Below are 112,008 nucleotides of genomic sequence, written 5' to 3'. Positions count from 1 at the left end.
GTCTTCCGGCAACGCCTGCAGGCGGGCCAGCATCATGGCGTCTTCCTTGGTGTAGATGTCGTTGGTGACCACGGCGATGGAAAAATCATCGCGCAGCGCCTTGCAGAGCTTTTCGGTGAGCGTCGTCTTGCCGGATCCGACAGGACCGCCGATGCCGATGCGAAGAGGGCCGTTGGCCTGGGTCATGCCGAAAACTCCGTGATGGCGAGGATTGCGAAGCTGAGCCCGATCAGCAGGCACAGTGGCGAATAGAAGCTGACATCGAGCCGCGCAAAAGGCTGCTCCGGCGCCAGCCGGCGCCACCAGGGCGTGAAGCCGGCAATACCGCGGCCGAGGAACACCAGCCCGATCAGCATCGCTGTGGCGGCAAGGCCTTCCCTTGGAAAGGGCGAGGCAAAGACGCCTGCGAGCGCCAGGGGCCACAGCGTCGCCAGGCACAGGCACGCGGCGACGGCAAAACAGGCAAACGGCGTCGGCATCTCGTCGACGTCGCGAAAGCCGACAACAGCGTGGGCGCAGGAAACACCGTCTTTGCCCGGCCAGATGCCGCCAAGGCCCCAATAGGCATGTAGCGCGGTGATCAGCAACAGGACGGCCGAAAGGGCGAAAGCGAGCGTGGTCATGAGCGGAACAGCCTGGAATACTGCGTCTCGTGTTTCATCGCCATGACGTCGGAGATGAAGGCGCAGCCGCCGAGATCGTCCAACGTCGAGCCGGCGGCGCGCGCGGCCGTCGACAGCGCCAGCGGCTCGAATCCGGCGAGCAGGGCAGTCGCGCCGCTTTGGCCGATGACGCCTAGTCGTATGGCGGCCTGGACAAGGTTGGAGAAGAAGGCCTGCAGGAAGGCGGACAGCGCGTCCTGAAGCGCGATGCCGTTGCCGCCGGCAACGGCGCCGACGGCGACACAGTAAGCGCATTCGGCCGGCAAGCGGCCCAGCACGGGATTGGGCCAGGCCGATGCCGCCTTCAGAAAGGCGGCGCCTTGCAGCATGGTTTCGGTGTGGCGCTCGTGCGATCCGGCCAGCGCTTCGGCGAGATCGGCAATCTCGGCGAGGTCGCCGCCGTCGCGGGCGCGGCGCCAGGCCTCCGTGAACAGCACGGCGTCGTTCCAGCCCGAGCCCATGTCGACCAGCGTTTCGAGCCAGCCGGCAAGGCTTTCGCTGTCGGCCGCCAACCCGTCATGCACGGCGCGCTCGAGGCCGTGGCTGTAGGAGAAGCCGCCGACCGGAAAGGCCGGCGACAGCCACGCCATCAGCCGCAGCAAAGCAATGCCAGAAGGCTGGTCAGTCATGATCGTGATGGTGCCCGTCATGGGAATGGCTGTGAGAATGGGACTCGCTGTGGGCGTGAGAATGCCCATCATGGGAATGCGCTTCGGCGTGGCTGTGCGCATGCGCATGACCATGATCGTGGCCGCCGGAATAGGCGCCGCGCACCGGCTTGAACGGCTCGGAAACGTCGCGCACGGTGGCGCCGAGACCTTCCAGCATCGCCTTGATGACGTGGTCGCGCAAAATCAGGATGCGGCTGGGCTCGATCGCCGCCGCCAGATGCCGGTTGCCGATGTGCCAGGCAAGCTCGGTCAGATGCACGCCGTCGCGGGCGCGGATGTCGTAGACCTCTTCAGGTGCCGCGGTGATCTCGATATGGCGGCCATCCTCCAGCGCCAGCCGGTCGCCATCGTTCAGGGTCACAGGCTCGGGCAGGTCGACCAGCACTTTGCTGCCGTCAGCCAACTCGATGGCGCGGCGGCGCAGATGCCGCTCGTCATGGGGCAGAACGGCGCGGCCGGATGGTGCGGCGGCCCCCGCTTTGCCGGCAGGCAGCACCGAGACGGCGCGTGGAAATTTGGTGAAGTCGGTGTTGAGGTTGAGTTTCATTTCATCGCTCCGCCATTGGCTTGCGCCCGCGCCCGGGCCGGCCGCGACAGCAGGCGGTCGAAATAGGCGTTGACCCGCTCCGATTCGATCGGGAATTTTCCGGCGCGGGCCCAGTTGCCCATGTCGCCCAACAGCACGTCGACGGCGGAAAACCGGTCGCCGAGCGCAAACGGCTTGTCGCCCAGCCGGCGATCCAGCGCCTTGGTCTCCGAGGCGAAATCGTAGACGGCGGCGGGGCCAACATCGACCCGAACTTCCTTCGGCAGCAGGAAGCGATGGCGCAGCTTGTTCCACAGCGGCGCCTCGAACTCCGACTGCGCGAAATGCATCCAGGAATCCATTTCGGCACGCCCGGCGACACCCGGATTGGCGCCCATCCCTTTGTCGGCATGCTTGTCGGCGAGATAGACGCAGATCGCCGCCGAATCCGTCACCGTCAGTTCGCCGTCGATCAGCACCGGCACCTTGCCCGACGGGTTGAGCGCATAGGCTTCCGGCGAACGCAATTTGACCTCGACGAATTCATAGGGCTGCCCGAGTTCCTCAAGCATCCACAGAACACGGCTGACCCGGGATCCACGTGATCCAATGGCCTTGTACATAGTTGAACCCTCTTTCCCTTAGACCGTAGACCATCGCGCTCGCTCAGACGATGGTGTCGAAGAGCCGCAGGATGAACGATACTTGATAGATCAGCGTGCCGACGACGAAGGCGATGTGGAAGCGGCGGTCGCGCACCAGTATGGCGGCAATGCACAGCGCCACGAAGACCGGCGTTCGGAACAGATACTCATTGCCGTAGCGGGCAAAATGCTCCGGGCCCTTCAGCAGCGTGTCGACGACATCGAGCAGATAGGTCGTCGCCAGCAGGCCGAAGAACCAGCCGCGGCGCGAATAGAAGAAATCTTCGTAGCTGGTGTAGTCGAGCATCGAATCCGGAAACAGCAGCGCGCACAACAGGAACAGCGTGATGGCGTAGAAGATGAGGAACAGGTACTTGCCGAAAGTCCAGGTCTCGATGGTGTAGAGCCCAAACTCCCACCACCAGAAATGCACCAGCAGCAACAGCATGGAGGCGACCCAGGCGAGGTGCACGGGGTAGAGCTTGTACTGGCCGGGATGCTGGACGATACGGGCGATCCCCGACAAAAGGCGCGTGACGCCGAGCCCGATCACCATGCCCATGACGATGCGGATATGCGGGAAGATGTCGTGGGCGGAGGCGATTTCGGTGGCCATGGGCCTCAACAAACAAAGCGGAGGTAGAGGGCGCGCGCGGGAATCATGGATTGCTAATCCCGCAGGAAATCATCCATCGAAAGTGGGTCGCCCGGCCAAAATCGTCCATCAAGCGCCTGCTTGCCTGTGAAAGGCGGTTCGCTTGGAAATTGCGATTTCCTCAGGCCTGTCTCCTGAATCGCGAGAGGCAAGGCATCCTTGTAGGCTTCATCAAAAATCTGAGAAGGATAGCGACGAAGGCTGGGACTGTCCTTGACGATACCTTCAATCCAGACACGCTGTTCCGAGATTGAAGATTGCCAGCTGTGGCACCTGTGGCCTGGCTGAAATTCCCATTTCAGGAGGTGTGCGATCAGTACCCGCATCCGGCTGCGGATTTCCCTTCGGTCGCTTCTCCCCAAGCTTTCTATTTCCTCGGCAAGATTCTCTCGGTCGAGATCGGAGAGACGACCGTCACGCAGCAGCGCACTCTGCTCGGCGCACCACTGGGCGTAGTCTGTTTCATAGGGCGTCAGCGCCCTGAGGCGATCAATCCTGTTCATATGCGTATAATGCCCTAAAGCACGACGGGTTTAAACGGCTTCCTGAGATTGGCGAGCGGCAAGGCCGCTCAAAACAGAAAATACCGCTGAGCCATCGGCAGCACGGTTGCCGGCTCGCAGGTGAGCAACTCGCCATCGGCGCGAACCTCGTAGGTTTCGGGATCGACCTCGACATGCGGCGTGGCGTCGTTGAGCACCATAGAATGCTTGCCGATGCCGCCGCGGGTGTTTTCGACGGCGACGAACTGCTTGTCGACGCCGAGCCTGCCGTGCAGGCCAGACTCCAGCGCCGCCTTGGAAACGAAGGTCACCGACGAGTTGGTCCTGGCCTTGCCATAGGCGCCGAACATCGGGCGGTAGTGCATCGGCTGCGGCGTCGGGATCGAGGCGTTGGGGTCGCCCATCGGGGCGGCGGCAATCATGCCGCCGATCAGCACCATGTCCGGTTTCACACCGAAGAACGCCGGGTTCCAAAGCACGAGATCAGCACGTTTGCCGACCGCGATCGAGCCGATATCCTTCGACAGGCCATGCGCGATGGCCGGGTTGATGGTGTATTTGGCGATGTAGCGGCGGACGCGGAAATTGTCGTTGTCGCCGGTCTCCTGCGGCAGCGAACCGCGCTGGCGCTTCATCTTGTCGGCGGTCTGCCAGGTGCGGATCGCCACCTCGCCGACGCGGCCCATGGCCTGGCTGTCGGACGAGATGATCGAGAAGGCGCCGATGTCGTGCAGGATGTCTTCGGCCGCGATGGTCTCCTTGCGGATGCGGCTTTCAGCAAAAGCGATGTCCTCGGGGATCGACGGCGACAGATGGTGGCAGACCATCAGCATGTCCAGATGCTCGGCCAGCGTGTTGACGGTGTAAGGCCGTGTCGGATTGGTCGATGACGGAATGACGTTGGGCAGGCCGCAGACCTTGATGATATCGGGCGCATGGCCGCCGCCGGCGCCTTCGGTGTGGAAGGCATGGATGGTACGGCCCTTGATCGCCGCGACGGTGTTTTCGACAAAGCCGGACTCGTTCAGCGTGTCGGTGTGGATCATCACCTGCACGTCGTAATCGTCGGCGACCGACAAACAGCAGTCGATGGCCGCCGGCGTCGTGCCCCAGTCCTCATGCAGCTTCAGCGAACAGGCGCCGCCCAGCACCATTTCCTCCAGCGCTGCCGGCAGCGAGGCATTGCCCTTGCCCGACAGGCCGATGTTCATCGGGAAAGCGTCGAAGGACTGGATCATGCGCGCCATGTGCCAAGGGCCTGGCGTGCAGGTCGTCGCCAGCGTGCCGTGCGCCGGGCCAGTGCCGCCGCCGAGCATGGTGGTGATGCCCGACATCAGCGCTTCGTCGATCTGCTGCGGGCAGATGAAGTGGATATGCGCGTCGAAGCCGCCGGCAGTCAGGATCTTGCCTTCGCCGGCGATGATCTCGGTGCCGGGGCCGATGATGATGGTGACGCCATCCTGCATATCCGGATTTCCGGCCTTGCCGATGGCCGCGATGCGGCCGTCGCGGAGGCCGATATCGGCCTTGAAAATGCCGGCCGTGGCATCGATCACCAGCGCATTGGTGATGACGGTGTCGACCGCACCCTGGGCGCGCGACACCTGGCTCTGGCCCATGCCGTCGCGGATGACCTTGCCGCCGCCGAATTTCACTTCCTCACCATGGATGGTGAGGTCCTGTTCGACCTCGATGAACAGTTCGGTGTCGGCAAGCCGCACCTTGTCGCCGACAGTCGGACCGTACATCTGCGCATAGGCGGCGCGGGTAATTCTAGCCATCAGTCAATGCTCCCCAAAGCGGTCTGGCCGCAGCCGAACTCCACATCGTCGCCATCCAATGGTCATGCAATGACCCACTCGGCGACACCTTCTGATCCCATTTGGCCGTTGAGGTGGGCGTGCCACCCCAAACCGCCCGTTTGCCAAATCCTTGGCCAATTCGATGGAAGGAAAATCCATGCTCAAAATCATCGTTCTTGCAGCCGTTGCCACACTTGCCTCCGCGACCATTGCCGGCGCCCAGCAGCAGCCGACGCCGCAACCGAAGCCAGCGGCGCCCAGCGCTCAACCGGCGGCGCCGGCGATCCAGAAGGTCAATATCGTCGATATTAGCGAATTGCCCCAGGCCACCCAGACGCAGGTCAATCAGGTGATCGCCCAGCGTGGCGATGCCGGCCTGCAGAAACTGCGCTCTTCGATCGACGCGACGCCGCAGATCAAGTCGGCGCTCGAAGCCAAGGGGCTCACCTCGGCACAGGTGGTGGCCGCCAGCATGACGACCGATGGCGCGCTGACGCTGGTCACCAAGAAGGCGAGCTGACGACCGGGCCTGGCGGGCCGGTATCCGGTCCGCCGGCCCTATTGCGGAGGGAACCTTCGCCGGGCAGCAGTCGTTTGGTTCCTTTGGCGCCGAGCGGCGTTGCGCAGGAAAGTCTGCCAGGAGCGAGCGATGCCTACCATTCCCTTTGCCGACACCAGATGGCTGCACGCCATGGCCGCTTGCGCATTCCTCGCCGCCTTCGATGCGCATGCCGCGCAAACCGTTGAAAGCCAGGAGACCGTGGACCGGATCGTCGGCTCCAATGTCCGGCAGGAAGAGGCGCGGACGGAGACGCAGACCAAGAAGATCATCTCCGCGATCGAGCGGACGCGTGAGAACATCGGCACAGTGCGCAAGACATCCAAGCTCGACAGCGTCGATATCGTCTTCCTCACCGATGCGGCGCGCAGTGAGGGCGGTCCGCCGCCGGCTGTCGAGAACAAGGTCAAGGAGCACCAGGACGACATCACGGAATTGCGCGAGGAGATCGAGGCCAACGCCTTGCTGTTCAACGCGATCGATTCCAGGCGCGTGTTGGCGCAAGACGTTCTGGCCGTCGAATTCGACGATCCCGGAAAGCTCGTCATCTATGCGGCGGCCAAGCCGCCGGGCTGAGCCAGAGGCGCTCGACGCCGTCGATCTCACAGTCTGCCCATGATTTTCTGCTGAAAACCGTAGACCTCGCGTTTTCCTCCGAGCGGCACCAGCGTGACGTCACGCTGCTGTCCCGGCTCGAAGCGCATCGCCGTGCCGGCGGCAATATCGAGACGCATACCGCGCGCTTTGTCGCGATCGAATTTCAGCCCCTCATTGGTCTCGAAGAAATGGTAGTGGCTGCCGACCTGGATCGGCCGGTCGCCGCTGTTGGCGACTTTCAACGTCACCGTCGGCAGACCCTTGTTGAGCTCGATGTCGCCGCTTGCGGTGATGACTTCGCCGGGGATCATGCTAGGCCCTCACAGAACGCCGAAGACCAGGCCGACGCCGACCGCAGCACACGCCGCACCGGCGGCGCGGGCAAGGCCGCGAAAGCGCAGGCCGAGACCGAGGCCGGCGGCGATGCCGACGGCATGGAGAAGCGCGGTGGCGACGGCAAAGCCGGCCACATAGTCAAGCCCGCCGGCATTTTCCGGCACTTCGGTGCCATGGGCATGGCCGTGGAACAGCGCGAACAGGCCTATGATGGCGACGCCGGCCGAGACCGGCAGGTCGACCGCGAGTGCCACCAGCAGGCCAAGCGCGACGACGGAGGCCAAAATGCCCGGTTCGACGAAAGGCACAGGCACGTGCAGCATGCCGAACGCGCCGCCGACCAGCATGACGCCGACAAAGGCCAGCGGCCAGGCCCAGATCGCCTTGCCGCCCTTGAGCGCGGCCCACAGACCAACGGCGATCATCACCGTCATATGGTCGAGACCGGACAGCGGATGCGCGAAGCCCGCGGTGAAGGACGAGGTGGTGCCGATGCCGACATGGGCATAGGCGGGCATGGCCGCCGCCAGCAGGAGGATTGCGGCAAGCGCAGTGCGTTTGGTTGAAGCGGAGATCATCGGTCTACCTTCCAATTCAGGATAACAATCACGCGGCCTTTCGGGGGCCGCAGCCTTCGGCCTTGAGCACGCGTTTGGTCGAGGCCGGATATTTCTTCAGCTTCTCTGCCGGCCGGATCGGACGCGCGGAAAAATTGCCACCGCAGTTCGGGCAGACGCCACCCAACACGTTTTCCACACAGACGGCGCAGAAGGTGCATTCAAAGGTGCAGATCAGCGCATCCGTGGCTTCCGGCGGCAGGTCCTTGTCGCAGCATTCGCAATTGGGCCTGAGTTCGAGCATCGCTGCCTCCTCACCTGATCGGTTCGTGCACGGTCACCAGCTTGGTGCCGTCGGGAAATGTCGCCTCGACCTGGACGTCGTGGATCATCTCGGCGATGCCTTCCATGACCTGCGCACGGGTGACGACATGGGCGCCGGCCTCCATCAGTTCGGCGACCGGGCGGCCGTCGCGGGCGCCCTCGACGACGAAATCTGTGATCAGCGCGATCGCTTCGGGGTGATTGAGCTTGACGCCGCGTTCCAGCCGCTTGCGCGCCACGATCGCCGCCATGGCGATGAGCAGCTTGTCCTTTTCACGCGGCGTAAGGTTCATGCGCTTTCCTGGATTTGGCCTGGATTTGGTTCAGAGTGACCATAATTTGGGCAGACCGGCCCGCCCGTTGAGCAGTTCGACGAGCGGAACCAGCCGCTCGCGCAGCTGATAACCGTCCTCGGCAAACAGCCTCGCAAGAAGCTTGCCAGATTGTTTCACGCTCCAGGCGCTGGCATCGCCCTCGGCGCCGATGATGTCGCGGGCCGGCTCGAGCAAGGCTTCGGCCTGCGGTGAAACCATCAGCAGCGTCGCCACGGCAATGGCGCCACGGGCAACGGCCGGGCGGCCAAGGGCTGCCGCAATGGCCGGCCCGATGCGGAAATCCTCGGCATGAATGAGCGCGCCGTCCTGGCGGACCCGCCAACGGTCGTGGAAATGGCCGTGCGCGGCCTGTTCGCCCATGGCCAGGCGGCCAAAGACCGTGGCCTCGAGCAGCAATGCCTCGGCGCCTGCGGCAAGCTCGACGTCGAGCGTGCGGGCAAAGGCCGAGCGGTCGAAGACGATGGTTTCCTGCGGCAGCCAGGCGATGCGGCCGTTCACGCCGACGCTGAGCTTTACCCGCACTTCGGCACGGTCGCTTTCGGCGCGATAGATCTTTTCGCAGGCCTGGGTGGTTATGGAAGCGGAAGCGCCGGCGCCGACATCTATCTCCCAGCCAAGCCGATCGCCGCCAGTCAGCCCGCCCGCGGTGTTGATGAGCACGGCTTCGAGCGGATCGGCCGCGACGGCCGGCATGCGGATCTTGGCCGATCCGTCCTGATAGAGGCGCGAAAGCCTCGTGCGGCCGGCACTGACGCCGCATGCAAGCCGAGCCGCACCGGCGACGCGCTGGGCCGACTGAGCCGAGATCAAGCCATGTTGCAACGTATCCATCGCCCCAACGTTAAGCACTCCGGCCGCTTTGTCGATATGGTGCTTGTTGATATAGCTTGTTGCTTGACAGCGTTTCCGTTTCTATAGAGGGAGCCTCTTTGGAACGGTCATGCCGCGCCTGGCGGGGTTTTGAAGGCGACGGCGATTTTCATTCCAGGCAACAGGGGCGCCAACCGATCGGCACCCGAAATGAAAAAATTGGGGAAGGAATCGAATGGCTGACGAGCTGGCAACGGAAATCATCGCCAAGATCAGGGCACATGCGGAGCCCGGCGGCGAAGAGATCACCACCAATACGGAATTGACCGCGCTTGGCATCCATTCCTTGGAACTGACCGAGATCATCTTCGATCTCGAGGAGCAGTACGGCATCGAGATCGAGATGAACACGGTCGATGCATGGAGCAATCTGAAGAATGTCGGCGATATGGTTGAGGCTGTTCGCGCGCTGATCGCGAAAAAAGCTTGAGCTGAATGCAAAAGCGCGTCGTCATTACCGGCATCGGCGGCATATGTGGGCTCGGCACCAATGCGCCTGCGATCTGGAACGAAATGCGCGCCGGACGTTCGGCGATCGGCCAGATCGACAACCCGCTGCTGCATGATTTGAAGGTCAAGGTCGGCTGCGAGATCAAGGCGATGCCCGAGCATGGCATCGGCCACAAGCAGACCGTGTCGATGGACCGCTTCAGCCTGTTGGCGACGATCGCGGCGCGCGAGGCCATGCAGCACGCCGGCCTGACGTCGAACGAAGCCACCACCTACCGGATGGGCACGGTGGTCGGCGTCGGCGTTTGCGGGTGGGAAGCGATCGAGGAAAACTATCGCGCCATCCTGATCGACGGAAAGAACCGGGCCGGCATCTTCACCGTGCCGAAAGTCATGCCAAGCGCGGCATCGGGCCATGTCAGCATGAATCTCGGCCTGCGCGGGCCGGTTTTCGGCGTCACCTCGGCCTGCTCGTCGTCCAATCACGCTTTTGCCTCGGCGGTCGATCAAATCCGCCTTGGCCGCGCCGACGTCATGGTCGCCGGCGGCACCGATGCGCCGCTGGTCTGGGGCATTCTGAAGGGTTGGGAAGCGCTGCGGGTGCTGGCGCCCGATACGTGCCGGCCGTTCTCGGCCGACCGTCAGGGCCTGTCGCTCGGCGAAGGTGCGGCCATGGCGGTGCTGGAAAGCTACGAGCATGCCATGGCGCGCGGCGCCGACATTCTGGCCGAGATTGCCGGGGCCGGTCTTTCCGCCGACGCATCCGACATCGTCGCGCCGACTGTCGAAGGACCGACAGCGGCGATGCGCGCCTGCCTGGCCGACGCCGGGCTCAACCCCGAGGACGTCGACTATCTCAACGCCCACGGCACCGGCACCAAGGCCAACGACCAGATCGAGACGGCCGCGATCAAGCGCGTGTTCGGCGATCATGCCTACAAGCTCTCGGTGTCGTCGACCAAGTCCATGCATGCCCATTGCCTCGGCGCCTCGGGCGGCCTGGAGATGATCGCCTGCGTGATGGCGATCCGCGAAGGCATCGTGCCGCCGACAGCCAATTTCCGGCAGGCCGATCCCGATTGCGATCTCGACGTCACGCCCAATGTGGCGCGCGAGCGCAAGGTGCGGGCGGCGATCAGCAACGGTTTTGCCTTTGGCGGCACCAATGCCGTGGTGGCGTTCAAGGCAGTCTGACGGCAAAGCGATCTGACCACAGGCAGCCGGACTGCTGATGAAGACTGTGTGTGCACTGCCGGTCGGTTGATCGGCAAAGTCGCCGCGGATAATCCTTCGCAACCCGCCAAACGGCGCGATGCCGCGCCAAATTCCCGACCGGAGCTTTCGATGACCGACCTGTCCGCTTTTCCGATCACCAAGCGTTGGCCGGCCAGCCATCCCGACCGCCTGCAGCTCTATTCGGCGACGACGCCGAACGGCGTGAAAGTGTCGATCGCGCTCGAAGAACTCGGCCTGCCCTACGAGGCGCATCTGGTCGAGATCGGCAAGGACCAGAGCTGGACGCCGGAATTCCTGTCACTGAATCCGAACGGCAAGATACCGGCAATCATCGACCCCGACGGGCCTGGCGGCAAGCCGTTCGGCCTGTTCGAATCCGGCGCTATCCTGCTCTACCTCACCGACAAGACCGGCAAGCTGATCCCGGCCGATCCGGCGCGGCGCTACGAAACCATCCAGTGGGTGTTCTTCCAGATGGCGGCGATCGGACCGATCTTCGGACAGGTCGGCTTTTTCAACAAGTTCGCCGGGCGAGAGATCGCCGACAAGCGGCCGCTGGACCGCTACCGCAACGAATCGCGGCGGCTTATCAGCGTGATGGAGACAAGGCTGAAGGGCCGCCGCTGGATCATGGATGACGATTTCACCATCGCCGACATCTCGATGCTGGGCTGGGTGCGCAACCTGATCGGCTTCTACGAAGCGCGCGAACTTGTCGGCTTCGACGACTTCCCCACCGTCGCGGCATGGTTGGAGCGCGGCCTGGCGCGGCCTGCGGTGCAACGAGGCCTCACCATCCCCGCCAAGGCCTGATGATCAAAGCCGCTTGAAAGCGGCTTTTCCCTTTTGCTTGACGCAATTCCCAAGGGAAAGCGCTCCGCGCTTTTCCCGGGAAAACCGCTTCACACTTTTCCTGGAATTGCTCTACTTTGCCTTGGCTTTGGCCTTGGAGGCGCCTCTGCCCATGACAGACGCGGCGAACGAGGCCGCGCCCCTGGCGGTGGCGACAACCGCGCCGGCGGCGACGTTGGCTACATTGCGCATGGTACCCACCGAGCTGCCGCTGGTTGCCGGCTTCTTGGCCTTGGCGTGCTTTGTCGCCACCTTGGCCGCTACGCCCGGCACCACCTTCTTCGGCGCCGCCTTGCCGAAAGCCAGCTTTGCATCCCTGGAGCGCTCCGCAATTGCAGGGCCTGCGCCTGCTTTTGCCTGAGTGGCCTTGGCTGGCGTTGCCCTGGATTTGGCGGCTGCGGGTTTTCTTGCTTTGGTTGCCATCGGACGAAATCCCTCTGTGGCTAAGTTGCCTCGTGAGGGATAACGACCTGAAAGTCTTAAGGTTCCCGTTCGGAATTGCTGAGAATTAAGCGGGATCGCCGACAACCAGGTCGGCGGAACGCCGGCGGCCAAGCACGCGATCGATGTTGGGCATGTCGTTGGAAGCGATCCAGGCGCGGGCGTCTTCGTCGGAACGGCCATGCTCGTGCCAGCGCACCAGCAGCCGGCGCTCGAGTTCGGTACGCGGCACATCGACAAAGATGGTGAAGTCGAACAAGGGCGCCAGCCGCGACCACGGCTCCTCGTCGAGCAGCAGGTAATTGCCCTCGACCAGGATGAATTTGGTCTCGGCGGCAACGATGGACGCCGCGGCGCGCGACAATTCCATGCTGCGGTCGAACACCGGGACGGCGATGTCGGGCTCGCCCGAACGGATGCGCTTCAACAGCGTTTCGAAACCGGCGAAATCGAAGGTTTCAGGCGCGCCTTTTCTTGGCCTCAGACCGCGCTGGTTGAGCACGATGTCGTCATAGTGAAACCCGTCCATCGGCACGACTTCCGAGGCGCCTTCCGGCAACAGATCATGCAGGCCGGCCGACAGCGTCGACTTGCCGGCGCCGGGCGGGCCGGCAATGGCGACGATGAAGCGCTTCGCCTTGCCGGCGCGCTTGAAGATGGTGGCGGCGAGATGGGCGATTTCGGACATGAGAGCCTTTTTGCAGCCGGATGGTTTCAGCCCTCATCTTGGCGGCTGTTGGCGGAAATTTCAAACCGGGATTTGCGATGCCGGCAGGCTACGCCGACTTGCCGATGCGCAGGAAATCGCTGTCGAAGGCGACGTCGCGGGTCGAGCCATCTGCTGCCACCAGGCGCATCTGACCATCGGCCGTGACGATATCGCGCGGCGGCTCGCCGCTAGCCTGCGGCAGCGCGCCGATGACATGGCGGAAGGAGACTTCGCCGCCGAGCGCAAAGGCGGTCGCCACGCATTCGCGCTTCAGCCAGTTGTCGCCGATCGATGCGGCATGGCCGACAGCGGCGCGGCCGTCCTCGATGCCGAGCACGCCGCGATGGCGGCCGCTCCACGGGGCGTAGTCGCGGCCGCCATTGCTGAACCACAGCATGGTGACCGGCAGTTCGGCCGGGTTCTTCAGCACCAGAACCAGATCCTGTTCGGCCCGGCGCGCCAGCGCCGTCCAGCCCGGACCGCCATGATCGGCCTCGACCATGGTGATGAAATCCTCGCGCTGATCCTCCATGCGGTAGTCGGTGAGATCGAGCGTGCCGCCGCCGGTGGCCGGAAAGCGTGTCAGATCGGTGGTGCGCGCGGGATAGGCAAGCCGGAAGCGGCCGCGGGCCGGGTCGGGCTCCAGCGGTGTGTCCAGCGTCGCCACAAAGCGCTTCGGCGAAAAGGCCAGCCTGCCGCCGTCGCGCATCGCTGTCATCGGATGGTGGGCGACGGAAACGGCGCCCGAGCCGCCGGAAAAGACATGTTCCTGGTAGAGGAAGGGATGACTGTTACGAAGCGTGAAGATCTTGTCGACCGTGGCACCCATCACCGTACGGCGCAGCCGGAACACAGCCCGCCAGCCGTCTGATGTCGCTTCGCTGGCAACGACATCCCAGCCGCTGTTGGCCGGCCAGCCATGCAGCGGCGCGGCCTCGATATCGCTCGCCGAAAACGGTGCGCAGAGGAAATCGCCCGACAGCCGAATGGTGCCTTCAGGCAGGTCCGGCGGCAGCGTCTCGCCCGCATCGACCCAGGGCGCGCGGTGCAGCGGTTTCAGCTGGCGGCCATCGCTGTCGACCGTCATGTCGGCGATATGGCCGACGGAGAGGTCGAGCGTGACCGAGATGCCTTTTGCCTTGATCGTGACCGTATCCATCCGTGCACCTGCTGATTCTGATGGGAGCGAACAAACCCGCTCCGCGACGGATGCGCAAGCACAGCTTCCCGCATTTTGCATCAGGGCTATTTTCACCCTCCCCACAAGGGGGAGGGTCGGCGCCTACTGCCGCTTGTATTCCCTGACCGGCGACTTGGTGCCGTCGGTGTAGGTGACCTGCACCGCCATCGACGTCACGCTGTCGGCGACCTTGAAGTAGGGCTGGTAGTCATAGGGGATGGCGTAGGGATCCTTCTTGTCGCAAGGCGGCATCTTGATCTCCTTGTCGAGCGCCGTGCCGTTCAGGCTGTAGCGCACCTCCTTGATGCCGCAACGGTACGACAGCATCTGCGAGAAATAGACCAGGCCGTGATTGCCGCTGGCGTCGAAGGCGATCCACGACGTCCAGAACTGGTCGAGGATCTGCTTGTTGCCCTGCTGGAGTGCGGCTTCCGGATCGAAACTTATGTTGAACGGCCCCGTCTCGCGGCCCCTGAGATCGAGATATTTCACCCCGATGGTGGTGGCCGTGGTGCTGTCTGGCAATTCGAAGCTCGGATTGGGCATCGGCTTGCCAGTGCGCTGGTCGTTCATCGCCATCAGCCCGGTGTCGGTGAACGGACCGGATTCACCCAGTCGCCAGGAAATGCCGGTCGCTGCCTCGGGCAGCGAGATGGAGATTGTCCAGCCGGCGTTGGAGCGCATCGGCGTCAGCGACGGCGCGAAGCGGGCGGGGTCGAGCACGTCGCCAAGGGCGGTCAGGCGGCTGCGGCTATGGTCAAGCCAGTCGGCAAGCTGCGTCTGGTCGACGAAATATTTGAGCAGACCGCCATCCTTTTCGTAACCCATGAATTTGGTCAGCGCGGTCGCTTCGCTGCGCTTGTCGGACAGCGACTGGACGCCGAGGCGGTCCTCGGAAAACTCCTGCGCGAGCAGATAATAGGCCGGCGCGAAATCCGGATTGGCCGCGATGAAGGCATTGAGCTTGTCGAGACGCTGAGCATCGTCGAACTGCAGGATATGGACCAGCTTGATCGACAATGCCTTGGCCTTGTCGGCAAGCTGGCCGAACACTTCGCGGGCACCGGCCTTGCCGTCCTGCACGCGCAGCAGCGTGGCAAAGCGGGTGTAGGGATCGACGGCGTCGACGTCGAAGCCGGCAAAAGCGAGATAGGAGCGGCGGGCATTGAGCATGTCGCCGGACAGCTCGTAGACGCGGGCATTGTGGTAGAATTCGTCGGGCCGCTTCGGCTCGGCAATCGCTCCGCCTTGCGCGGCCAATGCGGCAAAGCCCTTGGCGATGGTGTCGATGGAGGCGGCGATCTGCTCGGTGGTCGCCTGCAGCTTGTCGGCCTGCTCGGCCTGTTTCTGCTGGCCGGCAGCAAGCGTTTCGGTGGTCTGCTTGACCTGATCTACGGTCTTTTGCGTCTGGGCGCCCTGTTCGGTCTGCTGCTGCTGGTTGGACGCAATCTCCTCGGTCTTTTTCGCCACCGCGTCGGTCGACTGCTTGACCTGGTCGACCGTCTGCTGCGTCTCGGTCACCGTCTGCTCGATTTTGGCCACCCTGGCCGAGACGATGCCCATCTGCTGCTGCAGTTGCGCGATGGCCGGCACCAGGCCGGCGATGATCCCGTTCTGCGAATTGGTCTGTTGCTGCAGGCCGTAAACGCCGCCGGCAACGGCTGCAGCGCTGGTGGCAAAGATCAGCGCCGGCAGCGCCCTGGCGGCCAGCACTAGCCGCAGCACGATGGCGATGGCGATGATGACGGCGGCAACCGAAGCGACCAGCGCGATATAGGCAGCGAACGGCGCCAGCGGATTGAGGATGTCGGAGGCGGCACCACCGATGAAAGCGACGCTGCCGGCCCATTTGCCGGTGCGGCTGAGCGATGCCCTGATAAGAGATGGCGCAGCCGCGCCGAAGTCACCGGTCATTGTCAAATCCCCCACGCAATTGCCGCCTCTATAGCAGCAGCGCGACCCCGCAGGCAAAACAGGACAGTAAACAGGCGATTTCGGGGCGGGTGGACGATAGAAGGCCCCCTCATCCGGCCGCTTCGCGGCCACCTTCTCCCCGAGGGGAGAAGAGACGAGCACCATCGCCGGCTTCCTCCTCTCCCCTCGGGGAGAGGTCGGATTGGCCCGAATTGCTCTTCGCAATTCGGTTGGCAATCCGGGTGAGGGGGACCTTTGAGAGCGAGTGATGGGCAGCGAATCCCCTATAATCCGTTGCCGGCGCCGTTAACCAAATGGACGAAGGCAATGGGTTAGGCTAGGTTCCGGCCCTCTCAGCAACGCCGGACTTGCCTTGCCCGACTTCCATTTCCCCTCCCTCATCCAGAAATTTGCCGCCTTGCTGCTGCTCGTCTTCGTTGCCGGCTGCAGCACCACCGCGCCGGCCGATAGCGTGCTGGCGGTGCCGGCGGCGCAGGAGAAATATGCGGCCATCGTCGTCGATGCCGGCTCAGGCAAGACGCTGTTCGAGGTCAGTTCGACGGCGCAACGCTATCCGGCGTCGCTGACCAAGATGATGACGCTCTATCTGCTGTTCGAGGCGCTGGAGTCCGGCCGCGTCTCCAAGGAGACGCAGATCCCTGTCTCGGACCACGCCGCCCGGCAGCCACCGACGAAGTTGCGCTTCCGGCGTGGCGAGACGATCGACGTCGATTCCGCCATCCGGGCGATGGTGGTGAAATCGGCCAATGACGTGGCGGTGGCGGTCGGCGAATATCTCGGCGGCTCGGAGGACCAGTTCGCCGCCATGATGACCTCGAAGGCGCGCCAGCTCGGCATGACCAGCACCAATTTCCAAAACGCCTGCGGCCTGCCCGACGACGGCCAATACACGACGGCGCGCGACATGGCGGTGCTGGGTATGGCGCTGCGTAATCGCTTCCCGCAGCACTTCCACTATTTCTCCGAAAGCGATTTCATGTTCCGCGGCCGGCTGGTGCGCGGCCACAACGACATGCTGGGACGGGTGCGCGGCGTCGATGGCATCAAGACCGGCTATATCAGGGCCTCCGGCTACAACATCGTAACCTCCTACAATGCCGACGGCCGGCATCTGATCGTGGTGGTGATGGGCGCCGACAGCGCCCGCCAGCGCAACGACCATGTCGAAGCGCTGATCCAGCGCAGCCTCTCGCCGACGATGGCCGACACGAAGACGCGGCTGATGTTTGCCCGGCAGCAGCAACCGGCTTCGCCGCTTCCCGGTCTGCCGGATTCGGCGCTTCCCGGGGTACCAGCTCAATAGCGGCCGGCTCGATCGACCCTACCGCACCACCAGAACCGGCGTCTCCGTCAGCGACAGCACTTCCGCGGTCTGGCTGCCGAGCAGCAGGCGGCCGAGGCCCCGGCGGCCATGCGAAGCCATAACGATCAGGTCGCAGGCCTCGGTGCGGGCGACGTCGAGGATGCCTTCGGCGGGTGTCTTGTTTTCAATGTGCAATGTCTTTGCGGGCACGCCGAGTTCGTCGGCCGAGGCCTTGCAGCGGTCCAGCACGTCAGTGGCATAGCGGCGGGCATTTTCCTCATAGTTGACCAGTTCGTCGCCGGCCGCGAACCCGGCGACAGCCCCGCCCCAGGCAAGGACCGGAAACGGCTCGGAGACATTGACGAAGGTGACGGCGGCCGCAAGGCTGTTGGCCAGCGTCAGCCCGTGAGCAACGCCCTTGCCGGCGAGTTCCGATCCGTCGGTGGCGATGAGAATATGCTTGTACATGGTGGTAACCCCTGTTCTGGGCCATCCATTGCCCGGGTGGCCTGGCGAAGCGCTTCGTGGCGACACCGTCAGCTGTCTTCTGGATATAAGCGCCCCATCAGTCTGGCCACAGGGTCACGATGGGGCCAGCCGGCGATGACCATGGCGCCAGCGGGCACGCTGCCTGCGGGCGCCGGACCTGCTCGATCACAAGAATTGCGCACCGGCAGGCGAAGCATCCGAGCGGCCGCTGCCGGCGCAGCAAATAGCGACTTTCCCTTTTCGGGATCATGGTCTAGGCAATCGTCAGATAGCGCCCGCAAACAGGGCGCTCAAAAAGGGCTGCATCATGAGCAGGAAGACCCTGATCGCGCCATCGGTGCTGGCGTCGGATTTCTCGAAGCTCGGCGACGAGGTCGAGGCGGTGGCCGCGGCCGGCGCCGACTGGATCCACCTCGATGTCATGGACGGGCATTTCGTGCCCAACATCACCTTCGGCCCGCCAGTGATCAAGGCCATCCGCAACCGCACCAAGGCCTTCTTCGATTGCCATCTGATGATTGCGCCGGCCGATCCCTATCTGGCCGCCTTTGCCGACGCCGGCTGTGACGGCATGACCGTGCATGCGGAGGCCGGACCGCATCTCGACCGTTCGCTGCAGACCATCAAGGATCTCGGCAAGAGGGCTGGCGTGTCGCTCAATCCGGCGACACCGGAAAGCGCGATCGAATATGTGCTCGACCGGCTCGACCTGATCCTGATCATGACCGTCAATCCGGGCTTTGGCGGCCAGGCCTTCATCCCGGCCATGATCGACAAGGTCAAGCGGGTCAAGGCGCTGATCGGCAACCGGCCGATCCGCATCGAGATCGACGGCGGCGTGTCGCCGGAGACCGCTCCCCTGGTCACATCAGCCGGCGCCGACGTGCTGGTGGCGGGCGCCGCCATCTTCAAGGGCGGCAGCGTCGAAGCCTACCGGGCCAATATCGAAGCCATCCGAACCGCGGCCGACCGGGCTGCCGGCTGACATCGGCCTCAAGACAAATTTCCGACGGTTCTGATCTCTTGGACTGGTCTCTCGGCCTGATCTTTGCGGCAGTCGACAGGTCGGACCATCACGGCGGGCGACACGATCACGACATCCGGCACTACATTTTATAGTCAAAATATAGTGGGCGAACGCCGAAGGCATCCCGTCGCGGGAGGGGCCAGTTCGACAAGCTGACGCGCGTTAAGAAAAAATTACCCGTATTCCTGACCTCACAACCATGTCGCGAAGACGCGAGCCGCACCATGAGGCAAAGTTTCTTCACAAGAACAAGTTTTTCACGATATTCGTTACTTCCCCTGAGTAAGATGTGCAAACCCTCCTCTTTAAGTCGAATATCGTGATCTTCCCTTGAGCCATGGATGCCTCAAGGCATATAGTACAAGTACGGGCGAATCGTTTGCTTCGCGAACGGGCTGGCGGAGCATGGGAGAGCGATAGGAGTCATATTGACCTACGGATCTGCCGATACGAGCGAAAGCGCGGGGGCCAAGAGCACACTCGCCAGTACGGTCTATCAACAGCTTCGCGACGATCTCCTGCGCGGCGTGTTTGAAAGTGAAAGCAAGCTTCGTGTCGAATGGGTGGTTTCCCGTTACGGCGCCGGTGCCTCACCGGTTCGCGAGGCGCTAAACCGGCTTGCTTCGGAAGGCCTGCTCGGCCGCCACGACCAGCGCGGTTTCTTCATCATGCCGGTCAGTGCCCCGGAGCTCGAGGAATTGACACGCACCCGTTGCTGGCTGGAAGAGCGGGCGCTGCGTGAATCCATTGCCAACCGCACCGGTGAATGGGAAGAGCAGCTGGTGCTGGCCTTGCATCGCCTGGCGCGCGCACAGCGCCGTTTGCCGGAGGATCCGTCCTCGAACAATCCGGAATGGGAAAGGCTGCATCGCGCTTTCCATCGGGCACTGATCGCGGGCTGCCGGTCGCATTGGCTGACCGGCTTTTGCGACCAGCTTTCCGATCAGGCCTCGCGCTACCGGCTGATCTCCCAAGAGGGGGCCGAGCGCGACGAAATCGGCGAGCATCGCCTGATCGCCGAGCGCGCCGTGGATGGCGATGCCGATGGCGCCGTCGAAGCCCTGCTCAACCACTACCGTCTGACGGCAGCCATGTGCATGGAGCGCTTCAACGAAAGCGGCGATCACCGGGTCGGCAAGGCGCTCCGCGGCCGCAGATAGCGGCACTTCCTGTTTCGATCCGAAATCTGCTTGCTGCGGTTTCCCGAAAAGCGGTTGTTTTTTTTCGAGGCCATGCGCTAGGGAAGACGCATGAGCAATCACCTGTTCGACGCCTTTCGCGACCGCATATCAGCGCCCGAGCGCACCCTGATGGAGACCGATGACGGACGCTCGATCTGCTATGGCGACATGCTGGCGCGGTCGGCGCAATTAGCACAGGCGCTGAAGCATCTCGGTGTCGAGCCGGGCGACCGCGTCGCGGTGCAGGTTGAAAAAAGCCCCGATTGCATTTTCCTTTACCTCGCCTGCCTTCGCGCCGGCGCGGTCTTCCTGCCGCTCAACACCGCCTACACGCTGACGGAGCTCGGTTATTTCTTCGGCGATGCCGAGCCGCGGCTGGTCGTCTGTGACCCGGCGCGGGCAGGCGACATCGCCCCGTTGGCGCAGGCGTCAGGCGCCGCCACCGCCACGCTCGGCCGCAATGGCGAAGGCTCGCTGACCGATTATGCCGCGCAGCAGCCGCCGAATTTCGACGATGTGGCGCGCGGGCCCGACGATCTGGCCGCAATCCTCTACACATCGGGCACCACCGGCCGCTCGAAAGGCGCCATGCTCAGCCACGAAAACCTGGCCTCCAATGCGCGCGTGCTGGTCGAGCAATGGCGCTTCACTGGGGAAGACATGCTGATCCACGCGCTGCCGATCTTCCACACGCACGGCCTGTTCGTCGCCACCAACGTCACCCTGATGGCCAGCGCCTCGATGCTATTCGAGCAGAAATTCGACGCGAGCCGCATCGTCTCGCTTTTGCCGCGCGCCACGGTGCTGATGGGTGTGCCGACCTTCTATACCAGGCTGTTGCAGCAGGAGGGACTGGACGCCCAGGCTGCGAAAAACATCCGCCTGTTCATTTCCGGCTCGGCGCCGCTGCTTGCCGAAACGCACAAGGCCTGGCGCGAACTGACCGGCCACGCGATCCTCGAGCGCTACGGCATGACCGAGACCAACATGAATACCTCGAACCCCTATGAGGGCGAGCGCCGGGCCGGCACGGTCGGCTTCCCGCTGCCCGGCGTTTTGCTGCGCATAGCCGATCCCGACAGTGGTGCTGCCGTTGCCCGGGGCGAGGTCGGCATGATCGAGGTGAAGGGGCCGAATGTCTTTTCCGGCTATTGGCGCATGCCGGAGAAAACCAAGGCGGAGTTCCGCGACGACGGCTTCTTCATCACTGGCGACCTCGGCATCATCGACACGGACGGCTATGTCCATATTGTCGGCCGTGGCAAGGACCTGATCATATCGGGCGGCTACAACATCTACCCGAAGGAGATCGAGAGCGAGATCGACGCGCTTGCCGGCGTCTCGGAAAGTGCGGTCATCGGCATTGCCCATCCCGATTTCGGCGAAGGCGTTACCGCTGTCGTGGTGCGGGCGCCGGCCTCGCAAATCACCGGCGCCGAGATCGTTGGCGCCATTGCCGGCCGGCTGGCGAAATACAAGCACCCGAAGCAGGTAATCTTCGTCGACGAGCTGCCGCGCAACACGATGGGCAAGGTGCAGAAGAACCTGTTGCGCGACACCTACAAAGGCCTCTACGGCTGATCGGAAGCCGGCTAAATGTGTTCGCGGTTCGGCAGTGTCGCCTTACTTGCGAGGCCTCTCGATCCGCGTGCCGGAACCCCACAGAGCGCGATTAAGCAAGCTGCGTTTGCGCTTGCGCGGGATGAGGTCGACATCGCTGACGAGTTTGGCGCCGCCCTCCCGCCGCTCCAGGGTGATCTTGCGGCTATGGAAGGCTTCCAGCTCCGCGCGGTGCGCCACGCTGATGATGGTGACATCAGGCAGTTCGCGGATCACCGTCACCATCATCGTGTCCTGGCTCTTCTCGTCGAGCGCCGAGGTCGCTTCATCCAGCACCACGATATCCGGGCGATGCAGCAGCAGGCGCGCGAAGGCGAGGCGTTGCTTCTCGCCACCCGACAGCGTCTGGTCCCATGGCGCGTCTTCCTTAATCCTGTCGGTGAGATAGCCGAGCCCCACCTTGTTGAGGGCAGCCTTGATCTGCTTGATCGTCCACTTGTCCGCCGCCGCGGGATAGGCGACTGCGCGGCGAAGCGTGCCGGTGGGGATGTAGGGGCGTTGCGGCAGCATGAACAGGCGCCTGTCGGCGTGGAAATTGACGTTGCCGCCGCCCCATGGCCATAGGCCCGCGACTGCCCGCACCAGCGTCGACTTGCCTGAACCAGATTCGCCTGCCACCAGCACCCGCTCGCCCGGCTCGATCTCAACCTTTGTTTCCTTGACCACGGAGGTGCCGTCGTCGAGTGTCACGGAAAGATTGTCGAGGCTGAGGATGGCGCCGTCTTCGGTTTCGCCCCGGTTGATGCGTCCGAGCGCATCGCTCTGCTCGGCGCGCTCGAGCCCGTCGAGCGACATCATCAGCGAGGCAATGCGCCGCGCGGAGGCGTTCCAGTCGGCGAGACGCGGATAGTTGTCGACCAGCCAGCCGAACGCGCCTTGCACGATGCCAAAGGCAGACGCCGCCTGCATCACCTCGCCAAGCGTCATCGAGCCTTCGAGGAATTTTGGCGCGCACAGCAGGATCGGCACGACCGGCGCAAACAGGCTCGATCCCTGCGACACCGCCGCCGTGCGCATGTGCTGTCCGGTCAGCAGCGCCCATTGCCTCAGCACATGGCCGAAATTCCTGTCGATGCCGCTGCGCTCCTCCTCCTCGCCGCCCAGCAAGGCGATGCTCTCGCCGTTTTCGCGCACGCGCGTCAGCGTGTAGCGCAGTTCGGCCTCCGCCTGGTTCTTCCGCTCGGAGAGCTGGACGAAATTGCGGCCGATGACCACCATCGAGGTCGAGGTGATGGCGGCATAGATGATCGCGGTGATGACCAGGAAGCCGGGAATGGTGATGCTCTCGCCGCCGATCGGCAGGGTGAGCGCGCCGCCGATGGTCCACAGCACGACGATGAAGGTCGAGGCCGACAGGAACGCGTTGAGGACGCCGGCGATGAAATCGACCGGCGACTCGGTGGCGATGCGCAGATCCTCGGTCATGCGGGCCTCGGGGTTCTGGTGGTCGCCGCCCACGAGATTCAGCTGGTAGTAGCGGCCGTTTGCCAGCCAGCGCGCGACGACCCCGGTGGTCAGCCAGGAACGCCAGCGGCGCTGGATCGTCATGCGCAGGTAGACCTGCGCGACGACAAGGCTGCCGCTGCAGATCACCAGCGGCACGAATACGGCGCTGAGGAAATAGACTGAGCGGGCGTTCCGCTGCTCGAGGGCATCGAACATCGAGCGGTTCCAGACATTGATGCCATACTGGAAACCGATGTTGATGCAGATCAGCAGCAGCACTCCGATCGTGAATGGCCAGGCGAGCCGGTCGCCGCGCCGGCTCCAGTAGCCGCGCGCGCTGATCCAGAAACGCCGCAGCAGGTATTTCTTGCGCGCCTGCTCGGCCTCTTCGGGCGTCAGCTGCGGATCGGGTTCGATAGCTTCCGGCGGCGGCCCCGCCTGGCCGTCGACCTCCGGCGTTGCGTCGACGGGCGTTGGCTTCTTTTCGCGCGGCTTCTCCTCGCCCGTTCGTCGGTCGCGCGGCTTTTGTCGTGACGGCTTTTCCCGGCGCGACTTCGGGGCATCGCTCGGTTTGATGCCGTCGGTCGGTTTCGATTTGGGTTTCGCCTCGGACATACGCCCCGACAACGGCCTCAAAATCAAAAGGTTTCATGGCTTGAGATGGTACCAGCCCGTCATTTCAGGCTGAGCAGCTCCACGACATGGTCAGCGATCGCCATGCTTGCCGTCAGGCCGGGGCTCTCGATGCCGAACAGATTGACGATCGGCCCAGCGCCATGGTCGGCCGGGCCTTGGACAATGAAATCTGCCGCCGGCTGACCCGGACCGGACAGTTTTGGCCTGACACCGGCATAGGCCGGTTGCAGGGTGTCGTCCGCAAGGCCGGGCCAGTAGCGCCTGATCTCCGCATAGAAGGCGGCGCTTCGTGTGGGATCGACGGAATAATCGGCATGATCGATCCATTCGACATCCGGACCAAAGCGCGCGCTGCCGCCGAGGTCGAGGGTCAGGTGCACACCAAGGCCGCCATGAACAGGCACCGGATAGATCAGCCGCGAAAACGGCGAGCCGCCGGACAGCGCGAAATAATTGCCCCGCGCCAGCCATAGCGGCGGAACGAGGTCTTGCGGGAAGCCTTCGATGCGTCTGGCCAATGCCTGGGCATCGATGCCGGCTGCGTTGACGAAGGCACCGGCCTGTAGCCTGAAACGCTCGCCATCGGCGTCGCGCGTGTCGATCCGAATCCCGCCGGCTTCTATGGCCGCGCCAGCGACAACAGTGAGCAAAGCAACGGAGGCGCCGGCCGCTTCCGCGTCGCCGCGCAGCGACAGCATCAGCGCCTGGCTGTCGACGATGCCGGTTGACGGCGACAGCAGCGCACCGGCGCAGGTCAGCGCGGGTTCGAGGCTTTCGGCCTCTGCGCGCGTCAAAAGCGTGAGATCGCCAACCCCGCAGTTCCGCGCATTGGTCTGGATCGCACGCAACCTGTCCAACTGGTCGGGTTCGACGGCAACGATCAGCTTGCCGGTGCGGCGGTGGGCGACGCCGTGCTCGCGGCAATATGCATAGAGCAACTCGCGCCCGTCGATGCAGAGCCGGGCTTTCAGGCTGCCCGGCGCATAGTGGAGCCCGGCATGGATGACTTCCGAATTGCGCGAACTGGTGCCCGTGCCGATGGCATTGGCCTTCTCGACCACCAGCACCTCGCGGCCAGACAGCGCCAGCGCGCGAGCAATGGCGAGGCCGACCACACCCGCCCCGGCAACAACGCAATCGATATCATGCATGGCGGGACTCTATCGCGGTTCACCGTTTCGGAGAAACGGCGAACCGCTCGATCTTTTTGTTCTTGACGCAATTCCGGACGGAAAACCGCTCACACTTTTCCTGGAATTGCTTTAGCGCGGACTTCCCCCGCGTGCAAAAACCCTGTCGCCGCCGATCCACACGCCGTTGACGTCGAGGTTGTCCGACAAGGCAACAATATCGGCGGCGGTGCCGTTGGCGAAGCGACCGAGCCGGTGTGCCTGGCCGACCGCTTGCGCCGGATAGAGCGAGGCCATGCGCAAGGCCTCGGAGAGGTCCAGCCCGACAACCCTATGCACATAGCGGACGGCCGAGATCATATCGAGATCGGCCCCGGCGAGCGTGCCGTCGGCAAGCCGCAGGCTGCCGTCCTTGCGGTAGATGATGCGCCCGTTGAGGGTGAACGAGGTCATGTCGGTGCCGATCGTCGCCATGGCGTCGGTGACCAGCACGATCCTGCCCGGTCCCTGCTTGGCGCGCAGCGCGATCAGCATGGTGGCCGGGTCGACATGGATGCCGTCGGCAATGATGCCGGCCCACAGGCCGCCTATGTCGATGGCCGCACCGGCCAGCCCCGGCTCCCGGTTGCCGATCTGGCTCATGGCGTTGAACAGATGCGTGACGACAGACGCGCCAGCGTCGGCGAAGGTCCTTGCCGTGGCGTAGCCGGTGTCGGAATGGCCGAGGCTGACGACGATGCCGGCTTTGGCAAGTGTAGCGACGCGGCTAGGCTCGACGGATTCCGGCGCGATCGTCGTCAGCAGCACCGGCAGGTTTTTGCGCGCCGCGATCAGGGCGGCTTCATCCGCATCCGTCATCGGCCGGATCAGCGCCGGATCATGCGCGCCCTTGCGGGCGATGGAGAGATGCGGCCCTTCGAGATGCAGGCCGAGAAATCCCGGCAGCTTCTGCCGTGCCGCCTCGGCGCCGGCACCAATGGCCGCGGCGGTGATCGCAGGCGTGTCGGTGATCAGCGTCACCAGCAGCGCCGTGGTGCCGAATGGCGCATGCGCCCGGCAAATGGTTGCAAGCGAAGCGACATCGGGATGGTCGTTGAGCATGACGCCGCCGCCGCCATTGACCTGTAGGTCGACGAAGCCCGGCGCAAGCATGCCGCCGCCGGTATCGATCCGGGCAACGCCGGACGGAATGGCGCCGTCGGAGACAATGGCCTCGACCAAACCGCCATGCACAATAAGGGCGGCATTGTCGTGCCAGTCGTCGCCGTCGAAAATGCGGGCGCCAGTCAGTGCGCAGCGGTCGCTCATATGGTTTCCGTCACCTTGCGCAGATTGCGCGGCACATCCGGATCGAGGCCGCGATGGCGGGCGAAGGCCTCGACGAAGCCGTAGAAGGACACGATCAGCGTCAGCGGGTCGGTCAACGGATGACCCGTGGCGACATGCGGCAGCGGCCTCGCGCTCCTGGACTTGTCCGAGGTGATGAAGACGGCGGCGCCCTTGCCGGCGAGGTTGTCGGCGGCTTCGGCCACGGACGGCTCCGAGGCATCGCGGGCGGCCAGCGCCAGCACCGGAAAGCCCGGCCCGACCAGCGCCAGTGGGCCGTGCATGACTTCGGCGGCACTATAGGCCTCGGCATGCATGCCGCAGGTCTCCTTGAACTTCAGTGCCGCCTCGTTGGCCATCGCCGCGGACGGGCCGCGGCCAAGGATGAACAGCGACTGCGGCGTCTCCAATGCACCAGCCAGCGCCATCCAGTCGCAAGCGATCGCCTTGCTGAAATGTTCGGGCAGGCGGGCAAGGGCGGCCAGCAGCTTGTCGTCGCCGGTGCAATGCGCCATCAGCGCCAGGCCGGCGACCGCCGAATTGACGAAGGTTTTCGTCGCCGCGACGCTGCGTTCGGGCCCGGCCAGAATGTCGATGGCGAAATCCGAGGCCCTCGCCAGCGGCGAATCGGCGGTGTTGGTGATCGCAACGGTGAGCGATCCGCCGGCCCGCGCCGTTTCGGCCATGGCAACGATGTCGGGGCTCTTGCCCGACTGCGAGATGGCCAGGCAAGCCGACCCCGCGAGCTTGAGCTTGGCGCCGTAGATCGAGGCGATCGACGGGCCGACCGACGCGACGGCCAGACCGGCGGTCAGCTCGACGGCATATTTCATGAAGGTGGCCGCATGGTCGGACGAGCCGCGCGCGACGGTGACGACGAAGCTCGGATCGCGTTCGCGGATGCCGCGTCCGGCCTCGGTCAGCACTGCCGCCGAGCCGTCCAGCAGGCGCGCGACGGCTTCGGGAATCTCATCGATCTCGCGCCGCATATGGGTGGTGTTGGGGATCATGGTCGGCCCTCTTCGCTCGGCCCTGTCAGGCGCAATTCGGCGACGAAATCATAGGCGTCGCCTCGGTAGATGGAGCGGGTGAACTCGATCACCTTGCCGCTCGCCAGATAGGAAATGCGTTCGATATGCAGGCCGGCAACGCCCGGCGGCACTTCGAGCAGGCGCGCATCGGCATCGCCGAGATTGGCGGCGGAAATGCGCTGCACCGCGCGCACCGGCCGGTTGCCTGTCAATTCCAGCGCTGCGTAGAGCGACGAGCCTATTCCGGCCGGATCGGGCAGCGCGCTGGCCGACAGCGAGGCGCGTTCGATGGCCAGCGGCGTGTCGTTGGCGATGCGCAGGCGCGACACGCGCGCCACCAATTCGTTCGATGACAGGCCGAGCACCATCATCTCGTCTGGCGAGGGCGCGTAAAGGCCGCGGTCAAGCCAGGCCGAACGCACGGCCATGCCGCGCCGGGCCATGTCTTCGGTGAAAGACGTGAGCCGCGACAGCGACTGCTCGACGCGCTCCATGCGTGGCGCGACGAAGGTGCCGGAGCCGTGGCGCTGCACAAGGATGCCGCCCTTGACCAGATCCTGCACCGCCTTGCGCACGGTGACGCGCGAAATATCCGCCTTGGTCGCGATGTCGCGTTCGGAGGGCAGGGCATCGCCCGGTCCGATCAGGCCGCGATTGACGGCGTCCTCGATGCTTTTCCTCAGCTGCAGATAGAGCGGCGCACCGCTTTGCGACGATTGCTTCAGCGTGGCGAAGATCTGGTCGGCGGCCTCGCTCATCGTGCCGCCTCCGCTTTGGCGAAGATGCGGGCCGCCATCTGCACGGCGCCACCCAGCGCGTCGTCGAGCGGCGCCTTCAGCAATACCTGGTAGCGTTGGGAAAGGCGCGGCGCATAAAGCGGCGCCAGCCCGCCGAGCAGGCAGAGCGGGGCGTCGCGTGAGAGGTCGAGCGCGCCAAGCGACGCCTCGACATCGACGACTGCCTTGTCGACGATCCAGTTGGCGACCGCGTCGCCCTTTTGCGCATGCTCGAACACTTTGGGCGCGAAGCCACCGAAATCGCCGGGCTTGGCGTTGGTGGTGAACTCGACCACGTCTTCGGGATTGTTGCGGAAGGTCGCCATCATGCTGTCGGTCAGCGGCGAGCCCGGTCGGACGCCGTCATGGGCAAGCAGCGACTGTTCCAGCAGATCGCGACCGATGCGGGCGCCGCTGCCCTGGTCGCCGACCTGAAAACCCCAGCCGCCAATGGCGCGCGATGTGCCGCCCTTGCGCGCCATATAGGCGGTGCCGGTGCCGAGGATGGCCATGGCGCCATCGCCCGAGCCGACAGCGCCTTCGAGCGCGATCTCGGCGTCGGTCTCAACGCGACTGATGCTGAACGGCAGGATCGCTTCGAGCTGCTGTCGATAGGTGCCGACATTGGCGCCGGCAAGGCCAAGAATGGCTGGTGTCTGCGGGATCAGGTCCGGGTCTTGCCCGGCGGCGATGAAAGCCTGACGTGCCGCCTCGACGATATGGGTCCTGGCGCCGGTGAGATCGGTGCGGATGTTGGCGGCGCCACTTTTGGCACGGCCAATGACAGCGCCATCGCCTGTCGCAAGGGCTGCCCTGCAGCTGGTGCCGCCGCCATCGATACCGAGCACGAAATTCACGCGATTTCTCCTCCGGGCGGATAATACCAATAAAATACCAATAGCCAAGGATTAATTTCCGTTTCAAAAAGATTAAGGCGTATTTTATTGAAAAACCTAGGAAATTCGTCGGCTCAGCGATTTCCGGCGCCCAAATCCGTTAATGCGTGTGGACAAGTGGTATTTTTTTGGTATTGTTCTTTCATCGGAGGAACAGGGATGGCCGAACCGCGCACCGAAGCGCTTCACAGGAATGCCGAGGGACTGGACATCCAGGCCCCGGACGCCATCCTTTCTTCTTTGGTCAATGCACAGATCGAGGCCGCCAAGGCCGTCCGCGACGCCATTCCCGCCATCGCTGCCGCAGCCGAGATTATCGCCGGCCGGCTGAACGGCGGCGGCAAGCTCGCCTATGCGGCGGCCGGCAGCTCCGGCCTGATGGCGCTGGCCGACGCACTGGAATTGCCCGGCACGTTCGGCATCAAGCGCGAGCGCATCGTCATCCTGATTGCCGGCGGCGACGAAGCTTTCAAGACGCTGGCCGGCGGGCCGGAAGACGACACCGACGAAGCCTCGGCGGCGGTTGCTGGCGCCGGCATCGGCAAGGGCGACTGCCTGATCGCGCTTTCGGCCAGCGGCTCGACACCTTATGCGGTCCAGGCGCTGAAGGATGCGCGCGACCGCGGCGCTGCAACCATCGCGATAGCCAACAACAAGGACACGCCGCTGCTCAAGCTGGCCGATGTCGCCATCCTGCTGGAAACGCCGCCGGAGGTGATTGCAGGCTCGACGCGCATGGGCGCCGGAACCGCGCAGAAGATCGCGCTCAACATGCTGTCGACGCTCACCGCCATCCATCTCGGCCATGTCCATGACGGCTACATGGTCAATCTCACCGCCGACAACATCAAGCTGCGCGACCGCGCGGCACGCATCGTCGCCGCGATCAGCGGCCACGACAAGGACGCCGCCGCGCGCCTGCTCGAAGCGAGCGGCGGCGTTGTCAAGACTGCCATTCTGCTCGCCGCCGGCGCTGCCAACGCCGATGCGGCCGAGAAGATACTGGAAGGGACCGGCCAGAAGCTCAGGCCAGCACTTTCCGCGATCGAGGGGAACAAGGGCGCGAAGGCCCCTGTTCTCAAAACCGAACCTGAAAAAGGTCAACAGGGAGACTAGCATGACAACGAAACTACTGACGGCACTGCTTCTCGGCACCAGCATTCTCTGCACCGCCGGGTTGGCTCACGCCGATGACGTAACGCTCAACATCGAAAGCTGGCGCACCGACGACCTTGCCATCTGGAAGGACAAGCTGATCCCGGCCTTCGAAGCCAAGAACCCCGGCATCAAGGTGGTGTTCGCACCGACGGCTCCGACCGAATATGACGCCGCCCTCGGCGCCAAGCTCGCCGCCGGTTCGGCGGGCGACCTGATCACTTGCCGCCCGTTCGACAAGTCCCTGGTGCTCTATCAAAAAGGCAATCTCGCCGACATCTCGGCGCTGCCCGGCATGGAAAACTTCTCGCCGGTCGCCAAGGCCGCCTGGCAGACCGACGACGGCAAGTCGAGCTTCTGCGTGCCGATGGCTTCCGTCATCCACGGCTTCATCTACAACAAGGACGCCTTCGACAAGCTCGGCATCAAGGTGCCGACCACCAATGAGGAGTTCTACGCCGCGCTCGACAAGATCAAGGCCGACGGCACCTACATCCCGATGGCGATGGGCACCAAGGATCTCTGGGAAGCCGCGACCATGGGTTACCAGAACATCGGCCCGAACTACTGGAAGGGCGAGGATGGCCGCGCAGCCCTGATCAAGGGCGAGCAGAAGCTGACCGACGCCGACTGGGTCGCGCCTTTTGCCGAAATTGCCAAATGGAAGCCTTATCTCGGCGACGGCTTCGAGGCGCAGACCTATCCGGACAGCCAGAACCTGTTCACGCTCGGCCGCGCCGCCATCTACCCGGCCGGCTCGTGGGAGATCGGCCTGTTCAACACCCAGGCCCAGTTCAAGATGGGCGCCTTCCCGCCGCCGGTGCAGAAGGCCGGCGACACCTGCTACATCTCCGACCATACCGATATCGGCATCGGCCTGAACGCGGCCTCGAAGAATGCCGACGCGGCCAAGACCTTCCTGTCCTGGGTCGCCTCACCGGACTTCGCCACCATCTACGCCAACGCGCTGCCGGGCTTCTTCAGCCTGAACAACACCCCGGTGAAGATGGAAGACCCGCTGGCGCAGGAATTCGTTTCCTGGCGCGGCAAGTGCAAGTCGACGATCCGCTCGACCTACCAGGTCCTGTCGCGCGGCACGCCGAACCTGGAAAACGAGACCTGGGTTGAATCGGCCAACGTCATCAACGGCACCGATACGCCGGAAGCTGCCGCCAAGAAGCTGCAGACCGGTCTCGACAGCTGGTACAAGCCGGCCAAGTAAGAGCTCACAGACAGACCGGTCGGGCGCGTGCCCGGCCGGCCTTCAATTTACAGATTGCGATTGTCGGCACTGCCTCTCGGCCTTACCCTCCTTCTTGTGGGGAAAGGCTAGCTGACCAGTCTCAGGCCTTCGTCCTGCCCATGCCGGGCAAGGACATCGGGGCCGTGCATCGAGGCATCATCTGGCATCGACACCCTTTTGGAACCGAGAGACGGCGGGGACCGCACTCATGGCCGCAGAAACACGACCGAAACGACCGTTCCGCTGGCATATCGGCATCTTCCTGGCGCCGGCGCTGCTGGTCTATACGGCGATCATGATCCTGCCGCTGGCCGGCACGCTGCAGCTGTCGCTGTTCCGCAACATCGAGCAGCACCAGGTCTTCGTCGGCTTCGAAAATTTCCGCACTTTGTTCGGCGATCCCAACTGGTCGGTCAATTTCTGGAACGCGCTGAGGAACAATGTCTGGTTCTTCATCATCCACATGCTGGTGCAGAACCCGATCGGCGTCATGCTGGCGGCCTTGCTGTCCAGCCCGAGGCTGAGGTTTGCCGCCTTCTACCGCACGGCGATCTTCGTACCGACGATCCTGTCCTTCGTCATTGTCGGCTTCGCCTGGAAGCTGATCCTGTCGCCGCTATGGGGGGTGGCGCCGCATCTGATGGATCTTGTCGGCTTGAAAAGCTTGTTCACGCCTTGGCTCGGCAAGGAACAATACGCGCTGACCGCGCTCAGCCTGATTTCGGTGTGGCAGTTCATCGGCATCCCGATGATGCTGATCTATGCTGCCCTGCTGTCGATCCCCGAAGAGGTGATCGAAGCCGCCGAATGCGACGGCATCACCGGCATGTCGCAGTTCTGGAAGATCAAGCTGCCGCTGATCCTGCCGTCGATCGGCATCATCTCGATCCTCACCTTCGTCGGCAATTTCAACGCCTTCGATCTGATCTACACCGCGCAAGGGGCGCTGGCCGGGCCGAACTATTCGACCGATATTCTGGGCACCTTCCTCTACCGCGCCTTCTTCGGCTTCCAGCTGCAGGTCGGCGATCCCAATATGGGCGCGGCGATTGCCACGATGATGTTCCTGATCATCCTCAGCGGCGTCTGCGTCTACCTGTTCCTCGTCCAGACGCGCCTGCGTCGCTACCAGTTCTGAGGAGCGAGATGTCGAGCTTGAACACCCCCCTCTGCCTTGCCAGGCATCTCCCCCTCAAGGGGGGAGATTGGATGGCACGATTGGCTTCGCAAATCTCCAGCTTTGGAGAAAAGGCGCCGAGCCTCAAGCTGCTGATCTCCCCCCTTGAGGGGGAGATGTCCGGTAGGACAGAGGGGGGTGCCTTGGCACCAACCTCTCTTGCTTCAGCTCGTCAGGAGATATTCCAATGAGCACCGCTACCCGTTCGCTACCCCGCACCATCGGCGCCCACGCGATCTTGCTAACCTACACGGTGATCGCGCTGTTTCCGGTGATCCTGGTCATCATGAATTCGTTCAAATCGCGCGCCGGCATCTTCAGCGAGCCGCTGACGCCGCCGACGCCGAAGACGTTCGACCTGATCGGCTACACCACCGTGATCGGCCAGGGCGACTTCATCCACTATTTCCAGAACAGCCTCGTCGTCACCGTCGCCTCGCTGTTCTTCGTGCTCCTGTTCGGCGCCATGGCGGCGTTCGCGCTGTCGGAATACCGCTTCCGCGGCAACACGCTGATGGGGCTTTACCTCGCGCTCGGCATCATGATCCCGATCCGGTTGGGCACCGTCGCCATCCTGCAATTGATGGTGGCGAGCGGGCTGGTCAACACGCTGACGGCGCTGATCCTGGTCTACACCGCGCAGGGCCTGCCGCTCGCCGTCTTCATCTTGTCGGAATTCATGAAGCAGGTGTCCGACGATCTGAAGAATGCCGGCCGCATCGACGGCCTGTCGGAATACACCATCTTCTTCCGGCTTGTGCTGCCGCTGGTGCGACCGTCGATGGCGACGGTCGCCGTCTTCACCATGATCCCGATCTGGAACGATCTGTGGTTCCCGCTGATCCTGGCGCCGTCGGAAGAGACCAAGACGGTGACGCTCGGCGCGCAGCTTTTCCTCGGCCAGTTCGTCACCAACTGGAACGCCATCCTGGCTGCACTCTCTCTGGCGATCATGCCGGTGCTGATCCTCTACGTCATCTTCTCGCGGCAGCTGATCCGCGGCATTACTTCCGGAGCCGTCAAGTGAGTTTAGAAAAGCCTCTTCGCGTTGTCGTCGCCGGTCTCGGCAATATGGGCCACAGCCATGCGCTGGCCTATCATAACAATCCGGGCTTCGAGATCGCGGCACTCATCAACCGTTCCGACGTGCCGCTGCCGGAAGGGCTGTCGGGCTATGGCATAAGGCGCTCTTTCGACGACGCGTTGCGCGATGAAAAGCCGGACGTGGCCTGCATCGCCACCTATTCCGACAGCCATGCCGACTATGCGGTGAAGGCGTTCGAGGCCGGCTGCCATGTCTTTGTCGAAAAGCCGCTGGCGACGACGGTGGCCGACGCCAAGCGCGTCGTTGCGGCGGCAAAGGCTAACGGCCGGAAACTGGTGATTGGCTATATCCTGCGCCATCATCCGTCCTGGGTCAGGCTGATCGCCGAGGCGCGCAAGCTCGGCGGCCCTTACGTGTTCCGCATGAACCTCAACCAGCAATCGTCAGGCCCGACCTGGCAGACGCACAAGCAGCTGATGCAGACGACGTCGCCGATCGTCGATTGCGGCGTGCACTATCTCGACGTGATGCTGCAGATCACCGACGCCAAGCCGGTCGAGGTGCGCGGCATGGGGCTGCGGCTGACCGAGGAAATTGCGCCGACCATGTACAATTACGGCCATCTCCAGGTGCTGTTCGATGACGGCTCGGTCGGCTGGTACGAGGCCGCCTGGGGACCGATGATTTCGGAGACGGCGTTCTTCGTGAAGGACGTGATTTCGGCCAATGGCTGCGTGTCGATCGTCATGAAGGAGGGTGTGAAGTCCGACGACATCGACACTCACACCAAGACCTCGACCATCCGCCTGCACAGCGCCGCAACCGGGGCGGACGGCAAATTCGTCAGACCGGACGAGATGCTGTCGATGGAAGGCGAACCCGGCCACCAGGATCTCTGCGACCTCGAACAGGCCTTTGTGCTGAAGGCGATCCGGGAAGACATCGACCTGACCCGCCACATGGACGACGCAGTGAAGTCGCTGGCCGTCTGCCTTGCCGCCGATGAGAGCGTGCGCAGCGGAAAGGCGGTGCGTCTGTGACATATGGATTGTTTTCGAGAGTTGCGGCCGGCACTGCCCCCCTCTGGCCTGCCGGCCATCTCCTCCTCAGGGGGGGGAATCAGCTGTCGCGTCTGCTTTCGCCAATCACCGACTTTGCAGGAAGAATGCCTTGGTCGAAGCCGCTAATCTCCCCCCTTGAGGGGGAGATGGCCGGCAGGCCAGAGGGGGGTGCCTTGGCGCCTACTCATCAATTTGGAGGACTGCCGTGGGCTCGCTGGTAATCGAGAATGTGAAGAAGGCCTTCGGGCCGGTCGAGGTGCTGAAAGGCATCAACCTCGAAGTGACCGACGGCGAATTCGTCGTCTTCGTCGGCCCCTCGGGCTGCGGCAAGTCAACCTTGCTCAGGGTCATTGCCGGACTGGAGGATTCGACCTCGGGCCGGGTGGTGATCGACGGCGCTGATGTCTCGGCGACGCCACCAGCAAAACGCGGCATCGCCATGGTGTTCCAGACCTATGCGCTCTACCCGCATCTGACCGTGAAGAACAATATGGGCCTTGGCCTCAAGCAGGCCGGCACACCGGCGGCCGAGATCGACCGCCGCATCGGCATCGCCTCGTCGATGCTGTCGCTGGAACCCTATCTCGAGCGGCGGCCGGCGGAACTGTCGGGCGGCCAGCGCCAGCGCGTCGCCATCGGCCGCGCCGTTGTGCGCGAGCCGAAACTGTTTCTCTTCGACGAGCCGCTGTCGAACCTCGATGCGGCGCTGCGCGTCAACACGCGGCTGGAGATCGCGCAGCTGCACCGGCGGCTGAAGGCGACGATGATCTACGTCACCCACGATCAGGTCGAGGCGATGACGCTGGCCGACAAGATCGTCGTGCTCAACGCCGGCAAGATCGAGCAGATCGGCGGACCGATGGAGCTCTACAATTCGCCGGCAAATGAATTTGTCGCCGGCTTCATCGGCTCCCCGAAGATGAACTTCATCGATGGCGCGCGGCTGGGCGAGACAGCCAAGACCATCGGCGTGCGGCCGGAGCATCTGACGGTCGATGCGAAATCCGGCGCCTGGAAGGGAACGGTGGTGCATGCCGAACATCTCGGCGCCGACACCAACCTCTATCTCGACTGCGAGAAGGCCGGGCTGATCACAGTGCGCATTTTCGGCGTCTACGACGCGGAGCCGGGCGCGACGCTTTATGCGACGCCGGAGCCGGGCAAGACATACCGGTTTGGGGCGGACGGCAAGACGATCAAGTAATCCGCTGCGGGCAGCACCTGGGCGATCATACGGCGCCGAGCAGCACCGCTCCGTGAATGGCCGCCTGCCAGCCCAGGGCGGCCCAGCGTATGTCCAGGGGCTGGACAAGAAGCGAATGCGGCAGGCTCTCCGCGATGCGCTGTTTGAGGGTCTGGCGGGGATAGGACTTCATGTCGACGATCCCACCGCCGATCAGGATCGTCTGCGGGGAAAACAAAGCGGCTGCCGTTGCTATGGTCACCGCCTGCTGCCAGACGATCTCATCGAGCCATTCGCGCAGCGACGGCGGCTGCCCGGTCGCCGAAAACAGATCGGCCACCGGGATATCGTAGTCCGTCGCGAGTTCGACGAGCGTTGCCCCCGAGGCATAGGTCTCGACCCGGTTTGGCGGTCCGCTTTCGTCGGGCCGGTAGATCGGCATATGGCCGATTTCGAGCGCCCAGCCGCCGCCCCTGAAAATGCCGTCCTTGCCGAGATAGGCAGCACCGATGCCGGTGCCGAGATAAACCGCCAGCACCTCCTTTTGCCGCTTCACCGCGCCGGCAACGCTTTCGCCCAGCAATTGCAGCACGACGTCGCGCTCGAGTCGGACAGGGATGCCGAGCTTCGAAGCCAGCTCGGTGCCCAGCCGGATGCCGTTCAGTTCGGGAATGTTGGCCGTGTGCAGCACCGTGTCGAAATCGCGGCCGATGAAACCAGGCACGGTCGCAACGACGCGCGCAGGCGTGAGGCCGGCGTCGCGGCAGGCCGCGGTGACAGCATCGGCCAACCCCGCCACCGGTGACCCTTGGCGCAGCTGCGCGGTGGGATAGGTGCGAGCGAAATCCACCGGGATGCCGTGGTCGGCAAAGCCAACCTTGACCGACGTGCCGCCGATCTCGACCACGGCGATCGTGTCGTCCGTCGTTTGATCCGTCATGCGAGCGTTTCCAGAAATTCCGAAAGACGGGCACGGAACTCCCGCCGGTAGGCGGCGCGATCCTGCGATTTCGCGGTGATGGTGCAAAGCCGGGCGGAGGGGATGAGCTCGGCCAGCGCCTGCGCGTCGCCCAGTCGATGGACGAGGTCATGGTCATGGCCGATGACCAAAGTCGGCACCGCAATCGCCCGGATGTCGGCCTCGCTGACGCCAGGACCGTCACCCGCGATTGCCACCAGCAGCCTGCCGAAGAGAACCGGGTCCGGGCGAGTGAAGAAGCCTTGTAGGCTGCTGAGATTGTCCGGCGCCAGCCTGGCCAGTTCGGCTGCAACTGCACTCTCATCGAACAGACGCCTGGCGTCATCGGGTGAATGGCGCATCAAGAGATCGCCGACCAAGGCATAGGGTTTCATATTGGCCGGTGCAGCCTGAGCTACCCACGCAGGCCGGGCGAGCACCAGCGCGCGGACACGGGCCGGCCTGTGCACCGCCAGGCGCAGCGCCAGCGCCGCGCCCATCGAAATGCCGCCGACGACGGCCGGACCGATGCCGAGATCGTCGGCCAGCGCTTGAACGTCCTCGGCAAACGTCGCGATCGAAAGCCGCTCGACAGGCCCGTAGCCGGATCCGCCCTGGCCACGGCATTCGAGCGTCACGCGCCGCGTGACCGGCAGGTCCGGAAACACATCGGCCACCTGTGCCTCATCGCCGCCCAGCCCATGCTGGAGGATGACGGGAAGGCCGGCGCCGACATCCCGGTAGGCAAGGTCGATGCCGTCGCGGCTGAAGGTCTTTTTCACTCGCTCTCGCTCTCTTCCAGCACGGTGCGCAGAAAGGCGCCAACGCCGGGCGCCTCGGCTTCCGTCAGGCCATGTGTGATCAGGGGGCCGTCAAAGCCAGCGGCTTTCAGGCGGCCGATGAAATGCGGGAAGTCGACAACGCCCTGTCCAGCGGCGGCAAAACTGCCATCGGCATGGCGGTCCTTGGCATGGGCCATGCCAATGTCGCCGGCCAGCAGATCGACGGCCTCGTCGATCAGGCGATGACGCTCTGCGCCGTCCGCCACTTCGAACAGATTGGCTGGATCGAGCACGATGCGTAGCCGCGCACTGTTCATCTCGTCGAGCAGGCGGCGTGCGGACTGGGCGCTGGAGACGACATTGGCCAATTCAGGTTCGATGCCAAGCTCGATGTCGAAGCGCTCGGCAATCGCGATCGCCGCTTCCATCTCCGCCCGAAGATCGCTCCAGGCGGCGTCAGAGGCATTGTCGGGATGCCAGCGCCACTGATCCTCAGCATCCCTGGTGCCGGTGCACAGTGTAATTAGCCTTGTGCCCAGATCAGCGCATGACGCGGCCAGCACCTCAAGCCGGGCAAGGCCGAGTTCGCGGACCGAGCGGTCCGGGTGGATCATGTTGTAGGTTCCAGACACGGCCGCGATTGAAACCTTGGTCTCGCCGCTGGCCATTCCGACCGATCTGGCCGCGCCGGGCTCGATGCTGTCCGGCATAGACGGCAGGCCAAGGCACGCCATGTTGAACTGCGCCGCCGTGTAGCCGGCATCCGCCACCGCGCGCAGCACCGGCAAGGCGCCGGTGGCGACGAATGTCTTGGCGAAAATTCCAAGCTGCATCAGACGACCCCGTCGACGTCGGCGAGACGGACGGCGCGGCCGCCGGCAGCGGCGGAGCGGGCGATGGCCGCCATTCCCCTGACCGATGCGATGCCATCATCAATGCCGGCGCCGACCATCGGCGCGCCATTCAGCACCACATCCGCAAAGCCTTCGAGCTGGCGGCGATAGAAGTGACCGTCCGCGCCAAGCGTGCGATGCCAGCTGCCATCGGCCTCGCGGAAAATGTCGACCTCACTGCTCTTGTAATACCAGGGGTTATAGGTCTTCGCGAGAACACTGCCGTTCTGGCCATAGATCTGGAACCCTTCGTGCCAGTCCATGCGCACGGCGACCGTCAGGTCGAGATGGCCGACCGTACTGTCGGCGAAGATGGTGGTGACGAACCAGCAATAGGCGCCATAGCGCTCGGTGAGGCGGGCCTCGACCGCCTCGATCGGTCCTTGCAGATGGCGTGCCGTGTCGATGAGATGGCTACCATGCGCCAGCATATAATACTGGGGCAGATCCGCCTTGGGATTGACCGAAGGCTTGCGTGCCTTGGCGCTGGTGATGATGAGCGGCTGCACCGCGTCGGTCATCGGGTAGCGATGGGTGCTGTCGCAATACCAGCCCTTGAACGCCAGCCGCTCGCCCATCTCGTCATCGACGAAGGCCTTTGCCGCCTGGATGCCGGGGTCGAAGCGCTTCATATGGCCGACCTGGAGCACCTTGCCGCTCTTGTCGACAGCGGCCCGCAAGCCTTCGACCTCCTCGACCGAAACGCCCAGCGGCTTTTCGCACAGCACATGCTTGCCGGCATCGAGCGCCAGCTCCGCCGCCTTGACGTGAAACGTGTCCGATGTCGCGATGATAACGGCATCGAGGTCGGGATCGGCCAGCATCTGGCCATAGTCGGCATAGGATTTTCCAGGCGCGTAGGTCGCGGCCATCCTGTCGCGCAGATCGTCGGCGACATCGCAGATGGCATAGAGATCGGCGTTGCGCGCCTTGGCGCAGGATTCGAAATGCGCTGCCTGCGCAATCGGGCCGCAGCCGAGCACCCCGACACGCAGCCGCTTTTCGTCTTTGCGAGGCATGGATTCTTCTCCTGATTAGCGCGCGGCGAGGCCGCGAAGTTGAAATTTCGGATCGCCCGACAAGGCTGCCTGATGCAGCAGGCAGGCAGCGCCAAGTGCGGGGCCGTCGGCGCCGACGCGCGACAGTTCGATTGTGGGAACGGGATAGCCTTCGGCCAGGAAGTCCGAGAGGAAAGCTTCCACCTGTTCGGCGACAAAGGGATAGATGGCATTGACCGAGCCGGAGAGGATGATGCGCTCCGGCTGCAAGGTGCAGGCAAGCGTCGCCAGGCCGCGGCCGAACCAGAGCGCCCAGTCGCGTGCGGTGGCGACGGCTGCCGGATCGCCGCCGGCCAGCGCCGCGACAAACTCATCCACACGGGCGCGCCGCCCGCTTATGTGGAGGTAGCGAGCCAGTAAAGCATCCTTGCCGACATAGGATTCCAGCCGACCCGGGCGCTTCGCGTCGAAGACAAAACCTTCGTCGCCGATGCGCAGATGCCCGATTTCGCCGGCGCCGCCGAGCCGGCCGCGATGCAGCCTGCCGGCGTTGATGATGCCGCCGCCAACACCGTTCTCGATCAGGATGACCAGAGCGTCCTCGTCGTCCTTGCCCGGCTGCGGCCGGTATGTCTCGGCCACCGCGACGGCATTGGCATCGTTTTCCAGCAGGATCGGAAAATCGTCGCCAAAGGCATTGCCCAAAAGCTCCGCCAGATTGACCCCGTGCCAGCCAAGGATGGTGGCATGGTATGAGACGCCGTCAGCGGCGGGGAAGCCGGGCACCGCGACATTGAGCCCGTAGGGGCGCGTGCCCTCAGGCAATTGCGACCGGATCTCGGAAACGAGCTCTTTGATTATGGCGACCGCGGCTTCAGGCGTGCTGCCCGGGCCGGCAAACGCCCGCGAGGCGCTCGCACGCTGCGTGCCGGCAAGATCGACAGCGACAGTCGCGATCCAGTTCACGCCGATATAGGCGCCAAGGAAGAAGCCGCCATTGCCTTCGATCTCGACCAGGATACCGGGACGGCCGACCCGGCCCTCGCCGTCCTGCTCGTCATCCGCTCCATTCGACCGCTCGCGCGCCAGACCGGCTTCGGTCAGCCCCAGCACCAGGGCGCCGGTGGTCGACCGGGTCAGGCCGAGATCACGCGCCAGTGCTGCCCGGCTCAACGCGCCGGCACGAAACATCGCCGCAAGGGCCCGCGTTTCATTCGGCCGAAGATCGGTCGATACCAGCACGTCTTCCTCCATGATTTGTTCGACTGGCATACTAATTTACTTTCTATGCGGTTTGAAAGAGCCAAAATCATGTGCGCCGCAACAAAATATTTGGCATCCGAACCTATTGACCCAAGTTTCAAACGATAATTTCTATCCTTAGATTACAAATTGGCATGGGAGGATGCGATGCCGGTTCTAGCGCGTCTCGAGCAGGGCCACTGGACAGCGGCTGGCGAGGGCGCATCCAGAGGCCTCGGCCTCTTGTGTCGCGACGTCGAGCTGAGCCGAAACCCTTGGCGCCGCTCGCCTGAGGATGCGGCCCTCGTGAGGCAGCAAAGCTGACGCGCAATCCTGGACCGTGCGCTAAAATCATTCCTTGTGATTCGGCCCCGATAGGGCATCAAAACAAGGAACGGCATGAGCAAGGCTCTCTCCACATTCGCATTGGTCGCGGTGTTCACCGCATTGCTCATGGCGCTCAGCCTGGCGGTGGCCAGGCACGGCTATCCCTATGGCGCGATCGGCGTGAGGCGGCTGGACGGCATTGCCGATGCCGGCTCGTTCCTGCCGCTCGCCGCCGTCTACTTCTTCAGCGCCATGCTGATGATGATCCTGCCCATTCGAGCCGCCGGCATCGTTCTGACCCATGCGGCGGATGCGCTGTTCTGGGCGGTGATCGCCTTGTTCGCGACGATTGTCGGCTGCCTCGTCGCTCGCTGGGCCTTCGGCCAAAGCAGCGTGCTGTGGGCGCTCCTGAACTGGCGCTTCCTGTTTGCCGCGGCAATCGTCGGCTGCCATTTCACCATGAACGAGCTGCGCCGCAACATCCTACTCAGAAGCCTGTTCTTCGTCATCTTCGCCGCGGCGACGCTGGCCTGCCTGTTCTGGACTTTTCCGACCTGACAGGGGCCCGTTTCATTTCGCTCCGTAGAGCATGATCCCGAAAAGTGGCAACCGGTTTTCGGAGAAGATCATGCTCCAACAAAAAGTTAGATCAGGATGGCGATTCAACGAAACGTCATCCTGATCTAGCGGTCGCGGCTTTCGCAGCCGCGCGCCATCGGCTATCCAGTCCGCAGCTAGATTTCGGCCCTCACAGTGTCGTCATTTGTCTGATAAATGATTCAGGCATACGGCACCGCCAGCGAACCATTACAAGGAAGACAGCGATATGACCCTGTTCCGCAAGAATCTGATCGATGGCGAGTGGGTCGGCGAAGCCGGCTCGCGCAACATCAACCCGTCCGATACCGGCGATGTCGTTGGCGAATATGCCTCGGCCGGTGCCGAACAGGCAAAGCAGGCCATCGCGGCGGCCAAAGCCGCCTTCCCGGCCTGGTCGCGCTCGGCGCCGCTCGCCCGTCACAGCGTGCTGAAGAAGGCCTCGGACGAGATCATGGCGCGCAAGGACGAGATCGGCCGCGCGTTGTCGCGCGAAGAGGGCAAGACGCTGGCCGAGGGCATTGGCGAAACCATCCGCGCCGCCCAGATCTTTGATTTCTTCGCCGGCGAGACGCTGCGCCTGTCGGGCGAACTGGTGCCCAGCGTGCGGCCGGGCGTCGGCGTCGAGATCACCCGCGAAGCCGTCGGCGTCGTTGGCATCATCACACCGTGGAATTTCCCGATCGCCATCCCGACCTGGAAAATCGCGCCGGCGCTGGCCCACGGCAACACGATCGTCTTCAAGCCGGCCGAACTGGTGCCGGAGAGCGCCTGGACCATTGTTGACATCCTGCACCGCGCCGGCCTGCCGAAAGGCGTGCTCAACCTGGTGATGGGCAAGGGCTCTGTCGTCGGCCAGGCCATGCTCGACAGCCCCGACCTCAACGCCATCACCTTCACCGGGTCGGTCGGCACCGGCAAACGCGTCGCGGCGGCAAGCGTGGAACATATGCGAAAGTTCCAGCTCGAAATGGGCGGCAAGAACCCGCTCGTCGTGCTCGACGACGCCGATCTCGCCATAGCGGTCGATTGCGCCATCAACGGCGCCTATTTCTCGACCGGCCAGCGCTGCACGGCCTCGTCGCGTCTGGTGGTGACCGAAGGCATTCACGACCGCTTCGTCGCGGCGATCAAGGAGCGTCTGGACAAACTCGTCATCGGCGATGCGCTCGACGCCAGGACCCAGATCGGGCCTGTCGTCGATGCGAGCCAGTTGAAGCAGGACGAGGATTACATCGCCATCGGCAGCCAGGAGGGCGCCAACCTCGCTTTCGGCGGCGAGCGGCTCGACCGCGAAACGCCCGGCTTCTACCTCCGGCCGGCGCTGTTCACAGAGAGCACCAACGCCATGCGCATTTCGCGCGAGGAAATCTTCGGGCCGGTCGCCAACGTCATCCGCGTCAAGGATTATGACGAGGCACTTGCGGTGGCCAACGACACGCCGTTCGGCCTGACATCAGGCATCTGCACATCGAGCCTCAAGCACGCCACGCATTTCCGGCGCAATTCAGAAGCCGGCATGGTGATGGTCAATCTGCCGACGGCGGGCGTCGACTTCCACGTTCCGTTCGGTGGCCGTAAGGGTTCGAGCTACGGTCCGCGCGAGCAGGGCCGCTATGCCGCGGAGTTCTACACAACGGTGAAGACAGCCTATACATTCGCCGGCTAATCGACGGGTGAACCGATGGCGTCGCCGAAAGAGGACCTGACCTGGCTCAACCCGCCGCCGCACCATGCTTTCGGTGACGACACGGTGCATGTGCGCACCGGCAAGGAAACCGACTTCTGGCGCGAAACCTTCTACGGCTTCTGGCGCGACAATGGTCATTTCCTCTATCGCCCGGTCGAGGGTGACTTCAGCGCCGAGGTCACCGTCAAGGGCGACTATAAGGTGCTTTACGACCAGGCCGGGCTGATGCTGCGGCTAGGCGAAACGCAGTGGATCAAGGCCGGCATCGAATACACCGACGGGCTGGCGTATTTTTCCGTCGTCGTCACCAACGACACCTCCGACTGGTCGCTGCTCAGCATCCCCAATGACCCCGACGGTGTCCGCATCCGCCTGACCCGCCACGCCGAGGCCATCCGCATCCAGTATCTGGATGCGGCCGATGGCCACTGGAAGCCGGTGCGGCTGGCCTATTTCCCGATCTCCAGGTCTGTCGATGTCGGAATGGTGTGCTGTTCGCCGCAACGCGAGGGTTTCGAAGTCACCTTTTCCGGCTTTGCCGTCGGCCCGCCAATCTCCCGGCAGTTGCACGACTGACGGCGACTTCGACCGGATCGATCAGCGAAGCGGTTCGGCGTTGAAAACCTTCTGGACGATTTGCCAGCGGCCGTTGAGGAAGAAGCACGACAGCATGTCAGTCACCTCACGCGGAGGGATCAGAAGGCTGATCTTGAGCAGTGCCATATCGCGCACCAGGTTGATCGAGAGAATCTGGTCCTTGCGCTCGGCACCGGTTTCTCGGGGCGACTTCAGCGCCCGAACGATGTCCAGCCAGGCGGCGACAGGGGTAAAGACGACAGTGTCGTTTTCGCCCTTGCGCGTAACCAAGGCCGCCTCGTGGAAGATGGAAGCGAACTTGTCGGCGTCCATGTCATGGGCGGCATCGAAGTAGGTTTGAGCCAGAGTGGCCAACCCATTTGTTCCCGGCGATTGGATGTCTGTCGTGGTCATGATGGCTCCCTTCAGGTCTGGTAATGCGCTTGCTATAAGGGGTTCGCGGGCCGCGTTTAACCGGCGCGCCCTTACCAGCCTTGTTAGCTGGGCTACGCAATCACGGGCAATCATGGACCCTGTCCTTCCGTCTGCCGGCGACTTCAACCAGCTCCGCGCGTTTGTAGCGGTGGCTGGCTCGCTCAATTTCAGTCGCGCCGCGGAGAAGCTCGGTGTGTCGTCTTCGGCCCTGAGCCAGATGGTCCGCGGGCTCGAGGAGCGCGTGGGCGTCAGCCTGTTCAATCGGACGACCCGAAGCGTCTCCCTGACCGAGGCCGGCGCCAAACTTTTCGCGCGCGTGAAGCCCGCCGTCGATCAGTTGGGCGAGGCTTTGGGCGAAACAAGCGAAAGCCGAGCCCACCCCGCCGGGACAGTGCGGATGCACTGCTTTCACAATGCCGCCAGCCTTTACCTGACGCCGATATTGCGGGCGTTCAACGACGCCTATCCGCAGGTGAACCTGGACGTCACGCTCGACGACACCGTGGTGAACATTGTAGCCGAGGGCTATGACGTTGCTATCCGGCTCGGAGAGGTCATCGACAAGGATCTGATCGCGGTGAAGCTCGGCCCCGACCTGCGACAGACCGCGGTTGCCTCACCTGACTATCTCGCGCGACGCGGGACGCCTGCTCACCCACGCGACCTGCTCGCCCACAGCTGCATCGGCTGGCGATGGCCTGGCCAGGCGACTCCGTACAAGTGGGAGTTCATGGCGGACGGCAAGTGGTTCGAGGTTGCCGTCGAAGGGCCCGTCATCTCGAGCCAGAAGGACTTTGGCGTGCAGGCAGCGGTCGACGGGCTCGGCATCGCCTTCGCCAGCGAACAGTTGATCGATGCGCATGTCGCCGAAGGGCGCCTCGTCCCGCTGCTCGAGGCCTGGTCGGCGCCCTTTCCAGGCTACTATTTGTGTTATCCGGCACAGCGGCAGATGGCGCCGGCGCTCCGCGCCCTCATCGATACCATCCGCCGGGGAACGCGGGGTCAGTCAGAAGCGACCAGCTCCTAACCGTCCGCGCGGTGCTGGAAGAATTGCAAAAACAGTTCCCGCTCGGTGGTGATGTCGAGCTTTTCGTAGATGCGGCGGCGGTGGTTCTTCACCGTGCCGACCGTGATGCCGAGCCGCCCGGCGATGTTGGCGGTCGGATGTCCCGCGAGGATCAGCTGCACCAACTCACGCTCGCGCAGCGACAGTTCCGGCCACAGGCTGGTCGGGATGGTCGGCTCCTGCCGGGGTGAGGCGCCCGGCCCGGTCGGTGCCGAGGTGCGGGAGAACTCGGCTCCACGCGCCTTGGTGTCGAGCGCATGCAAGGCTTCGAACACCGGCAGCCGCTCGTCCAGAAGGGCGATCTCGCTATCCTTGAATGAGGCGGTCGAACGGTCGAGGAATATGCCGAGGCACCAATCGCCGCCATCGGCCAACATGATCCCGACCTCGTCGCTGATCTCCGACTGCGCCAGGAAGCCGGCTATGTACTGGCCGCGTTTGGCCTCGTCATCGGCAAGCCGTTTCAGCGGCATGATTCCGAGCCTCCGCTCGCGCCGCCACGAGGCATAGAAGGGGTCGAAGACATAGTAGTTGTCGAGATAGCGCCGGACCATCTCATCCGAGAAGCGCCGATGCTTGATGAATTCCGGCGTCTGCGTCGCCGAATAGCGCGTCACGGTGACGAGATCGTGCTCGATATCGGCGCCGATCAGGTCGATCAGGCAGTCGACATGCCTGTCCGTGCCGGTGGCGGCGATCGCCCTGGCCAGCGGCGCCCAGATGTTGCTGCCCATGCGCATGCCCTTTTCTCGGCGATCCCGGTCCGGCGGTCATTGTGTCTTTTGGCATATGGCGCAAGGCCGCCCAACGAATTTAGCCTAGCCCCATCCTAGAGCAATCCTGAGGCGACCGTGACCCAAGCCAACCTCACCAGCCCCATCGTCGGCAATCCCATCGTCATCGGCATCGACGCCGGCGGCACCATGACCGACACGATCCTTGTCGATCAGGATGGCCACTTCAAGATCGGCAAGTCGGCAACCACGCCGAAGAACGAAGCCGAGGGCTTCCTGGCCTCGGCCGAGGATGCAGCCGATGCCTGGGGCATCTCGCTGGAATCGCTGTTTTCCGGCGTCAACGTCGTGCTCTATTCCGGCACCGGCATGCTCAACACGCTGTTGTCGCGCACCGGCCGCCGGCTTGGCCTGATCACCACCAAGGGTCTGGAAGACATGATCCTGATGGGCCGCGGCCTGCAGGCCTGGGCCGACTATTCCTATGCCGACCGGCTGCACGCGGTCACCCATCACCATCCCGATCCGCTGGTGCCGCGGCGCCGCACCCATGGCGTCACCGAGCGCATCGACCAGTTCGGCGACATCGTGCTGCCGCTCTACGAGCATGAGGTCTCGGCTGCCGCGAAAAAACTGATCGCCGACAAGGTCGAAGCGATCTGCATCATGACCATTTTCTCGCACGTCAATCCGGTGCACGAAAAGCGCATTGCCGAGATCTGCCGCGAGGAAGTGCAGAAGGCCGACGCCGACATCCTCGTCTACACCAGCCACGAAGTCCGCCCGGTCATCCGCGAACAGTCGCGGCTGAACTCGGTGCTGATCGAGGCCTACGCCACGTCGCGCGGCCGCAAGCAGCTCAAGGGCATCGAAGACGTCTCGAAGAAATACGGCTTCAAATATGGCGTGCAGACTTTGCTGTCCTTCGGCGGCCTGACCTCGATCAACCATCCGCGCCTGCACGAGACCATGATCTCCGGTCCGATCGGCGGCATCCTCGGTGCAGCCTATGTCGGCAAGCTGATCGGCAACGACTCGCTGATCTGCTCGGACATGGGCGGCACCTCTTTCGATATGGGCGTGATTTCACGTGGCCAGACGCGGATCGAGAACGAGCCGCTGATGGACCGTTTCAAGCTCAACGTGCCGACGCTGCATCTCGACACCATCGGCGCCGGCGCCGGCATGATCCTCAAGGTCGACCCGCTGACCAAGAAGGTCTCGCTCGGGCCGGAAAGCGCCGGCTCCGATCCAGGCCCGATCTGCTTCGCCAAGGGCGGCACCGAACCCACCATCGCCGATTGCGACGCCATTCTCGGCCGCCTCAACCCCTACTATTTCCTGGGCGGCAAGGTCATCTTGCAGGTCGAGAAGGCGCGCAAGGCCTTCGAGGAAAAATGCTCCAGCATCCTCGGCGTCGGCGTCGAGGAAGCGGCCGAAGGCATGATCGACATGTTGGAAGCCGACGCCAACAACGCGCTGCGCCGTGTCATCTCCGGCCAGGGCATCCACCCCTCCGAATTCACCCTGCTATCCTATGGCGGTTCGGGTCCGCTGCATCTGGCCGGCTGCTCCAGGGGCATCGGCTTCAAGGACATCATCACCTTCCAGTTCGCCGCCGCCTTCTCGGCCTTCGGCTGCACCACGGCCGATTTCATGCGCCGCCATTCGGTGTCGACGCAGCACGACATCGGCGCGCGGGCAAGCAGTGACGAATTGATGGCCTTCGGCAAGAAGGTCACCAATGTCTGGAATGACCTGACCAAGGCTGCGGTCGACGAGATGATCACCGACGGCCATGCCCGCGACAAGATCAAGACCGTGCCGTTTCTGATGATGCGCTACACCGGCCAGCTCGAGGACGTCGAAGTCATGGCGCCACTTGCCGAGGTCAATTCGGCCGACGACATGCGCAAGGTTATCGACGAGTTCGAGGCGGTCTACGCCAAGGTCAACCATCGCGTGTCGCGCTATGGTGAGGCCGGCTTCACCATCACCGAGCTCGGGCTGATCGCTACCGCCGACAAGGTCAAGCCCGTGCTGCTCAAGCGGCCGCTCGGCAAGTCCAACCCGGCAGCCGCCCACAAGGGCGTGCGCGAAGCCTATATCGGCGGTCGCTGGCACAAGGCCAATCTCTACGAGATGGACCTTCTGCAACCCGGCCATGAGGTGATCGGTCCGGCCATCATCGAACATCCCGCCACCACGCTCGTCGTTCATCCGCAGGACCGTGTCCATGTCGATGAATGGACGCTGCTGCACTACACCCACGCTTGAGAGGGCACCGCCATGTTGGACAAACCTGCCTCAGTGCTGCGCCTTCGCGAAAGACTGCTCGATTCCGAGCGGCTGATGGAAGAGACCGGCTGCTATGACGGCATCACCGAACTCACCCTGCGCAACCAGGATCCGTTGAAATTTGAGACGCTGCACACCAAGCTGCGCGCCTATTGCGTCTCGGCCCGCGAAATGGCCCGCCGCATCTCGGCCTCGCCTGGTGTGCGCGAGGTCGGCGAAATGGTGGTGGCAATCTATACACCGGAAGGCGACGCCATTGCGCTGTCCAACGGCATCATGGTCCACGTCCATACGATGAGCCGCTTCATCAAATGGATGATCAAGAACAACTACGAGGAAAACCCGAAGATCCGTGAAGGCGATATCTTCGCCAACAACGATGCCTTCATCGGCACCGTGCAGGTGCCCGATGTCATGGACGTGGTGCCGATCTTCCATGAAGGCACGCTGGTCGGTTGGGCCGGTGCCGTCTGCCACGAGCTGGAAGCCGGCGGCATCACCCCTGGCGGCGACGTCTGCCTCGCACAGGAGCGCTTCACCGAAGGCCTGTTCGTCTGCGCCGAGAAGATCGGCGAGAATGACGAAATCCGCCGCGATTACGTCATCCGCTGCGAGCGCAATCTGCGTATGCCGATCTACTGGGTGCTGGACGAGAAAGCTAAGGTCGCCTCCTGCATCGACATGCGCGAAAGCGTCAAGCAGCTGATCTCCGAGATCGGCCGCGACTACTGGATGAAGGTGTCGAAGGAGTTCATCGAGGAGGGCCGCCGCGCCCAACTCGCCCGCACCCGCCAGCTTACCGTGCCCGGCATCTATCGCGGCCACACTTTCTATGGCCACGTCACCGCCGGCAAACCCGGCTTCCAACTGCTCGGCGATCCGGACTGGCTCTACAACATTCCGATCGAGATGGAGATCACCACCGACGGCAAGATCACCATGGACTTCGAGGGCACGCAGCCCTGGGGCTACCATTCGATGAACTGCACGCCGGCCGGCATGGATGGCGGCATGTTCGTGACGCTGACCCAGCACATGAATTTCGAGGGCCTGGTCAATGACGGCGCCTGGATGGCGACCGAGCTGAAACTGCCGCACGGCACCTGGACCAACCCCGACAACGAGATGGTGGCCACCGCCACCTCATGGGCACTGCTGCTGCCCGCCTATGGCGTCTTCCAGCGGCTTTTGTCGCGGGGCTTCGTGGCGCGCGGTTTCGTCGAGGAAGCCTTCGTCGGCCAGGTCAACAGCCCGATGATCGAGATGGGCGGCGAGAGCCAGTACGGCACGCCGTTTGGCATGGCGCATTTCGAATGCGCCGCCGCCGGCTCTGGCGCGCTGGCCATCGCCGATGGCCTCGACACTGCCTATGTCGGCTGGAATCCGGAATCCGACATGGGCAACATCGAGGTCTGGGAACAGTCGATGCCGATGGTCTATATCGGCCGCTCGATCGTTCCCAATTCGGGCGGCGCCGGCAAATATCGCGGCGGCTGTTCCTTCGTCTCGACCTGGCTGATCAACAAGACATCGCATCTGCGGCTCCACACCTCCGAGCACTCCTCGCGCGTGTTCGACAATGGCGGCATGTGCGGCGGCTATCCCGCGCCGACCTGCCAGAAGCATCGCGCCGTGCGCAACTCCAACATCCATGAACTGGCGGCAAAAGGCGAACCGCTGGCGCATGCGCCCGGCATCGACCCTGATGTTTCCGACTACGAGAAGAACATCGGCGGCGACCATGTTCTGGTCGAGGGTCCCTACATCACCTCGCCGCACAAGTCAGGCGACATCTTCAGCCATTCCTATAATGGCGGCGGCGGTTACGGCGACGTGCTGGAGCGCGATCCGATCAAGACCGCCTGGGATGTCGAGAACGGGTTCCTCACCCGCCAGGCGGCGGACCAGGTTTTCGGCATCGTGCTGAAGGACGATGCCGAGGGCTATCCGGTTGCCGATATCGACGCCACCGTCGAACGCCGTGCCGCCATGCGCAGAGAGCGTCTGGCCAAGGCGATCCCGGTTTCGGACTGGATCGCCGCTGAGCGCGGCCGGGTCGAGAAGGCCGACTTCGCCCCTGAGGTGAAGAAAATGTATGCCAGCGCGATCAAGCTGTCGTCGCGCTTCACCAGGGATTTCAGTGAGTTCTGGACCGTCGACGCCAAATCGATCTTCATGCCGGGAGCAAAGCCATGACCTCATACAGCAAGGAAGTCCTCGGCGATCTCGCCGCCGGCAAGCTGCCCTGGCCGCAGACAAGGCGCATCATGAGCGCCTACAAGGATGATGACCGCTTCTTCAAGATGGTCGCCGTCTATCAGGATCGTGTCGCCTGGAAGGACCCGATCCTGCTGCCGGTCTCGGATCATCTGTTCATCTGCCAGAGCGGCGATGAGCGGATCACCCGCTGCGAATGCGGCCATTCCTTCGGCGACTATCGTAAGAACTGGAAGCTGAAGGCCGCCATCAACGTGCGCAACACCGAAGAAGCACTGCGCGAGATCTACCCCAACAGCGATATCCCCGATCCGCAATGGATGGAAATTCGCGAGTTCATCTGCCCTGAATGCGGCACGATGCACGAAGTGGAAGCGGCGGCACCGGGCTATCCCATCGTCCATGACTTCGAACCCGACCTCGAAGGCTTCTACCGCGAGTGGCTGGGCAAGCCGCTTTGAGGAAACTGATTTTGTGAACCGTGTCGCCGGCAAGGTAGCGCTCCTTGCCGGCGCCGGCCTATGAATAGCGCATCGGATTTCGGCACCGGAGAACTGACTGCCATGACAAACCTTTCCGGCCGCAGCGCGATTGTCACCGGTGGGTTCTCCGGCATGGGCTTCGCCATTGCCACGGCGCTGGCGCAAGCCGGCGCCAATGTCGCTGTCGGTTCCTATATCGCGCCTGCCGGCGCGGACAGATCCGACGCCGCCTATTATCCAGGCGCCGACGAAATCGAGCGCGTGCGTTCGGCCCTGTCGGCCCACGGCACCAGGGTCCACGCGGCGCATCTCGATGTCCGCGACAGCGAGGTGACCAGCCGGTTTGCGGCTGATGCCGAAGCCGCCATCGGCCCGGCCGACATCCTGGTCAACGCCGCCGGCACCACCGCCGAGCAGCCGGTCTGCGGCCATTCCGACGCGCTGTGGGACAAGATCGTCGACACCAATCTGACCGGGGCCTTCCGTGTCACCCGCGCCGTGCTGCCGGGCATGATCGAGCGCGGCTGGGGCCGCATCGTCAACATCGGCTCGACCGCCGCTTCCGTCGGCTGGAAGGACAATCCCGCCTATTGCGCCTCCAAGGCCGGCCTGCTCGGCCTCACCCGCTGTGTCGCGCTGGAGGGCGCCGCGCACGGCGTCACCTGCGTCATGATCAGCCCGACCTGGGTCGAGACCGAACTGATGCGCCGCAATGTCGCGCAAGTGGTCGAGCGCGAGGGCAAGGGCCGCTCGGCGGAGGAGGCGATGGCCGAGATCGCCAAAGGCAATCCGCAGCAGCGCATGCTGCAGCCGCAGGAGATCGCGGCTCTCGCCGTCTTCCTGTGTTCGGACATCGCCAAGGGCATCACCATGGAAAACATCCAGGTCACCGGCGGGGCGCTGTGGTAGCGGCCAAGCCCTGATTTTGCGCGAAGCCGCATTCGCGCCATCTGGCTGTTGCATGGTCGTTTTGGCCGGTGCGCCTACCCCGTGACAACTTTGCCATTGAGTGACAGACGATACAGGTTATATTGCACTGCACAATGGATGCTCCGGATTGGGGCTCCAGCAAAGGCAGGTTCCGGTGTGCATGCGGCCACCGGCGGGCATGACGTCCGAGGCCTGACGCGGAAAAGCCGGTTCATGGGCGCTTATGCGCGGCTGAAAGGCGGCGTGCCCAGTTGAAAGGCGGCATGGATGAGAAATCCGATACGGATATGAAGATCCCGAAATCCATTCTGATCGATCCGGACAACAACAAGGCCTATGCGGCCTTTGCCGTTGCCGTGTCGGTCTTTGCCTTCGCCTATTCCACCAATTTCGGCCAGATCCTGATCCTCGCCTATTATCTGGTGTGGCTGCCGCTGCTGTTCGTCGACTACCGGCGTTTCGTGCGCGATGTTTCCAGCGCCTGGCTGCCGCTGCTCTTTGCGGCCTATGTCTGCCTTTCGCTGTTCTGGTCGCAAGCGGCCGGCACCAGTGCGCGGGCGGGCCTGCAATATTTCTCCCACATCCTGTGCGCCTACATCGCCGCCCGCACCATCAGCACGCGCACGCTGGTGCTCGGCTCGCTGATCGGCATCTTCATTGTGCTGCTTTATTCGCTGAAGGTCGGCGCCTATGCGCTCGACACGATCGACGGCACCACCAACTTCGTCGGTGCCTTCGGCTCCAAGAACCAGATCGGCTTCTTCGCCTCGCTCGGCATCTTCTTCTGCCTCGCTTTTCTGGTCTTTTACCGGCGCAACTGGATGAGCTTCATCTGGACCGCGCCGATCATCCTGCTGTCGGTCTACATGCTGGCGATCGCCCATTCGGCGACGTCGGTCGCTTCGCTGCCGGCGGTGATCGGCGTCGTTGCCTTGCTCACCATGAGCAAGGTCCTGTCGCGCCGCTACCGCCGCGTGCTGTTCGTTGTCGGCGCTACCGCGCTGGTCGGGGGTGTGGTGGCTGCGCTGAACCTTGGCCTGCTCGATGTCGTGCTCGGCATCTTCGGCAAGGATTCGACGCTGACCGGCCGCACTTATCTTTGGGAACAAGGCTGGGAAGCCGCACAGCAGCGTCCGCTGCTCGGCTATGGCTATGCCGCCTACTGGATCCAGGGCTTTGCCGATCCGGAACGGCTCTGGGCGGAGTTCTACATCTCGACCCGAACCGGCTTCCATTTCCACAATACCTATATCGAGACGCTGGTGGAGCTCGGCTTCGTCGGCGTGATCATGCTGGCGCTGATCATCCTGCGCTCCTTCTACGGCCATGTCTCGAAAGTGGTGTTCGGCGACTGGAGTGCCGATTCGGTGGTGCTTGCCGGCGCGGTCGGCATGATGCTGATCCGCTCCTTCTTCGAGGTCGAGATCCTCGGCCCCTATTTCATGGCCTCATTCATCGTCTATTACGGCCTGTTCAAGCTGCGCCCGGTGCCGGTTGTCAGGGCAAGGCGGGTCTATGCTCCGGTGCCGGACGAGAACGCCGCCAACGGCCGCATGCCGGCGCGCGTCTGACTTATCAGGCGACGACCCGCTTGCGCTGAATCAGCCGCTGCAGGAAGCGCCGCAGCGGCTCGTCATAGAGGCGCGTGGCAATGTCGGCGATGACGATGACTGCGACCGCCATGACGATGCCGAACCAGGGATGATGCGCGAACGGGTCGATCGCCGCGGCCTTGCCGGCGCCGGCGATGATCATCAGCATCGGCGTGTGGATGATGTAGATCGGGTAGGAAATCCGCCCCAGCCAGCCATAAAAGCCTGACAGGCGCGGCGCCGTCGGCGCTATGGCGCCCACCACCACCAGCGCCGGGAAGACGAACACGATGCAGGCTAGATCATAGGCGACGCGGGCGCCGCCGGCCGGCGCGATGGCGAAGACGAGGAGCGTCAGCCCGATCGCTGCCTCTACCCACCAGCCGCGCCGCAGGAAGCCGAGCCCGCTTTGGTAGCGCGCCATGGACCGGCAAAGCAGCACGCCGAGAAAGAACGAGAAACAGACGCGTGGCAGGCCGCTGATGATGGTCGAGCCGGTCATGCCGAAATCGAGCGTGCCGGCCACGATCGAGGCAAGCACCAGCAGCACAAGGCTGACGGCGATGAGAACTGTCAGCACGCGTTTCGTCAGCAGGAAGAAGACGGCGACATAGGCGATGTTGACGATCAGCTCGAAGAACAGCGACCACGACGCCGGATTGAGCGGAAAAATCGTGTGATAGGCATCGCTGACCAGCGGGATGAAGAACATGCCCGTCGTCAGCATGGTGCCGATCTCGGAGATCGGCATGTATTCCGCCGGGATCAGCCGGTTCTTGACCACGAGGTAGAAGAAGCCGAGCAACGTACCCGCGAGGTAAAGCGGGTAGAGGCGGATCAGGCGGATCGCCACGAACGTGCCGAAGCCCATGCCGTTTTCGATCTTGCGATCATAGGCATGCGCGATGACGAAGCCGCTGAGCAGGAAGAACAGGTCGACCGCGAGATAGCTCGACGGCAGCACCTTGCCGTCAGCCAGGAACGGCGAGAAGTGGTAGAGCATCACGCTGATCGCCGCCACGCCGCGGATGGCGTCGAGATTGAGGTAGACGTGGCGCGGGGCGGCGGGCTGCATTGTATGCCTTCAAGCGATCGAAACGGTCAAAGCAATTCCAGGAAAAGTGTGAGCGGTTTTCCGTCCGGAATTGCTTGCAAACAAAGAGCTGGATCGGTTCGCCGTCTTCTTGAAACGGTGAAACGATCCAGCCCGCCCGCGCCCTGGCGCGAACGAGCCGAAATTGTTCCTCCGCCTGCCTCGCGCTGACCTCGCCGAGCGGGCCTAGCGACAGGAACTACTGGCTGGCCATCGGCGCCAGCTTCACCTTGATGACGTCGCCCGGCAGCACCGGCGTATCTTCCTTGGCGTCGATCTCGCTGGTCTTGCCGTCGGTAACGCGCACCAGCGAATAGATGAGCGTCGGCTCTTCACTGTTGTTGGTGATGGCGGCGGTCGTGGCCGGGTCCGATGCCTGGGCCATCAGGCCCTTCTGCATGTTGACCCTGAGTGCCGCCTCGTTGAGGTCGGCTTCGACCTGCTGCCGGTCGGCGGCAAGGCTTGAACTCAACGTGTTCTGGGCGTCGATGGCGTCCTGCGTCGCCTTGCTGACCGACTGCTTGGCGGTGAGGATCGCTGTCTCATAGTCCAGGATCTTGCCTTGCAGGTCGGTAACCGATTGCTGCGAGGAAAGCAGGCGTGCGTTGGCGATCAGGCCCTTCTGCGCCAGCGGACCGATGCTGTCCGCCTGCTGTTGTGCCAGCTCGACCTGCTTCTGCTGGTTGACGATCTTTTTCTGCAGCGCGTCGATTTCCCCCTGCAGCACACCTTTCAGATCATCGAGCGCCTGCAGCTTCAGCTTCAGCGCTTTCTGGTCGGAGGTCAGGATCTGCATTTCGTCGGCGACGATGGTTGGCAAGCGCGGATCGCCCTCGACCTCCTTCGGCGCTTCGAAACTCGCCTGGCCGGCGAGATCGGCGTCGATGCGGGCGCGCCTGACGATCAGCCGGACGCGCTGGTCGTCATAAATGTCGAAATTGCCCTTGGCGGTCACCAGGTCCTTGCCGAGCTGCGAGCCAAAGTCGGAATTGCGCCTTATACCGCCGGCAATGCTGATCGCCTTCAGCACGGTCAGCTCGGGCACATAGGGGAATTGGCCAGGCGTCTGGATCTCGCCCGAGATGTAGAACGGCCGGAACTGCACCATTTCCACCGAGGCTTCCGGCTTGTCCGACAAGGCAAGCTTGCGCTGCAGGGCAACGCTGATGGCGGCCGCAATCTCCGACGTGGTCTTGCCGGCGGCCGGCAACTCGCCGACGAACGGCACCGACAAATTGCCGGCGGGACCGACCGAATATTCGCCGTTTACCGCCGACCAGTCACGGAACGTGCCTTCGACGGTCTGCCATTCGGCGACGCGGATGTTGAGCTTGTCCTGCGAGCCGAGCCGGTATTCGTCGGCCATGGCCGGAACCGTGAGCGACAGAGCGAGGCACGTGGCGACGAGCCCTGCGGGCCGCATCGGGCCGGCAAGGCGAAAATAGGCTGATATGTCTGTTTTCAACTGAACGTTTCCGATCCGCTTTGGCCCCATCCGCCCGATAGGCCTGCTGCCGAATGCTGACTGAGCACCGCGGCTGCAATGCAAGGCCGGCCCATCGCCGAATGGCTTTGGGCCGGATTGGCTTCGGGCCGGATTGGCCCGATTGCTGACCAGTTCCGGTCGGTCAGTAGGAACCGCGCGACATCCACACCGCAGGTACGGTCTTGAGGATGATGCGAACGTCTTCGAACAGCGACCAGTTCTCGACATAGTGGCGGTCGAACGCGACGCGGCTGTCATAGGAGACATCGTTGCGTCCGCTGACCTGCCAGAGCCCGGTCAGGCCCGGCCGCGACTTCAAATAGTAAACCGCGGCGCTGCCATAGATTTCAAGCTCGTCGCGCACCACGGGACGAGGCCCGACAAGGCTCATGTCACCCTGCAGGATGTTGATGATCTGCGGCAGCTCGTCGAGGCTGAGCTTGCGGAGAACGGCGCCGACGCGGGTGACGCGCGGATCGTTCTTCAGCTTGCGGGTCGCGATCCATTCGGCGTTGGCTTCCGGATTGGCCGCGAGATAAGCGGTCAGCACGCGTTCGCCGTCTTCGACCATGGTGCGGAACTTGAGGCAGGGGAAAATCCGCCCGCCGCGTCCGATTCGCTTGTGTCCGTAGAAGATCGAGCCACCGTCGGAAAGCTTGACCAGAAGAGCCACCATCAGGAACAGTGGGCTGAGCGCCACTAGGCCGACAAGTGAACCGAAAATATCGAAACTGCGCTTCAGCAGCCCGCCGATAGGTGGCGGAAAATCTACGCCGACCTGCGAAAATGTCGCATTGGCCGACTTGGCAACGTCCCTCATGCAAAGCTCCATACGTTGAACGGATGGTTTATGTCACGATACCAAAAAAATGCTGCAGCGCAACACACAATTTCCCATACGGGTGAAATAGTCACGTCATGAATTGACTAAATAATAAACGCTCCCTGCCCAAATTTTGCCCTTTATGGCAAGTTTGTGACGAATAATTAGCAACGTCAGGAAATGTAATGCCTTTTTTCGGCCAATTTTGGGCGAATCGTCCTTCACCGCAGAGGGAATGGCTTTAACTGATTTTCGAATCACTCGTTTTGCCAAATTATTCAAATAAAATACTAATCAACATTGTAGATTCTACTGAAGTAGGAATCGTTTGACGAGTTAGGCCACCACCCATGCGTGTGCATCGCAGCATGGCAGAGTCGAACGCGTTGGCAGACTGAAAATTATCGCAGGTTGCCCTTGCCGTCAGTTTCGCGCCTTAATAGAGTCGCAAATTATTCCTGTTAGAGTCTGGATGGGTTGGGAAGGCCGGAAGCAACCGGCCGAAAAAGAGCAGCTGAATAAGCTCGCATGGCGAATGGGGAGATACTCGGGTGGGTAAGTCATCGCTTTTGCATGCTCGGGCCGGTTGACGGGCCGCCGAACATGTCGTTACCAAAATTCGTCATTGGAATGGTCTTCGCCCTCGCGATCGTGGTCGCGTGGTCCTATGTCGACGGTGCGTCGCTCACCACAACGGTGCTTCGCGTCATCGGCTGCGCGGTTCTGATCCAGATCGGCTATTTCCTGCTGGTCTATGTGATGATCGCCAGGAGCGCGCCGACAACGGCCGACAGGGCTCGCGAAGCCGAAAGAAGCCTCGGCGCCGACAAGGCGGCTGAAGGCGAGAAGCTCTCGGCCAGGCGCAGCGTGCATTGAATAGTCTGAGGCCGCGACGTCGGCCTCGGATCATCTTGCAGCCGGACTCAGCTTGCTTCGGCCGGCTCCGGTTCCGATTGCTCGCCTGAAAGCATCCTGGACAGGCGGCTGCCGGCCTTTGCTTTCAATCTCTGATATTGCCCGACTTCGACGATCCGGCCGGTTTCGATCGCAACCACCCAGTCGGCGAAGGCGATCATCGACGGACGGTGCGCAATGGTCAGGATGGTCATCGATCCGCGCAAGCCGTCGATCGACTTGGCGATCAGGGACTGGTTCTGCCAGTCGAGCGCGCTGGTCGCCTCGTCGAGAATGAGCAGCAAGGGCTTGCGCAGCAGCGCACGCGCCAGCGCAATGCGCTGGCGTTCGCCGCCTGAGAGCCGCACGCCACGGTCGCCGACCACCGTGTCGAGCCGCAGTTCCAGTCTTTCGACAAAGTCAGCGCCATGCGCGGCGCGAAGTGCAGTCCACAGCTCCGCGTCACTGGCTTGTGGCGCGGCAAGCCGTAGATTGGCGGCGATCGTGTCGTGCAGCAGGAACACATCCTGCGGCACATAGGCCACCTGGTCACGCCAGTGCCGCCGGTTGGCAGCATTGATCTCGACGCCGTCGGCCAGGATCTTGCCTTCGCTGGGTTCCAGCAGGCCAAGCAGCATATCGGCAAGCGTGCTCTTGCCCGAGCCTGACGGGCCGATCAACGCCGTCACCTTGCCGGCGGGAAGACCGAAGGTGACGTCGCTCACCATAGGCTTGCCGCCGGCCTCATAGGCAAAGGAGACGTTGCGGATGTTGAGCCCGATATCGAGCGTCAGCTTGGCCGCGGATTCGGGATTCGCCGGTTCGCGCTCGGCGTCGAAACGCGCCTGCATGTCACGCATCGAGGCGTAGGCGGGCAGATTGATCAGCACCTGCTGCGCCTGCATCTGCATATCCATGAAGCGCGGCGCAATGCGCATGAACACCAGAAGCAGCACGACGATCTCGGCCAGAGAAAGATGAAAGCGGACCAGAGCGACATAGATGAACAGGCTGAGGCCGATGACGCTGGCGACCTGGAACAAAGCGGTGCCGATGGTGCTGTTGCGCACATAGTTGATGTTGTCGGCCTTCATCTTTTCCAGCGTCGCGCGAAGCTGCGCGTAGTAGGTCGCCTCGACGTTCAGGCTCTTGGCCACCTTGATGCCGCCGAGGAACTCCGAGACCGTGCGGTACTGCTCCTGGCGATTGCTGGTCAAAACCCGGCCGAAGGCGCTGGCCCGCGCGCGAAACGGCTGCAGGGCCAGGAAGGTAACGATGCCGACGACGATGGCGAACGCCGTCATGACGGGCGAAATGAACAGCGAAACCACGAGATAGCCAGCCAGAAGCACGGCGATCTGCACCAGCATCAGCAGCGAGAAAGCCGCCGACTGGACGCGGTCGATGTCGCCGGTCAGCGCGTGGTCGAGGTCGGAGCTGCGCATGCGCGCGAAAATCCCCCAACGCGCTTTGCCAATGCTCTCGAACAGGTTCATGCGCAGGCGGTTGATGAAGTCGAGCAGCAGCCGGGCCATGTAGACGGATTTGTAGCGATTGAACGCCGCCTGCAGCGCGACAAGCCCGACCAGCAGGCCAAGCACCGTCGTGAATTGCAGCGTCCCGTCAGGCGCCAGCCAGCGCACGAAATCGTTGTTCGGCAGTTTGACCGCAAAATTCTGCTCGGGCCGCCCGACCAGATGCAGCAGCGGCACCAGAAGCAGGATCGAGATGCCTTCGGTCAGGCTTCCCAGGATCAGAAACAGCAATGCCGTCAGCGTCCTGCGTCCGCCGATCCGGGCCATGGCCGCGCCAAGTCCGGCGACATCTAGGTAAAACGACAGCTGCAAGATCTTCGATACCGACATGCTCTGCTCACCGCGGCTCGTTGTCGGCTGCCAGATCGTTTTCGATCAGGGCGACGGCTTCGCCGATACGGTCGAGCCCGGTCGGCACTTCGAGGCGGCAGACGCCGATCTGGTTGGCCAGGGCCGCACACTGGCGAAGATGCGTCGCGGCAAAATCGCCGACCAGGGCCGGGCGGCCGAACCGCGTCACATAGGAGAATTTGATGAGGGCCGGCAGGGCACTGATGCTTGGCAGCGGCGTAATCGCTGCCTTGTCGCCGCGCTCGAGGATATAGATCCGTGTCGCCGGCACCGCATCGCCTGAGAATCCGCCATGTAGGCGATGCTGCAACTTGTCGATGGCCGCATGCACCTGCGGGCGTATCTCCGCCTGGATCGGGATGGCGGCGGCGGCATCGGCGGCGAGCTTCAACTGCGGAAAGCCCGGAACGATCATCGGTTGGCTGGCGAGATCGAGCGCCACGACATCATCGGTCAGCAAGCGATGGCCGTCACGGAGCATTGCGCTCGCCGTCGTCGATTTGCCGGCGCCCTTGTCGCCCATGAAAACAGCGCTCTTGCCGCCGACGGCAATGGCGCTGGCATGCAGGATGAGCAGGCCGCGCTGATGCAGGAGCAGCGCCATGACCGGACCGAGCAGCGGAAACGCCAGCAGCGCATCGTCCACATCAGGTGCCGGCTCCACCTTGATGCGGCAGGCGTCGGTTATCAGGAAGGCGCCGACCGTCTGCCATGCCAGATATTGCTGCCGCGGCTCGAAGCGGAAAGCAGTTCCGGTCTCGGGCGAGGGTTTTGGCAGATCGATCGCGCCGATGGTGATCAGCACATCGACAGCAGCCGGCGCGCTCGGCTCCAACTCGGGCAATTCGATCTGCGAAGCGATCGTCAGGCCATAAGCCTTGTAGAAGCGCTGCGCGCGAGCCTTGGGTTGACCGGCATCGGGGTTCGAATCGGCGGCGAGTGGCATGTTGGCCGGCATCATGCGTGGCTCCCGCGCAGTTGCACTTGCCTTAGCCACAGCGACAGCGCGATCGAGCGCCAGACATACTGAACATCGGGCAAGGTGGCCGCCTCCGGTTGCCGCGAGATCCGGCCATAGGCGGCGGTCACTTCGGGCAGGTTGACGTAAGGCGCGATCAGGGCCGCATCCGCCACCAGCACCTTGTCGAGGAGATCGCGATGATTGCCGAGCATGCCTTTGACCAGGTTGGAGGTGAAATCGATCTTGTCGCGCCGCCACTGCACCGCCGGCGGCAAAATTCCTTCCATGGCGCGGCGCAGCACCGAGCGGCCAAAACCCTGGTTCAGCTTTTCCGCGCCGGGCAGCGCCAGGCAGAACTCGACCAGCTGCTTGTCCCAGAAGGGGTAGCGCGGCTCGACGCCGAAATTGGCGGCAGCCTTGTCGAGAACCTCGAAAGCGTGCGGCACCATCCCGTTCGACAGCAGCCAGCGATGGGTCAAGGTCTCGCTGGCGCTGACCGCGGGCGGCATATAGCCGGCCCGGCGAAACCGCTCGACGAGGTCGGTGCGCATCGCCAGATCGGGATTGATCAGCCCGCGCCAGCTCGTCGCCGGCCGCCCAGTGGGACGGCGCCGCAATTTGTTGAGCGCGCGGTTTGCCAGTCGTTTGATTTTGGCAATACGCCAGGCCGGCCCGTAAAGGGTGAGGAACTGATAGTACAGGCCGAGCATGCCGTCGCCATAGGTGTTGGAAGCGCTGCGCAGTTCTCGCCACAGTTCCATCCATCTGCCGGCATCGGCGAGTTCATGCAGATGGCCGTGGCCCTGCGAAACCACCTCGTCGCCGCCATGACCGTCCAGCAGCACCTTCATGCCCTTGGCGCCGGCGGTCCTGTAGATATCGCGGGTCAGCGACAGGCCTGGCGCAAGGAACGTTTCTTCCTGCTCTTCCAGAATGCGCTCGAACTCGGCGAAGGGGGCGTAGTTGCCAACGCCGATGAGAGTGCCGTCGACCTTCTGCTGCGCCAGCACCGCCTCGATGAAGGGGCGCTCGTCCATTGGCGAACCCTTTTCGAACACCAGCGAGAAGGTCGGCAACCTCGGCTTTCGCTGCGCGGCATTCTGCAGCCCTGCGACGCAGGCGATGGAGGACGAATCGAGCCCTCCGCTCAGCATCGCACCGACCGCCGGCGTGCCGCGCATGCGGTTGCGCACCGATTGCGAAAACAGATGGCGGAATTCCTCGGCCGCGTCCGCGCGCGTCGGCCTTTGCGACGGCTCGATCTGCCAGTAGCGGCGCAACACCACCTGGTTGCCGGTCACCGTCAGGCTGTGGCGCGCCGGCAGGCGGAAGATATCGGCATAGGCTGTGGATTGCGGATCGTCGGGCAGCCCGGCGAGAAATCCGGAGATCTGGTGCTCGCTGATGCGCATGTCGACGCCGCCGACATCGAGGATCGGCCCGATCTCCGAGGCAAAGACAAAGCGCCGGTCGCTCGAATGGTAATAGAAGGGTTTGACGCCGAAATGGTCGCGCACGCAAAACAGCTGCTGGCGCTCGCCATCCCAGATGGCAAAGGCGAAGTCGCCTTGCAGATGTTCGGGGCAGGCTTCGCCCCAGCGCAGATAGGCGCGCATCAACAGCACCGCGTCGGCAACCGAACTGTCCCGGATGCCGAGCCTGGCCAGCAATTCGTCGCGATTGTCCAGCCGGCAGTCGGCGGTGATCGCAAGCTTGCCGCCGGCCATGGTCAGCGGGCCGGGGCCGGCTTCATCGGTGGTGTTGAGCCAGGCGTGGCCAAGAACGACGCTTGCGTCCATCCACCACGAACTGCCGTCGGGCGCGCGATGCTGCATGCGGGCAAGCATGCGCTGTATGTCGGCCGCAGCGGCGGGCTTGCCTTCCTGCCTGAGCAGAATTCCGGCGACGCCGCTCATCGGTCACTGGCCGTGGTCAACGAGATGGGTAAACCTGCCGAGCGAGCCGCCAAGCACGATGTGGTCGCCGCTGACCAGCCAGGCATGCGCCTTCAATTCAGCGCCGGTATCGCGCTCGATGCCGATGCGGATCTTCGAAGCGCTGCCCTGGCGGGCAAGCAGATATTGGCCCGAAAGCGCCTGGGTGAGGCAGGTGGCACCCGGCACCAGCCGGGCCGCGGCCGCAACGCCCCAGGCGACGCGCCTGAGATCGCCGATGCCGGCCGGCTCGTGCGCGTCGAGCCGCGTCACCACGCGGCGCACTTTGTTGTAGGAAAGCAGGGTAAGCCCCAACCGCACAGCGACGACCACCGCGAGGCAATGGGCGAGAAAGAGCATCTCCGGCCCGCTCAGCGAGAGAACTCTGGAGCAATTCCAGGGAAAGTGTGTGCGGTTTTCCCGTCCGGAATTGCGTGAAAACAAAGAGATAGAGCGGTTCGCCGTTTCTGTGAAACGGTGAAACGCTCTAGACAAGTTCCTCATCATGGAGCCTCGCAAGCCCGGCGTCCGCCAGGCCTTTCAACAAGCCGTCGACATCGGCCCGGCAGCGTTCGGGCGCGACATTGTAGCGCTCGAGCACGGCGCTGCGGATTTCTGCTATCGGCTTCGGCTCCTGGATCAGCTCCCAGATATAGGCCCCGACGCTGTTCAGGCTGTAATAGATGTTGGATCGCATATCGAGCAGCGCCAGGCCGTTGCCGAATTCGCAGGCCACGGCATCCTTGCTCGCGCTCACCCGATCATGCTCCGAGGGGTTCCAGTCCATCCTAAACCTCGCTCACACGACACCGCTTACAACACCAACGCTTCGGCAATTCCGGACAAGACGCGAGAGCCGGGGTTTGACCCCCGACTCCCCTTGGTGCGCTCTGTTTCAGAGTCCGGACTTTGTCACCCCAACGAGAAGAGTCTCAGGAGAAGGTGAGTTCGCCGACCGGCGTATGTGCCGGAAACGAGGCGTCGAGTGCCGTGGTGCCGCTACCGCCCTGCGTGATGGTCTCGATCGAGCCGTGGACCGTCAGGCTTGGGGTTTCGTACTCATGCTTTTCAACATTCTGTTCCATTTTACTCTCCACTTATGGACTGGAAGCGGCCTGTCGATTGCCGGCAGCGATCTATTGCTGCACCGCAATAGCTGCATGGCAGCATTTATGAGTCAAGCCTGATTTACCCGCCGTTAATCAATTCTCGGTTGCGGCCGCCTTCAATGGTGATCAAAACGCTTGCATCTGCACTTTAGCCGCTCATCCCGGAAGAATTCAACACGGTCTCCATGACACTTAATTAAGCAACTGATTTAATTACACTAAATTTTTCGCCTGTTATGCCTGCCTTTTAGGCGCAGCCACATTCGCAAAAAATTGCTGCAGGCGTGCCGGTGCCGGACCCAATTCCGGCTGCGTCTTGCACTCCGTTGCGCGATTGTATTGCTGAACGCCCAGGTTGTAGGACAATCGGCGCTAAGGAAAAACTGGACGCGGCAGATGATTTTGGCGATGCTTTGCTTCGCACTTGCAATATAATGCGCCTCACGAAATTTTTTGCGGAGATGCTGCAGCATATGGCCTTGCAGGAAGGGACCTTCGAGAGGTTGCGCACCGCCGGCTGCGCCGACGAAGTGGCCTATGTGCAGGCGTGCCTGCGGCTATTCTTCAATTCGGAGGCGAGCGCCAGCACCGCGCCTGCGCCGGCCATCTCCGTTGCCAATGTTTGCGACATCGCCAGGCTGAACAAGGTCGCGACCTTTGTCCTGAAGGCCTTGTCGCGCCCGCCCGTGGGCGAGACCCCGCCGGGGCTGCTCGAGTGGCTCGACACCTACCGCCGGCGCACGATCGCGATGAACTCGTCCGGCATTATGGATTCGATGGCCATCGACAAGGCGCTGCGCGACAGGCGGATCGATTTCGTCTTCCTGAAGGGACCGTTCCAACAGCGGCTGCTCTATGGCGACCACTTCATGAAGCCGTCCGGCGATGTCGACATATTGGTATCGCCGGCCGGGTTCTTCAAAGCCCGCGATGCGCTGCGCTCGATCGGCTATGAGGTCGCCGGCAAGTCCCGCTCCGTCTGGTGGGTGCGCTTTCTGGGCGAGCAGCACATGGTTCGCAGTCAGGGTCAGAAATCGTCCACTGTCGATCTCCATTACCGGCTGCAGCAGCCGGGATCGCCAAGCCCGCGCGACACGGACGGGTTCCTGCGTCGCAAGCGCGCGCTTGCGGTCGCCGGCTCCAGCGTGCCGTTCATCTCGGCTTCCGACACCTTGCTTTTGTCCTGCATCAGTGTCGCCAAGGCCTTGTTCAACCGCGAACCTTGCGCGGGCTATGTCTGCGACATCAGGGCCGCCGCCAGCCGCCTGAGCGAGGTGGAACAGCAGAGTGTGCTCGACTACGCGGCCGAGCAGGGGCTGGCCGACACGTTGCTGCTGGGCCTGCGCGCCGCCGACGTGCTGCTTGGCGGCGCCGGCACGCTGCTCTCGGATCGGGCCACCAAGATCCTGTCACGCATCGGCAATGAAGACCTGTTCCACATGGTCATCGCGCCGTGGCTGTCGTCGCTGAAGTGGCCGCAACGGCGCACCGTTTTGTGGGAACTGTGCGGTCGCGAACCTGTCCGCTACCTGACCGAGGCCGGCTGGGCCGCGTCCGCCGATCTCAGCCGACGGATTTTCGAACGGCCGGAAAGCCAGTGACGATGGCTATCGCAGAACGGCAGCAGGCAGAGACGGTTCCGTCCCGGTTGGGTGGCGACGGATCATGGGAGGATGGGTTGGGGCAGGGCAAAGTCAGCAACCATCTATGGAATTGAAAGGCGTCCCCATGTCCGTATCAGAATCCCAGGTCTGCGTGATCATCGCGGCCCGCAACGCGGCCCGGACCATTCCCGCGGCCATCGCCTCGGCGCTGCGCGAGCCGGAGGTGGCGGAAGTCGTCGTCGTCGACGATGCCTCCACCGACGACACCGCAAAAGTCGCCACTGCCGCCGATGATGGCAGCGGCCGGCTTTCGGTCATCCGCCATGACGTCAATCGTGGACCGTCCTTTGCCCGCAATGCCGCCATTGCCGGGTCGAAATCGCCCTTCATCAGCATTCTCGACGCCGACGATTTCTTCCTTGAGGGCCGGTTCCGCCAGCTGTTTGCCAGCGCCGATTGGGATTTCGCCGCCGACAACATCATGCTGATCCGCGACGATACGGCGACCGATGTCTCCAAGATCGTCGCCCCGACCTTTTCGGCTGACCCGGAATTCCTCGATTTCGAGCGTTTCATCGAGGGCAACATTTCAAGGCGGCGCGTACAGCGCGGCGAACTCGGCTTTCTCAAGCCGGTCATATCAAGGGCTTTCCTTGAAAGGCATGGGCTGCGCTATGACGAAAATCTGCGTCTGGGCGAAGACTACGAACTCTATGCCCGCGCCTTTGCCCGCGGTGCGCGCTTCAAGGTCATCCGGTCCTGCGGCTATGGCGCCATCGTGCGCGCCGATTCGCTGAGCGGCCGGCACAAAACGCAGGATCTGAAGCGCCTGGCCGATGCCGATCTGGCGCTGCTGAAGATCGATAGTCTGCCCGAGAGGTCGAAGGCCGTGCTGCGCAAGCACGAGCGGCATGTGCGGGATAAATACCGGCTGCGCAATTTCCTCGATGTGAAGGCCGAGCGCGGCATGGCGTCGGCCGCCGCCTATGCGCTCGCCAGCCAGTCGAACCTCATTCCCATCGTTCGTGGCGTGGCCGCAGACAAGCTCGATGCGTTGTTTCGCCACGCCGGTCTGTCGCCGCGGCAGCAGCCCATGCCGCCCTTGCGCTTCCTCATGGCCGGCACCAACACGGCGGCGGAAAAGTAGGCTCCCTCAGCTCGAACCGGCGGCAGCGAGGCTGAAAAAATTACCTTTCCGAAACTCGGAGGTTGCCTACGCGCTCCGACGATGGCACTGTATGTTGCGGTGCAGCAATTTTGGAAGGCCAACCGAATGGCTTCGATTTTCGGCTTCAGGTCGAGAGACCCGGCCCGGGACAAGCAGACCGATCTGGCGCGTTTCGACCGTCTGGCAAAGCTGCTGGATCAGATCACGGCCGAGATTGCGGCTGAGAGAACCGGGCTGGAGAATCGCTATCGGTCGAAATCCACCAATGCGGCCTTCCTGGTCGAGTCGATGGAGAATGGCTCGGCGTCGGCGAGCAAGCAGTCTGAGGTCGGCGAGTTGACGAAATCGATCCTGAATTGCGAACAGCGCATCGCCGAATTGGTGCGCCAGACCAGCCGGATGAAGGAACTGCGTCATTCACTCGACGCGATCGTCGACGAGAATGGCAAGGGTTCTGATTCGCAGGCCGAATACGTCAAATCCGCAGACCGCTTCGGCTGAAGCTGGTCATACGAGGCACAAACAAGAAAAGTTCGAGGGACGGAGGATCGGGATCGGCCCGTTGGGATGTGGGCCAGTCGGTGACTTTGGGTTGGGGCGGAACAGCACAAAGGTGAATTGATATGAACGCAGATCCGAAGACGACCCTCGTCGTGGCAGTCGATGCCATGATTTCGGCGCAGCCAAATCGGCAAATGCGTCTTCTCTCCGTTGTCGCGCTTCTGCTGGCGGCGGCCGCAGCTCTTTTCGGCGCCGCGCAGCGCGCGCGCGCCCAGGACGCTTCCCCAGAGATGCAAAGCGCCCCGTCCTTCGTCGACGATTTCAAAAGTTTCGATCGCTCGCGCTGGTATGTCTCCGACGGCTGGTCGAACGGCAATCACCAGAACTGCACCTGGTCGAAGAGCCTGGTCAAACTTTCCGACAACATGCTGACGCTCGGCTTCGAAAAGCGCAAACTGAAGGACCGCGAGTTCGCCTGCGCCGAGATCCAGACCAAGCAGCGCTTTGGCTACGGAACCTATGAGGCGCGGATGAAGACCGACACCGGCTCCGGTCTCAACGCTGCGTTCTTCACCTATATCGGCCCTGCCGACAAACAGCCCTGGTACGAGATCGACTTCGAGGTCCTGACCAAGGACACCTCAAAGGTGCAGGTCAACAGCTACATCGCCGGCAAGCCCAAGAACGAGAAGCTGGCAGAAGTCGAAGGCGGCACCGACAAGGGCTTCAACGACTATGCCTTCATCTGGGAAAAGGACCGGCTGCGCTGGTACGTCAACGGCAAACTGGTCCAGGAAGTCACCAATCCCGAGCAATTGCCGACCCATTCGCAGAAGATATTCTTCAGCCTCTGGGGCAGTGACACGCTGAAAAACTGGATGGGCGCCTTTTCGGATCCCGGCCGTCAGGTGTCGATGCAGGTACAGCGCGTCGCCTTCACCGCGCTCGGCCAGCCATGCCAGTTTCCGGAATCGCTGGCATGTAGTGTAAGCAGCATAAAGTAGATCTGAACCGGCTCGGCCATATCAGGCCAAAGGGCGTGAACAGGAATTAACCCGAATGAATTTGACGGTCTTTGGAATTGGCTATGTCGGTCTCGTGCAGGCCGCGGTGCTGGCGGAAGTCGGGCACCAGGTGGTGTGCGTCGATGTCGACGAAAAGAAAGTCGAGCGGCTCAACCAGGGCCTGGTGCCGATTTTCGAGCCGGGACTGGAGGCCTTGGTCAAGGAGAACCACGCCGCCGGCCGCATCAAGTTCACCACCGACGCCGCGGCCGGCGTCAAGCATGGCGAGATTCAGATGATCGCGGTCGGCACGCCGCCCGGCGAGGACGGCTCGGCCGACCTCAAATATGTGCTGGCGGTGGCCGAGACCATCGGCCGCGAGATGGACTCGCCCAAGATCGTCGTTGGCAAGTCGACCGTGCCGGTCGGCACCTGCGAAAAGGTGAAAGCCAAAATCGCTGAGACGCTGAAGGCGCGCGGACGTGAGGATCTGGCTTTCGACGTCGCCTCCAATCCGGAATTCCTCAAGGAAGGTTCCGCCGTCTCGGACTGCATGAAGCCGGACCGCATCATCGTCGGCACCAACAGCGAGGACACCGAGGCGGTGATGCGCGAGCTTTACGCGCCGTTCAACCGCAACCACGAGAAGATGATCGTGATGGACGTGCGCAGCGCCGAATTCACCAAATACGCCGCCAACTGCATGCTGGCGACCAAGATCTCTTTCATGAACGAGATGGCCAATCTGGCCGAGGAACTCGGTGCCGACATCGAGGAGGTGCGCAAGGGTATCGGCTCGGATCCGCGCATCGGCTACCACTTCATCTATCCCGGCCTCGGCTATGGCGGCTCGTGCTTCCCCAAGGACGTGCGCGCGCTGATCAAGACCGCAGAAGGCGTCAAGTTCGACGCCAAGCTGCTGCGCGCCGTCGAGGAGCGCAACAACGCGCAGAAATCGGTGCTGTTCGACAAGGTGAACCGCTACTTCAAGGGCAACCTCAAGGGCAAGACTTTCGCGCTCTGGGGCCTCGCCTTCAAGCCCAACACCGACGACATGCGCGAAGCACCGGCGCGCGTCCTGATGGAAGCGCTGTGGCAGGCCGGCGCCAAGGTGCAGGCCTATGATCCCGAGGCGATGCAGGAATGCCAGGCCATCTACGGCCTGCGCGACGATCTACTGTTGTGCGGCACCAAGGAGGCGGCGCTGCGCGGCGCCGACGCGCTGCTGATCGCCACCGAGTGGAAGAGTTTCCGCGCCCCTTCCTTCGACGCGGTGAAGGATGCGCTGACCACGCCGGTCATCTTCGACGGCCGCAACCTCTACGACCCCAAGGTCATCGCCCGCCACGGTATCGAATATTTTTCGATTGGCAGGATGGCGGCGTGAAGACAGGCGGCGAAAACAGATTGACCGACCGGTTGGGCCTCTACGAGCGAAAACGAGGCCGCCGGTTGAATGCGTCGGTCGTGAAAGAAGGCAGGATCTGATGGTGCTGGACGTCAAGCCCGAGCAAATCGCCAACGAGCATTTCGATCTCGTCGCGATCGGTTCCGGTTTCGGATCGGCCTTCTTTCTGCATGCCTTCGCCCAGCGCCGCAAGGCGCGCATCCTGGTGCTGGAATGGGGCCGCCACAATACGCATGAATGGCAGCTCCAGCAGAACGCCAACACCGACATAGATGACGAGACCACCTACAAGACCGACAATGCCGACAAGCCGTGGAACTACACGATCGGGCTCGGCGGCGGCACCAATTGCTGGTTTGCGCAGACGCCGCGATTCCACCCCAACGACTTCCGCCTGAAAAGCCTCTACGGCATCGGCAATGACTGGCCGATCTCCTATGACGAGCTCGAGCCGTTCTACTGCGAGGCGGAGGAGGTCATGTCGATTTCGGGCGACCCCGACATGGCGACGATGCTGCCGCGCTCGAAACCGTTTCCGCAGCCGCCGCATCGCATGTCGACGCCGGACCGGATGATGAAGGCGGCGCAGCCGGGCCAGCATTTCGTCATGCCGACCGCACGCGCCCGGGTGCCGACGTCACAGCGCACATCGTGCTGCGCCAATCTGCGTTGCTGGCTCTGTCCGGCCGATGCGAAATTCACCGTCAACAACGGCCTCCTGCACGTCTTCGAGCATCCCGACGTGTCGGTCTGCCTCGGCGCCGAAGTGCGGCGGCTCGATCATGTCGGCGGTTCCGTGCGTTCGGTGACGTTCATGCATGACGGCAAGGAATACACGGTCAGCGGCGACCTGTTCGTGCTCGGCGCCAATGCCATCCAGAGCCCGGCGATCATGCTGCGCTCCGGACTGGGCGGCGAGTTCGTCGGCCTTGGCCTGCACGAATCCTACGGCTGGAATTTCGAGGTCTATCTCGACGGCATCGACAATTTCGACGGCTCCACCATCACCACCGGATTGAACTTCGGCCTCTATGACGGCCCGCACAGGGCGGAGCACGGGGCGGCGCTCGTCTATTTCGAAAACCGCTGGCAGCACGGCATGCGGGCGGAGAAGGGACGGCTGCGGCAGACATTGCCGATCGTCATGGTGACGGAGAACCTGCTCGACCCGGAAAATCTCGTCGTCCTCGACAAGGACGAGAACGCCTTCGTCTCCTTCAAGGGGGCGTCCGACTACGCCGTCAAGGGTATGGCGAAAGCGCTGGACAAACTGCCGGCGCTGCTCGGCCCTCTGCCGGTGGAACGGATCTTCGACCGCGGCATCCGGCCAACCGAATCGCATGTCCAGGGCACGTTGCGAATGGGCACGGGTCCGGCCGATTCGGTCATCGATCGCGACATGATCCACCACCAGGTGAGGAACCTGGTCGTCGTCGGCACCAGCTCTTATCCGAGCTGTTCCTGCGTCAATCCGAGCCTGACAGCGGCAGCGCTCTCCTTGCGTGCGGCAAGCCGGATAGCGGCATGAAAGGAGCTGCCGGAATGACGAAGATATCACGACGTGCAGCACTGGCCTTCGTCGCCGGCGGGGTCGCCTCGACCGGTATCGCCTATGCCGCCGTGTCCTCCTTCTCGGATGAGGATCTGGTCCTGATCACGCTCGAAAAATATCTGGGCCCGCTGAACATACGCGCCGAGCATCTGCAGCAGTTCGTGCTGGAATTTCAAAACCGCAATCCCTGGATATTCCCGGGCGGAAACCTCGGCGACGCCGTCACCCTGCTCGAGACGGCAAAACTGGGTCAGGCACGCCAGCTGCTGCCGCGGGAGAAAAGGCGCTACCTCAGGCATTTCGACCGCTTTGTGCTGGCCGAATTCCACGTGCTGACCGACTACGCCTGGCGCAGCTCGCCGAACGATCCGATCCGCTTCACCGGGTGGCAGTCATGCACCAATCCATTCGCCAATCTGGAACCGCCAAAGGTCGCGTAAGCCCGGCAACAGCGTTGCTGTTGCCGTCCAGAATAACGACAAGGAACCTAGTCCGATGAAAGTGCTTTTCGCAGGAGGCAGCGGCTATCCGCCCGAATTCAGCGGCGGCGTCCAGTCCAGCACGCACCATCTGGCCGAGCAGTTGCTCGAACATGGCCACGAAGCCTCGGTGCTGGCCGCGCTATTCGGCGACGGCATGTTCGGCCTCAAGGCGCGCGCCAAGATGAAGTTCTTGCGGCAGCGCGGCGCCATCGATTCCCACCTCGGCTATCCCGTCGTGCGGGCCTGGTATCCCTGGGAGGCGGCCGGCTTTGCCGTCAAGAAGCTCAAGCCGGATGTCGCCGTGGTCCAGTGCCACAACTCGGTTCCGATCGGCAAGGCGCTGCAGGCCGAGGGTGTGCCGCTGGTCGTCTATCTCAGGAATGTCGAATTCCACGAACTGGCCGGCGACCTGCGCGAACTGGATTCGGCGCTTTACATCGCCAATTCCGAATTCACTGCGCGCACCTACAAGGAAAAATTCGGCATCGATGCCACCGTCATTCCGCCGATGATCAACCCGGCGCATTACGCGACGCCGACGACCGGCGAATTCGTCACGCTGATCAATCCCTATGAGGAAAAAGGCTTCGACCTCGCGGTGCGCATTGCCGGCGCCTGCCCCGAAATCCCGTTCCTGTTCGTCGAAAGCTGGAAGCTGGAAGACGACCATCGCGCCCGCATCGAGGCGACCATCGCGTCGCTCGGCAATGTCACGCTGGAAAACCGCACCAGCGATATGAAAACCGTCTATGGCCGCACCAGGATTCTGCTGGCTCCCTCAAAGTGGGAAGAGGCCTGGGGCAGGGTAGCGTCGGAGGCCCATTGCAGCGGCATTCCGGTGGTCGGTTCGCGCCGCGGCGGCCTGCCCGAAGCGATCGGCTCCGGCGGCGTGGTGCTGGACTATGACGCGCCGCTCGCCGACTGGGCAGCGGCGGTCAGGCGGCTGTGGAACGACGCTGAGGAATACAAGCGGATATCAGCGGCAGCGCGGACCTTCTCGGAGCGGCCGGCGCTCAACCCCGAAGCCCAGTTCGCGACCTTCTTCTCGCTGATCGACCAGGCGGCGCAACAGAGGCCGCGCCGAGCCGCGTAGCACGCTGTGTCGACGGACTTTAGGCTGGCCGCTTGACCCGATTCTTCAACGTCTCGTAGCCGCGCTCGCCCAGCAGCGTGCGCGCCGCCTTCTTGACCACCGACTTGCGCCCCTCGGGCGAATTGATCTGGCGCAGCCTAGCCGGCAGGTTGCGCGCCGCTTGCTCCAGCGCTGGCAGCGACAGCGTGTCGGGGAAGCTGACGATGTTGGTTTCGACACACAGCACCGGTTTGCCCGACAGCTTCGCGATCTTGAGCGCCTGCTCATGCTCGCTCTCGATGAACAGGATGGCATTCGACTTGCGGTAGAACTCGGCCTTGAAGCTGCCATGCGCGCCGAGCCTTTGCCGCTCCGCCTTGCTCGGCAGGTCGAGCATGATCAGATGATCGTATTTGATCTCGTGTTTGGCCAGCCAGGCTTCGGTCAGCTTGCGGTATTTTTCCAGCCGGCTGGTGACCAGCCAGCCGATCTTGCGGGTCGGTCCGAGCAGCGTCCGCGCCTCGGCCAGGAATTTCTCGTAGATCGGCCCGTCGTCGTTTTCTTCCTCGGTCGGGTCGAGACAGAGAACGCCGTCAATGTCGACGCAGCATTGCTCGAGGAAGATGTGATGCATGAAATTCCACTGGAACATCCGGGGATGCGGCACGACCTCGAGGACGATGTCCGTTTCCTGATGCTCCGGCTGCAACCCGAACACCGCGGCGTAGACGAAATCGCCCTGGATGCCGGCGGCAGCGATCTTGTTGCGGGCATCGCGTATCGCATTGCCGCCGGCGATGCTGTCGTCGATCACCAGGATCTTGCGCATCTCCGCATGCTGCCGGTCGAGCGCGGCGCGCCGCTTGGTGATGCCCGACGTGTAGATCCTGCCGGCGAGAAAACTGTCGAGATCGGTCATCGGAATGTTGGCCGTCAGGCTGACCAGCGTCGCCGCGAGAATACCGCTCCTGGGCACGCCAACCACCAGGTCGATGTCGCGCGGCAACCGGTGCAGATTGCGCAGGATGGCGTCGTTCATGTCGGAGATCGATCGGTAATTCATGCTGTTAGCCCTCAAATCGACGCGTGACCGGCATGGTCACTTCGCCTCGCTGGGTGCCGGGGCAAAACCCCGTGCGGGTATCAATTTCACCGCCTCCCGGAGCGCCTCGCGGCCGGCGCCGAACACAAGCGAGACGAGAATGGTGATGGCGTAGGCGAGCACTGCTCCTCCGGCCAGCGCGATGACCGGCTGCGCGGGCAGCAGCGGCTTGGCGAACCACACGGCGGCCAGCGCCAGATGCGCGCCAAGCACGAAAGGCGCTGCCGCGTACAGGACATGGCGCGCCTGCAAGGGGCCGCTTTTGCCGACATAGAGCCACAGGAACGGCGTCCGCAGATATTCGCTGACCGCGTAGGCGACCGCGACGCCGAACGCGCCATAGGGCAGGCCGATGGCGAAGGCGATCACCGATGTCACCGCCGTGACGATGCCCCAGCGCATGAAGTCGCCGGAGCGGCCCTGGCTGACGAAAAGCCATCCCGCCGGGTTGTTGAGCGGCTGCAACAGCCCGGCAAAGCCGAGCGCCAGAAAGATCGAGGCGCTTGCACGCCACTGTTCGCCGAGCACGAAGGGGATGAGCACGTCGGACATTGCGGTGGCGAAGGCAACGCCCGGCAACGCTACCAAGAGGATCAGCGGCATGACGCGCAGGTAGGCGCTGCGATAGCGGTCGGGCTCGTCCTTCAGCCTGGACAGAGCTGGCACCATCACCTTCGACAGCGGATTGGTGATCTGGCTCAGCGGAAATAGAAGCAGTTTGTAGGCGCGGTCATAGAGGCCGAGTTGGGCTTCGCCCCAATATTTGCCGATCAGCACATTGTCGAGGTTGCGGGCAAAGAAGTTAGCGAAGTTGAAGCCGGTAATGCCGGCGCCGAAATTGATCAGCGTCCTGATGCCGTCGACCTTGCGCGGCAGGCCGGGGCGCCATTGCGAGCTTGCCCAGTAGCAAACCGTCGGCAGCACGGCGCCTGTCAGCGTACCGGCAAACAGCGCCCAATAGGAGCGGTCGATGAAGGTCCAGGCGATCGAGACGGCGAGCCCAATGACGGCGCTTGCCACATCGATTGCCGCCAGCCGGGCAAACTGCATGCGGCGTGTTAACAGCGCCAGATGCTGGGCGCCGAGCCCATAGGCCATGATCTGCAGCCCGAACGCGGCCACCAGGCCCGTCACCCTCGGTTCGCCATAGAATGCGGCCACCAGCGGCGCTGCCCCGGCGAGCACGCAGGCCAGCACCGCACTGACGGCGACATTGACCCAGAAGAGGTAGTTGACCTCTTCGTGCTTGATGCCGGTCTTCTGGATCGTTGCCTGGGTCAGGCCGAAATCCTGGAACAGCGCGATGAAGGCGAGCACCGGCGCGCACATCGCCACCACGCCGAAATCCTGCGGCGACAGAAGCCGCGACAGCACGATAACGGAGACGATCTGCGTTGCGACCCGGACGCTTTGCGCCATGGCGGTAACGACAGCGCCGCGTCCGACCGATTTGCGCAGTGAGCCCTCGGGCGGATCGAATGCACTGGTTTCCAAATTCAGGATTCCTGATTTTACGCCGGTCCGACATCGTCATGACCGGCGCCCGCCGCCATCAACAAACTACAGCAATACGTTTTTGCAGTGCAACAAAAAACGTGCACGCATTGCTACGGCGCACCAAAAATGTTGCGATGCAGCAAAAGCTGGGTTAGCATTCCCTTGGGTGGGCCAACAGCGGTCGAGTTTTCATGCTGCATGTCTTGTACCTTGTGCACGACGTTTCCGACCCGGCAGTGCGCCGGCGGATCATAATGCTCAGGGCAGGCGGCGCGCGGGTCACATTGGCCGGCTTCCGTCGGACCACAAATGCTGTTCCCGACGTCGAGGGGCTGCAGCCGATCGACCTTGGCGCGACGCGTGACGGCCGATTCGGCCAGCGCCTGGCGGCGGTCGCCAAGGCGGCGCTGTCGATAGGCTCGAAGCTCGCAACAATGCCGAAGCCCGACCTCATTATCGCCCGCAATCTGGAAATGCTGGCGCTGGCCAGGCGTGCCAAGGCCGCCTTTCGCGGCGGCGTGCCGATCGTCTACGAATGCCTCGACATCCACCGCCTGGTGCTGCGCAACGACATGCTGGGCAAGGCGTTGCGCACCGCCGAGCGCTATCTCGCGCGCGACGTGAAGCTTCTGGTGACCAGCTCACCGGCCTTCATCGCCAATTATTTCAAGCCGTTCGGGCAAGTCGCGGCCCCGGTGGAGCTGGTCGAAAACAAATATTTCGAAACCACGGCGATCGCCGTGGACGACCGGCTGAAGGCCGAAAACTCTGTCGCGCCGCCATGGCGCATCGGCTGGTTCGGCGCGCTGCGCTGCCGCCGCTCGCTGGAACTTCTGGCCGATTTCACCCGCCGCCAGGGCGGGCGCTTCGAGGTCATCCTCAGGGGCCGTCCGGCACTGTCCGAATTCCCGGATTTCCATGCCTTTGTCGAAGCCGAGCCCTATCTCTCTTTCCGCGGCCCCTACCGCAACCCGGAAGACATGGCGGCAATCTACGGTGAAGTGCATTTTTCCTGGGCCATCGACTTCTTCGAGGAAGGGCAGAATTCGGAATGGCTGCTGCCCAACCGTCTTTATGAGGGCTGCCGCTTCGGCGCCGTGCCGATCTCGATGGGCAATACCGAGACTGGGCGATTCCTGAACCAGCAGGACATCGGCGTCCTGCTCTCCGAAGCCACGCCCGAGACGCTGGAAACCACGCTTGGCCGCATGGACCAGGAGCGCTTTGGCAAGGCCAAGGCGCGCGTGCTGGCCCGCAATCCGAGGACGTGGAGCTACGACCGCAGCGACTGCCGGGCCTTTGTCGACAGGCTGCGCGGTCTGGCGGCTTCACCCGGCTCCTTCGTCACCGAGGCACTGGCTTAGGGATGGTCGGAGATGGGAAAAGTGCACAGCATGGGAAGACACCGATGACGCAAACCGGAGCGCTTCCGCCAAGCCTGATCGTCATTCCCTGCCTCAACGAGGCGGCGCATATCGGTGCGCTGCTCGATCAGCTCAGGCCAGCCTCTCTAAGGCTCGGCGCCCGCATCGTCGTTGCCGATGGCGGCAGTACCGACGGCACTTTGGCCATTGTCGAGGCGATTGCCGCTCAGGATCCTCAAATCATCCTGCTACACAACCCAAAGCGCATTCAGAGTGCGGCCATCAACCTCGCTGTCGCCAGCTTCGGCGCCGGCGCCGAATATCTCATTCGCATTGACGCCCATGGTGGCTATCCCGCCGATTACTGCGACAGGCTGGTCGAGGAGGCGCTGGCCACGGGTGCTGATTCGGTCGTCGTCTCGATGCTGACCAGCGGCAGTGGCGCGGTGCAGAAAGCGGTCGCTGCGGCGCAGAATTCCAAGCTGGGCACCGGCGGCTCCAAGCACCGGCACCTTTCGGCCGGCGAATGGGTCGACCATGGCCATCACGCGCTGATCCGGATTTCGGCCTTCACGGCTGTGGGCGGCTATGACGAGACCTTCAGCCACAATGAGGATGCCGAGCTCGACTACCGGCTGCGTCAGGCCGGCTACCGCATCTGGATGAGCGGCAAGACGCAGATGGTCTATTATCCGCGCTCCTCGCTGAAGGGCCTGTATTTCCAGTATCTCGGCTATGGCCGCGGCCGCGCCAAGAACGTCCTCAAGCATCGCATGATCCCGAAGGTACGGCAGATGATCCCGCTGCTGGTGGCGCCGGTGGTCCTTCTTGCGGCATTTTCCTTCATCCACTGGCTGGCGGCGGTGCCGCTGCTGGTCTGGGCCTCGGTCTGTCTGGGCTATGGCGTGTGGACCGCCATTAGCCAACGCAATCCCAACAATGTGCTGGCCGGCATTTCGGCGATGGTCATGCATTTCGGCTGGTCGGTCGGGTTTTGGCTGCAACTGCTCGGGGCGCGATCGCAGCGCAAGGTGGCGTGATGAGCATGGCCAGGGATCGCCGCATCGACATCTGCGTCTGCACGTTCCGACGGTCGGAACTGGCCGACACGCTGCGCTCGCTCGCTGCCATGAATATGCCTGCCGGCTTCGGCATCGGCGTCATCGTCGCCGACAATGACGACGAGCCGACCGCCGAGACACTGGTGACCGAACTGGCGCGGGAGTTGAAGCTGCTGGTCCGCTACCGGCATGCCCCGGCGCGCAACATCTCGGTCGCGCGCAACGCCTGTCTTGACGCCAGCACGGCGGATTTTGTCGCCTTCATCGACGATGATGAGACGGCCTCCGCGCAATGGCTGGCCGAACTGATTGCTATCGCCGAGTCAAGCGGCGCCGAGGCCGTGCTCGGTCCGGTTAGGGCGCTCTATCGCCCGGACGCGCCGGACTGGATGCGCAAGGGCGATTTCCATTCGACCTTGCCGGTCTGGGTGCAGGGCGATATCCGCACCGGCTATACCTGCAACGTCCTTTTGAGGATGAGCGCCGACAGCCTGCGTGACCGGCGTTTCAGCCTGGCGCGCGGCCAGAGCGGCGGCGAGGATACCGAATTCTTCGATCGCATGGTCAAAGCAGGCGGCCGCATCGCCTTCGCACCGAAGGCCTGGGTCGAGGAAGTGGTGCCGCGTTCGCGGGCCGCATTCGACTGGCTGCGCCGCCGCCGCTTCCGCTTCGGCCAGACGCATGGCCACCTCATCGGCCAAGATGCCGGTGCTGTCCGACGCGCGAAGGAGGTCGGCCTTGCCTCGGCCAAGGCCGCCTACTGCTTCGGCATGGCGGCGCTGACCGCGATCAGCCCGGTCCGCCGCAACCGCAGCATGCTGCGCGGCATCATGCATGTCGGCGTCGTCAGCGGCCTGGTCGGTATCAGCGAAATTCGCCAGTACGGCCTGCCTTCCCCACAGCAAGGAGGCAAGCGTGCAGCCTGACGTCTCCTTTGTCATCGCCGCCTACAATGCCGCGGCCACGCTCGACCGGGCGATCGTCAGTGCCATCGCCCAGCGCGATGTCAGCGTTGAAATCATCGTCGTCGACGACCAGTCGCGCGACAACACGCTCGACGTCGCGAGAGCCTATCCCGAAGATGTCGTCAAAGTGATTGCGCTGCCGGCAAATCGCGGCCCTGGCGGCGCCAGGAATGCCGGGCTCGAGCTGGCTTCCGGCCGCTGGATCGCGGTGCTCGATTCGGACGATGCCGTCCTTCCCGGGCGGCTCGGCGCGATGATCGCACGGGCGGAGAAAGCGGGCGCTGTCATCGCCGTCGACAATCTCCAGGTGGTGCGCGAGGACGGCGTCGCCGAAGCGACGATGTTTCCCGCCGACTATCTGGAAGGCCTGCGTGAAATCACGCTCGCCGACTACATCGCCGGTAACATCGTTTTCGAATCCACGTTCAATCTTGGCTATCTCAAGCCGATCTTCCAGCGCCGCTTCCTGACCGAAAACGGGCTCCGCTATGATGAAAATCTGAGCATAGGCGAGGACTACATCCTGCTCGCCAATGCGCTGGCCAAGGGCGGCAAATGCGTGGTCGAGCCGACGACCGGTTATATCTACCACATCCGCACGGGCTCGATCTCGCGTGTGCTCGAGCTTCACCATGTCGAGGCGATGCGCAAGGCCGATGCAGTCTTCGCCGAGACCAATTCCATGGACGCGGCTGCCGCGGCCGCCTTCGCCAGGCGCGCCCGCAGCCTGCGCAAGGCGGCATCATTCCTGTCGCTGGTCCAGCACATCAAGGCGCGCTCGCCGTTGAAGGCGATACGCACTGCGCTAAGTGATCCGGCGGCTGTCAGGCATATGTCGATGCCGATCGCCGTCCGGCTCAAGAGGGTGGCGGCACAGTTTGCCGTGGGGACGGGGAGATGAAGCATGCGGGCCAAATTTAACAGCCGGCGATAGGTAGAAATCTTTTCTCTCAGAAGGAATACCAGATGCGGAAAGTCAGGAAGGCAGTCATTCCGGTGGCGGGGCTTGGAACACGGTTCCTGCCGGCGACCAAGTCGATGCCGAAGGAAATGCTGCCCGTGGTCGACCGGCCCGTGGTCCAATATGCGGTGGATGAGGCCTTCGAAGCCGGCATCGAGCACATCGTGTTCGTCACCGGCCGCAACAAGGCTGTCATCGAGGACTATTTCGACCTGCATCCTGAATTGATCGGAACGCTGGAACAAACCGGCAAGAAGACCCAGCTCGAGGCGCTCGAAAGCATGCTGCCGGTGGCCGGCGCCACCAGCTTCATTCGCCAGCAGTCGCCGCAGGGCCTAGGCCATGCGGTGTGGTGCGCGCGAGAGGTCATCGGCGACGAGCCGTTCGCGCTGCTGCTTCCCGACATGGTGTCGTTCGGCGGCCGCGGCTGCCTCGCAGAAACCATGGATCTCTACCGGCAGACCGGCGGCAATGTCATCGCCGTCGAGCGCTGCGAGCCGTCCGAGACCAGCAAATACGGCATTGTCGGTCGTGGCGCTGAGGCCGGCAGCGGTTTCGAGGTGACGGCCATGGTCGAAAAGCCGGCGTCGGCCAACGCGCCGTCGAACTACTACATCAACGGCCGCTACATCCTGCAGCCCGAGATCTTCTCGCTGCTCGGCAACCAGCAGCGCGGCGCCGGCAATGAAATCCAGCTCACCGACGCCATGGTCCGCCTGGCGAAAAGCCAGTCTTTCTATGCCCAGCCTTTCAACGGCCGCATGTTCGACTGCGGCTCCAAGGAAGGCTTCATCGAGGCCACCATCGCCTTCGCGCTGGCGCGCGACGACATGAAGGGGCCTGTGCTGGAAATGCTGCAAGCGTTCGTGCGGTCGCATGAGCGTCAGGAAGTGGCCGCATAATGCCCATGTTTCGCGGGCATATGCGTTTGGACGATGGCGCAGCCCATGCCTGCGCGCCTGGCCGCTCAGGTCCGGCGCCAGATGGCATGAAGCTTGCGTTGCATGCTTTGCCCCCGATCTCCGCAGCTTCGGACGAGGTGGGGCCTGACCCCGTCTCGCTCCGGCGCCTGTAACCTAGAATTGGACCGAAGATGAATTATGCCAGCTTTCCTCTCGACAAGAGGATGCCATTGCCCAACACCGATCAGGAAAAGGGTGAAGACTTCATCGACGTCGAGCGTCTGCTTGGCATGGCGGCGCGTCAGGTCAAGGTGGTGGCGGTCTGCGCCATTATCGGCCTGTTCCTGGGCGTGCTCTATCTGCAGACCACGCCCAAGCAATACATGTCGGTTGCCAGCGTGCTGATCGACGAAGGCCTGAACAAGGTCGTCGACGACATCTCGGCCGCATCCGTCACCATGCAGACCGACGCAGCCCTTCTCAGCCAGATCGAAATCATCACCTCGGCGCGGCTGGCCTCGGTGGTGGTCGACAAGCTGAAGCTCGACCAGAACGAAGAGTTCATGAACCCGCCGCAATCGGCGCTGGTCAAGGGCATCGGCTTCGTGCGCGGCGTGATCGGCTATTTCCGCTCCAGTTCCGCCGACCAGATTCCCGGCATGGAAAACGTCGATGAGGCGACACGCCAGGCCATGATGCAGACCGCGCGCCACGACTACGCCGTGCTGAAGCTGCAGAGCGAGGTGCTGGCGCAGCGCAACGGCCGCTCCTATGTGCTTGCCATCGGTTACCAGTCGTCGAATCCGGCGCTCGCCACCGCAATCACCAAGGCTTATGCCGACGCCTATCTCGCCGACCAGCTCAACGCCAGCTTCGACGCCACCGAGCGCGCGGCGGTCTGGTTGCAGGGCCGGCTGACCGAGCTTCGGCAGAACTCGCAGGCGGCCGCTCTGGCGGTCGAAAAATTCCGCTCTGAACATGGACTGGCCGCCAACAGCGACGGCCAGCTGATCAGCGACAAGCAGATCGCCGATCTTACCGCCCAGTTGATCGTCGCCCAGGCCGACACGGCGCGCGCCAGCGCCCGCTACCAGCAGTACAAGGCCATCGTCGAAAGCGGTTCGGACAACGCCTTCAACGATTCCGCAATATCGAGCGACCAGCCGGCGAGTTCCGTCATTGCAACGCTCAAGACCCGCTATCTCACCGTCGCCAAGCGGCTGCAGGATGTGACGGCCAATTTCGGCGCCGAACATCCGCAAGCAGTGGCGCTGGCCAAGGAGAAGGCCGATCTGTCGACCCAGATTTTCGGCGAGTTGAAGCAACTGACCGAAAGCTACCGCAACGAGTATGAAGTCGCGCTTTCGCGCGAGACGTCGATGAGGCAGAAAATCTCCGACGCGGCCGGCAAGAGCTCCGTCGACAACCAGTCGCAGGTCAAGCTGCGAGAACTCGACCAGCAGGCGCAGGCGCTGACCACGCTCTACCAGACCTTCCTCGGCCGCTATGAGGAAGCCTCGCAGCAGCAGTCCTTCCCGGTCGGCAAGGTGCGTATCATCTCGGATGCATCAGCGCCGCTTTCCGCCTCCAGCCCGCGTACCTCCAGGGTGCTGGCGCTGGCACTGGTGCTTGGCGTGCTGCTCGGTGCCGGCTTTGGTGGCCTGAACGAGTTCAACGAACGGTTCTTCAGGACCGGCGAGGACATTCGCGATCGCGTTGGCCTCAAATTCCTGGGCTATTTGCCGACGATCGGCGGCAGGCTCGGCAAGGACGGCGACGATGGTGCGGCGGATGCCAAAAGCACCAACACATTGTCGGCGGCCGAAAAACGGGCGCGCATGCGAGTCAGCGTCGATGCTCCGGCATCGATGTTCTCGGAGACGCTGCGCAACGCCAAGATCGCCTTCGATGTCGTCATGGAAGGCCAAGGCAGCCGGGTCATCGGCGTGGTCTCGGTCCTGCCTGGCGAAGGCAAGTCGACGGTCGCCGCCAATCTGGCCGGACTGCTTGCCGCCAACGGCTCGAAGACCCTTTTGATCGACGCCGATCTGCGCAATCCGGGCCTCAGCCGCAACCTCGGCATGGAGGCCGAGCAAGGGCTGATGGAAGCCGTGGTCAACGGCCAGACCTGGCAGTCGGTCGGCAAGGTCGACCGCCAGACCAAGCTGGCGATCATCCCGGCCGTGCTGCGCGGCCAGTTCTCGCACACCAGCGAGCTGCTTTCGTCGGCCGGCATGCGGCGCTTCATCGACAATGCCAAGGAGACCTTCGAGTACATCGTCGTCGACCTGCCGCCGCTCGGGCCCGTGGTCGACGCCAAGGCCTTCGCGCCGCTGGTCGACGGCTTCGTGCTGGTCGCCGAATGGGGCCGCACGCCGCGCGCCATGGTGCGCTCGCTGCTGGAGCAGGAACCCTACGTCGCCAACAAGGTCGTCGGCGCCGTGCTCAACAAGGTCGACCTGAAGAAGCTGGCGAAATACGGCTCGCTCGGCGGCTCGGAAAGGTTCTTCGACCGCTATTCGACCTATTATCTCGAGAAGTCCGACCTGCGCGCCAAGACGGCTGCCTAGAGTCGGCGCAGAACGAGTTCAAGCAGGCCAGTGTTAGACGCTGGCCCGCTTTGACGCCTTTGCTTGCGGAATGGGACAGCTCGCCGGTGCTGGCGGTATCGCGCTGCTGACCGGCGGGTCGGGATAGTACTGCATCGTTTGCTGAACCGCCTGCGCGGCAACCGTTCCCTTCAACAGCTGGATAAGCATCAGCGCTTCGTCCAGTCCCGACGAAATCCCGCCGCCTGTCAGGCGGTTGCGGTCGAGCACGAAACGCGGATTGCCCTCGGCGACGATGACTTTGGCAAAGCGCTCGGCGAAGCAGGGAACGAATGCCCAGAGTGTGGTCGCCTGATATCCGTCCAGCAGCCCCGCGGCGGCAAGCAGCATGGCGCCTTCGCACACCGAACACACCATCGGCGTGGAAGCATGCGATAGCAAATCTCCAGTCGGCTTCTTCGCTCAGGAGAAGATCAGCTTGCCGAATTTGTCGGCGATCCTGACGGCGGTCAGCCGGCCGCTGTGAAAGGCGCCGGTGTCGATGTCGAGCCTTCGCCCGTCGAGCCTGGGGGTATCGACCGGCGTGTGCCCGTGCACCACAAAGCGGTCGAGCAGATGGGCGGCGTCGAAGAACTCGTCGCGGATGTTGAGCAGGTCCAGCTCATCCTGTGCCACGAGGTCGATGCCCGGCCTGATGCCGGCATGGACGAAGACGAATTTGTCCGAACAGAGCAACACCGGCAGGCTGCGCAGGAAGTCGATATGACTGGCGGGGATGACCTCCTTGATGCGCCGGTCGACCTCGTCGCTTGAGGCATAGAGGCTGGCAAGCCGCACTGGATCGACGCCGTAGGAAAACAGCGTTTCGCGGCCGCCGACCGCCAGCCAGCGGTCTCGTGACAGATAGCCGTCGAGATAGTTGAGCATCGCGACTTCGTGGTTTCCCGCCAGGCAGACGCGCAGGAAGCCTTCTGGCGGCAGCGCCAGCAGATGATCGATCACGCGCGCCGATTGCGGCCCGCGGTCGATATAGTCGCCAAGCATGACCATGATCTTGCGCCCGCGAAATTGCCGCGCGTCGAGCGTGATCTTCGCCTCCAGCGACAGCAACTCCTTGTAGCAGCCATGTACGTCGCCGATCGCGTAGACGACCGTGTCCTCCATATCCATTTCCAGGCGCTCGCGCGGCGCCGGCCGAGGGGGTCTGGATCGCTGAAACAAGGCCACTGGGGCTCGATGCCTGCCGAAAATCGGGTTTCGTTGTCACGCTACGCCTTCGTGGCGCACCGCAGAACCGTGGATACAGGGCAGGCGTTGGAAATTCCATAACGGCCGGCCGGCTGTTTTCGCCGGCCGGTCTCTCAAGACGTGATGTCAGGCGGCCTTGAGACGGTAGCGGAACACGGTGTGGTCGAGCAGCAGCCGGATGCGCGGCTCGGCCTCGATCGCCACCAGCCAACTCGCGGCAATCATCGTCGCCCCGGCAACGGCGATCGAAAGCAGGTAGGGCACGCCGGCGCGCATCATGGCGCCGATCATCGCCGCGCCGACGACGTCATGGATCAGATAAAGCGGATAGGTCATCAGGCCGATGCGGCGCCAGCCGGACCAGGAAAGGTTGAGCCGCAACGACCATGCCATCAGCGCTATCGCCGCGAGGAAGATGACGATCGGCGTCGCATAGGGCATCGCCGCCTCGACCTTGATGGCGTGCACGTCGACAGAACTCATGATCTGCAGCGCGCCGCCCAGCAGGAACAATGCCGAGAAGCCGAGCCGAACCGGGGTCACAGCCTTGAACCGCATCAGCCACAACAGGACGCCGAGCGCAAAGAAGGCACCATGATGCACCAGCGTCAGCTGCAGCCAGCGCGTTTCTGCGAGGCTGGAAAGATCGAGCGGATAGTACAGGCACCAGAACAGCGTGCTGACCAGTCCGATGACAACAGCCACGGTTTCCATGAGGTCAAAGCGACCGAGCCTGAGCAGCACCCAGACGACGGCGTAGAAGGCGATCTCGATGCCGAGCGTCCAGTAGACGCTGTCCACCCACGGCTCGAAGGGAACGAACAGTCCGGTGCGGACGAGCCGGACCACCGCATCCGTCGGCCAGCTGAGGCCAAGGAAGAGCAGTACCGCCGCCGTGGCCGGCGCACAGACCCAGACCGCCGGCGCCAGCCGCTTCACCCTTGCTTCGAAGAACCGCAGAGGGGTCGACTTCTCGGCGCTGAAGGCGATGACGAAGCCGCTGATGACGAAGAAGATTTGAACGCCGACCCAGCCGGAACCGACAAAGGCCATTTCAGGATGGGGCGGGATGCCGCCGGTGGCGCGGGCCGAAATGCCGCCGGGAAACGCCCACACCCAAAAGCCGTAGTGATAGAACATCACCATGACGGCGGCGAGAAAACGCAATATGTCGACACCGCCGAATGTCGTCTTGTGCTGAGTCATGCCGTACCTTCGGAATGACCCCCCACGCAAACTTTAAAGTCTGTTGCTGCATTGCACAACAGACGATTGCAGTGCGGGATGATTTTGCCGCGACGCCTCTATGTCGGGTCGGCATCGGCAACGCGAGCGGTCAGACCCCGATGCCGCGGGCTTTGAGCGCCGCGGTGATCTCGTCGAAGATGACGGGATCGTCGATGGTCGCCGGCATCGTCCACTCTTCCTTGTCGGCGATCTTCTGCATCGTGCCGCGCAGGATCTTGCCGGAGCGTGTCTTGGGCAGGCGCTTGATCGTCACCACCGTCTTGAAGGCGGCGACCGGACCGATCCGTTCGCGCACCAGGGAAACCACCTCACCTTCGATGGCGCTAGTGTCGCGCGCGACGCCGGCATTGAGCACGACGAAGCCGAGCGGGACCTGGCCCTTCATCTGATCGGCGATGCCGATGACGGCGCATTCGGCGACGTCGGGATGCGCCGAAAGCACCTCTTCCATGGCGCCTGTCGACAGCCGGTGGCCGGCGACATTGATGATGTCGTCGGTACGGGCCATGACATAGAGATAGCCGTCCTCGTCAATCATGCCGGCATCGGCCGTCTTGTAGAAGCCTGGGAACTCCTCGAGATAGGCCTGCCGGAAGCGGTCGTCGGCGTTCCATAGCGTCGGCAGGCAGCCGGCCGGCAACGGCAGTTTGACCACCACATTGCCCAGCGTGCCGCGCGGCACTTCATGGCCGGCATCGTCGAGTACGCGGATGTCGTAGCCGGGCATCGGTACGCCGGGCGAGCCATATTTCACCGGCAGCAGGCCAAGGCCCGCCGGATTGATGGTCATCGGCGAGCCGGTCTCGGTCTGCCACCAATGGTCGACCACCGGCACATTGAGCTTCTGCTCCGCCCATTTGATGGTTTCGGGGTCGGCGCGTTCGCCGGCGAGGAACAGAGTGCGGAATTTGGACAAGTCGTATTTCGGCACGAATTCGCCTTTGGGGTCCTGCCCCTTGATGGCGCGGAAGGCGGTCGGCGCGGTGAACAGGGCCACCACGCCGTGTTCGGCGATCACCCGCCAGTAGGTGCCGGCGTCGGGCGTGCCGATCGGCTTGCCCTCGAACAGAACGCTTGTCGCGCCATGCAGCAACGGCCCGTAGACGATGTAGGAATGGCCGACCACCCAGCCGACATCGGAGGCCGCCCAGAACACTTCGCCCGGCTTGACGCCGAACTCGTTTTCCATCGTCCATTTGAGCGCGACCATATGGCCGCCATTGTCACGCACGATGCCTTTCGGCTGGCCGGTCGTGCCGGAAGTGTAGATGATGTAGAGCGGGTCAGTGGCGAGCACCGGAACGCAGTCGACATTGGCGCCTGCCGCGCGCTCGCGCGCAACGGCGTCGGCAAAATCGATGTCGTAATGGTCCTTCAACTCGCAGCGCAGCTGGTCGCGCTGCAGGATGAGGCACGCGTCCGGCTTGTGGCGGGACATCTCGATCGCCTTGTCGAGCAGCGGCTTGTAGGCAACGACGCGTCCCGGCTCCAGGCCGCAGGATGCCGAAATGATCAGCTTCGGCTTGGCATCGTCGATGCGGGTGGCAAGCTCGTGCGAGGCAAAGCCGCCGAACACCACCGAATGCACCGCGCCGATGCGGGCGCAAGCCAGCATGGCGATCGCCGCCTCGGCCACCATCGGCATGTAGATGATGACGCGGTCGCCCTTGACGATGCCGCGGTTCTTCAGCACCGACGTCAGCGCCACCACTTCGCGCTTCAGCTCGGCATAGGTGAATTTCTTGACCGTGCCGGTGATGGCGCTGTCATGGATCAGCGCGATCTGGTCGGCGCGGCCGCCGGTGACATGGCGGTCGAGAGCGTTGAAGCAGGTGTTGCAGGTGGCGCCGTTGAACCAGCGCCCGTAAACGCCTGCCTTGGCATCGAACACGCTGGTCCATGGCGAATACCAGTCGATCGCCTCGGCGGCATCGGCCCAGAACTGTTCCGGGTCGCGTTTCCAGCCGTCATAGACCTCGTGGTAGCGTGACGCCATTCACCCCTCCCCGGGAAAATTCCCTGTCATGCAATAGCCTAAGCGGGTTTTCCCGGCCATGTCTTCCCCCAAATGCCATCTCTTTCCCAAAATTTGGCGGATAGTCGATCTCGCCTTGGCCGCAAATCGCAGGCACCATGGCCTGGGTTGAAATCGGGGCAGGGCGCGCATGATGGTGCGATACGGGGTTGGATCTGCCGTTGGAGCAGCGCTGCTGTTGACGATCGTTTCCGCCGCGCAGGCCGGTGATGCCGCGGCCAGGCGCATCATCGGCTTTTCGCCCGACGGCAATTATTTCGCCTTCGAGCAATATGGCGAGATCGACGCCGCCGTTTCCGGTTGGTCTGAGATCGATATCATCGACACGAGAACCGACGAATTCGTCGGCGGCAAGCCGATCATCATCGTCGACGAATCGGAAGAGGCGACCACGACGGTGGAGCAGGCACGCGCGCAGGCAGCAAAGCAGGCCGCGCCCATCCTGGCCAAATATGCCATCTCCGCACGCGGTGAGCGCACGGCCTTTGACAGGTTCACCTTCCCGGACGACACGGTCGAGTACAACGACATCTTCCGCCTCGAGCAGGCCGGACAGAAATGGCTGTCGCCGTTCTATGATGAAACAGGGATTTCGACCATTCAGCTCGATGAAATCCTGGCCGACAGCAAGACGGATTGCTCGGCAAGCTTCGACGATGCAAAGCCGGACGACCAGCAAGGCGACAAGACACTTCAGGGTGACAAGACAATCCAGGGTGACAAGACGGGCAAGGCGCTCGGCTTCCGCCTGTCGCTGCAGGGGCAGGACGGCAAACCGTTCAAGGTGCTGCACGAGGACAAGACTGTGCCCGGCTCGCGCAACTGCCCGACCTCCTACAGTCTGTCGGAATTCTACGAATACACCCCGCCCGGCAAACCGGCCGTGCTGGCTGTGCTGGTGCAGCGCTTCAGCCAGGGTTTTGAGGGGCGCGACCGCCGCTTCATCGCCGTGACCGGCCATGCACGCTGAGCCATAGCCTGCCTCGCGGGGTGCAAGCTCATGCGCCCCACAGAGGCTTGTGTCGGATATCAGTTCTTAAAGCGGCAAGGCCGCCAGCATCAGGCCGACGCCACCCGCAATCAATATGGCGGCTGCCAATGCCTTCCGATGGCGTTCGAACGCCGTCGGAGCCCGCTCCCAATTGTAACGCATACCCAATGCTCTCCCAAACCCCGGCGACTCCATAGCTTACTTAAGGTAAGAAAAGCAACACCTTGACCCTGTCCGACAGCCGGCTTGACGGTTTTCGGCGGTGATTTTCAGGCGCGATCACCGACTATTTCTGGGGCGGATTCCTGCTCTCACCCTGCAACGACGTGGAAGTTACCACAACCCTGGATTGGATGTCTCCAACCGTGTTTTGGTTGGGAGTGTCGTAGAGGTGTTACCGTTGCCGGAATGCCACAGATCGGCCAGACCGGCCTGTTCTCCCTCCCATCCGCGCAATGGACAGCGCCGCATTGCCGCGCTATCTGCTCACCAGGAAAATGGTCTGGAGGGGCTCCATGGCCCAAATCGCTTCTGAAATGGTTCTGCGGCTGGCGGATGACGCCTCGGTCCAACATGTCGGCGACGGTGCCGTCGTGCTTTTGGCGCGCAGCGGCCAGCTTTACACCTGCAACGGCACCACCGAAGCCTTTCTCGACAAGGTCGACGGCGCCCGCAGCCTCGACCAGATCGTGGTCCTGCTTTCCGACGAGTTCGAGGTCGACAAGGATACGCTCGACCAGGACATGGCGGCGCTGGCCGCCGAACTGGTGAGCGAAGGCATTCTCGCCGACCCGGCTGCGTGATGGCGGACGGCATTCTCCTGCGCACCCTGTTTCGCGTCCACCTGTGGACCAGTGCGCGGCTGATGCCGGTCCTGATCGGCCGCCGCAGCTTCGAATCGGTGTTGAAATGGGCGCCGCTCAGCGCACCCACCCCTTATCGCGGCCTGTCGTCGGCCTACATCGTTTCTGCCGTCAATCGCACCGTCCGGCACCCGTGGCTGATGCGCGATCGCAGATGCCTGCGCGAGGGGCTGCTCGCCCACCGCTTCCTGCGCTTTGCCGGCTTCGATCCCGATCTGCGCTTCGGCGTCGATCCGCAGTCGATGCAGGCGCCGCGCATGTCCGCCCATTGCTGGGTTTGCCTCGACGGCCGGCCGGTGGTCAGCGACAGCCTCCCCGGCATGGTGCAGATCTATCGCCATCACGCCGATGCTGGAAAGGGGCACGCGGCTTGAGCGATTCGGCGGCCACTTTCTGCTATGACCTCAAGGGCCAGGTCATCAGCATATCCGCCTCGCGGGCCGATCTCTGGCCGAGCTTCGACCTCATGCTTGGCACGCTGCGTATGGCCGAACCCGTCGAGCCCGGTTTCCGGGTCAACATCGTCGAGACGTCGGCGCTGCAGGAATTGCCTGCCGGAAAACTCGCTTTCGACGGCGAGGTGCCGGAGGACGGCCATTGCCGGCTGATCGACGGTGGCGGCATCGTTCACCTGATCTTTCCCGGCCTGCAGACCGCCTCGATCAATGCCGATGAGGGCTGGGCTGAAATCCACGTTCATCCCGACGCCAAGGTCAAATGGACGTTGCTGATGATGGTGCTGGATGCCGCGCTCGATGCAGGTGGTCAGCACATGCTCCACACCGCCGGCCTGACGTTGCCCGGCCGCGAGGTGCTCGTGCTGATCCACGCGCCGAGCGGCACCGGCAAATCGACAACGTCGCTGGCGCTGGCATCGCAAGGCTTCGGCCTGTGCTCGGACGACGTCATGATCCTCAAGCTTGCGTCCGGCGGCGGCATCACGGCGTGGGGTTTGCCGCGCAAGGTGAAGGTCCACCGCCACACGGCGGCAATGCTGCCTTTCGTGGCCCCCTGCCTCGGCGACAAATGGGACGCCAATGGCGAGCAGGCCGTCTCGCTGGAGCGCCTGGCCGAGATCATCCGCATCGAGGAGACGGCCGACAGGCCGGTTGCGGCGCTGCTTCATCTCGCCCGCTCGCCGGACGCGCAAACCCGGCTCGTGCCGATGGCCAGGACCGACGCCATGGTGGCGCTCGCCGCCGACAATGTCAGGACCGGCATGACCGGCCTTTTGCCGGCGCAGAAGCGCCGCATGGCAACGATCGCGACGCTGGTCAAAGCCGTTCCGACGTTTACTCTGGAAGTCGGCGCGAACCCGACCGAGGCGTCAACATTGATCCGTGCCGCACTGGCCGACTGACGCACATTTAATCCTTGGATCCAAATTTTTGTATCGGAAGCGCCGGCCTTCGCTGCCCCACGGATCCGAGCTTTCGCTGCAGTTGCATAAGCAGTCGGGTTAGCCGGTTGTAGGCCAGGTGAACAACGCGCCCATCTGCGCAATCAAATGCCACAACTCCCCATCTGTGCATCGACGCCTTGCCGGTCACGGGTCGGGGCCGCAGGATAGGCTGCGCCAGTCGAACCGGTTTTCCGTTTACCAGCACGTTGACCGCAACGCTGGGCCCTATGATGCGGCATAGTCGGGCGACATGGGCGCTCGACGATTCACCGCCAACGATCAGCGGGCTTCGCTCCAGTTGCGCCCAAACATACCCGCCGCTGGGCTGGGGTATACCAGTTAGCCTGCCACGGCAATGCTCGGGTGCGGCGTCCGCCACCAGCCTGGCCATTGCGCTGGTTATAGCGGTTGAGACGGTCGTCGCCGAATGCCAATCCTCGATGGACAACGCGACCTGCGCCAGAATATCACCCTGGTCGAATGCCGGCGTCATCTTGTGAAGGGTCACACCGCCGTGGATTTCATGGTTGCCGTCGATGACCAGCCTGTGGATCGGATGAGGGCCGCGATAGTGCGGCAGCAGCGCCGGATGAAGGTTCAATCCGCCGTTTCGAAATAGTGTCAGCACCGCCTGCGGGATCAGCCCACGAAAACCGAAGCAGATCAGGAGATCGGCCTCGAGCCCAGCTAGCTGCCGCCCCAGCTCAGCCCAATCATGGGACGGACCGAATTCGATCAGCGGTGGATGTCTGTGGCCAAGGTAGCGCCTTAAAATCGACCGACGGCGTCGGCGCCGGCGCCAGGTGCTGACGCTCGACTGCTTGCCCGACCGCGGGCCGGGCACGACCACGGCCGCGATGCGATGGCCTTTCTCAACCCAGGCAGCCAGCATCGGTGCGGTGAGAGACGAGATTTCGCTGACAAAGACAGCCGAGAGCGACGCTCCCGGATCCACTGCCTGCTCAGGCCGCATGAGACTTGGATCGGCTAAGCCGCTGGACCCAGCGGAAGGCGTCGCGACGCAGGCGCGAATGCATCTTGTCCCTGGAATTGACGCCGAGCAGCGTATCGCCGGTGATGAGCCATTTGGCCAGGCGTATCGAGAGGTCGGGCTTGATGCGCCCAGCAAGTTCGATCGCGCGCGCTGCATTAAACAGCCGCCCCGTCACATTGAGAACCGTCGCCAGTTCGAGCTCGATGCCGCTCATGCGCGCCGCCTCGAACAACCGGTCCTCATCCACGGATGAGCGCAGCGCGCGTACGCCTTGCAGCACGTCAACGCAAAGCTGCAGCCGGTGGAACTTGTGGCCGCCCGCGGCATGCACGATGGCGATGGTCAGTAGCGCGGCCGGCGTGTCGGCCTCGCCGCCATCGATGGTCTGCAATTCGCGAAAGCCCAACGACAGCCGCCGCCGCATACCGGAATCATGCACCAGATTGCCGTGCAGTTCGATCAGCAGGCTGGTATTCTCCTTCTCCAGCCATTTGAACTCCTGCAGATCCTGCGACTGCGCTTCGCCGCTCCACAGCTCGAAGCCGCATCCGGCGATCACCGTGTTGGCCTCGGCGATGCTGGCCGGCTCGACGAGAATGTCGATGTCGGTGAACGGCCGGTCGGCGGCGTGGCGGTAAAGTTTGCGCGCGAACACCGGACCCTTGACGATGCGGGCCGGAACGCCTTTCGCCGCCAATGCCTTCATGATGCGATCACCATGATACTGCAGCAGCATCGACTGGCCGGTCGCCAGCGTCGACTGGTCGCGCAGGTCCGACAATTTCTGCTGCAAGGCTGCGTCCGCCGGCAATTGGGCGTCGCCGATTTCCCTGAGCTTGCGCAGCATGATCGGCAGCACGCCGTGGAACTCGGCATTGGCGAGCAGCGCCAGCAAGCTTTTGGCAGCAACGTCACTGCCAACGGCAGCCGGCGCCTCCGGATCGGCGAAGGTCAGCAGCAGTTTTTCATCGGCAGGTGCAAGAGATGGCAGCATTAACCCGGATGACGTTAGCCTAGTGGAGCAATTCCAGGAAAAGTGTGAAGCGGTTTTCCGTCCGGAATTGCGTCAAAACAAGAAACTAGAGCAGTCGCCGTTTCGGCGAACTGCTCTGGGAGGCGTATGTTGCAGAAAAGCATGCATGAAGCCAGCGTGTGGTGGCAGAACCGGCTCATGAATTGACTTTCCGGGGTTTCCGTCCATTCTTTCCCACCGGACTCAAAGGGTGTTTGGAAATGACCAAGAAAAAGTATGAGGCGCCTGTGCTGCGCAAGGCGGGAAAACTGTCCAGTCTGGTTGCCGGTGGGCCGTCAAAGCAGATCTGAGACGTCGTTGGCTGGGCCGGAGCGTCGGCCAACCAGGCCGCATGACCGGTTGGGCGCGTGACTGCTGGACTTGCCGGCAGAGGGGGAATGCGATGACCAAGAAGCAATATGAGACGCCGGCGCTGCGCAAGGCTGGCAAACTATCCAGCGTCACGGCGGTCATCCTTCAGTCGGGGCCGACGGGTCCGTCGGGCTGACGGCTAAAGCGCGTCGCGCCTGAACGGCCTAATGCGACGCGCTTTATGCATGTCGTTGTCCCAAAACCGCTGCGCACTTTTGGCGACATGCATTAGGTCGCCTGTCAGCGTCTCGGCACACAAAGCCTTCCCGCTAGACCCCCCAGCGTAGCGCGGCTGTGCGCACTGGTGCGTCCCACAATGACGTCGCCTCATCATCCAGCATGGTCAGCGTGATCGAGCAGCCGGCCATGTCGAGCGACGTCACATAGGACCCGACCAGCGAGCGGGTCACCGTCACGCCGTGCTTTTCGAAGATTTTTCGGGCGCTATTGTACATCACATAAAGCTCCATCAGCGGCGTGCCGCCGAAGCCGTTGATGAACAGCAGCGCAGGACCTCTCGCCCTGTCACCGAAATCGCCCAGGATCGCGGTGCAGATTTCTTCGGCGATGACATCGGCGCTTTTTAACGTATCGCGACGCCGGCCGGGCTCGCCGTGAATGCCGACCCCGAATTCCATCTCGCCGTCCCCAATGTCGAAGGTCGGCCTGCCGGCTGCCGGCACGGTGCAACTGGTCAGCGCCACACCCATCGAACGCGTCGCACCGTTGACCCGATCGCCAAGTGCCTTGAGATCCGCCAGCGCCATGCCTCGCTCGGCGGCGGCGCCGACGATCTTCTCGACCACCAGCGTGCCGGCGACGCCGCGCCGGCCGGTGGTGTAGGACGAGTTCTCGACCGCGACGTCGTCATTGATCACCACCTGCAGGACGCCGTCGGTCATCTCGGCCGCCATGTCGAAATTCATCACATCGCCCTCATAATTCTTAACGATGAACAGGCAGCCGGCGCCGGTATCGACGGCCGCCGCAGCCGCCAGCATCTGGTCCGGCGTTGGCGAGGTGAAGACTTGGCCGGGGCAGGCAGCGTCCAGCATGCCGTGGCCGACAAAGCCGGCGTGCAGTGGCTCGTGACCGGAGCCGCCGCCCGAGATCAGCGCCACTTTCCCCGACTTCAGCACCTTGCGGCGGATGAATTTGTGCTCGTCACCCAGCACCAGAATGTCGGCATGGGCGGCAACGAAACCATCGAGGCTTTCGGTCAGCACCGTGTCGACTGAATTCATAAATTTCTTCATGTGTCCTCCCGACACGGCACGCGACAATCAGCCACCACTCCTACCGGTGATGCTGGTGATCTTCTGGATGAATTCGTTGATCGCCCGATCGAGCGCCGCATTCTGCTTGTCGTCACCGAAATCGGGCACGATCAGCGAGACATGGCGTGTCTTGCGCATGCCCGCCGCGATAGACATCTTGCCCGGATGCGCCAGATGGTAGGCGGCGAGAAAATGATCGCGCTCGGCCGGGCTGAAATGGCAGACCGAGAAAATAGCCGGCAAATGTTTTGACGGGATCGGGATCAAATAGGCCGGGCTGGAGATTTGCGTCACAAAGCTGCGGTGCTTGCCCAGCGCATCGGCAAGACGCTGGCGCATGCCCGACGGGCGCTGGTCGATCACCTGCGACAGGATCGTCTTGTAGGCGCGGATCGCCTCTTCTGAGCCGGGTTCTGGTGTCTTGTCGACCATCTCAGCCACGCCTAGACCAAAACATCTGAGATGGCCGCTTTGGCCATGGCGAGTTGGGCAGGGGCCACCGAGAGATCGCGCAGGCCGGCCTCGAGCAGCGCCGGTATTGAGGCCGGGTCGCCGCCGGCATCGCCGCACAGGCTGACCGGAATTTTGGCGCGCAAGCCGAACGCGATCACCGCAGCGATCAGCCGCAGCACGGCCGGATGGCGGACCGAATTGAGGTGTGCCACCGCAGCGTTGTCGCGGGCGGCGGCCATCACATATTGGGTCAAATCGTTGGAGCCGATCGAGAAGAAGGCGACATCGGCAAACGCATCCGGCGCGATCGCCACAGACGGCACCTCGACCATGATGCCGAGCGGCGGCATTTTCTGCGCGATGCCACGCGCGATGAGGCCAGCCTGCTCCTCGGCGAACAGAGCGGCGGCACGTTGGTACTCCTCGGTGACGGCGATCATTGGAAACATCACCTTCAGATTGCCGTGCACGGCGGCGCGCAGCAACGCCCGGATCTGCACACGAAACACGTCCGGCCTTGCCAGCGACAGCCTGATGCCGCGCAGGCCCAGGAACGGGTTGCTCTCCTCGACGGTGAAGCCCGGCACCGGCTTGTCGCCGCCGGCATCGACAGTGCGGATGGTCACCGGCTTCTCGCCTGCCCATTCCAGCACCTTGCGGTAGGCGTGGTACTGCGTTTCCTCATCCAGCGGCGCCTTGCCGAACAGGAATTCGGTGCGCATCAGCCCGACGCCGTCGCAGGTTGCGATGCCGATGCTGCCGACCTCGGACGGATCGGCGATGTTGACCTGTACGCGCACAGTCGTGCCGGCCTTGGTTACCGCCGGTTTCGCCAGATAGGCTTCGGCCTTGTCGCGGCGTGCCGCAAAGGAAGACGACGAACGGCGAAAGATTTCGATCTCGGCCTTTGAGGGCGCCAATACAATGCCGCCATGCTCGGCATCGAGCAGGGCCAGGCCACTGGGATTAGCCGGCGAAGAACCAAGTCCCACTACCATGGGCACACCGCGCGAGCGCGCCAGCATGGCGACGTGGCTGGCGGTGCTGCCGGCCCTCAGCGCGATGCCGCCACCGGCGCTCCAGTCGGTCTCCAGAAAGCGTGTCGGCGCAATGTCCTCGCCATAGAGAATGGCGCCGGCAGGTGCGGCGCTCTCATCCTCCTCGGTCAGCGCGCGCAGCACTCGATCCCGGATGTCACGCATGTCGGCAGCGCGCGCCCGGAAATAATCCTGGTCTGACGTGTCGTAGCCGGCGATCTCGGCGTCCAGCGCCTGCCGCCAGGCCATGTCGGCCGGCATTCCGGACGGGATCGCCGCAAAGGCCGGTCCGGTCAGGGCATCGTCCTCCAGCATGGCGAGCTGGAATTCGAGAATGCCGGCGGCCTCGTCATCGGCGGTTTCGATCAGGGTCGCGAGCCGGTCACTCGCGCTGGCGATAGCTGCTTCCAGTGCAGCCTTCTCCTCGCCGGCCGTCGCCTTGCCCGTGTAACGCGCAGGGCCGTTGTCGAGATTGAACAGCGGCCCTTCGGCATAGCCCGCCGAGGCCGAAATGCCTTGCAGCCTAAGCGGTTCGGGCATGGCCCGCGCCCTCGTCGAAATCGCGCCGCACCAGCTCGGCCAGCGCGCCGACCGCCTCAGTGGCGGCTTCGCCACTGGCCCTGATATGCAGCATGGTGCCTTTCGGCGCTCTGGTCGCCATCACCTTGACGATGCTCTTGGCGTCGAACCACGGGCCGTTGGCGGCAAGCGCAATTTCCACTTCGGCGGCAAAGCTCTTGGCAAGCTTGGTGAACTTCACCGAAGGGCGTGCGTGCAGTCCCACCTCGTGGGTGATCAGGACGGTCGCTTCGGCAAATGCGGACATGCGCTCAAAATTCCCATTCACTCACGACGGCGACAATTCATGCGCCGTCGCCACCACTTCCTTCAGCGAGGCGCCGCCGGACGCCTCCGTCGCGGCCATCACCGCGCCTTCGACGATCGGCGCGTTGCAGACGATAATCTTCTGCGCCCGCGGCTCGCCGATCATTTCCACCGCCATCTCCGAGTTGGTCTCGGCGCCGCCGAGATCGACGAGGATGGCGACACCCGCCTCCGACCACGCCTTTTCGATGGCGCCCATAATCGCCTCGACACTGGTGCCGAGTCCGCCATGGCCGTTTCCGCCGCACCATGCAAGCGGCACTTCGTCGCCCACCATCTGGCGCACCATGTCGGCCGTGCCTTCGGCAACCAGCGGCGAATGCGAGACGATGACGATGCCGACATTGCTCATGGCTGACCTTCCAGCGTTTCGCTGATCGTCCGCACCAGCAGCGCGACCGAGCGTCCGCCGGCATCCATATGGCCGATGGAGCGGTCGCCGAGGAACGAGGCGCGGCCGCGCAGAGCCTTCATCGGCACGGTGGCATCCGCCGCACGATCGGCGATATCGGCGATTTCCGCCGCCGACTTTCCCGCCACCAGCGCCTCGTATGCCGGCTGCAGCACATCAAGCATGGTCTTTTGCCCGACTTGTGATTTGCCGCGCGCGCCCACGGCTTCGATTGCCTTGCCGAAGGCCGCCGTCAGGTTGGCGCGATCCGGCTCCGCCGAAATCTCCTTGCCCAGCGCCAGGAACAGCGTGCCGAACAGCGGTCCGGAAGCACCGCCCACCGTCATCACCAGCTTGGTGCCGATCGCCTTCAGGGCCTCCGGCAGCGGCTTGGCCGAAAACGCCTGGGCCTCGGCCCGCACGGCCTCGAAGCCGCGCTTCATGTTCAGCCCGTGGTCGCCGTCGCCGATCGCCTGGTCCAGCGCGGTCAGCTCTTCCGCGTGAGCGGCAATCGTATCCGCTGCGGCTGTGATCAGCCCGGCAAGGTCCAACGCCGCCATGTCCAAATTCCCGGTTTCGGTCCTGCCGGCAGTATCGAAAGAATTTTCATTCGACAACTGAAGCATGCCATCAGGCCGTTGCATGCAGCGCGGCGGCGGCCGCGAACACTTCGGCCACGGCATGGGCGCCAGGGTCGACCACGCCCTGCAATTTGGTGCCGACATAGGCGGAGCGTCCGGCCTTCGCCTTCTCCATGGCCGCGGTCGCTTCGGCACCGTGCCGGGCGGCTGTCGCCGCCGCCTCCAGGCTTCTGGCATCGAGCGCTTTCAGCGCCGGCTCCAGGGCATCGACCATTGTGCGGTCGCCGATCCTTGCGCCGCCGTAGAAGGTCATGCGGTCAAGGCCGGCAAGCAGCGCCCTGGACAAGGTCGCATCGGAATTGGAAGCCTGCGCTGCTGCGGTGAAGAAGATCGACAACAGCACGCCCGAGGAGCCGCCCATCGCCACGCCCAGAAGATCGCCCACCGCCGCGAGCGTTGCGGCCGGGTCGGCAAGCGGCAGCGTGTCGAGCTTTTCCAGCACGCTGCGCGCGCCGGTCGCCACCGTCGAGCCGGTATCGCCATCGCCCGCCTTGGCGTCCAGCCCGTTCAAAGCCTCTTCGAGCGCGATCAGGCGCTCGCAGACCGTGACGACAAGCCGCCTTGTCCGCGCATCCTCACTTGGCTTGCGCGTCGCGCTTTGTCCGGCTGCCTTCGCCATCGGCACAATGGCAGGCGCTGCAACCGGCTTTGCCGGCATCCAGGCATGCGGGCCGACCGCCGCCAGCAAGGCCGCCTCGCGCACGGCATCGAGCTTGATCAGCGACAGCGAGAAGCCGTTCATGTTGAGCGCCGTCATCAGCGGCCCGGGGCCGATCGCCAGCTTCACCGTCTTGGCCAGTGGCGAGGCTAGCACCGCATTGGCAACCAGCGACATTTCGAGCGGCGGCACCGAGCCGAGATTGTTGATCAGCAGCGCGTGGCTGGCTTTCGGGTCAAGCCGCGCTGCCAGCCGCTCCGCCATGATCGCTACGAGCTTGTCGGCGCTTTGCACCGCGATGCGCTCGACGCCCGGCTCGCCATGAATGCCGAGGCCGAGTTCGCCGTCGTTTTCGCCAAATCGGTCCTCGTGCGGTTGACCCGGGATGGAGCAGGACGACAGCGACATGCCGAGCGAGATGATGTCTTTTGCCGCCGCGCGAGCCGCTGTCGCAATGGACGTCAGATCGCTTCCGGTCTCTGACAAATGGCCTGATATCTTGTGTACGAACAAGGTGCCGGCGACGCCGCGCGGCTGGTTGATGTCCGGCAAAGCGATGTCGTCGGCGACGATCGCCATCTCGACGCGAAAGCCCTCGGCGCGCGCCTTCTCGGCCGCGAGGCCGAAATTGAGCCGGTCGCCGGTGTAGTTCTTGACGATCAGCAGGCAGCCGGCCGGGCCGGTCACCGCGCGGATCGCCGCCAGCACGGCCTCGACGCTCGGCGAGGCAAAGATCTCGCCCGAGACCGCCGCCGTCAGCATGCCCTTGCCGACGAAGCCGGCATGCGACGGTTCGTGCCCGGCGCCGCCGCCGGAAACGACGGCAACTTTTGCCTTGTCCCAGTCGGCGCGCAGCACGACCTTGATCTCGGGATAGCCGTCGAGACGCACCAGATCGCCGGAACCGATGGTCCGCAACAGACCGTCCAGCGCCTCGGTGACGATCGTTTCCCTGCGGTTGAAAAAGTGCTTCATCGAATTCGTCCTGTACTCGTCAATCAGAAGCCGGTGCCGTACCCTTGGCGAGACACCGAAAACCTCACATCAGCCCCATTCACATCAATCTTTGCCCGTCCGTGCCGAAATACAGCGGCGAGCGGTAGCGGATCATGACCCTGTCGCCCTGCGCCAGATCCGTATCGGGATCGGTCAGCGTCACCAGCTTTTTGCTTCCCACCGTCACATGCAGGTGGTTCTGGTCGCCCAGATGCTCGACCCAGTCGACGACACCATCAGAATGGCCGTTCGCAGCTTTCTCGATCGACAGATGTTCGGTGCGCGCGCCGATGGTCTTGGTACCCGCCGGCGTGCCGCCATCCGGCAGCAGACCGGTCGGCAGCAGATTGATCGCCGGCTGGCCGAGCCGTGCCGCAACATGAAGGTTTGCCGGCTCCGAATAGATATTTCGCGGCGTGCCGATCTGCACCAGCACGCCCTCATTGAGGATGCCGATGCGGTCGGCCATCGTCATCGCCTCGATCTGGTCGTGCGTGACATAGAGCATGGTGGCGCCGAGTTCGGTCTGGATACGCTTCAGTTCGAGCCTGAGATCGGCGCGCAGCTTGGCGTCGAGCGACGACAGCGGCTCGTCCATCAGATAGATCGACGGCTTGCGCACCAGCGCGCGGCCGATGGCGACGCGCTGCATCTCGCCACCCGAGAGTTTGGTCGAGCGGTTGTTCAGCTTGTGGTGGATGCGCACCATCCTGGCGACATCCTCGACACGGCGGCGGATCTGCTCCTCCGGCATTTTTCGCGCCGGCGAGCGCAGCGGAAAGGCGAGGTTGTCGAACACCGAAAGGTGCGGATAGAGCGAATATTGCTGGAACACGAAGGCGGTGTCGCGTTCGGCCGGTGACAGCGTCGTCGCATTGTGGCCACCGATATGGATGGTGCCGCTGTCCGGGCGTTCCAGCCCGGCGATCAGTCGCAGCGTCGTCGTCTTGCCGGCCCCGGTCGGCCCGAGCAACACGACGAATTCGCCATCGGCGATGTGCAGGTCGAGATTGTCCACGGCGACCTGCTCGCCAAAGCTCTTGTTCACGTTCCTGATGTGCACGTCAGCCATGCTGCGCTCTCCCTTGAGAGGCTGAATCATGGATCGCGGTGCGCACCGCGCGGCCGGATCCCTTCTCGAACAGCGACAGCCGCGCGCTGCTCAGCGTCAGGCCGACATGATCGCCCGCCGCGAGCCGGATTTCGGCCGGCACCCGGGCCTTGATGATGCCGTCTGCCGTCTCCACCGCGACGATCTGCGTGGTGCCGAGATATTCGGTGCCGTAAATGGCGCCGCGCAGTTTCGAGGCGTCATCGAAACGGATGTGTTCGGGCCTGATGCCAAGCGCCATGTCGGCCGGGGCGATATCCTCGCGCACCTCCGGTACCGCCACCCTGGCGCCCTGGACGACGATCTCCCTGGCACCCTTTGCCAGTCCGCCGCCGAAGCCGAGAAAATTCATCGGCGGCGAGCCGATGAAATCGGCGACGAACATGGTGGCCGGGCGGTCGTAGATTTCGCGTGGGCTGCCGAACTGTTCGATGACGCCATGATTCATGACCGCGATCTTGTCGGCCATCGACATCGCTTCCATCTGGTCGTGGGTGACATAGACGGTGGTGGCGTGGATGCGGTTATGCAGCTCGCGCAGCTCGTGCACCATCAAATCGCGGAACTCGGTGTCGAGCGTGCCGAGCGGCTCGTCCATCAGGAAGCATTTCGGCCGCCGCACGATGGCGCGGCCGAGCGCCACGCGCTGGCGGTCGCCGCCGGCAAGCCCTGAGACCGATTTGTTGAGCAGATGGTCGATGCGCAGCAGCTTCGCTGTCTCTTCGACCCGTTCACGGATTTCGGCCGACGGCATGCCTTGCGCCAAAAGCGGGAAGCCGATGTTCTTGCGCACGTTCATGTGCGGGTAGAGCGCGAACAGCTGGAACACGAAGGCGATGTCGCGTTCCCGCGCCCGCCGCATGGTGACATCCTCGCCGCCGAGCAGGATCTGGCCGCCGGTCGGCAGTTCGAGCCCGGCAATCATGCGCAACGTCGTCGTCTTGCCGCAGCCCGACGGCCCAAGCATGACGAAGAACTCGCCATCCTCGACGACGAAGTTGGAGTCCTGCACGGCGACGAAATCGCCGAAGGCTTTTCTCAGATGCTGAACCCTGATCTCAGCCATCGTCTACTCCGGGAACTTCGATACGATGATGAACATCACGGTGCCGGCAAGCATGGTGATGAAGGAATAGGTGTAGAGCGAAAGCGCGAAGGGCTGGAACAGCATCAGGAAGCCGATGGCGATCAGCGCCGTCGCTATGTTTTCCATGAGGCCGCGCCTGGCCCAGACCGGCCAGCGCGATTTACGTTTTACGGGCTTGATCATTGTCATTTGCGCACCGCGCCGAAGGTGATGCCGCGCAGCAATTGCTTGCGGAGCAGGATGGTGAAGACCAGGATCGGCACCAGGAAGATTGTCGTGCCGGCCGCCACTGCCGGCCAGTCCTGGCCGCCTTCGCCGATGATGGTCGGGATGAAGGGCGGCGCGGTCTGCGCCGTGCCCGAGGTCAGCAGCGCCGCGAAGGCATATTCGTTCCAGGCGAAGATCAGGCAGAAGATGGCGGTTGCGGCAATGCCGGTCGTGGCTTGCGGCAGCACGGTGCGCCAGAAGGCCTGCAGCCGCGTATAGCCGTCGATCATCGCCGCTTCCTCATATTCGCGCGGAATCTCGTCGATGAAGCCCTTCAGCAGCCACACAGCCAGCGACACGTTGACCGCCGTGTAGAGCAGGATCATGCCGAGTGCCGTGTCCGACAGGCCAAGCTCGCGGTACATCAGGTAGATCGGGATGGCGACCGCGATCGGCGGCATGAAGCGCGTCGACAGGATGAAGAACAGAAGGTCATCGGCGAGCGGCACCTTGAAGCGTGAGAAGCCATAGGCCGACAGCGTGCCGAGGAAGACGGCGCAGAAGGTCGAGCCGAAGGCGATGATCAGCGAATTGAGGAAGCGCGGCAGGAAGTTGGACGGGCCGGCGATGACCATGTTGCGCTTGCGCGTGGTCTCGTCGCAGAAGCCGGTCGCCGGACCGAGCGAGTTGATGTACTCCGGCGTCTGCCTTGTGCGCGTCGTGAACAGGTTGCAGTAGCCTTCAAGGCTCGGCTGGAACAGGATCTTGGGCGGATAGGCAATCGAATCCGGCGGCGTCTTGAAGCTGGTGGCAAAGATCCACAGCAGCGGCACGATCGAGATCAGCGCGTAGGCGACGATGATGGCGCCGGCGATCCGCTTCGAATTTGCCGAGGGCGCGACGACCGAATGGGCTGATGTCAGGCTCATCTCTGCTTCACCTTGTTGAGCGCCTTGACGTAGATGTTGGCGAGGCCGAACACCGCGACGAACAGGATGATGGCGAAGGCCGAGGAATAGCCGGTGCGCCAGCTTTCGAAGGCCTGCCGCTTCAGCGTGATCGAGGCGACCTCGGTGGTCGAGCCCGGTCCGCCGCCGGTGAGCAGGTTGACCATGTCGAACATCTTGAAATTCTCGATGCCGCGAAACAGCACCGCCAGCATGATGAAGGGCAGCGCCATCGGCAGCGTGATCGACCAGAACTGCCGCCAGTTGGAAGCGCGGTCGACCTCGGCCGCCTCATAGATGTATTCGGGGATGGAGCGTAAGCCCGCGAGGCAGATCAGCATCACGTAGGGCGTCCACATCCAGGTGTCGACGATGACGATCGACCAGGGCGCCAGCGACACGTTGGAGAGCATGCTGATTTCTGTCGGCGGAATGCCTGATACAAACGACACGGCATAGGCGAACAGCCCGATCTGCGGCTCGTAGAGGAAGCGCCAGAAATTGCCGACCACCGCCGGCGACAGCATCATCGGAACCAGGATGATGGTCGTCCAGAAGGCGTGGCCGCGGAACTTGCGGTCGATCAGCCAGGCCAGCGTGAAGCCGATCACCGTCTGCAAGAGGATGGTCCAGAACACGAAATGCGCCGTCGTCTGCATGGCGATCCAGATGTCCTTGTCGCCAAGGATGCGCTGGTAGTTGGCAAAGCCAAGGTTCTTCACCACCTCGTTGGGGCGGTTGGCGCGGTAGTTGGTGAAGGACAGATAGATCGCCCAGAACAGCGGGAAGATGTTGATGGCCAGAAGCAAAAGCATCGTTGGCGAGATGAACAGCCAGGCGAGGCCCTTGTCGCTGATGCCGCGGACCTTGCGCGCCAACGGCTCCGGGGTCGCCCGGGCAACGCTGTCCGCAGTCCGATTGAGCATGGTGAGTCCTGCTTCGGTCACGTCAAGTCTCTACGATGGAATTTATCTGAACTGCGTCCCGTGCCAAGGGCGGCACGGGACGCTCGGGTCGGGCTCGGGAGGAGCCGTTACATCTTGCCGTCGTCCTGGAACACCTGCGTCCAGTCCTTGACCAGGCCGTCAAGCGCATCCTTGGCCGAACCCTGGCCGGCGACGACATAGTCGTGGAAGCGCTTCTGCGACGCCTGCAGCAGCGGCGCGTAGCTCGGCTCGGCCCAGAAGTCCTTCACGATGGCCATCGAGTCGAGGAAGGTCTGCGCGTAGGGCTGGCTGGCCGGGAAGCCCGGGTCTTTGACCACCGCGTTGAGGCAGGAATAACCACCGAGCGACCACCACTTGGCCTGTACGTCCTTATTGGCGAACCACTTGATGTATTTCAGCGCCGATTCCTGCTTGTCGGAATAGGACACCACCGAGATGCCCTGGCCGCCGAGCTGGGCGAACTGCTCGCCATCGGGACCCTTGGGATTGACGAAATAGCCGATCTTGTCGCCGCCGACATTCTCGTCCTTCTGCAGGCCCGGCCACGTGAAGGCGAAGTTCATGTGCATCGCCACCTGGCCGGATTTGAAGGCATCGACGCCTTCGCCCATGTAGCTGTTCGAGGCGCCCGGAGGGGTGCAGCAATCATAGAGCGCCTTGTAGAACTCCAGCCCCTTGACCGATTTGTCGGAGTTGACGATGCCTTCCATCTCGTAGGGCTTGTCGGGGTTCTCGTATTTGAAGCCGAAGCTGTAGAGCACGTCCATGGCGCCCATGGTGATGCCTTCGGAGCCGCGCTCGGTATAGATCGAGGCGCCATAGACGGTCTTGCCGTCGATCTCGCGCTTCTGGAAGAATTCGGCGATCTGCTTGAGCTGATCGAAGGTGGTCGGCGGGCCGAGATCCCAGCCGTACTTTTCCTTGAATTCCTTCTGCAGTTCCGGCTTGGAGAACCAGTCCTTGCGGTAGGTCCAGCCGACGACGTCGCCCATGGCCGGCAGCGCCCAGTAGTTCGGCGTGTTCTTCGGCCATTCCGAGTAGCCGACGACGGTTGCCGGCACGAAGTCGTCCATGCTGATCTTCTCCTTGTCGAAGAAGTCGTTCAGCTTGACGTAGTGGCCGTTCTCGGCCGAGCCGCCGATCCACTGGCTGTCGCCGATGATCAGGTCGCACAATTTGCCGTGCGAATTCAGCTCATTGAGGAAGCGGTCGGCATAGTTGGTCCACGGCACGAATTCGAACTTCATGCCGATGCCGGTTTCCTTGGTAAAGTCCTTGGACAGTTCCACAAGCGCGTTTGCCGGATCCCAGGCGGCCCAGCAAAGCGTCAGATCTTCTGCATGCGCGGCGTTCGAAAAGCCCGCCGAGGCAGACATCGCCGAGGCCAGTCCCAACGCCAGTTTCAAAGTCGATTTCATGCCTTCCTCCCATTTGCGAAACGCGTCCGGATGACGGTTTCAAGAGCCTTCAACCCCTCTCCTCCGGGGCCTAAACATGGCGGCGCGGTAGCGCGCAGATGTTTAGTAATTTGTTTAGTGATGCAATTTTTACTAAACAACGCAAGCGAATTCGTTGCTGCGTTGCAGCATCACGAAACGAGGATTGAAATCGTTGGGAAATGATTGCCGGAGGGTTCGCCCGGAAGTTGTTTAGCTGGCGTCTCTTACAATTTTGGTCTGTGGCGTCACCGGCCGGACGGGCGGCGCCGGCGGCAGCAATGCGCGGATGTCGGCGAAGGGAAATGTCGGCTCGAAGCGGAAGGCCTCGGCTAGGGAACCGGCGACGCTGTTGCACTGCCCGGCGCGAAACTCATTCTGGACACGCGCTCGGTCGACATATTGTTCCGGCATCTGCGACCGGTGCGCGCGGATCGCCTGCGTTTTGGCATCGCGGTATGCGGAAATGTCGACGTAATGCGTCGGCGAAAATCCAGTGCCGCCCATCGTATCGGCGTGCAGCACCGGCACAGCGAAGGAAGCCGCGATGCGCACGCCGTCCGACAGCGCGCGGTGGTCGGCGTGATAGTCGTTTGGCGCATGCGTGATCACCAGATTTGCTCCGGTCTCGCGTATCAGCGTTTTCAGCGAACCGATCAGCGCCGCATCGGCCACCAGTTCGCCGTCGGGAAAGTCGAAGAATCGTGGGGTCGCGCCGAGCAACGCCGCAGCGGCCGTCGCTTCCTCGCGCCGGACACGAGCCAAAACGCTCGGGTCTCCCTTGCCGCCCTTGGCGCCATCCGTGGCTATGGCGAAAGTCAGGTCTGCGCCTTGCGCCGCATAGGCGGCCAGCGTACCGAACATGAATATCTCGATGTCGTCCGGATGCGCCCCGAGCGCCAATACCTTCACCGCACTCTCCCCGGAAATGGAAAAACGTGACGAACGGAATCCTGCTCGCCCTCATCGCCTATGCAAGCTATTCGTGCAGTGATGCCGTTATCAAGAGCCTTGGCGCACAGTTCACCGTCTTCGAGATCGCCTTCTTCGTGACGCTGTTTGCCGGCGGCTTCCTGTTTTTCAGCCGACCGGCCGATGAGCGCTGGCGTGGTTTCTGGCGCACGAAGCGGCCATGGGCGGTGCACGCGCGCGCCTGGGCCGGCATGGCATCCGGCCTGCTCAGCGTCTATGCCTTCACCACCATTCCGCTGGCCGAGACCTATGCGCTGATCTTCCTGGCGCCGCTCTGCGTCACCATCCTGTCGACGCTGGTGCTCAAGGAGAAGGTCGGCCCCTGGCGCTGGCTGGCGGTGTTTGCCGGCTTTGCCGGCGTCATGCTGGTGGTGCGGCCGGGTTTTCGCGAATTGCATCTCGGCCACCTTGCCGCCTTCGCCGTCGCCTTCCTTGCCGCCACCAACGTCACCCTGACCCGTTCGCWGGCGCAGCAGGAAAAGCGCACCACCATGTTGGGCGTGCTGGTTGGCTATGGCCTGGTGTTCAACGGCATAGGCGCCGTCGCCACATCGTTTACCCTGCCCAACGCGATGCAGCTGCTGTGGCTGGTGATGGCGGGCGCGTTCGCCGCTTGCGGACAGTTGCTGCAGCTGCTGGCCGCCAAATACGCGCCCGCCAACCGTATCGCGCCGACGCATTATTCGCAGATCGTCTGGGCGGTGATCCTCGGCGCCCTGTTCTTCCAGGAATATCCCGACTGGCTGTCCCTGGTCGGCCTTGCGGTCGTCGGCGCTTCCGGCCTGCTGACCATGGTGCGCGAGGAAGTGCGGCTGGGCACGGTGCGCTGGAACCCGTTTTCGCGGACGAGGCTTTGAGCGGACGCCGGTTGCGCGGCAATGGCGACCGCTGATATGCGGACGCGATGACGACAAGACCCTTGCCGGAGCTTCCGGTGTCCGCCGTACTGCCGGCGCTGAGCGAGGCGCTCGGCGCCGGCAACAGCGCCGTGCTGGTGGCGCCGCCTGGCGCCGGCAAGACGACTTTGGTGCCTCTGGCGCTGCTCGATGCGCCATGGCTGGGTGCCGGTAAGATCGTCCTGCTCGAACCGCGCCGGCTCGCCGCCCGCGCCGCCGCCCGTCGTATGGCTGAACTGCTCGGTGAAGAGCCCGGCGGCACCGTCGGCTATGCCATGCGGATGGAAAACCGCACCTCTGCCCGGACAAAAATCCTGGTCGTCACCGAAGGCGTGCTGGCGCGCATGATCCTCGACGATCCCGAACTGCCCGGCATCTCGGCAGTCATTTTCGATGAGTTCCACGAACGCTCGCTCGACGGCGATTTTGGTCTCGCGCTGGCGCTGGACGTGCAAAGCGCGCTACGGCCGGATTTGCGGCTGCTGGTGATGTCGGCGACGCTCGACGGCGCGCGCGTTGCGAAACTCCTGTCCGGCGCCCCGGTGATCGAAAGCCAAGGCCGCGCCTTTCCCGTCGACATCCGTTACGACGAACGGCCAGCCGGAATCCCCATCGAGGACGCCATGGCCAAGGCGATCCGCTCGGCGCTGGCTGAGGAGAGCGGCAGCGTACTCGCCTTCCTGCCTGGCCAGCGCGAGATCGAGCGCACCGCCGAGCGGCTGCAGGGCCGCCTCGGCGCCGACACCGACATCGTTCCGCTCTACGGCCAACTCGACAACAGGGCGCAGGACGCCGCCATCAAACCGGCGCCGCCGGGTCGTCGCAAGGTGGTGCTGGCGACGTCGATCGCAGAGACCTCGATCACCATCGACGGCGTGCGCGTCGTCATCGATTCCGGCCTGTCGCGGCTGCCGCGCTATGAGCCGGCGAGTGGCCTGACGCGGCTGGAGACGGTGCGTGTTTCCAGGGCATCGGCCGACCAGCGCGCCGGCCGCGCCGGCCGCACGCAGGCCGGCGTCGCCATCCGCCTTTGGCGAGCCGAGCAGACGGCGGCACTTCCCGCCTTCACCCCGCCCGAGATCCTCGAAGCCGATCTGTCCGGCCTGCTGCTCGACTGCGCAGCTTTCGGCGTCGCCGATCCGGCGCGCCTCTCCTTCCTCGATCCGCCGCCCGCCCCGGCGCTCAACGAAGCGCGGACGCTGCTCGGCGCACTGCACGCTATTGATGACGCCGGCCGGCTGACGGAGCAGGGCGGCGCGATGCGCAAGCTGGCGTTGCCGGTAAGGCTGGCGCACATGGTCGCTGAAGCCGCAGGTACCGGCCACGCGCTCGAAGCGGCGACGCTCGCCGTGCTGCTCACCGAGCGTGGTCTCGGCGGTGACGGCGCCGACCTCGAACGGCGGCTGATACGCTTTCGCGCCGAGAAATCGCCGCGCGCCATTGCGGCAAGGCAGCTTGCCGAGCGGCTGGCCAAACCCTCCCCCTTGAGGGGAGGGTCGATCCGCGAAGCGGATCGGGGTGGGGTCGGTTCGGGCACGCCATCGCCGAGCACGCCACCGGCGACCCCACCCCGTCTCGCCCGTCTTGCTGCGCAAGCCGTGTTCGCCGACCCTCCCCTCAAGGGGGAGGGTGCCGGCGCTCTCCTCATCCACGCCTGGCCGGACCGCGTCGCCAAGGCGCGTGGCGAGCGCGGTCGTTTCGTGCTGGCCAACGGCTCCGGCGCCATGCTGGACGCCGCCGATCCGCTGGCAGGCGAGGCCTGGCTGGTCGTTGCCGATTTGCAGGGCAAGGCGCAGAATGCCCGCATCACCGCGGCGGCAGCGGTCGACGAGGCCGACATCCGCGCGGCACTCTCCGACAGGATCGAGACCCGCCGCGAGGCGAGCTTCGACCGCGAGCGGCGCGCGGTGCGCGTGCGCGAGACCGCCCGCCTCGGCGCTATCACTCTGTCCGAGCGCATGTTGCCGGCGCCCTCCGGCGCCGATGCGGATCAGGCGATCCTCGACGCATTGCGCGAACACGGCCTGTCGCTGCTGGAGTGGGGCAAGGACGGAGAGACGCTGCGGCAGCGCCTCGGCTGGCTGCATCGCGGCCTCGGCGCGCCGTGGCCCGACGTTTCGGACGCCGCCCTGCTCGAACGCCTCGACGACTGGCTGCTGCCGTTCCTGCCCGGCAAGGCGTCCTTCGCATCGATCGATCCAGGTGCGCTGTCGTCAGGCCTGATGGCCCTGGTGCCGCATGATCTGCAGCGCAAGATAAATACGCTGGCGCCGACCCATTTCGACGCGCCGTCCGGCAGCCACGTGCCGATCCGCTATGACGGCGAATGGCCGGTGCTGGCGATCCGCGTGCAGGAGCTGTTCGGCCTCGACCGCCATCCCGCTATCGCCAACGGCACTGTGCCGCTGACGCTGGAGCTGTTGTCGCCGGCGCATCGGCCGATCCAGACGACGCGCGACCTGCCCGGCTTCTGGCGCGGCTCCTGGGCCGATGTGCGCACCGACATGCGCGGCCGCTATCCCCGCCATGTCTGGCCGGAAAATCCGCTGCTCGCCGTCGCCACGGCGCGGGCAAAACCGCAGGGGACCTAGACCATGATCCCGAAAAGTGGAAACCGGTTTTCGGAAAAGATCATGGTCAAACAGTAGCGCTTGTTCTTTCCCGGTTATAATCCTTGGCCATGATCAACATTCTGCACGCGCCAGACTTCCAGCAAAGCCAGCGTCTGCGCCTCAACACGCTGATCCGGCTGCGCTGGCTGGCTATTGTCGGCCAGAGCCTGACGGTCCTGGTCGTCGCCTATGGGCTGAAATTCCCGCTGCCGGTCAGCCTCTGCTTCGCGCTGATCGCCTGTTCGGCCTGGCTCAACCTCGTGCTGACCTTCCGCTATCCGGCGGCACACAGGCTGACCCCGTTCCCGGCCTTCTTCATCCTGACCTTCGACAGCCTGCAGCTTGCCGGCCTGCTCTACATGACCGGCGGTCTCACCAATCCGTTTTCGCTGCTGATGACCGTGCCTGTGGTCGTCTCGGCGACATCGTTGCCACTGCGGCTGACCGCCATTCTCGGCGGGCTGGTGATAGTGGGGGCAAGCTTGCTGGTGTTCTTCCATCTGCCGCTGCCCTGGTACGACGGCGCGCCGCTGCCGATGCCATTCATCTATGTCGCCGGCATATGGATGGCTGTGTTCTCGTCGATCGCCTTTACCGCCATCTACGCCTTCCGCGTCGCCGAGGAGGCCCGCCTGCTCGCCAATGCGCTTGCCGCCACCGAACTGGTGCTGCAGCGCGAACAGCATCTGTCGGCGCTGGATGGCCTCGCCGCCGCTGCCGCGCATGAGCTCGGCACGCCGCTCGCCACCATTGCGCTTGTCTCCAAGGAGATGGAGAAGGCGCTGGGTGACGACCCGAAATATGGCGAGGACGTCAAACTTCTGCGGTCGCAGAGCGAGCGCTGCCGCGAGATCCTGAAGCGCCTCACCAGCCTGTCCTCCGAGGGCGAGGCGCATCTGTCGCGGCTGCCGCTGACCTCGCTGGTCGAAGAGGTGACGGCGCCTCACCGCGATTTCGGCATCTCGATCAAGCTTCGGCCGGGCGAGCGCATCGGCCCCGAACCGGTGGGACGGCGCAATCCCGGTGTCATCTACGGCCTCGGCAATCTGGTCGAGAACGCCGTCGACTTCGCCCGCACGGCCGTCACCGTGCGCTGGAGCTGGGACGAGCTCGACGTCACCTTCTCCATTATCGACGATGGGCCGGGCTTTCCGCCCGAAATCATCGACCGCATCGGCGAGCCCTATATGTCGACACGCCAGGGCAATGAAGCCGGCGGCGGCCTCGGTCTCGGACTGTTCATCGCCAAGACCTTGCTCGAACGCTCGGGCGCCACGCTCGATTTCCGCAATTCGAGCGGGCTGGGCGAGGGCGCCATCGTGCAGATATCGTGGCCGCGCACGGTCTTCCTCAACCCGGAATCGGTGGGGATCTCGATGTTCGACACAGCCTGAAGCATTTTGATTTGGCGCATGATCCTTTCCGAAAATCGATTACGATTTTCGGGGCCATGCGCTGGCCGAGACCGGCAAAATTGGACAATGGCGTTCAGGAACTATATCTGCGTAAAATTAAGGCAGCAGGATTTTTTGAGACAATGACTGGCGAAGAAACAATCGGTGCAATGGTTGAAGGCGAGGACACCTCGCTGCTGATCGTCGACGACGACAAGCCGTTCCTGACGCGGCTGGCCCGCGCCATGGAAACCAGGGGTTTCGTGGTCGAGACGGCCGAGAGTGTCGAGGAGGCGGTGGCCAAGGCGCGCGCCCATCCGCCGGCCTATGCGGTGGTCGACATGCGGCTTGGCGACGGCAACGGCCTCGACGTCGTCGCCGCCATTCGCGAGAAGCGCGACGACGCCCGCACCGTCATCCTCACCGGTTACGGCAACATCGCCACCGCGGTGACGGCGGTGAAGCTCGGCGCCATCGACTATCTGTCGAAGCCCGCCGATGCCGACGATGTCTTCGCGGCCCTCACCCGCACCGCCGGCGAACGCGCCGCACCCCCCGAAAACCCGATGTCGGCCGACCGCGTGCGCTGGGAACACATCCAGCGCGTCTACGAAATGTGCGACCGCAACGTCTCCGAAACCGCGCGCCGGCTGAACATGCATCGCCGCACGCTGCAGCGGATACTGGCCAAGCGCGCACCGCGTTAGAGACTGTTTGGAAATTCTACTCTGGCGGCCATCTGATGGCGTTTTCTCCGCTTCCGGTGCTCACGGACCCAAATGTCCGCTCCGCTCCGGTTCTCGAAACCACCACCATATGACTCGCCAGAGCGAATTTCGAAACGGTCTCTGAGAGGGCAGAAGACACATGCGCGACGAGCGGCCGAAATCCATCCTTCGCGAATTCCTCGATGGCGAGGCGGCGGGCGGCATCATCCTGATGGTGGCGGCAGCCCTTGCGCTGATCGTTGCCAATTCGCCGCTGGCCGAAACCTATTTCGCGGCACTCCACGCCTATCTCGGCCCGCTCAGCCTCTCGCACTGGATCAATGACGGGCTGATGGCGGTGTTCTTCCTGCTGGTCGGCCTCGAGATCAAACGCGAGATGCTGGACGGCCAGCTCTCGACCTGGC

Annotated in this window: 110 protein-coding genes (2 of these 110 running past the window's edge); 48 read left to right on the top strand and 62 right to left on the bottom strand. The window is 63.5% G+C overall.

Annotated elements, in window-relative coordinates:
• From ureG to ureC, 8 genes are all read right to left on the bottom strand, one after another.
• On the bottom strand, positions 1 to 186 hold the 5' portion of the coding sequence (gene ureG, locus AC1DYO_RS00810; protein WP_023695873.1) for an urease accessory protein UreG. It extends 447 nt beyond the left edge of the window; 186 of the gene's 633 nt are visible here — the first part of the coding sequence; it begins with the start codon at positions 184 to 186; its stop codon lies beyond the left edge, outside the window.
• Positions 183 to 623, bottom strand: a complete 441-nt coding sequence (locus AC1DYO_RS00805) for a DUF3995 domain-containing protein (protein WP_477259374.1) — start codon at positions 621 to 623, stop codon at positions 183 to 185. Before AC1DYO_RS00805 ends, ureG begins: the two co-directional genes overlap by 4 nt.
• Positions 620 to 1,291 (bottom strand): urease accessory protein UreF, encoded by a 672-nt coding sequence (locus tag AC1DYO_RS00800; protein WP_477259868.1) that lies wholly within the window; start codon positions 1,289 to 1,291, stop codon positions 620 to 622. Before AC1DYO_RS00800 ends, AC1DYO_RS00805 begins: the two co-directional genes overlap by 4 nt.
• The gene (gene ureE, locus AC1DYO_RS00795) at positions 1,284 to 1,880 is read right to left on the bottom strand and encodes an urease accessory protein UreE (protein WP_477259372.1); all 597 of its coding nucleotides are present in this window, start codon (positions 1,878 to 1,880) and stop codon (positions 1,284 to 1,286) included. The genes AC1DYO_RS00800 and ureE overlap by 8 nt, the downstream gene beginning before the upstream one ends.
• Positions 1,877 to 2,482 carry a glutathione S-transferase family protein gene (locus tag AC1DYO_RS00790; protein ID WP_477259370.1) on the bottom strand — a complete coding sequence of 202 codons (606 nt, stop codon included), beginning with the start codon at positions 2,480 to 2,482 and terminating at the stop codon, positions 1,877 to 1,879. Before AC1DYO_RS00790 ends, ureE begins: the two co-directional genes overlap by 4 nt.
• Before the next feature lie 43 nt (positions 2,483 to 2,525).
• Positions 2,526 to 3,119 (bottom strand): hypothetical protein, encoded by a 594-nt coding sequence (locus tag AC1DYO_RS00785; RefSeq protein WP_477259368.1) that lies wholly within the window; start codon positions 3,117 to 3,119, stop codon positions 2,526 to 2,528.
• A gap of 53 nt (positions 3,120 to 3,172) precedes the next feature.
• Positions 3,173 to 3,661 (bottom strand): DUF29 domain-containing protein, encoded by a 489-nt coding sequence (locus AC1DYO_RS00780; RefSeq protein WP_477259366.1) that lies wholly within the window; start codon positions 3,659 to 3,661, stop codon positions 3,173 to 3,175.
• A 68-nt stretch (positions 3,662 to 3,729) separates the two neighbouring features.
• On the bottom strand, positions 3,730 to 5,442 hold the full coding sequence (gene ureC / locus AC1DYO_RS00775) for an urease subunit alpha (protein ID WP_477259364.1): 1,713 nt from the start codon (positions 5,440 to 5,442) through the stop codon (positions 3,730 to 3,732).
• Positions 5,443 to 5,620: 178 nt separating this feature from the next.
• Between ureC and AC1DYO_RS00770 the strand changes: the two genes are divergently transcribed.
• Both AC1DYO_RS00770 and AC1DYO_RS00765 read left to right on the top strand, forming a co-directional pair.
• Entirely contained in the window at positions 5,621 to 5,983 is a 363-nt protein-coding gene (locus AC1DYO_RS00770) for a hypothetical protein (protein ID WP_477259362.1), read from the top strand.
• Between the two features lie 129 nt (positions 5,984 to 6,112).
• On the top strand, positions 6,113 to 6,598 hold the full coding sequence (locus AC1DYO_RS00765) for a hypothetical protein (protein ID WP_477259360.1): 486 nt from the start codon (positions 6,113 to 6,115) through the stop codon (positions 6,596 to 6,598).
• A 26-nt stretch (positions 6,599 to 6,624) separates the two neighbouring features.
• Here AC1DYO_RS00765 and AC1DYO_RS00760 read toward each other — a convergent pair whose 3' ends face one another.
• Genes AC1DYO_RS00760 through AC1DYO_RS00740 form a run of 5 tightly spaced genes read right to left on the bottom strand, consistent with a single transcriptional unit; the run spans position 6,625 to position 9,002 of the window.
• Entirely contained in the window at positions 6,625 to 6,930 is a 306-nt protein-coding gene (locus AC1DYO_RS00760; protein ID WP_142867982.1) for an urease subunit beta, read from the bottom strand.
• 9 nt (positions 6,931 to 6,939) lie between these two features.
• Entirely contained in the window at positions 6,940 to 7,533 is a 594-nt protein-coding gene (locus AC1DYO_RS00755; RefSeq protein WP_477259357.1) for a HupE/UreJ family protein, read from the bottom strand.
• A 28-nt stretch (positions 7,534 to 7,561) separates the two neighbouring features.
• Entirely contained in the window at positions 7,562 to 7,816 is a 255-nt protein-coding gene (locus tag AC1DYO_RS00750; protein WP_477259355.1) for a DUF1272 domain-containing protein, read from the bottom strand.
• Positions 7,817 to 7,826: 10 nt separating this feature from the next.
• Positions 7,827 to 8,129 carry an urease subunit gamma gene (locus tag AC1DYO_RS00745; RefSeq protein WP_023693076.1) on the bottom strand — a complete coding sequence of 101 codons (303 nt, stop codon included), beginning with the start codon at positions 8,127 to 8,129 and terminating at the stop codon, positions 7,827 to 7,829.
• Between the two features lie 30 nt (positions 8,130 to 8,159).
• Positions 8,160 to 9,002, bottom strand: a complete 843-nt coding sequence (locus AC1DYO_RS00740; protein ID WP_477259353.1) for an urease accessory protein UreD — start codon at positions 9,000 to 9,002, stop codon at positions 8,160 to 8,162.
• A gap of 214 nt (positions 9,003 to 9,216) precedes the next feature.
• On the opposite strand from AC1DYO_RS00740, the gene AC1DYO_RS00735 reads away from it, so the two are divergent.
• The 3 genes from AC1DYO_RS00735 (at position 9,217) to AC1DYO_RS00725 (ending at position 11,540) form a co-directional block, all read left to right on the top strand.
• Positions 9,217 to 9,471, top strand: coding sequence for an acyl carrier protein (locus tag AC1DYO_RS00735; RefSeq protein WP_023671226.1), 255 nt, complete (start codon positions 9,217 to 9,219; stop codon positions 9,469 to 9,471).
• 5 nt (positions 9,472 to 9,476) lie between these two features.
• Positions 9,477 to 10,685, top strand: a complete 1,209-nt coding sequence (locus AC1DYO_RS00730) for a beta-ketoacyl-[acyl-carrier-protein] synthase family protein (protein WP_477259351.1) — start codon at positions 9,477 to 9,479, stop codon at positions 10,683 to 10,685.
• Positions 10,686 to 10,835: 150 nt separating this feature from the next.
• Positions 10,836 to 11,540 carry a glutathione S-transferase family protein gene (locus tag AC1DYO_RS00725; RefSeq protein WP_477259349.1) on the top strand — a complete coding sequence of 235 codons (705 nt, stop codon included), beginning with the start codon at positions 10,836 to 10,838 and terminating at the stop codon, positions 11,538 to 11,540.
• Between the two features lie 111 nt (positions 11,541 to 11,651).
• Here the strand turns inward: AC1DYO_RS00725 and AC1DYO_RS00720 are convergent, their stop codons facing one another.
• The 4 genes from AC1DYO_RS00720 to AC1DYO_RS00705 form a co-directional block, all read right to left on the bottom strand.
• Entirely contained in the window at positions 11,652 to 12,002 is a 351-nt protein-coding gene (locus tag AC1DYO_RS00720) for a hypothetical protein (protein WP_477259347.1), read from the bottom strand.
• A gap of 85 nt (positions 12,003 to 12,087) precedes the next feature.
• The gene (locus AC1DYO_RS00715) at positions 12,088 to 12,708 is read right to left on the bottom strand and encodes a nucleoside triphosphate hydrolase (RefSeq protein WP_477259346.1); all 621 of its coding nucleotides are present in this window, start codon (positions 12,706 to 12,708) and stop codon (positions 12,088 to 12,090) included.
• A gap of 88 nt (positions 12,709 to 12,796) precedes the next feature.
• The gene (locus AC1DYO_RS00710) at positions 12,797 to 13,888 is read right to left on the bottom strand and encodes a hypothetical protein (protein ID WP_477259344.1); all 1,092 of its coding nucleotides are present in this window, start codon (positions 13,886 to 13,888) and stop codon (positions 12,797 to 12,799) included.
• Between the two features lie 123 nt (positions 13,889 to 14,011).
• Positions 14,012 to 15,823, bottom strand: coding sequence for a methyl-accepting chemotaxis protein (locus tag AC1DYO_RS00705; protein ID WP_477259342.1), 1,812 nt, complete (start codon positions 15,821 to 15,823; stop codon positions 14,012 to 14,014).
• Positions 15,824 to 16,196: 373 nt separating this feature from the next.
• Here AC1DYO_RS00705 and AC1DYO_RS00700 point away from each other — a divergent pair, with 373 nt between their 5' ends.
• Complete coding sequence (locus AC1DYO_RS00700; protein WP_477259340.1) at positions 16,197 to 17,147, top strand: D-alanyl-D-alanine carboxypeptidase family protein; 951 nt, start codon at positions 16,197 to 16,199, stop codon at positions 17,145 to 17,147.
• 18 nt (positions 17,148 to 17,165) lie between these two features.
• Here the strand turns inward: AC1DYO_RS00700 and AC1DYO_RS00695 are convergent, their stop codons facing one another.
• Positions 17,166 to 17,615: a universal stress protein gene (locus AC1DYO_RS00695; protein WP_477259338.1), complete on the bottom strand. Its 450-nt coding sequence runs from the start codon at positions 17,613 to 17,615 to the stop codon at positions 17,166 to 17,168.
• Positions 17,616 to 17,943: 328 nt separating this feature from the next.
• On the opposite strand from AC1DYO_RS00695, the gene rpe reads away from it, so the two are divergent.
• From rpe to AC1DYO_RS00680, 3 genes are all read left to right on the top strand, one after another.
• A complete protein-coding gene (rpe, locus tag AC1DYO_RS00690; protein WP_477259336.1) occupies positions 17,944 to 18,621 on the top strand; it encodes a ribulose-phosphate 3-epimerase in 678 nt (225 codons plus the stop codon).
• 470 nt (positions 18,622 to 19,091) lie between these two features.
• Positions 19,092 to 19,823: a GntR family transcriptional regulator gene (locus AC1DYO_RS00685; protein ID WP_477259334.1), complete on the top strand. Its 732-nt coding sequence runs from the start codon at positions 19,092 to 19,094 to the stop codon at positions 19,821 to 19,823.
• Positions 19,824 to 19,913: 90 nt separating this feature from the next.
• On the top strand, positions 19,914 to 21,425 hold the full coding sequence (locus tag AC1DYO_RS00680; RefSeq protein WP_477259332.1) for a malonate--CoA ligase: 1,512 nt from the start codon (positions 19,914 to 19,916) through the stop codon (positions 21,423 to 21,425).
• Between the two features lie 42 nt (positions 21,426 to 21,467).
• On the opposite strand, the gene AC1DYO_RS00675 is transcribed toward AC1DYO_RS00680, so the two are convergent.
• From AC1DYO_RS00675 to AC1DYO_RS00650, 6 genes are all read right to left on the bottom strand, one after another.
• The gene (locus AC1DYO_RS00675; RefSeq protein WP_477259330.1) at positions 21,468 to 23,525 is read right to left on the bottom strand and encodes an ABC transporter ATP-binding protein/permease; all 2,058 of its coding nucleotides are present in this window, start codon (positions 23,523 to 23,525) and stop codon (positions 21,468 to 21,470) included.
• A 59-nt stretch (positions 23,526 to 23,584) separates the two neighbouring features.
• Positions 23,585 to 24,697: an NAD(P)/FAD-dependent oxidoreductase gene (locus AC1DYO_RS00670; RefSeq protein WP_477259328.1), complete on the bottom strand. Its 1,113-nt coding sequence runs from the start codon at positions 24,695 to 24,697 to the stop codon at positions 23,585 to 23,587.
• Between the two features lie 111 nt (positions 24,698 to 24,808).
• On the bottom strand, positions 24,809 to 25,984 hold the full coding sequence (gene nagA / locus AC1DYO_RS00665) for an N-acetylglucosamine-6-phosphate deacetylase (protein ID WP_477259326.1): 1,176 nt from the start codon (positions 25,982 to 25,984) through the stop codon (positions 24,809 to 24,811).
• Complete coding sequence (locus tag AC1DYO_RS00660; protein WP_477259324.1) at positions 25,981 to 27,012, bottom strand: SIS domain-containing protein; 1,032 nt, start codon at positions 27,010 to 27,012, stop codon at positions 25,981 to 25,983. The genes nagA and AC1DYO_RS00660 overlap by 4 nt, the downstream gene beginning before the upstream one ends.
• Entirely contained in the window at positions 27,009 to 27,791 is a 783-nt protein-coding gene (locus AC1DYO_RS00655) for a GntR family transcriptional regulator (protein WP_477259322.1), read from the bottom strand. Before AC1DYO_RS00655 ends, AC1DYO_RS00660 begins: the two co-directional genes overlap by 4 nt.
• Positions 27,788 to 28,666 (bottom strand): glucosamine kinase nucleotide-binding domain-containing protein, encoded by an 879-nt coding sequence (locus AC1DYO_RS00650; protein WP_477259320.1) that lies wholly within the window; start codon positions 28,664 to 28,666, stop codon positions 27,788 to 27,790. Before AC1DYO_RS00650 ends, AC1DYO_RS00655 begins: the two co-directional genes overlap by 4 nt.
• A gap of 198 nt (positions 28,667 to 28,864) precedes the next feature.
• Here AC1DYO_RS00650 and AC1DYO_RS00645 point away from each other — a divergent pair, with 198 nt between their 5' ends.
• The 6 genes from AC1DYO_RS00645 to AC1DYO_RS00620 all read left to right on the top strand — a co-directional run bounded on the left by AC1DYO_RS00645 (position 28,865) and on the right by AC1DYO_RS00620 (position 35,590).
• Positions 28,865 to 29,821, top strand: a complete 957-nt coding sequence (locus AC1DYO_RS00645; RefSeq protein WP_477259318.1) for an N-acetylmuramic acid 6-phosphate etherase — start codon at positions 28,865 to 28,867, stop codon at positions 29,819 to 29,821.
• A gap of 1 nt (position 29,822) precedes the next feature.
• Positions 29,823 to 31,082: an ABC transporter substrate-binding protein gene (locus AC1DYO_RS00640; RefSeq protein WP_477259316.1), complete on the top strand. Its 1,260-nt coding sequence runs from the start codon at positions 29,823 to 29,825 to the stop codon at positions 31,080 to 31,082.
• Positions 31,083 to 31,311: 229 nt separating this feature from the next.
• A complete protein-coding gene (locus AC1DYO_RS00635) occupies positions 31,312 to 32,241 on the top strand; it encodes a carbohydrate ABC transporter permease (protein WP_477259314.1) in 930 nt (309 codons plus the stop codon).
• A 226-nt stretch (positions 32,242 to 32,467) separates the two neighbouring features.
• On the top strand, positions 32,468 to 33,307 hold the full coding sequence (locus AC1DYO_RS00630; protein WP_181056540.1) for a carbohydrate ABC transporter permease: 840 nt from the start codon (positions 32,468 to 32,470) through the stop codon (positions 33,305 to 33,307).
• Complete coding sequence (locus tag AC1DYO_RS00625) at positions 33,304 to 34,365, top strand: Gfo/Idh/MocA family protein (protein ID WP_477259312.1); 1,062 nt, start codon at positions 33,304 to 33,306, stop codon at positions 34,363 to 34,365. Before AC1DYO_RS00630 ends, AC1DYO_RS00625 begins: the two co-directional genes overlap by 4 nt.
• A 226-nt stretch (positions 34,366 to 34,591) precedes the next feature.
• Positions 34,592 to 35,590, top strand: coding sequence for an ABC transporter ATP-binding protein (locus AC1DYO_RS00620; RefSeq protein ID WP_112561214.1), 999 nt, complete (start codon positions 34,592 to 34,594; stop codon positions 35,588 to 35,590).
• Positions 35,591 to 35,615: 25 nt separating this feature from the next.
• Here AC1DYO_RS00620 and AC1DYO_RS00615 read toward each other — a convergent pair whose 3' ends face one another.
• Genes AC1DYO_RS00615 through AC1DYO_RS00595 form a run of 5 tightly spaced genes read right to left on the bottom strand, consistent with a single transcriptional unit; the run spans position 35,616 to position 40,472 of the window.
• Positions 35,616 to 36,509, bottom strand: coding sequence for an ROK family protein (locus AC1DYO_RS00615; RefSeq protein ID WP_477259310.1), 894 nt, complete (start codon positions 36,507 to 36,509; stop codon positions 35,616 to 35,618).
• Positions 36,506 to 37,309: an alpha/beta fold hydrolase gene (locus AC1DYO_RS00610; protein WP_477259308.1), complete on the bottom strand. Its 804-nt coding sequence runs from the start codon at positions 37,307 to 37,309 to the stop codon at positions 36,506 to 36,508. The genes AC1DYO_RS00615 and AC1DYO_RS00610 overlap by 4 nt, the downstream gene beginning before the upstream one ends.
• Positions 37,306 to 38,142 (bottom strand): sugar phosphate isomerase/epimerase family protein, encoded by an 837-nt coding sequence (locus AC1DYO_RS00605; protein ID WP_477259306.1) that lies wholly within the window; start codon positions 38,140 to 38,142, stop codon positions 37,306 to 37,308. Before AC1DYO_RS00605 ends, AC1DYO_RS00610 begins: the two co-directional genes overlap by 4 nt.
• Positions 38,142 to 39,221: a Gfo/Idh/MocA family protein gene (locus tag AC1DYO_RS00600; protein ID WP_477259304.1), complete on the bottom strand. Its 1,080-nt coding sequence runs from the start codon at positions 39,219 to 39,221 to the stop codon at positions 38,142 to 38,144. Before AC1DYO_RS00600 ends, AC1DYO_RS00605 begins: the two co-directional genes overlap by 1 nt.
• 15 nt (positions 39,222 to 39,236) lie before the next feature.
• On the bottom strand, positions 39,237 to 40,472 hold the full coding sequence (locus AC1DYO_RS00595) for an ROK family transcriptional regulator (protein WP_477259302.1): 1,236 nt from the start codon (positions 40,470 to 40,472) through the stop codon (positions 39,237 to 39,239).
• Between the two features lie 369 nt (positions 40,473 to 40,841).
• Between AC1DYO_RS00595 and AC1DYO_RS00590 the strand changes: the two genes are divergently transcribed.
• The 3 genes from AC1DYO_RS00590 (at position 40,842) to AC1DYO_RS00580 (ending at position 43,632) form a co-directional block, all read left to right on the top strand.
• On the top strand, positions 40,842 to 41,327 hold the full coding sequence (locus AC1DYO_RS00590) for a hypothetical protein (RefSeq protein ID WP_352582306.1): 486 nt from the start codon (positions 40,842 to 40,844) through the stop codon (positions 41,325 to 41,327).
• Positions 41,328 to 41,595: 268 nt separating this feature from the next.
• Positions 41,596 to 43,035: an aldehyde dehydrogenase family protein gene (locus tag AC1DYO_RS00585; protein WP_477259300.1), complete on the top strand. Its 1,440-nt coding sequence runs from the start codon at positions 41,596 to 41,598 to the stop codon at positions 43,033 to 43,035.
• A gap of 15 nt (positions 43,036 to 43,050) precedes the next feature.
• Positions 43,051 to 43,632 (top strand): DUF1349 domain-containing protein, encoded by a 582-nt coding sequence (locus AC1DYO_RS00580; RefSeq protein ID WP_477259298.1) that lies wholly within the window; start codon positions 43,051 to 43,053, stop codon positions 43,630 to 43,632.
• Between the two features lie 21 nt (positions 43,633 to 43,653).
• On the opposite strand, the gene AC1DYO_RS00575 is transcribed toward AC1DYO_RS00580, so the two are convergent.
• A complete protein-coding gene (locus tag AC1DYO_RS00575) occupies positions 43,654 to 44,160 on the bottom strand; it encodes a nuclear transport factor 2 family protein (protein ID WP_477259297.1) in 507 nt (168 codons plus the stop codon).
• Between AC1DYO_RS00575 and AC1DYO_RS00570 the strand changes: the two genes are divergently transcribed.
• Entirely contained in the window at positions 44,159 to 45,094 is a 936-nt protein-coding gene (locus AC1DYO_RS00570; RefSeq protein ID WP_477259295.1) for a LysR family transcriptional regulator, read from the top strand. The genes AC1DYO_RS00575 and AC1DYO_RS00570 overlap by 2 nt on opposite strands.
• Here the strand turns inward: AC1DYO_RS00570 and AC1DYO_RS00565 are convergent.
• Positions 45,091 to 45,873 carry a helix-turn-helix transcriptional regulator gene (locus AC1DYO_RS00565; protein ID WP_477259293.1) on the bottom strand — a complete coding sequence of 261 codons (783 nt, stop codon included), beginning with the start codon at positions 45,871 to 45,873 and terminating at the stop codon, positions 45,091 to 45,093. The two genes, AC1DYO_RS00570 and AC1DYO_RS00565, sit on opposite strands and share 4 nt — an antisense overlap.
• A 111-nt stretch (positions 45,874 to 45,984) precedes the next feature.
• On the opposite strand from AC1DYO_RS00565, the gene AC1DYO_RS00560 reads away from it, so the two are divergent.
• From AC1DYO_RS00560 to AC1DYO_RS00540, 5 genes are all read left to right on the top strand, one after another.
• Positions 45,985 to 48,144 carry a hydantoinase/oxoprolinase family protein gene (locus tag AC1DYO_RS00560; RefSeq protein ID WP_477259291.1) on the top strand — a complete coding sequence of 720 codons (2,160 nt, stop codon included), beginning with the start codon at positions 45,985 to 45,987 and terminating at the stop codon, positions 48,142 to 48,144.
• 12 nt (positions 48,145 to 48,156) lie between these two features.
• On the top strand, positions 48,157 to 50,361 hold the full coding sequence (locus tag AC1DYO_RS00555; RefSeq protein WP_477259289.1) for a hydantoinase B/oxoprolinase family protein: 2,205 nt from the start codon (positions 48,157 to 48,159) through the stop codon (positions 50,359 to 50,361).
• Complete coding sequence (locus AC1DYO_RS00550) at positions 50,358 to 50,843, top strand: acetone carboxylase subunit gamma (RefSeq protein ID WP_477259288.1); 486 nt, start codon at positions 50,358 to 50,360, stop codon at positions 50,841 to 50,843. Before AC1DYO_RS00555 ends, AC1DYO_RS00550 begins: the two co-directional genes overlap by 4 nt.
• A 102-nt stretch (positions 50,844 to 50,945) precedes the next feature.
• Complete coding sequence (locus AC1DYO_RS00545; RefSeq protein WP_477259286.1) at positions 50,946 to 51,773, top strand: SDR family NAD(P)-dependent oxidoreductase; 828 nt, start codon at positions 50,946 to 50,948, stop codon at positions 51,771 to 51,773.
• A gap of 308 nt (positions 51,774 to 52,081) precedes the next feature.
• Complete coding sequence (locus AC1DYO_RS00540; RefSeq protein ID WP_477259866.1) at positions 52,082 to 53,365, top strand: O-antigen ligase family protein; 1,284 nt, start codon at positions 52,082 to 52,084, stop codon at positions 53,363 to 53,365.
• A gap of 4 nt (positions 53,366 to 53,369) precedes the next feature.
• On the opposite strand, the gene AC1DYO_RS00535 is transcribed toward AC1DYO_RS00540, so the two are convergent.
• The 3 genes from AC1DYO_RS00535 to AC1DYO_RS00525 form a co-directional block, all read right to left on the bottom strand.
• Positions 53,370 to 54,461: an acyltransferase family protein gene (locus AC1DYO_RS00535; protein WP_477259284.1), complete on the bottom strand. Its 1,092-nt coding sequence runs from the start codon at positions 54,459 to 54,461 to the stop codon at positions 53,370 to 53,372.
• Between the two features lie 217 nt (positions 54,462 to 54,678).
• Entirely contained in the window at positions 54,679 to 55,902 is a 1,224-nt protein-coding gene (locus tag AC1DYO_RS00530) for a polysaccharide biosynthesis/export family protein (RefSeq protein WP_477259864.1), read from the bottom strand.
• A gap of 205 nt (positions 55,903 to 56,107) precedes the next feature.
• Positions 56,108 to 56,785: a sugar transferase gene (locus tag AC1DYO_RS00525; RefSeq protein ID WP_477259282.1), complete on the bottom strand. Its 678-nt coding sequence runs from the start codon at positions 56,783 to 56,785 to the stop codon at positions 56,108 to 56,110.
• Between the two features lie 606 nt (positions 56,786 to 57,391).
• Between AC1DYO_RS00525 and AC1DYO_RS00520 the strand changes: the two genes are divergently transcribed.
• Positions 57,392 to 57,664: an exopolysaccharide production repressor exox gene (locus tag AC1DYO_RS00520; protein ID WP_477259280.1), complete on the top strand. Its 273-nt coding sequence runs from the start codon at positions 57,392 to 57,394 to the stop codon at positions 57,662 to 57,664.
• 47 nt (positions 57,665 to 57,711) lie between these two features.
• On the opposite strand, the gene AC1DYO_RS00515 is transcribed toward AC1DYO_RS00520, so the two are convergent.
• The 6 genes from AC1DYO_RS00515 to AC1DYO_RS00490 all read right to left on the bottom strand — a co-directional run bounded on the left by AC1DYO_RS00515 (position 57,712) and on the right by AC1DYO_RS00490 (position 63,548).
• Positions 57,712 to 59,547, bottom strand: coding sequence for an ABC transporter ATP-binding protein (locus AC1DYO_RS00515; RefSeq protein ID WP_477259278.1), 1,836 nt, complete (start codon positions 59,545 to 59,547; stop codon positions 57,712 to 57,714).
• A 7-nt stretch (positions 59,548 to 59,554) separates the two neighbouring features.
• Complete coding sequence (locus AC1DYO_RS00510) at positions 59,555 to 60,529, bottom strand: phosphoenolpyruvate carboxykinase (ATP) (RefSeq protein WP_477259276.1); 975 nt, start codon at positions 60,527 to 60,529, stop codon at positions 59,555 to 59,557.
• Entirely contained in the window at positions 60,526 to 62,445 is a 1,920-nt protein-coding gene (locus tag AC1DYO_RS00505) for a lasso peptide isopeptide bond-forming cyclase (protein WP_477259274.1), read from the bottom strand. Before AC1DYO_RS00505 ends, AC1DYO_RS00510 begins: the two co-directional genes overlap by 4 nt.
• A 3-nt stretch (positions 62,446 to 62,448) precedes the next feature.
• Positions 62,449 to 62,823, bottom strand: a complete 375-nt coding sequence (locus tag AC1DYO_RS00500) for a lasso peptide biosynthesis B2 protein (protein WP_477259272.1) — start codon at positions 62,821 to 62,823, stop codon at positions 62,449 to 62,451.
• A 127-nt stretch (positions 62,824 to 62,950) separates the two neighbouring features.
• Positions 62,951 to 63,220, bottom strand: coding sequence for a PqqD family protein (locus AC1DYO_RS00495; RefSeq protein WP_477259270.1), 270 nt, complete (start codon positions 63,218 to 63,220; stop codon positions 62,951 to 62,953).
• 175 nt (positions 63,221 to 63,395) lie between these two features.
• The gene (locus tag AC1DYO_RS00490) at positions 63,396 to 63,548 is read right to left on the bottom strand and encodes a lasso RiPP family leader peptide-containing protein (protein ID WP_023684233.1); all 153 of its coding nucleotides are present in this window, start codon (positions 63,546 to 63,548) and stop codon (positions 63,396 to 63,398) included.
• A 497-nt stretch (positions 63,549 to 64,045) separates the two neighbouring features.
• On the opposite strand from AC1DYO_RS00490, the gene AC1DYO_RS00485 reads away from it, so the two are divergent.
• From AC1DYO_RS00485 to AC1DYO_RS00450, 8 genes are all read left to right on the top strand, one after another.
• Positions 64,046 to 65,173, top strand: coding sequence for a nucleotidyltransferase family protein (locus AC1DYO_RS00485; RefSeq protein WP_477259862.1), 1,128 nt, complete (start codon positions 64,046 to 64,048; stop codon positions 65,171 to 65,173).
• 127 nt (positions 65,174 to 65,300) lie between these two features.
• Positions 65,301 to 66,323, top strand: coding sequence for a glycosyltransferase family 2 protein (locus AC1DYO_RS00480; protein WP_477259268.1), 1,023 nt, complete (start codon positions 65,301 to 65,303; stop codon positions 66,321 to 66,323).
• Between the two features lie 126 nt (positions 66,324 to 66,449).
• Positions 66,450 to 66,845, top strand: a complete 396-nt coding sequence (locus AC1DYO_RS00475; RefSeq protein WP_477259266.1) for a hypothetical protein — start codon at positions 66,450 to 66,452, stop codon at positions 66,843 to 66,845.
• A gap of 122 nt (positions 66,846 to 66,967) precedes the next feature.
• Complete coding sequence (gene exoK / locus AC1DYO_RS00470; RefSeq protein WP_477259264.1) at positions 66,968 to 67,849, top strand: endo-1,3-1,4-beta-glycanase ExoK; 882 nt, start codon at positions 66,968 to 66,970, stop codon at positions 67,847 to 67,849.
• A gap of 55 nt (positions 67,850 to 67,904) precedes the next feature.
• Positions 67,905 to 69,236 (top strand): UDP-glucose dehydrogenase family protein, encoded by a 1,332-nt coding sequence (locus tag AC1DYO_RS00465; RefSeq protein ID WP_477259262.1) that lies wholly within the window; start codon positions 67,905 to 67,907, stop codon positions 69,234 to 69,236.
• Between the two features lie 100 nt (positions 69,237 to 69,336).
• Entirely contained in the window at positions 69,337 to 70,785 is a 1,449-nt protein-coding gene (locus tag AC1DYO_RS00460) for a GMC oxidoreductase (protein ID WP_477259260.1), read from the top strand.
• Positions 70,786 to 70,799: 14 nt separating this feature from the next.
• Positions 70,800 to 71,249 carry a hypothetical protein gene (locus AC1DYO_RS00455; protein ID WP_477259258.1) on the top strand — a complete coding sequence of 150 codons (450 nt, stop codon included), beginning with the start codon at positions 70,800 to 70,802 and terminating at the stop codon, positions 71,247 to 71,249.
• A gap of 55 nt (positions 71,250 to 71,304) precedes the next feature.
• Positions 71,305 to 72,384 carry a glycosyltransferase gene (locus AC1DYO_RS00450; protein ID WP_477259256.1) on the top strand — a complete coding sequence of 360 codons (1,080 nt, stop codon included), beginning with the start codon at positions 71,305 to 71,307 and terminating at the stop codon, positions 72,382 to 72,384.
• Positions 72,385 to 72,403: 19 nt separating this feature from the next.
• Here AC1DYO_RS00450 and AC1DYO_RS00445 read toward each other — a convergent pair whose 3' ends face one another.
• A complete protein-coding gene (locus AC1DYO_RS00445) occupies positions 72,404 to 73,426 on the bottom strand; it encodes a phosphoribosyltransferase (RefSeq protein WP_477259254.1) in 1,023 nt (340 codons plus the stop codon).
• A gap of 36 nt (positions 73,427 to 73,462) precedes the next feature.
• Positions 73,463 to 74,959 carry a lipopolysaccharide biosynthesis protein gene (locus AC1DYO_RS00440; protein WP_477259252.1) on the bottom strand — a complete coding sequence of 499 codons (1,497 nt, stop codon included), beginning with the start codon at positions 74,957 to 74,959 and terminating at the stop codon, positions 73,463 to 73,465.
• Between the two features lie 194 nt (positions 74,960 to 75,153).
• Here AC1DYO_RS00440 and AC1DYO_RS00435 point away from each other — a divergent pair, with 194 nt between their 5' ends.
• The 6 genes from AC1DYO_RS00435 to AC1DYO_RS00410 all read left to right on the top strand — a co-directional run bounded on the left by AC1DYO_RS00435 (position 75,154) and on the right by AC1DYO_RS00410 (position 82,785).
• Positions 75,154 to 76,326 carry a glycosyltransferase gene (locus AC1DYO_RS00435; protein ID WP_477259250.1) on the top strand — a complete coding sequence of 391 codons (1,173 nt, stop codon included), beginning with the start codon at positions 75,154 to 75,156 and terminating at the stop codon, positions 76,324 to 76,326.
• A 44-nt stretch (positions 76,327 to 76,370) separates the two neighbouring features.
• The gene (locus AC1DYO_RS00430) at positions 76,371 to 77,366 is read left to right on the top strand and encodes a glycosyltransferase family 2 protein (protein WP_477259249.1); all 996 of its coding nucleotides are present in this window, start codon (positions 76,371 to 76,373) and stop codon (positions 77,364 to 77,366) included.
• Positions 77,366 to 78,313, top strand: coding sequence for a glycosyltransferase family 2 protein (locus tag AC1DYO_RS00425; protein ID WP_477259247.1), 948 nt, complete (start codon positions 77,366 to 77,368; stop codon positions 78,311 to 78,313). The genes AC1DYO_RS00430 and AC1DYO_RS00425 overlap by 1 nt, the downstream gene beginning before the upstream one ends.
• Positions 78,303 to 79,253 (top strand): glycosyltransferase family 2 protein, encoded by a 951-nt coding sequence (locus AC1DYO_RS00420; RefSeq protein WP_477259245.1) that lies wholly within the window; start codon positions 78,303 to 78,305, stop codon positions 79,251 to 79,253. Before AC1DYO_RS00425 ends, AC1DYO_RS00420 begins: the two co-directional genes overlap by 11 nt.
• A gap of 65 nt (positions 79,254 to 79,318) precedes the next feature.
• Positions 79,319 to 80,215 carry a UTP--glucose-1-phosphate uridylyltransferase GalU gene (gene galU, locus AC1DYO_RS00415; protein WP_477259243.1) on the top strand — a complete coding sequence of 299 codons (897 nt, stop codon included), beginning with the start codon at positions 79,319 to 79,321 and terminating at the stop codon, positions 80,213 to 80,215.
• Positions 80,216 to 80,406: 191 nt separating this feature from the next.
• On the top strand, positions 80,407 to 82,785 hold the full coding sequence (locus tag AC1DYO_RS00410) for a polysaccharide biosynthesis tyrosine autokinase (protein WP_477259241.1): 2,379 nt from the start codon (positions 80,407 to 80,409) through the stop codon (positions 82,783 to 82,785).
• A 33-nt stretch (positions 82,786 to 82,818) separates the two neighbouring features.
• On the opposite strand, the gene AC1DYO_RS00405 is transcribed toward AC1DYO_RS00410, so the two are convergent.
• The 4 genes from AC1DYO_RS00405 to AC1DYO_RS00390 all read right to left on the bottom strand — a co-directional run bounded on the left by AC1DYO_RS00405 (position 82,819) and on the right by AC1DYO_RS00390 (position 87,256).
• A complete protein-coding gene (locus tag AC1DYO_RS00405) occupies positions 82,819 to 83,154 on the bottom strand; it encodes a type 1 glutamine amidotransferase family protein (RefSeq protein WP_477259239.1) in 336 nt (111 codons plus the stop codon).
• 72 nt (positions 83,155 to 83,226) lie between these two features.
• Complete coding sequence (locus tag AC1DYO_RS00400) at positions 83,227 to 83,928, bottom strand: metallophosphoesterase family protein (RefSeq protein WP_477259237.1); 702 nt, start codon at positions 83,926 to 83,928, stop codon at positions 83,227 to 83,229.
• A gap of 210 nt (positions 83,929 to 84,138) precedes the next feature.
• Positions 84,139 to 85,218, bottom strand: coding sequence for an acyltransferase family protein (locus AC1DYO_RS00395; protein WP_477259235.1), 1,080 nt, complete (start codon positions 85,216 to 85,218; stop codon positions 84,139 to 84,141).
• Positions 85,219 to 85,348: 130 nt separating this feature from the next.
• Complete coding sequence (locus AC1DYO_RS00390) at positions 85,349 to 87,256, bottom strand: propionyl-CoA synthetase (protein ID WP_477259233.1); 1,908 nt, start codon at positions 87,254 to 87,256, stop codon at positions 85,349 to 85,351.
• A 217-nt stretch (positions 87,257 to 87,473) separates the two neighbouring features.
• Here AC1DYO_RS00390 and AC1DYO_RS00385 point away from each other — a divergent pair, with 217 nt between their 5' ends.
• The 4 genes from AC1DYO_RS00385 (at position 87,474) to AC1DYO_RS00370 (ending at position 90,509) form a co-directional block, all read left to right on the top strand.
• Positions 87,474 to 88,265: a DUF2259 domain-containing protein gene (locus AC1DYO_RS00385; protein WP_477259231.1), complete on the top strand. Its 792-nt coding sequence runs from the start codon at positions 87,474 to 87,476 to the stop codon at positions 88,263 to 88,265.
• 536 nt (positions 88,266 to 88,801) lie between these two features.
• Positions 88,802 to 89,089, top strand: coding sequence for a PqqD family protein (locus AC1DYO_RS00380; protein WP_181056487.1), 288 nt, complete (start codon positions 88,802 to 88,804; stop codon positions 89,087 to 89,089).
• The gene (locus tag AC1DYO_RS00375; protein ID WP_477259228.1) at positions 89,089 to 89,523 is read left to right on the top strand and encodes a lasso peptide biosynthesis B2 protein; all 435 of its coding nucleotides are present in this window, start codon (positions 89,089 to 89,091) and stop codon (positions 89,521 to 89,523) included. The genes AC1DYO_RS00380 and AC1DYO_RS00375 overlap by 1 nt, the downstream gene beginning before the upstream one ends.
• Complete coding sequence (locus AC1DYO_RS00370) at positions 89,520 to 90,509, top strand: serine kinase (RefSeq protein ID WP_477259226.1); 990 nt, start codon at positions 89,520 to 89,522, stop codon at positions 90,507 to 90,509. Before AC1DYO_RS00375 ends, AC1DYO_RS00370 begins: the two co-directional genes overlap by 4 nt.
• Positions 90,510 to 90,516: 7 nt before the next feature.
• Here AC1DYO_RS00370 and AC1DYO_RS00365 read toward each other — a convergent pair whose 3' ends face one another.
• The 16 genes from AC1DYO_RS00365 to AC1DYO_RS00290 all read right to left on the bottom strand — a co-directional run bounded on the left by AC1DYO_RS00365 (position 90,517) and on the right by AC1DYO_RS00290 (position 105,914).
• Positions 90,517 to 91,524 (bottom strand): formyltransferase family protein, encoded by a 1,008-nt coding sequence (locus tag AC1DYO_RS00365; RefSeq protein WP_477259224.1) that lies wholly within the window; start codon positions 91,522 to 91,524, stop codon positions 90,517 to 90,519.
• Complete coding sequence (locus AC1DYO_RS00360) at positions 91,514 to 92,539, bottom strand: nucleotidyltransferase family protein (RefSeq protein ID WP_477259222.1); 1,026 nt, start codon at positions 92,537 to 92,539, stop codon at positions 91,514 to 91,516. The genes AC1DYO_RS00365 and AC1DYO_RS00360 overlap by 11 nt, the downstream gene beginning before the upstream one ends.
• Positions 92,540 to 93,198: 659 nt before the next feature.
• Positions 93,199 to 94,185: a dihydroxyacetone kinase subunit DhaK gene (gene dhaK / locus AC1DYO_RS00355; RefSeq protein ID WP_477259220.1), complete on the bottom strand. Its 987-nt coding sequence runs from the start codon at positions 94,183 to 94,185 to the stop codon at positions 93,199 to 93,201.
• 27 nt (positions 94,186 to 94,212) lie between these two features.
• Entirely contained in the window at positions 94,213 to 94,638 is a 426-nt protein-coding gene (locus tag AC1DYO_RS00350) for a hypothetical protein (protein ID WP_477259218.1), read from the bottom strand.
• 11 nt (positions 94,639 to 94,649) lie between these two features.
• On the bottom strand, positions 94,650 to 96,236 hold the full coding sequence (gene ptsP / locus AC1DYO_RS00345) for a phosphoenolpyruvate--protein phosphotransferase (RefSeq protein ID WP_477259216.1): 1,587 nt from the start codon (positions 96,234 to 96,236) through the stop codon (positions 94,650 to 94,652).
• Positions 96,220 to 96,522 carry an HPr family phosphocarrier protein gene (locus tag AC1DYO_RS00340; protein WP_181056479.1) on the bottom strand — a complete coding sequence of 101 codons (303 nt, stop codon included), beginning with the start codon at positions 96,520 to 96,522 and terminating at the stop codon, positions 96,220 to 96,222. Before AC1DYO_RS00340 ends, ptsP begins: the two co-directional genes overlap by 17 nt.
• Before the next feature lie 21 nt (positions 96,523 to 96,543).
• A complete protein-coding gene (gene dhaM / locus AC1DYO_RS00335; protein WP_006206912.1) occupies positions 96,544 to 96,933 on the bottom strand; it encodes a dihydroxyacetone kinase phosphoryl donor subunit DhaM in 390 nt (129 codons plus the stop codon).
• Entirely contained in the window at positions 96,930 to 97,532 is a 603-nt protein-coding gene (dhaL, locus tag AC1DYO_RS00330; protein WP_477259213.1) for a dihydroxyacetone kinase subunit DhaL, read from the bottom strand. Before dhaL ends, dhaM begins: the two co-directional genes overlap by 4 nt.
• Positions 97,533 to 97,602: 70 nt before the next feature.
• Entirely contained in the window at positions 97,603 to 99,246 is a 1,644-nt protein-coding gene (locus AC1DYO_RS00325) for a dihydroxyacetone kinase subunit DhaK (RefSeq protein ID WP_477259211.1), read from the bottom strand.
• A gap of 79 nt (positions 99,247 to 99,325) precedes the next feature.
• The gene (locus AC1DYO_RS00320) at positions 99,326 to 100,339 is read right to left on the bottom strand and encodes an ABC transporter ATP-binding protein (RefSeq protein WP_477259209.1); all 1,014 of its coding nucleotides are present in this window, start codon (positions 100,337 to 100,339) and stop codon (positions 99,326 to 99,328) included.
• Positions 100,332 to 101,444, bottom strand: a complete 1,113-nt coding sequence (locus tag AC1DYO_RS00315; protein WP_477259207.1) for an ABC transporter ATP-binding protein — start codon at positions 101,442 to 101,444, stop codon at positions 100,332 to 100,334. Before AC1DYO_RS00315 ends, AC1DYO_RS00320 begins: the two co-directional genes overlap by 8 nt.
• A gap of 3 nt (positions 101,445 to 101,447) precedes the next feature.
• Positions 101,448 to 101,654: a hypothetical protein gene (locus AC1DYO_RS00310; protein WP_477241236.1), complete on the bottom strand. Its 207-nt coding sequence runs from the start codon at positions 101,652 to 101,654 to the stop codon at positions 101,448 to 101,450.
• Positions 101,651 to 102,601, bottom strand: a complete 951-nt coding sequence (locus tag AC1DYO_RS00305) for a carbohydrate ABC transporter permease (protein WP_477241238.1) — start codon at positions 102,599 to 102,601, stop codon at positions 101,651 to 101,653. The genes AC1DYO_RS00310 and AC1DYO_RS00305 overlap by 4 nt, the downstream gene beginning before the upstream one ends.
• On the bottom strand, positions 102,598 to 103,545 hold the full coding sequence (locus tag AC1DYO_RS00300) for a carbohydrate ABC transporter permease (protein WP_477241872.1): 948 nt from the start codon (positions 103,543 to 103,545) through the stop codon (positions 102,598 to 102,600). The genes AC1DYO_RS00305 and AC1DYO_RS00300 overlap by 4 nt, the downstream gene beginning before the upstream one ends.
• A gap of 107 nt (positions 103,546 to 103,652) precedes the next feature.
• On the bottom strand, positions 103,653 to 104,984 hold the full coding sequence (locus AC1DYO_RS00295; RefSeq protein ID WP_477259205.1) for an ABC transporter substrate-binding protein: 1,332 nt from the start codon (positions 104,982 to 104,984) through the stop codon (positions 103,653 to 103,655).
• 231 nt (positions 104,985 to 105,215) lie between these two features.
• A complete protein-coding gene (locus AC1DYO_RS00290; RefSeq protein ID WP_477259203.1) occupies positions 105,216 to 105,914 on the bottom strand; it encodes a PIG-L deacetylase family protein in 699 nt (232 codons plus the stop codon).
• Between the two features lie 26 nt (positions 105,915 to 105,940).
• Between AC1DYO_RS00290 and AC1DYO_RS00285 the strand changes: the two genes are divergently transcribed.
• The 5 genes from AC1DYO_RS00285 to nhaA all read left to right on the top strand — a co-directional run.
• Positions 105,941 to 106,831, top strand: coding sequence for a DMT family transporter (locus tag AC1DYO_RS00285; protein ID WP_477259201.1), 891 nt, complete (start codon positions 105,941 to 105,943; stop codon positions 106,829 to 106,831).
• Positions 106,832 to 106,878: 47 nt separating this feature from the next.
• Entirely contained in the window at positions 106,879 to 109,461 is a 2,583-nt protein-coding gene (hrpB, locus tag AC1DYO_RS00280; RefSeq protein ID WP_477259199.1) for an ATP-dependent helicase HrpB, read from the top strand.
• Positions 109,462 to 109,550: 89 nt separating this feature from the next.
• Complete coding sequence (locus tag AC1DYO_RS00275) at positions 109,551 to 110,876, top strand: ActS/PrrB/RegB family redox-sensitive histidine kinase (protein WP_477259197.1); 1,326 nt, start codon at positions 109,551 to 109,553, stop codon at positions 110,874 to 110,876.
• A 143-nt stretch (positions 110,877 to 111,019) separates the two neighbouring features.
• Complete coding sequence (locus AC1DYO_RS00270; protein ID WP_112560594.1) at positions 111,020 to 111,583, top strand: ActR/PrrA/RegA family redox response regulator transcription factor; 564 nt, start codon at positions 111,020 to 111,022, stop codon at positions 111,581 to 111,583.
• Positions 111,584 to 111,743: 160 nt separating this feature from the next.
• Positions 111,744 to 112,008, top strand: partial view of a Na+/H+ antiporter NhaA gene (gene nhaA / locus AC1DYO_RS00265; RefSeq protein ID WP_477259195.1) — the start only. The gene runs 923 nt beyond the window's last position; 265 of the gene's 1,188 nt are visible here — the first part of the coding sequence; the start codon lies at positions 111,744 to 111,746; its stop codon lies off the right edge, out of view.

Source organism: Mesorhizobium sp. P2_F5, from assembly GCF_056403715.1.
This window is presented reverse-complemented; position numbering and strand designations above follow the sequence as displayed.

Excerpts from the sequence above, each read along its gene's own strand:
- AC1DYO_RS00525 (WP_477259282.1), bottom strand. The coding sequence starts at position 56,785 with ATGAGGGACGTTGCCAAGTCGGCCAATGCGACATTTTCGCAGGTCGGC.
- AC1DYO_RS00750 (WP_477259355.1), bottom strand. The coding sequence starts at position 7,816 with ATGCTCGAACTCAGGCCCAATTGCGAATGCTGCGACAAGGACCTGCCG.
- AC1DYO_RS00310 (WP_477241236.1), bottom strand. The coding sequence starts at position 101,654 with ATGACAATGATCAAGCCCGTAAAACGTAAATCGCGCTGGCCGGTCTGG.
- AC1DYO_RS00295 (WP_477259205.1), bottom strand. The coding sequence starts at position 104,984 with ATGAAATCGACTTTGAAACTGGCGTTGGGACTGGCCTCGGCGATGTCT.
- AC1DYO_RS00325 (WP_477259211.1), bottom strand. The coding sequence starts at position 99,246 with ATGAAGCACTTTTTCAACCGCAGGGAAACGATCGTCACCGAGGCGCTG.
- AC1DYO_RS00530 (WP_477259864.1), bottom strand. The coding sequence starts at position 55,902 with ATGCGGCCCGCAGGGCTCGTCGCCACGTGCCTCGCTCTGTCGCTCACG.
- AC1DYO_RS00460 (WP_477259260.1), top strand. The coding sequence starts at position 69,337 with ATGGTGCTGGACGTCAAGCCCGAGCAAATCGCCAACGAGCATTTCGAT.
- AC1DYO_RS00730 (WP_477259351.1), top strand. The coding sequence starts at position 9,477 with ATGCAAAAGCGCGTCGTCATTACCGGCATCGGCGGCATATGTGGGCTC.
- AC1DYO_RS00765 (WP_477259360.1), top strand. The coding sequence starts at position 6,113 with ATGCCTACCATTCCCTTTGCCGACACCAGATGGCTGCACGCCATGGCC.
- AC1DYO_RS00710 (WP_477259344.1), bottom strand. The coding sequence starts at position 13,888 with ATGGATACGGTCACGATCAAGGCAAAAGGCATCTCGGTCACGCTCGAC.
- AC1DYO_RS00595 (WP_477259302.1), bottom strand. The coding sequence starts at position 40,472 with ATGCCAGTCGAACAAATCATGGAGGAAGACGTGCTGGTATCGACCGAT.
- ptsP (WP_477259216.1), bottom strand. The coding sequence starts at position 96,236 with ATGCCCGAACCGCTTAGGCTGCAAGGCATTTCGGCCTCGGCGGGCTAT.
- AC1DYO_RS00785 (WP_477259368.1), bottom strand. The coding sequence starts at position 3,119 with ATGGCCACCGAAATCGCCTCCGCCCACGACATCTTCCCGCATATCCGC.
- dhaL (WP_477259213.1), bottom strand. The coding sequence starts at position 97,532 with ATGGCGGCGTTGGACCTTGCCGGGCTGATCACAGCCGCAGCGGATACG.
- AC1DYO_RS00365 (WP_477259224.1), bottom strand. The coding sequence starts at position 91,524 with ATGCGGCCTGAGCAGGCAGTGGATCCGGGAGCGTCGCTCTCGGCTGTC.
- AC1DYO_RS00780 (WP_477259366.1), bottom strand. The coding sequence starts at position 3,661 with ATGAACAGGATTGATCGCCTCAGGGCGCTGACGCCCTATGAAACAGAC.
- AC1DYO_RS00450 (WP_477259256.1), top strand. The coding sequence starts at position 71,305 with ATGAAAGTGCTTTTCGCAGGAGGCAGCGGCTATCCGCCCGAATTCAGC.
- AC1DYO_RS00430 (WP_477259249.1), top strand. The coding sequence starts at position 76,371 with ATGACGCAAACCGGAGCGCTTCCGCCAAGCCTGATCGTCATTCCCTGC.
- AC1DYO_RS00425 (WP_477259247.1), top strand. The coding sequence starts at position 77,366 with ATGAGCATGGCCAGGGATCGCCGCATCGACATCTGCGTCTGCACGTTC.
- AC1DYO_RS00485 (WP_477259862.1), top strand. The coding sequence starts at position 64,046 with ATGGCCTTGCAGGAAGGGACCTTCGAGAGGTTGCGCACCGCCGGCTGC.
- AC1DYO_RS00695 (WP_477259338.1), bottom strand. The coding sequence starts at position 17,615 with ATGTACAAGCATATTCTCATCGCCACCGACGGATCGGAACTCGCCGGC.
- AC1DYO_RS00805 (WP_477259374.1), bottom strand. The coding sequence starts at position 623 with ATGACCACGCTCGCTTTCGCCCTTTCGGCCGTCCTGTTGCTGATCACC.
- AC1DYO_RS00760 (WP_142867982.1), bottom strand. The coding sequence starts at position 6,930 with ATGATCCCCGGCGAAGTCATCACCGCAAGCGGCGACATCGAGCTCAAC.
- AC1DYO_RS00675 (WP_477259330.1), bottom strand. The coding sequence starts at position 23,525 with ATGTCCGAGGCGAAACCCAAATCGAAACCGACCGACGGCATCAAACCG.
- AC1DYO_RS00770 (WP_477259362.1), top strand. The coding sequence starts at position 5,621 with ATGCTCAAAATCATCGTTCTTGCAGCCGTTGCCACACTTGCCTCCGCG.
- AC1DYO_RS00725 (WP_477259349.1), top strand. The coding sequence starts at position 10,836 with ATGACCGACCTGTCCGCTTTTCCGATCACCAAGCGTTGGCCGGCCAGC.
- AC1DYO_RS00505 (WP_477259274.1), bottom strand. The coding sequence starts at position 62,445 with ATGAGCGGCGTCGCCGGAATTCTGCTCAGGCAGGAAGGCAAGCCCGCC.
- AC1DYO_RS00405 (WP_477259239.1), bottom strand. The coding sequence starts at position 83,154 with ATGCTGCTTGCCGCCGCGGGGCTGCTGGACGGATATCAGGCGACCACA.
- AC1DYO_RS00435 (WP_477259250.1), top strand. The coding sequence starts at position 75,154 with ATGCTGCATGTCTTGTACCTTGTGCACGACGTTTCCGACCCGGCAGTG.
- AC1DYO_RS00570 (WP_477259295.1), top strand. The coding sequence starts at position 44,159 with ATGGACCCTGTCCTTCCGTCTGCCGGCGACTTCAACCAGCTCCGCGCG.
- AC1DYO_RS00510 (WP_477259276.1), bottom strand. The coding sequence starts at position 60,529 with ATGATGCCGGCCAACATGCCACTCGCCGCCGATTCGAACCCCGATGCC.
- AC1DYO_RS00605 (WP_477259306.1), bottom strand. The coding sequence starts at position 38,142 with ATGCAGCTTGGAATTTTCGCCAAGACATTCGTCGCCACCGGCGCCTTG.
- ureE (WP_477259372.1), bottom strand. The coding sequence starts at position 1,880 with ATGAAACTCAACCTCAACACCGACTTCACCAAATTTCCACGCGCCGTC.
- AC1DYO_RS00465 (WP_477259262.1), top strand. The coding sequence starts at position 67,905 with ATGAATTTGACGGTCTTTGGAATTGGCTATGTCGGTCTCGTGCAGGCC.
- AC1DYO_RS00540 (WP_477259866.1), top strand. The coding sequence starts at position 52,082 with ATGAAGATCCCGAAATCCATTCTGATCGATCCGGACAACAACAAGGCC.
- AC1DYO_RS00655 (WP_477259322.1), bottom strand. The coding sequence starts at position 27,791 with ATGAGCGAGGCCGCCGACCAGATCTTCGCCACGCTGAAGCAATCGTCG.
- AC1DYO_RS00755 (WP_477259357.1), bottom strand. The coding sequence starts at position 7,533 with ATGATCTCCGCTTCAACCAAACGCACTGCGCTTGCCGCAATCCTCCTG.
- AC1DYO_RS00660 (WP_477259324.1), bottom strand. The coding sequence starts at position 27,012 with ATGATCCCCAACACCACCCATATGCGGCGCGAGATCGATGAGATTCCC.
- AC1DYO_RS00390 (WP_477259233.1), bottom strand. The coding sequence starts at position 87,256 with ATGGCGTCACGCTACCACGAGGTCTATGACGGCTGGAAACGCGACCCG.
- AC1DYO_RS00490 (WP_023684233.1), bottom strand. The coding sequence starts at position 63,548 with ATGGAACAGAATGTTGAAAAGCATGAGTACGAAACCCCAAGCCTGACG.
- AC1DYO_RS00315 (WP_477259207.1), bottom strand. The coding sequence starts at position 101,444 with ATGGCTGAGATCAGGGTTCAGCATCTGAGAAAAGCCTTCGGCGATTTC.
- hrpB (WP_477259199.1), top strand. The coding sequence starts at position 106,879 with ATGACGACAAGACCCTTGCCGGAGCTTCCGGTGTCCGCCGTACTGCCG.
- AC1DYO_RS00555 (WP_477259289.1), top strand. The coding sequence starts at position 48,157 with ATGTTGGACAAACCTGCCTCAGTGCTGCGCCTTCGCGAAAGACTGCTC.
- AC1DYO_RS00680 (WP_477259332.1), top strand. The coding sequence starts at position 19,914 with ATGAGCAATCACCTGTTCGACGCCTTTCGCGACCGCATATCAGCGCCC.
- AC1DYO_RS00380 (WP_181056487.1), top strand. The coding sequence starts at position 88,802 with ATGGCCCAAATCGCTTCTGAAATGGTTCTGCGGCTGGCGGATGACGCC.
- AC1DYO_RS00395 (WP_477259235.1), bottom strand. The coding sequence starts at position 85,218 with ATGACTCAGCACAAGACGACATTCGGCGGTGTCGACATATTGCGTTTT.
- AC1DYO_RS00300 (WP_477241872.1), bottom strand. The coding sequence starts at position 103,545 with ATGCTCAATCGGACTGCGGACAGCGTTGCCCGGGCGACCCCGGAGCCG.
- AC1DYO_RS00800 (WP_477259868.1), bottom strand. The coding sequence starts at position 1,291 with ATGACTGACCAGCCTTCTGGCATTGCTTTGCTGCGGCTGATGGCGTGG.
- AC1DYO_RS00590 (WP_352582306.1), top strand. The coding sequence starts at position 40,842 with ATGAGCAAGGCTCTCTCCACATTCGCATTGGTCGCGGTGTTCACCGCA.
- AC1DYO_RS00535 (WP_477259284.1), bottom strand. The coding sequence starts at position 54,461 with ATGCAGCCCGCCGCCCCGCGCCACGTCTACCTCAATCTCGACGCCATC.
- dhaK (WP_477259220.1), bottom strand. The coding sequence starts at position 94,185 with ATGAAGAAATTTATGAATTCAGTCGACACGGTGCTGACCGAAAGCCTC.
- AC1DYO_RS00360 (WP_477259222.1), bottom strand. The coding sequence starts at position 92,539 with ATGCTGCCATCTCTTGCACCTGCCGATGAAAAACTGCTGCTGACCTTC.
- AC1DYO_RS00565 (WP_477259293.1), bottom strand. The coding sequence starts at position 45,873 with ATGCGCATGGGCAGCAACATCTGGGCGCCGCTGGCCAGGGCGATCGCC.
- AC1DYO_RS00270 (WP_112560594.1), top strand. The coding sequence starts at position 111,020 with ATGACTGGCGAAGAAACAATCGGTGCAATGGTTGAAGGCGAGGACACC.
- AC1DYO_RS00705 (WP_477259342.1), bottom strand. The coding sequence starts at position 15,823 with ATGACCGGTGACTTCGGCGCGGCTGCGCCATCTCTTATCAGGGCATCG.
- AC1DYO_RS00455 (WP_477259258.1), top strand. The coding sequence starts at position 70,800 with ATGACGAAGATATCACGACGTGCAGCACTGGCCTTCGTCGCCGGCGGG.
- AC1DYO_RS00745 (WP_023693076.1), bottom strand. The coding sequence starts at position 8,129 with ATGAACCTTACGCCGCGTGAAAAGGACAAGCTGCTCATCGCCATGGCG.
- AC1DYO_RS00640 (WP_477259316.1), top strand. The coding sequence starts at position 29,823 with ATGACAACGAAACTACTGACGGCACTGCTTCTCGGCACCAGCATTCTC.
- AC1DYO_RS00575 (WP_477259297.1), bottom strand. The coding sequence starts at position 44,160 with ATGATTGCCCGTGATTGCGTAGCCCAGCTAACAAGGCTGGTAAGGGCG.
- AC1DYO_RS00720 (WP_477259347.1), bottom strand. The coding sequence starts at position 12,002 with ATGGCAACCAAAGCAAGAAAACCCGCAGCCGCCAAATCCAGGGCAACG.
- AC1DYO_RS00475 (WP_477259266.1), top strand. The coding sequence starts at position 66,450 with ATGGCTTCGATTTTCGGCTTCAGGTCGAGAGACCCGGCCCGGGACAAG.
- AC1DYO_RS00305 (WP_477241238.1), bottom strand. The coding sequence starts at position 102,601 with ATGAGCCTGACATCAGCCCATTCGGTCGTCGCGCCCTCGGCAAATTCG.
- AC1DYO_RS00630 (WP_181056540.1), top strand. The coding sequence starts at position 32,468 with ATGAGCACCGCTACCCGTTCGCTACCCCGCACCATCGGCGCCCACGCG.
- AC1DYO_RS00275 (WP_477259197.1), top strand. The coding sequence starts at position 109,551 with ATGATCAACATTCTGCACGCGCCAGACTTCCAGCAAAGCCAGCGTCTG.
- AC1DYO_RS00320 (WP_477259209.1), bottom strand. The coding sequence starts at position 100,339 with ATGGCTGACGTGCACATCAGGAACGTGAACAAGAGCTTTGGCGAGCAG.
- AC1DYO_RS00545 (WP_477259286.1), top strand. The coding sequence starts at position 50,946 with ATGACAAACCTTTCCGGCCGCAGCGCGATTGTCACCGGTGGGTTCTCC.
- AC1DYO_RS00615 (WP_477259310.1), bottom strand. The coding sequence starts at position 36,509 with ATGACGGATCAAACGACGGACGACACGATCGCCGTGGTCGAGATCGGC.
- AC1DYO_RS00400 (WP_477259237.1), bottom strand. The coding sequence starts at position 83,928 with ATGGAGGACACGGTCGTCTACGCGATCGGCGACGTACATGGCTGCTAC.
- ureC (WP_477259364.1), bottom strand. The coding sequence starts at position 5,442 with ATGGCTAGAATTACCCGCGCCGCCTATGCGCAGATGTACGGTCCGACT.
- AC1DYO_RS00340 (WP_181056479.1), bottom strand. The coding sequence starts at position 96,522 with ATGTCCGCATTTGCCGAAGCGACCGTCCTGATCACCCACGAGGTGGGA.
- AC1DYO_RS00480 (WP_477259268.1), top strand. The coding sequence starts at position 65,301 with ATGTCCGTATCAGAATCCCAGGTCTGCGTGATCATCGCGGCCCGCAAC.
- AC1DYO_RS00520 (WP_477259280.1), top strand. The coding sequence starts at position 57,392 with ATGTCGTTACCAAAATTCGTCATTGGAATGGTCTTCGCCCTCGCGATC.
- AC1DYO_RS00550 (WP_477259288.1), top strand. The coding sequence starts at position 50,358 with ATGACCTCATACAGCAAGGAAGTCCTCGGCGATCTCGCCGCCGGCAAG.
- AC1DYO_RS00735 (WP_023671226.1), top strand. The coding sequence starts at position 9,217 with ATGGCTGACGAGCTGGCAACGGAAATCATCGCCAAGATCAGGGCACAT.
- AC1DYO_RS00375 (WP_477259228.1), top strand. The coding sequence starts at position 89,089 with ATGGCGGACGGCATTCTCCTGCGCACCCTGTTTCGCGTCCACCTGTGG.
- AC1DYO_RS00600 (WP_477259304.1), bottom strand. The coding sequence starts at position 39,221 with ATGCCTCGCAAAGACGAAAAGCGGCTGCGTGTCGGGGTGCTCGGCTGC.
- AC1DYO_RS00645 (WP_477259318.1), top strand. The coding sequence starts at position 28,865 with ATGGCCGAACCGCGCACCGAAGCGCTTCACAGGAATGCCGAGGGACTG.
- AC1DYO_RS00350 (WP_477259218.1), bottom strand. The coding sequence starts at position 94,638 with ATGGTCGACAAGACACCAGAACCCGGCTCAGAAGAGGCGATCCGCGCC.
- exoK (WP_477259264.1), top strand. The coding sequence starts at position 66,968 with ATGAACGCAGATCCGAAGACGACCCTCGTCGTGGCAGTCGATGCCATG.
- dhaM (WP_006206912.1), bottom strand. The coding sequence starts at position 96,933 with ATGAGCAATGTCGGCATCGTCATCGTCTCGCATTCGCCGCTGGTTGCC.
- rpe (WP_477259336.1), top strand. The coding sequence starts at position 17,944 with ATGAGCAGGAAGACCCTGATCGCGCCATCGGTGCTGGCGTCGGATTTC.
- AC1DYO_RS00410 (WP_477259241.1), top strand. The coding sequence starts at position 80,407 with ATGAATTATGCCAGCTTTCCTCTCGACAAGAGGATGCCATTGCCCAAC.
- AC1DYO_RS00740 (WP_477259353.1), bottom strand. The coding sequence starts at position 9,002 with ATGGATACGTTGCAACATGGCTTGATCTCGGCTCAGTCGGCCCAGCGC.
- AC1DYO_RS00580 (WP_477259298.1), top strand. The coding sequence starts at position 43,051 with ATGGCGTCGCCGAAAGAGGACCTGACCTGGCTCAACCCGCCGCCGCAC.
- galU (WP_477259243.1), top strand. The coding sequence starts at position 79,319 with ATGCGGAAAGTCAGGAAGGCAGTCATTCCGGTGGCGGGGCTTGGAACA.
- AC1DYO_RS00715 (WP_477259346.1), bottom strand. The coding sequence starts at position 12,708 with ATGTCCGAAATCGCCCATCTCGCCGCCACCATCTTCAAGCGCGCCGGC.
- AC1DYO_RS00515 (WP_477259278.1), bottom strand. The coding sequence starts at position 59,547 with ATGTCGGTATCGAAGATCTTGCAGCTGTCGTTTTACCTAGATGTCGCC.
- AC1DYO_RS00670 (WP_477259328.1), bottom strand. The coding sequence starts at position 24,697 with ATGCATGATATCGATTGCGTTGTTGCCGGGGCGGGTGTGGTCGGCCTC.
- AC1DYO_RS00635 (WP_477259314.1), top strand. The coding sequence starts at position 31,312 with ATGGCCGCAGAAACACGACCGAAACGACCGTTCCGCTGGCATATCGGC.
- AC1DYO_RS00445 (WP_477259254.1), bottom strand. The coding sequence starts at position 73,426 with ATGAATTACCGATCGATCTCCGACATGAACGACGCCATCCTGCGCAAT.
- nagA (WP_477259326.1), bottom strand. The coding sequence starts at position 25,984 with ATGAGCGACCGCTGCGCACTGACTGGCGCCCGCATTTTCGACGGCGAC.
- AC1DYO_RS00790 (WP_477259370.1), bottom strand. The coding sequence starts at position 2,482 with ATGTACAAGGCCATTGGATCACGTGGATCCCGGGTCAGCCGTGTTCTG.
- AC1DYO_RS00585 (WP_477259300.1), top strand. The coding sequence starts at position 41,596 with ATGACCCTGTTCCGCAAGAATCTGATCGATGGCGAGTGGGTCGGCGAA.
- AC1DYO_RS00500 (WP_477259272.1), bottom strand. The coding sequence starts at position 62,823 with ATGCTCTTTCTCGCCCATTGCCTCGCGGTGGTCGTCGCTGTGCGGTTG.